The sequence below is a fragment of the Paracoccus cavernae genome (assembly GCF_042430175.1).
Lineage (GTDB): Bacteria > Pseudomonadota > Alphaproteobacteria > Rhodobacterales > Rhodobacteraceae > Paracoccus > Paracoccus cavernae.
Genome location: NZ_JBHMDZ010000006.1, coordinates 52,189 through 165,589 on the forward strand (window position 1 = coordinate 52,189; position 113,401 = coordinate 165,589).

Sequence of the window (113,401 nt, forward strand, 5' to 3'; positions counted from 1 at the left end):
ACTGATTTCCCGATCAACGGAGCAAGGCCGAAGTTCGTCGCGAGACTAGCCAGTGTCGGCGCGGTCACGCTGTTCTGCCCCAGCAGCGCCGTCAGGATGCGGGCAATCGTGCCTTTGCCGGATCGCTTCGGGCCGACGATCAGCGGGATTTTCTGCTGCGATGTATCAGGCGACAGCAGATAACCGAAGATGTCTTGCAGGGCTTCAATGGCCTGCGGATCGTGCGGCCAGATCATTTTGAGAAACTGCAACCATTCCTTCGGCACAGGCGCTTCCGAGTTGAAGGCGACCCCCGAAGCGCTAAACGTGAAGAATGCGGGTGACGGATCAGAAAGCCGCCCGCTGGGCAGGTGGAGCAGACCATTCTGAACCGGCAGCAGTTCGTTGGCGGGCAAACACTGCGCACCATCGAGCCACGCCGGAGCCTCCACGTCGCCCGGAAGGTTGCAAACCGCCCTGAACGCCGAGATGACGTTTTCAACGGTGGTGCGGGTGGGCTGAAATGGCAGTTCCTCCCCTTCCTTCCCAAAACGCTTCGCCCCGTCAAGGTAGTCCCAAACGCGCGCCTGAACACTGTCGCCGTCCGCATCTCGATAGCTGGCCCCGTTCCAGCGCCAGAATGTTCCGCGATAGTGGCGCATAGTCGCCATGCCGCTAGCGGTGAAACTATCGGCCAGCAACATGCGCGCGGTCGGCATGGGATCGCGCGGGTCAAGGATCGGACGTCCAGCGGCATCACGCGCGACAGGCAGGCCATCACGCAAAATGGCATCGACCCGGGCTATTGTCGGTTCATTCCCAGCAGGCCGCATCGCCACCACGTTTGATGGTGTGGTCGGATCGAAGCCGTAGTCGCGATCATCTGGCACGGGGCCGGGATCGCCGTCTTGGCGCATCCACGCGGGCGGGGTCAGGTCAATCATCATCCCTGCCCCCGATCAGCGCGCGGCGGGCGCGGCGCTTCTCCACTGCGACCTCGAGGCGATCCAGAAACTCCCGGCACCTGTGGTAAAAGCCCAGCATGTCGTCCAGATCGGGTGTACGTTTGGAATATGGGTGAATTTGGCTCGACGGCGGGCGGATGCCCGGATCGGGCAACGGCTGGCCCGCGAGGGCGTTTAGATCGGCCCAGTAGCTCGTCGCCAGCGTTTCCAGACTGGACGCAGACCAAACCGCGCGGTTCTGCTCGTCATCCGTCATGAACTCGCGGTGGTCGGAGTAGATGTCGTGCAGGCCGGTCGCGACGCGGCTGACATCGGGATGCGCGAATGCTCGCATGAACGGCGCAGCGAGATTTGTGATTTTCATTGTTTGCCTTACGGCTTGCGGGGCGAGCGCAGTGTGATAGCATAACGCTGCTTTATCATCTGCGCCGCCCGGGGTCTTCGGATCGCCGGGCGTTTGCATCCCGACAGATTGGGCGGATCAGGCTGCGGAAAGCGTCTGTTCCCACGCTTCAAGATCAGCCAGTTTCCAGCGCGTACAGCCCGGCGACAATTTGACCGGACGTGGGAATTTGGGATCGTTCTGAACGCGCCGCCACGTCGTAGCGGGGTTCTCGCCATAGCGTTCGGCGACTTTTTTAACGGAAAGATAGTGCATCGGTTCACCCCTTGATTTGATAATCGCAAGGTGCCGCGTCCAGCCGCACACGGGCAGTGGCGTTAATTTGGTCAGATTTTCGGGAAGGGCACGGTTGAGGTCAAAATCGTTTCGCCGCGCGCCAATGATTCGGTGACCCATATCCTGCCTGCAGCGTCGCGCCGTCTCCTTGCGACGAGACGTTTGCGATGCCGATCATCTAGAGCGATACCACCAGCCACACGCAACGCGACTTCATCCTTGGTAAGCGAATGCCGCCCCCGCCGCTTCGCCTTCCCACCATTCTGCATTGCCACGGCCAACCGCACGATTGCCGGGGAATGTCGCAACGGCCATGCTGGGCGACACGCTGAAACCGCGCGTACGAAAGCAGCAGCGTCTGCGACTTCAATTAGAGTCGAAAACTCTGGCGAGCCGCGCTTGCGGCCCGATGTGTCGGCCAGCGACCCGGCCAGTTGCTCAAGCCGAACGATGGTTTCGCCATAGCCCCCACCCAAGATCGTGCCCGGCATGGCGCGCAGGGCCGGAATGGCGGCGTCGCGAAGCCACCGGGCAGCAACGGCTGCATCCGTCGCCCGCATCAAGACAGGGCGGTGCCCACGCCTCCCCATTACGCCGCGCCACCGAGCAGTGCGACCAGCTTGGGCGCGACATCACCCCGCAAGCAGCGGCACCAGTCACTCATCATGGCCTTGCGCCGATCCAGCATATCTGTCCGAGCATAGGCTTGCTCGACTTTGTTCCCCAGCTTGTGCCAGAGCGCGGCCTCCGACAAATTCCAGTCATATCCGGCCTTTTCTGATGCCCAGACCTTGAACGCGCTGCGGTTCCCGTGCGGCACGGCAGCTTCGCCAGTCTTGGCATCCACGAAACCAGCGCCCCCAGCCTTCACGTCAGCGTCGTGCAGCGTCCGCATCACCTTCCCCAATGTAGCATCCGACAGCGCTCCGCCCCGTGGTGCCCAGAAAACCAGATCGCTGCGCTCCTGCCTCGGCAAGGCTTCCAGTAGCGCGATCATTTCATCTGTCAGGGGAACTCGCCTCGGACCATCGCGGCGGCTGATCTTTGATGACTGACGGCCCGGCTGAACCGTCCAGACACGACCCGGCAAATCAACCTCGGACCATGACATATAGCGGACCGCACCCGCCCGAGTTGCGGTCATCGTCTGAAAGCGCAACGCAGCGGCCCCCATCCCGTCGCGGCGAGAGAGAGCTTCCCACCACCTCGGCAAGTCCTTCAATTGCAATGCCGGATAGTTCTCGGTGGCAGCACTCACTTCTGAAAACTCAGATTTGAGATTGCCCTCCCAGCGGGCGGGGTTGTCCCCACTCCGATGCCCGTTGGCAGCAGCATGTTCCAAAACTTCGTGAATTTTTCGGCGTAGCTTGTCAGCGGTCACGGTCTTTGCATCCCACAGCGGACGCAAGACCCGCAGCAGATCGTCGCGAGAAATGTCACCAACCAACATCTTCCCGAGTTCGGGCACAGCATACTTATCAAGGCTATCACGCCATTGTTCGCGGTATTTTCCGGCAGATAGTTTCTTCGCCTTGATGGGCGCAAACAGGTCGACCGCATCAGCAAACAGCAACCCGCGCTTTTGCGCCGCTACCAGTTCCGCGCGAAGGGCCTTGCGTTGCTCGACTGGATCAACTCCCTGCCGGATCATCTCGCGCGTGTGGGCGGCTTTCTCACGAGCGTTGGCGAGCGTAACCTCGGGATAGGCTCCCAACCCTATCTCACGCCGCTTTGCGCCCACAGTCGCGCGCAAGAGCCAAGATTTCCCCTGCCCTACAACCTGCAAGTACAAACCGGCGACGCCGCCGACAGGGTGAACACCCTCGGCAAGGCGTTTCACCTCGATAGCAGAAAGTTCTTTGGCGCGCTTTGGCATGGCAGTATCAACCCGTCATTCAACCCACCAAAAACGCTACCATCGGTTGCGACACCTTGCAACATATCGCGACCGATCAGAATTAAAAACCCATGCAAATATTTGATAATATTATTTTATATGGAGCGCATTGCGACACCATACGACACACCATCGGCGGCGGTACCCACCTCCAGAGCGCCTCGGCAAACCGAATTCCCCTGAAAATGCGCAACTTGGATCACAATCGTGATCGCGTTCTTGCGTCTATGCGCCATGCTGCGGCGCCGCCCGTTCCCGAATCCGTATCCGGGAAACCCCATACCGACAGGGCCCGCGGAATGCGGTCCTCCGTGGCGTGGACTGCCTCAGTTCGCCTTTTGGCGCGGCAGGAAGGGCAAGGGCGCGACCTGAATGCCTTCGGCGAGAAGCTGGCGCGCCTCTTCCGGCTTGGCCTCGCCGTGGATCGCGCGTTCGGGTTTGAGGCCCTCGTGCATGGCGCGCGCCTCGGCGGCAAAGGACATGCCGACATAGTCCGAGTTCTTCTCGACATGCTCGCGCAACTTTTCGACGAGTTTCTCGCGCTCGTTGCGCGGGCTTTGCAGGTCGGGCGCGGCGGCATGGGCGGTCGCCACCCCCGGCGCCATCAGCGCCTTTTCGACTTTGCTCGAACCACAGATCGTACAGGTCACCTGCCCCGCCGCACGCTGGCTGTCATAGCCTTCGGACGAGCGGAACCAACCATCAAAATCATGGCCTTGCTCACAGCGCAGATTGTAACGGATCATGGGAACACCTCTGTTCCCAATATCGGAACTATCGGGCGCTGGTGCAAGTGCGCTGCAGGGCCAGATCGGCAATGCGCGCCAAAAGCGGATCGGGATTTCCGGCGCGGTGATGCAGAAGCGCATGCGCCGCCTCCCCCATCCGCGCAACCCGCGCGCGATCGCCGGCAAGCGCGTCCAAAGCCGCACCGAGGGTCTCGGCCGAGACCGCCAAAGACGCCTCCGCTTGATCGAGCGCACCGTAATCATCGGCGAAATTCGCGACATGCGGACCGTGGAGCGTCGCGCAAAGATGGGCCGCGGGCTCCCACGGCGTATGGCCGCCGCGATCGGTAAAGGAGCCGCCGGTCACACAGACCGCCGCCGCATCATACCAGCGCGCCATCTCGCCCAGAGTATCGGCCAGAAACACCGGATGATCTCCGGGCCCGGCTCCCTGCGTGCGGCGGGCAAAGCTCAGGCCGCGCGCGGCGATCAGCGCCGCAACCTCGTTGCCGCGTTCGGGATGGCGCGGCGCGAGGATCAGCCTCAGATCGGGATGCGCCACCCGCGCCGAGAGATAGGCGTCAAGTACGACCGCTTCTTCGCCCTCATGTGTCGAGGCCGCGAGAATGGTGACATCGCGCAGCGGGCCCGAAGGTCGCGCGACGATTCTCGCGGGCGCAAGCAACTTGAGGTTGAGTTTGCCGGTCAGCGCCGCCTCGGGAAGGCCCAACCGCAAAAGACGCTCCTCGGTCGCGCCGTCCTGCGCGGACAGAACCGAGATCCCGCCCAGAACCGGCCCGATCAGCGCCGGCATTTTGGCCCAACGCTCCGCGGAGCGAACCGACATCCGCGCCCCCACTATGACGCGCGGAATGCCCTGCCGGTCCAGAATGCGGGCGCGATTGGGCCAGATTTCATTCTCGACCGTGACCGAAACCAGAGGCCGCACCTGCGCCAGAAAGCGCGTGATCGCCGCAGGCACATCCAAAGGCGCAAGGCTTGCGCGCTGCCCCCAGCCCCGCGCGGCGGCCCGTCCGGTCAGGCTGTTCGCGGTCAGATAAAGCGGCCATTCGCGCGCCAAGGCATCGACGAGCAGACGTGCCGAATTCAGCTCTCCGACACTCGCGCCATGAAGCCAGACCGGTTGCGCGGGCACATTTTCCTGATCCGCCCCGTCCGGCGGCGTCAACGCCAGCCTTTCGGCCAGATCGTCCTTGCCGAGCACCGCCACCGGCCGCAACAAAGCGCCCCCCGCCACGCTCAGGCCGCGATAAAGCGCAGCGCCGAGGCGGCCCCGCAAACTGACTGGCGCGTATTGATCCGGCATCCGCTTACTTTCCGCAATTTCGCGCAAGATAGCCGGAGCGCGTCGCCAAGGAAACCGCTCCGCCCGCCAGCGGGCGGTGTTATGTAAAACAGGCCTCGCGAATCAAGGAACCGGTGGGCAGTGCGATTAACCTTCCGGATTAGAGAACTCGAGAGAACTCATCTTCCGGTTACAATTGCGCGCGCACCTTTCGATAAGAAGCGCCCATAACAGCCGCGTGATCGGCCCCAAAACCTATCTGTCCATTTGGATAGGTTCGCTAAAAATTTTTAATAACCCGACGAAGGTTTCAAAGCGCATTGGTCCCTCACATAGCCAAAACGGAACGTTTTCCACAGCCGTTCCGGCCTGGCTTCACGCGTAGCCGGTGCCCAACTCGCGGGTCTCTCGCGAGCCCCCCTTTCGCGGCAGCAAAGGACGCCCTCCCGCCCTGCCAGCCGATCGGCAATCGGACACGACGGCGGCTTCCGGTCCGGACCGGCGCAGTTTGCCCAGCCCGATCGGGCCGCATGCTCGGATGAAATTGATTCGCGTCGCTGAAACAGCAGCTTATCCGTATAATCCGGATCCAAAACACAGCCAAAGTCCGCACAGTCGCAACGGGCCTTTCGGGCAGATCATCCTGCAAGTCCCCCTGCCATGCCCATTCGCACCTCCCGAATCCACGCCCTGCCTTGGGCTCCTGCCGCACCTGTTCGCGACCCGAATTCCGCGCCGCTTCATCTCGGTCGCGCGCCCTCGAGGCGATCAAAAATCGCAATACCCCAAGCGGATTTCCCGCCGCGGCGCACCGGATAAACGGGAACTGCGACCGCAAAGCCGCAAACTCCGTCGCATTTGATGAAAAATTAACCAACTGCACAGATTAATGCAGCAAATGATTGCCCAGACCCAAACAAATCGCGCATAAGCGCAGCGAGGGGTATGTCACTGCTCATTTTAACTCGTTCTGACTTGTGGAGTGTGAACTATGACGATTATTTACGGCGATGACTGGGCGAACCTGCTGGTCGGCGGCGACGAGGACAACCAGATCCACGGCTTTGGCGGGAACGACACGATTGATGCCGGCGCGGGCAACGATCAGGTCTTCGCCGGCGCGGGCAGCGACCTCGTTTATGGCGGTATCGGCAACGACAATATCTGGGGCGAAGCCGGCCGCGACACGCTTTATGGCGGCGACGGCGACGACCGCATCGATGGCGGCGCGGACAATGACTACCTCTACGGCGGCGACGGCAACGACCGCCTGATCGGCGGCGCGGGCGCGGACGTGCTCAACGGCGGCGCGGGTCGCGACTATGCCGATTATTCGACCGCGAGCCGTGGTGTGACCGTCGATCTCGGCTTCACCTTCTTCAACACCGGCGATGCGGCGGGCGATACCTATATCAGCATCGAAAACCTCTATGGTTCGGCGTTCAACGACTGCCTTGAGGGCGACAACTACGACAACCAGATCGACGGCGGTGCAGGCAACGACTACATCTCGGGCGGTCGCGGCAACGACACGCTGCTCGCGGGTGAAGGCAACGACACGCTGGACGGCGGCACAGGAGACGACGTACTGACCGGCTGGAACGGCAACGACATTCTGCGTGGCGGTTCGGGTGGCGATACCATCATCGGCGATCTGGGCAGCGACAAGATGTATGCCGGCTTCTGGGATTGCTCGACGGACCTCTTTGTCTTCAAATCGGTTCAGGATAGCGCCGTCGGTTACAACCGTGACACGATCTACGACTTCGAAGCCGGTATCGACAACATCGACCTCTCGGCTATCGACGCCAACACCGGCCTCGACGGCGACCAGGCCTTCACTTGGGGCGGCAGCCGCGCTGTGGCCAACGGCGCGTGGTCGGTCTGGACCCTCACCGGCACCGTCGTCCGCGTCGACGTCAACGGCGACTGCGTGGCGGATATGGAAATCGGCGTCAGCGGGCTGGCCAATCTCGGCGCACGCGATTTCTTCCTCTAAGCCTCTCCGGCCGGAGCTAACTTCCGGCCGGCCACAAGCCGGAACGCAAAAGGCAGCCCTCGGGCTGCCTTTTTTCGTCACAGCAACAGGCGGGATCAGCCTTAGACCGCAGCCTCGGCCGCCGCACGGATCGCGCGGATGTTCTCGCCGTAAGGCGCGGGATCCGAGACCGAACCGCCACGGAAAACCGCCGAGCCCGCCACCAGCACATCCGCACCCGCCGCAGCCACCAAAGGCGCGGTCACCGGATCGACGCCGCCGTCGATCTCGATATGTATCGGACGGTCGCCGATCATGGCGCGCAGGGTGCGGACCTTTTCGACCTGGCTATGAATGAACTTCTGCCCGCCGAAACCGGGGTTCACGGTCATGACGCAGATCAGATCGACATCATCGAGCAACATCGCCGCCGCTTCCGCAGGCGTGCCAGGGTTAAGCGCAAGCCCCGCCTTGGCCCCTGCCCCGCGGATCGCCTGAAGCGTGCGGTGGATATGGGGGCCTGCCTCGACATGGGCGGTGATGAAGTCGCTGCCTGCCGCGGCGAATGCCTCGATATAGCTGTCGACCGGAGAGATCATGAGATGGACGTCCATCACCCCTTTGATATGGGGCCGGATCGCTTTGCAGGTCGCGGGACCGAAGGTGATATTGGGCACGAAATGCCCGTCCATCACATCCACATGGACCCAATCCGCCCCCTGCGCTTCGATCGCTTGGCATTCCTGACCGAAATTCGCGAAATCCGCTGACAGGATGGAAGGGGCGATCTTTATCGCGCGGTCGAATGTCATGGCTGGTCCTTTCTTCGGCTGCCGTCGATGTCGAGTCCGCCGTCGAAAACGCGGCTCGCACGAATGTCTGGCTCCGATATGGTCGAAAGCGCGGCGGCGTCAACCGGCACCCCGCTCATAAACAGCCGATTGGCCTGACGCAGACGCGCCCGATCCAGCGCATTGCGGATGGAGCGCGCATTGGCAAAATGGGGTTGCCCGCGCCGCAAACGCACATATTCCGCCATTGCGGCCTTGGCCCCTTCATCCAGAACATAGCCCTGATTTTCCAGCATGGTCGCAGCGATGCGCTCCAGCTCCTGATCGCTATAGTCGGGGAATTCAATGTGATGCGCGATCCGCGAGCGGAAACCGGGGTTCGCCGAAAAGAAGCGGTCCATCCGGTCGGCATAGCCCGCCATGATCACGACAAGATCGTCGCGGTTGTTTTCCATGACCTGCAAAAGGATCTCGATCGCCTCCTGCCCGTAGTCGCGCTCGTTGTCGGGACGGTAGAGATAGTAGGCCTCGTCGATGAACAAGACGCCACCCATGGCCTTTTTCAACACCTCTTTGGTCTTGGGCGCGGTATGGCCGATGTATTGCCCGACCAGATCGTCGCGCGTGACCGAAACCAGATGACCTTTGCGCACATAGCCCAAACGGTGCAGCAAACCCGCCATTTTCAGCGCAACCGTGGTCTTGCCGGTGCCGGGGTTGCCGGTGAAACTCATGTGCAGGGTCGGTGTCTCGAAAGCCAGGCCCAGATCGCGGCGCGCCTTGTCGACCAGCAAAAGCGCGGCGGTCTCGCGGATGCGCTCCTTGACCGGCGCCAGCCCGATCAGCTCGCGGTCCAGCTCGTCGAGGACCTCGCGCACGCCCGAGCTTTCATATTCCTGCTTGAGATCGACCACTGTCGGAACCGTCTTCACATCGCCGTCCATGGCCTCGCCCTTTCTTCGTCATGAAAATACCCTCGGGGGTCCGGGGGCGGAAAGCCCCCGGCTTTTGATCTGCGCTCAGCTCACCATTTCATGGGTGTAGCGCATCGAGCGGCCGTCGACCTCTTGCCGCCATGTGCGGAAGCTCGGCTCGTTTTTCGGGCGTTGGACGATGAAGGACATCATCACCGTCTCCCAGCCGCGATGGTTGTCGAAGGCGTTGATGCGGATATAGGCGTCGGCATTCGCCTTGCGGCATTCGTCCAGATCCATCATCACGCCTTTGGCGTCGCTCAGGTCGAACATGGGATGGCCCCACATCTCCCAATAGGTGTTCCGTGCATGGGGCTCGTCGGTATATTCGATGCTGACGGCCCAATCCTTCGACAGGATGTACTCGATCTGCGCGGTGATCTGGGCATCATCCAGATCGGGCAGGAAGGAAAAGCAACCTTGGGTAATACGCATTCTGTATCTTCCTTTCTCTGAATGAGGCGATCAGCTGACGCCCGGCGTCGGCACGAAGTCCGAAGTATCGGTCGAGGTATAGTTGAAGGTGATATTGCCCCAGGTATCCAAGGCAGCCTCCAGCGGCTTGCACCATTTCGCGGCCTTGCGCAGAACCTCGGGACCCTCGTTGCGGATATCGACGCCTTCGTTGCGGGCCAGAACCATCGCCTCCAAAGCGACACGGTTGGCTTGCGCACCGGCCTGAATGCCCATCGGGTGGCCGATGGTGCCGCCGCCGAACTGCAAGACGACATCATCGCCGAACAAATCGATCAGCTGGTGCATCTGGCCCGCATGGATGCCGCCCGAGGCAACCGGCATGACCTTTTTCAGATCGGCCCAGTCCTGCTCGAAGAAGATCCCGCGCTGCAGGTCAACCTCGTTATGGATCTCGCGACAGACGTTGTAATAGCCCTGCACCGTCATCGGATCGCCTTCCAGCTTGCCGACGGCCGTGCCGCAGTGAAGGTGGTCGACCCCCGCCATACGCAGCCATTTCGCGATGACACGGAAGCTGATGCCGTGGTTTTTCTGGCGGGTATAGGTGCCGTGGCCTGCGCGGTGCATGTGCAGGATCATGTCATTGTCGCGGCACCAGTTGCTGATCGACTGGATCGCGGTCCAACCCACGATCAGGTCGACCATGACGATGACCGAGCCAAGCTGCTTGGCGAATTCGGCGCGGGCATACATCTCTTCCATGGTGGCGGCAGTGATGTTGAGATAGTGGCCCTTGACCTCACCGGTTGCCGCAGATGCCTTGTTCACGGCCTCCATGCAGTACAGGAAGCGGTCGCGCCAATGCATGAAGGGCTGCGAGTTGATGTTCTCGTCATCCTTCATGAAATCCAGACCGCCCTTGAGGCCTTCATAGACCACACGGCCATAGTTCTTGCCCGACAGGCCCAGCTTCGGCTTGGTCGTCGCCCCCAGAAGCGGGCGGCCGAATTTGTCCAGACGCTCGCGCTCGACGACGATGCCGGTGGGTGCGCCCTTGAAGGTTTTCAGATAGGCGACGGGGAAACGCATATCTTCGAGGCGCGCCGCGCTCAGCGGCTTGAAGCTGAAGACGTTGCCGATGATCGAGGCTGTGACGTTGGCGATCGAGCCCTCTTCGAACAAGATCAGATCATAGGCGACATAGCAGAAATACTGCCCCGGCTGGTTGGGCACCGGCTCGACCTTATAGGCCTTGGCGCGGTACTGGTCGGCAGCCGTCAGACGGTCGGTCCAGACCACGGTCCAGGTCGCGGTCGAGCTCTCGCCCGCCACAGCCGCGGCTGCCTCGATCGGATCGACGCCGGCTTGGGGCGTGATGCGGAAAAGCGCCAGGACATCGGTGTCCTTGGGTTGGTAATCGCCGTCCCAATAACCCATCTGGGCATATTTCAACACGCCCGCAGCATAGCGCTTCTTGGTATCGCGGATCTCGGTTTTGCTCATCTCGTTCATGGCAGTCCTTCCTTTCAAGCGGCTTTTGCAGCGGCAATGGCTGGATCAAGTTTTCCGGAGGCGTAGCGTTTGGCCATCTCGTCCATCGGGATGGCTTTGATCTTGTGGGCCTGTCCGGCGGTGCCGAAGGCCTCGAAGCGGTTGCGGCAAAGGTCGCGCATGGCGTCCATCGCGGGTTTGAGGAATTTGCGCGGATCGAATTCCGCAGGCGTCGTCGTCGCGATCTTGCGGAACTGGCCGGTCATCGCCATGCGGCAATCGGTGTCGATATTGACCTTGCGCACACCGTGACGGATGCCGCGCACGATTTCCTCGACCGGAACCCCGAAGGTCTGGGGCATCTCGCCGCCATATTCGTTGATGATGTCCTGCAACTCCTGCGGAACCGAGGACGAGCCATGCATCACCAGATGGGTATTGGGCAGCTTCTGGTGGATTTCCTCGATGATGTTCATCGCAAGGATATCGCCGTCGGGTTTGCGGCTGAACTTGTAGGCGCCGTGGCTGGTGCCGCAGGCAATCGCCAAAGCATCGACCTTGGTACGGGCCACGAAATCCACTGCCTGATCGGGATCGGTCAGCAGCTGGCTATGGTCCAGCTTGCCGGTCGCGCCGTGTCCGTCCTCGGCCTCGGCCTCGCCGGTTTCGAGGCTTCCGAGGATGCCCAACTCGCCCTCGACCGAGGCACCGACCCAATGGGCCATGCGGCTGACGCGCTCGGTGATTTCGACGTTATAGTCGTAATCGGCGGGGGTCTTGGCATCGGCTTTCAGGCTGCCGTCCATCATCACGCTGGTAAAGCCGTGACGGATCGCGGTCATGCAGGTCGCTTCGCTATTGCCGTGGTCCTGATGCATGCAAAGCGGGATTTCCGGATAGATCGCGGCCAAAGCCTCGATCATCTTGGCCAGCATGATGTCGTTGGCATAGCTGCGGGCCCCGCGGCTGGCCTGCATGATGACCGGCGCATCGACGGCGCGGGCGGCCTCCATGATGGCCAGCCCCTGCTCCATATTGTTGATATTGAAGGCAGGCACGCCGTAGCTATATTCGGCGGCATGGTCGAGAAGCTGTCTCAACGTAATCAGCGCCATCATTTTCCTCCTTTTACCAATGACTTGGCAAGATCGACCGCAGCTTGGGCCGTGATGCCGAAATGGGCGTAAAGCGCGGGGGCCGGCGCGGATGCGCCATAGCCCGTCATGCCGATGAATCCGTCCTCGGGGCGCAGCATCAGCCCGTCCCAGCCCTGCCGGATCAAAGCCTCGATCCCGATACGGGGGGCATCGCCCAGAACAGCGGCGCGGGCGGCTTTGTCTTGCTGGGCGAACAGCTCGAAACTGGGGGCCGAAACCACGGCGGCGCGCAGACCTTGGGCGGCCAGAAGATCGGCGGCGGCCAAGGCGATCTCGACCTCGGAGCCCGTCGCGATCAGCGTCACATCGCGCGGCCCGTCGGTCGGGCGCAGGACGTAAGCCCCCTGCCGCGTCAGGTTCTCGCGTGTTTTTTCCAGCCGCACGGTCGGCAGGTTCTGGCGCGACAAGCAAAGAAGCGACGGCCCGTCGCTGCGCGTCAAAGCCAGCTCCCAGGATTCGGCGGTTTCGACAGCATCGGCGGGGCGGTACACGTCGAGGTTCGGGATCGCCCGCAGCGAGGCCACCTGTTCGACCGGCTGATGGGTCGGGCCGTCCTCGCCCAGACCGATGCTGTCATGGGTCATGACATGGATGACCGGCACCCCCATCAGCGCGCCCAGACGGATCGCGGGCCGCGAATAATCGGCAAAAGCAAGGAAGGTGCCGCCGTAGGGAATAAAGCCGCCATGCAGCGCGATCCCGTTCATGATCGCGGCCATGCCATGTTCGCGGATGCCGTAGTGGATATAGCTGCCCGAGCGGTCATCGGGCGTGACCGAGTCCATCCCCTTGGTCCGCGTCAGGTTCGAGCCGGTCAGATCGGCCGAGCCGCCGATCGTATTGGCCAGCGTGGCATTGGCGATTTCCAGCACCATTTCCGAGGCTTTGCGCGTCGCGACTTTGGGCTTCGCCTCGACCAGGCTGTCGATATAGCCCGCAAAAGCCTTGCGCAAAGCGGCAGTATCGGGCGCGGACAATCCGGCAAGGAAAGCGGCCCTCGAGGGGGAGCCTTTCAGCCGCTCTTGCCAGTTTGCCCGCGCCTCTGCCCCGCGCGCCGCCACAGCACGCCAGGAGTCCACGACATCTTGGGGCAGCTCGAAGGGCGCATAGGCCCAGCCCAAGGCGTCGCGCGCCGCAGCGATTTCATCAGCGCCCAAAGGTGCGCCATGCACATCATGGCTGCCCTGTTTGTTGGGCGCGCCAAAGCCGATCACGGTCTTGGCCGCGATCATCGAGGGCCGCGGATCGGCCTGCGCGGCCGTGATCGCCGCCGCAATCGCCTCGCGGTCGTGACCGTCCACCGCCTGCACATGCCAGCCCGAGGCCGCGAACCGCGCCTTTTGATCGGTCGAGGTCGACAGGCCGGTGCCGCCGTCGATGGTGATGCTGTTGTCGTCCCAGACGACGATCAGACGGCCGAGCTTCTGGTGGCCGGCAAAGTCGATCGCCTCATGGCTGATGCCCTCCATCAGGCAGCCGTCTCCGGCCAGCACATAGGTGAAGTGGTCGACCAGATCGTCACCGAAGCGCGCATTCGCCATGCGTTCGGCCAAAGCCATGCCGACCGCTGTGGTGATCCCCTGCCCAAGCGGGCCGGTCGTTGTCTCGATCCCTTTGGCATGGCCGTATTCGGGGTGGCCGGCGGTACGCGAGCCGAGCTGGCGGAAGGCGCGCAGCTGGTCGATGCCCATATCGTCGTAGCCCAGCAGATGGTTGACCGCATAGACCAGCATCGAGCCATGTCCCGCCGACATCACGAAGCGGTCGCGGTCGGGCCATGTGTCGTCCGAAGGGTCGATCTTGATGAAGCGGTTGAACAGCACCGCCGCAACATCCGCGAGCCCCATCGGCGCGCCGGGATGGCCGGATTTCGCGGCCTCGACCGCATCCATCGCCAGAACGCGGATGGCGGTCGCCATCTTCTGTTCGGCCTCGGTGTCGATACGGGACATCTGGTTCATCACATCCTCCTCAGGCGCGCTTGGATTCGCTGACCATCCGCGCAACCAGCGGGGTCAGGATCAACTGCATGGCGAGATCCATCTTCGGACCGGGGATGACGATCGAATTGGCGCGGCTCATCCACGAGCCCTCGATCATCTGGGTGAGATAGGGGAAATCGATCCCGCGCGGGCTTTTGAAGCGGATGACGACAAGGCTTTCGTCGGGCGTGGGGATCCAGCGCGCAATGAACGGGTTCGAGGTATCGACCACCGGCACGCGCTGGAAGTTGATGTCGGTTTCCGTGAATTGCGGGCAGATCACATGCACATAGTCGTGCATCCTCCGCAGGATCGTGTCGGTCACGGCTTCGGTCGAATAGCCGCGGCTGGCGCGGTCGCGGTGGATCTTCTGCGTCCATTCGAGGTTGATGACCGGCACCACCCCGATCTTGAGATCGGCCTGACCCGCAATGTCGATATCGTCGGTTTTCACCGCGCCGTGCAGGCCCTCGTAGAACAGCAGGTCCGAGCCCGCGGCCAGATCGGACCAGTCGGTGAAGGTGCCGGGGGCCGCGCCCCAGATTTCGGCCTCTTTGTCGTCATGGACATAGTGGCGCTTTTTTCCGGTGCCGGTCGCGCCATAGCTGCGGAAGACCTCTTCGAGGCGCTTGAGTTCGTTGGCATCAAGGCTGAAATGGCTGAAGGTCTGGTCGCCTGCGGCAATGCGGCGCGCGACCTCGGCCTTCATGCCGGCGCGGTCGAAACGGTGGAAGGCGTCGCCCTCGATCGCGACCGAGGTAATCCCCTCGCGGCGGAAAATCTGGTCGAACGTGTTCTTGATCGTCGTGGTCCCCGCCCCCGAGGAACCCGTGACCGAAATGATGGGATGCTTCTTGCTCATGACGTCCTCTCAGGCCCGAAACAGGCCGCGGTTGCCGAAGAGGGCCGACACTTCGGTCTCCGGCAGGTCGTGGTAGGTGGCAACGCGGGCGACCATATCGGTCGAGCCGAAGACAAAGGGCGTGCGCTGGTGCAACTGGCCCGGGCTCGTGCCCATGATCGGCTCGCAGCCGTCGGTGGCGCGCCCGCCCGCCTGCTCGATCAGGAAGGCGATGGGGGCGCATTCGTAAAGCATGCGCAGACGGCCGTGCTCGTAGCCTTTGCGGCCGTCCGCGGGGTAAAGGAAAATGCCGCCGCGCATCAGGATGCGGTGGGTTTCCGCGACAAGGCTCGCGATCCAGCGCATGTTGAAATTGGCTTCGCGCGGGCCGTCGGTTCCGGCGAGGCAATCGTCGATATAGGCGCGCACGGGCTGCGGCCAGTGGCGGTAATTCGAAGCGTTGATCGCGAATTCACGCGACTCGCGCGGCAGGGTCAGGTTGTCGCGATCGAGCTCGAACCGGCCGCTGTCGGGGTTGAGCGTGTACATCTGGACGCCGTTCCCGAAGGTCACCGCCATGCAGGTGCGCGGACCGTAGATGATATAGCCGCCCGCGATCTGCTCGGTCGCGGGGCGCAGGAACGAGGCCTCCGCCGTCTCGCGCGCCTTGAAGACCGAAAAAATCGTCCCGATCGAAACATTGGTGTCGATATTGCTGGACCCGTCCAGCGGATCGAGCGCCACCGCAAGGCAGCCCGAAGGGTTCAGCGCGACGGCCTCGTCCTGCTCTTCCGAGGCGTACCAGCGCACGCCGGCCCGGCGCAGAGCTTCGAGAAACAACCCGTCGGCCTGCACGTCCAGCGCCTTCTGGCCGTCGCCGTCGGCATTGGTCCCGACCTCGGCGCCCAGCGCCTTGCCGCCCTTTTCGCCCTGACGGATGACGCGGGACAGGGCGACGGCAGCCTCTGCGATCCCCTCCATCACACAGTGAAGTGGGGCGGGAATGCGGGTCGTGAAGATCGCGCTGCCGGTCATCTGCTCCTCCCAAAGCGAATGCTGTGGATGAACGTTGACATGCGGGGGTTTTCAGAGACATTTAAAAAACCGGAAGCATTATTCAGGAAATCCGAATGTCACGCATCGACGCCTTGACGCTGCGGCAACTGCGCGCCCTGCGCGCCGTGGTCGCCAAGGGAACCCTGACCGCCGCCGCCCATGATCTGGGCCTTTCGCCCCCCGCCATTCACGGCCAGATCCGCACGCTGGAGGATCTGATGGGCGGGCCTTTGGTGCAAAAAGGCGAACATGGCGCTTTCGTTACCACCGCCGAGGGGCAGGCCGTTCTCGATGCCGAGGCGCAGATCGCCGTGGCGCTGGAAACCTGCGCGCGCCGCGTCTCGGCGCTGCAGAACGGGCAAAGCGGTTCGGTGGTGCTGGGCGTTGTCTCTACGGGAAAATACTTCGCGCCTGGTCTGGTCGCGCTTCTGGGCGAGGCTTTTCCCGATATCGAGGTGACGCTCCGCGTGGGCAACCGCGACGCGATTATCGCCGCGCTGAACGGGCGCTCGCTTGATCTCGCGATCATGGGCCGGCCGCCGCGCAACCCGCCGGTCCATGCCGAGCCTCTGGGCCCCCATCCCCACATCATCATCGCCTCGCCCCAGCACAGGCTGGCCGAGGCGGATCCCGCCATGCCCGACGAGCTGCTGTCCGAGACGTTTCTTGCGCGCGAGGAGGGCTCGGGCACGCGCATCCTGATGTCGCGGTTTCTCGACCGGATCGGAGACGGCCAGCCGTGGCGGATGATCGAGATGGGCACCAATGAAACCATCAAACAGGCTGTGATCGCGGGGCTGGGGATCGCGCTCATCTCGCAGCATACCGTCACCGAGGAACTGCGCTGGGGCCGCTTGATCGCGCTTCAGGCGATCGGCCTGCCGATCCAGCGCAGCTGGTATCTGCTGCGCCGCGAGGATGCCCAGATCACCCCTGCAACCACCCGCATCCACGACTATATCGTCTCGCTTCAGGGAAGCTTCCTGCCCAATTGAACGCTGCGACTTCCACCCGCGGAAAGGCCGCGTCCACCCCCTCTGCGATAAACGTCTTGCCCCGCCATGCAGAAAGGCCGCGATCCGCCCCCGTTCCCATGTCGCGGACGCATGGCTGTCTGGCGCTAACCTCTTGGGCTTTGCGACAATCGCCCTATATTGCATCCGACACGCATCATCCCGAGGGATGGTGCCCTGGAATTTCCGAAGGACAGATCAATGACAACGATCAACCAGATCACCTGGGACGATACGATCCTGCCGTTTCAACTGGACCGCTCGGGCGTACGTGGCCGTATCGCGCGCCTAGACGGTGCGCTTGAACATATCCTGTCGCGCCACGACTATCCGGCGCAGGTCGGCGACCTTGTTGCCGAGCTGGCGCTTCTGACGGCGCTGATCGGCGAAAGCATCAAGCTGCGTTGGAAGCTGAGCCTGCAGGTGCGCGGCAATGGCGCGATCCGCACCATCGCGACCGATTACTACGCCCCCGAGACCGAGGGCGGCGCGGCCCGCATCCGCGCATGGGCCTCTTTCGATGCCGAACGTCTGGATGCAAGCCTCCCGACCTTCGACCAGATCGGCGAGGGCTATTTCGCCGTGCTCATCGACCAAGGCGAGGGCACGACCCCCTATCAGGGGCTGACCCCGCTTGCCGGCGGCTCGCTCGCGTCCTGCGCCGAGACCTATTTTGCACAATCGGAGCAGCTTCCGACGCGGTTCTCGCTCTCGCACGGCCGTTCGCAAATGGCGGGCGATACCGAGCGTTGGCGCGCGGGCGGCGTGATGCTGCAGACACTTCCGGCGGGCGCCATGCCCGAGATCTCGGCTTCGGGCGAAGACGGGCTTATCCAGTCCTCTGACATCCTGCAGGGCACGGAATCGGAAAACTGGAACCGCGCGAACTTCCTGCTCGATACCGTCGAGGATATCGAGTTGATCGGGCCGAGCGTGACGCCTTCGGATCTGCTGGTGCGCCTTTTCCACGAGGAAGAGCCCCGTATCTACGACACCCAGAAGGTCGCCTTCGGTTGCTCGTGCAATGCGGACAAGGTGCGCAATACGCTGTCGATCTATTCGGCCAAGGACATCACCCATATGACCAATGCCGACGGCATGGTCACGGCCGATTGCCAGTTCTGCGGCGCGCATTACGAGCTGCATCCGCAGAGCCTCGGCTTCGAGGCGACGATCGACGCCGAGGGCAACCCGCTTGCCAAGGACGAGGATGCAGCCTCGGCCGCTCCCGTCGGGCAGCCGTCGGGCGCGCAGCACGCGGGCGGGCAACAGCCGGACGCGCAGGCGGCCGGATAAGATGACCGAAGCGACGGGAGGGCAAATGCCTGCACCAAAAGCCATGATCAACCAACGCGCAGCGGGATTTCCGCTGCGCGATCGGCTTTTGGCGGCACTGGCCGTCCCGAGCGGCGAATCCTCGGATTTCGAGCTGATGCCCGGGGTCTCGCCACCCGAGATGGACTGGCGCGCGGCGGGGGTACTGATGGCCTTTTCCGCGACAAGCGGCGATCTCGTGCTGACGAAACGCTCGAGCAGCCTGCGCCACCACCCCGGCCAGATCGCCCTGCCGGGCGGCAAGGTCGATCCCGGTGATGCCGACGAAACCGCCGCGGCCCTGCGCGAGGCGCATGAGGAAGTGGGCCTCGCCCCCGAACAGGTCGAGGTTCTGGGCGCCCTGCCCCCGCACCGCACGGTTACCGGCTTTGCCATGACGCCGGTTCTGGGGCTGATCCACGGCCCCTTCACCCCCGTCCCCGAGGCGGGCGAGGTTGCCGAAGTCTTTACCGTCCCTTTCACCCATATCGCCGATCCCGCCCGCTACCGGATCGAGCGCAGGCTGTGGCGCGGCGATTGGCGCGCCTATCAGACCGTGCCCTTCGGCCCCTATTACATCTGGGGCGCGACGGCGCGCGTGCTGCAATCCTTGGCGCGCAGGTTGAACGCATGACGAACGAGACGCTGCACAATCCCGACCTGCTGCTGACCGATGCACGGATCACGACCGACGATCCCGATCTCCAGCGCGTCTTGGCGGCACTGGGCGCAGGCGGGCAGCAGGCCTATGTCGTGGGCGGCGCGGTGCGAAACGGACTGTTGGGCGCGCCGGTCGCCGATTGGGACATCTCGACCGATGCGGTGCCCGAGCGTACGACCGAGCTGGGACGCGCGGCGGGCCTCAAGGCGGTTCCGACCGGCATCGAACACGGCACGGTCACGCTGGTCGCGGGCGGCCGCCCCTTCGAGGTCACGACCTTCCGTCATGATGTCGAGACCGACGGACGGCACGCCGTGGTGGCCTTCTCGCGGGATCTGCGCGACGACGCGATGCGCCGCGACTTCACCATGAACGCGCTTTATGCCCGTGCCGACGGTCGGGTGATCGATCCGGTCGGCGGGCTCGCCGATCTCGCGGCGCGGCGCCTGCGCTTTGTCGGCCCGCCCGAGCAGCGCATCCGCGAAGATTACCTGCGCATTCTGCGCTTCTTCCGTTTCCTCGCCTGGTACGGCAAGGCCGAAGAGGCCGACCCCGAGGCGCTGGCCGCCTGCAAGGCCCTTGCCTCCGGTCTGGCGCAAATCTCTCGCGAGCGTGTGGGCGCCGAGCTCAAGAAGCTGCTCTCGGCCGCGGATCCGGTTCCGGCTTTGACCCTGATGGCCCGAACCGGAGTTCTGGCCGCGATCCTGCCCGAAGCCGATACGGCAGCAGACAGCGACGCCCTGCCCCTCATGGCCGCCCTGATCCGCGCCGAGGCGCAGGCGGGGATCGCGCCGGACTGGCCCCGCCGCATGGCGCTGCTGCAGATCCGCGATCCGGCGCAGGAGCTGCGCCTTTCGCAAAAGGAGGCGCGCCATCTCGAACGGCTGGCCCTTGCCGGAACAGGGGCCATGCCGCTTGCGGAACTCGCCTACCGGATGGGCGCGGAGGTTGCGCTGGATCATGCCCTTTTGCGCCAAGCGCAGGGGTTGGACTGCCCCGACAATTGGCGCATGCTCGTCCAAGGGGCGACAGAACAGAAATTTCCGCTCTCCGCAGCCGATCTCATGCCCGATCTTAGCGGGTCGCAGCTTGGCCAGGGGTTGAAAGCTGCCGAACAGGCATGGATAGACAGCGGGTTCGCGATACCCAAAGCCGATCTGATCCGGCTTGCCAGGCAGGCGACGATTTAAATCGGCCGAGGCGCAAGCCCGCTGAACCAAGGGTACGAGATAATGCACAAGTTTTTCGCGCGGATGATCGATGCATTCCGCCCGGCCGAGGGACCGCCTCCGGCCACGCTTTTTGCCTTTTTCCGCTGGTGTCTGTCGGGCGCTTGGGGCGGGCTGGCGATTGCCGCCGTGGCCTCCGCGCTCGGCGGGATCGCCGATATCGTCTCGGCGGTGCTTCTGGGCTATGTCATCGACGCCGTGGTCGGGAGCTCTCCCGAGACGATCATGGGCGAGCATCTGCCGCTGATTCTCGGCTTCGTGATCTTCTTTCTGGTCATCCGCCCCGCGATCTTCGGCCTGTCGACCGCCTCGTCGAGCGTGATCATCGGGCCGAACCTCTTCCCGCTAGTGCTGTCGCGCCTGCACCGCTGGACCATGGGCCATTCGGTGACCTTCTTCGACAACGATTTCGCGGGCCGCATCGCGCAAAAGCAGACCCAGACCGCACGCGCCGTCACCGATGTCGCGACCGAATTCGTGAACGTGGTGGCCTTCGCGCTGGCCTCGATCCTCGGTTCGGCTGCGTTTTTGGTCGGCATCGACGGCTGGGGCGCGGTGGCGATGCTGCTGTGGCTGGTCTCCTATTTCTTCCTGATCCGCTTCTTCCTGCCCAAGATCCGCGCCTATTCCGCCAAACGCGCCTCGGCGCGGGCGACGGTGACGGGTCAGGTCGTCGATACGATCACCAATATCAAAACCGTCAAACTCTTTGCCCATAGCGAATACGAAGACCGCGCCGCGCTTGGCGCGATGATGGGCTTTCGCGAGCGCGCGCTCGATTTCGGCCGCATCAGCACATGGTTCCGTTTCTCGCTGATGTTTGTCGCGGGCGCGCTGCCGGTGGTGCTGATCGGCGGCACCTTCATGCTCTGGCGCGAGGGTCAGGCCACGGCGGGCGATATCGCTGCCGCCGGCGCGATCGCCATGCGTCTGAGCCAGATGACCGGCTGGGTCAGCATGGCGCTGATGGGGGTCTGGGGCTCGATCGGCGAGGTCGAGGACGGGATGGCGACGCTTTCGCCCGCCCATTCGCTGACCGATGCGCCCGATGCCGAAGTGCTGGGCCGCGTTGCCGGTCGGGTCGACTTCGATCAGGTGAGCTTTGCCTACGGCCGCGCCGCGGGCGGGATCGACGCGGTCGATCTCCACATCGCGCCGGGCGAGAAAATCGGGATCGTCGGTGCCTCGGGTGCGGGGAAATCCACGTTGGTCGCGCTGCTCTTGCGCCTTTACGACGTCGAGAAAGGCGCGATCCTGATCGACGGCAAGGACCTGCGCGCGGTCACGCAGGAAAGCCTGCGCCGCAATATCGCCATGGTCACGCAGGAGACCGCGATGTTCAACCGCTCGGCGCGCGAGAACATCCTTTACGGTCGCCCCGACGCCTCCGAAGACGAGATGATCGCCGCCGCCAAAGCCGCCGAGGCACATGATTTCATACTCGGGCTCGAGGATCACATGGGCCGCAAGGGCTATGACGCCCATCTGGGCGAGCGCGGCGTCAAGCTGTCGGGCGGCCAGCGCCAGCGGGTCGCTTTGGCGCGGGCTTTCCTCAAGGATGCGCCGATTCTCGTGCTGGACGAGGCGACATCGGCGCTCGATAGCGAAGTCGAGGCTCAGGTTCAGGACGCGCTCTTGCGTGTGATGCGCGGCAAAACCGTGCTCGCCATCGCGCACCGTCTGTCGACCATCGCCGAACTCGACCGCATCATCGTGCTCGAGGCCGGCCATATCGTCGAACAGGGTTCGCATGCCGAGCTGCTGGCCGCCGAGGGCACCTATGCGCGCTACTGGAACCGCCAGTCGGGCGGCTTCCTCGGCACCGAAGATCCCGAAGCCGAAGAGGCAGCAGAGTGAGCGAGGCCGCAGCAAGCTGGCAGGTCGAACGGCTGGGCCGTCGTGGCGACGGCGTGGCCTTCAACGCGGCGGGGGAGCGGGCTCTGGCCGCGCTGACCCTGCCCGGCGAAATCGTGACCGGCGAGGCCGAGGACGGCAAGGTCATCGCGCCGAAGATCGCGACACCATCGCCCGAGCGGGTCAAACCCGCCTGCGGCCATTACCGCCTCTGCGGCGGCTGCTCCCTGATGCATGCCAGCGATGCATTCGTCGCGGAATGGAAGGCCGATCTGGTGCGCTCCGCCCTGCGCGCGCAGGGTCTCGAGGTCGCGGTCTCCGACCAGCATCTCTCGCCCGAGCGCTCGCGCCGGCGCGCGGTTCTGTCGGGGCGGCGCTCCAAGAAAGGCGCGTTGGTCGGCTTTCACGCCCGCGCCTCGGATGTGATCGTCGATCTCGCCGATTGCCGCGTCCTGCGTCCGGCAATCACCGCCGCCCTTCCCCTGCTGCGCGAGATGGTCACGCTTGGCGCCTCGCGTCAGGGCGAGCTGAGCATCGCGGTCATCGAGACGCCGACCGGCCTCGATCTTGCGGTCAAGGGCGGCAAGCCCCTAGAGCCCGCGCTTTTTGGCGCATTGGCCGCGCTGGCCGAGCGCGGAAAGCTGGCGCGCATCGACTGGGACGGCCAGCCGATTACCCGCCATGCGCCGGTCCTGACGATGGGCCGCGCCAAAGTCACCCCTCCGCCCGGCAGCTTCCTGCAAGCCACGGCCGAGGGCGAGGCAGCGCTGGTCGCCGCCGTGCGCGCCATCATCGGCGGAGCCGAACAGGTTGCCGATCTTTTCGCCGGTTGCGGGACGTTTTCGCTGTCTTTGGCCGAAACCGCGCAGGTCGAAGCCTTCGAAGGCTTGGGCGATCCGCTGAAGGCACTTGATTCGGCGTGGCGCAATACCGCGGGCCTCAAGCGAATCGCGACCCATGTGCGCGACCTTGCAAAACGGCCGTTACAGCCTGACGAGCTTGAAAAATTTCACGCCATTGTGATCGATCCGCCACGCGCCGGAGCCGAAGCACAGGCCCGCGAGATTGCCGCCTCCAAGGTGCCGGTGATCGCCTGGGTCAGCTGCGACCCCGTGACTTTCGCTAGGGATGCGCGGATTTTGGCCGACGCGGGCTATATGCTGTCCCGCCTCTCGGTGGTCGACCAATTCCGCTGGTCGCCGCATGTCGAAACGGTCGCGGAATTCCGCCGAAGCTAGCGAAGTTTTCACCTTTATGCTATTTGCTGGGGCAACCAGAAAAAAACGCTAGTGCGGGCTCGGGGCAGTGATGAACAGAATTCTACGCGCCATTTCGGCGCTCCTTCTTGTTGGCTTGGTCGCGAGCTGCGGCGGCAAGCAAGAACAACCGCAATCTCGTTTCCGCTCCTATGACGGGCCGCCGATCACGCAGATCGTCGTGAAAAAAGGCGAGCGCCAGATGTATCTGGTCAGCGGCCAGCAAGTGCTGCGCAGCTACAAGATCAACCTTGGCAACCAGCCGCTCGGCCACAAGCAGTTCGAAGGCGACGGCAAGACGCCCGAGGGCATGTATTTCATCGACCGCTTCAACCCCAGAAGCCGCTATCACCTTTCGGTCGGGATTTCCTATCCCAACAATCAGGACCGCGAGCGCGCCCAGATGATGGGTCTGCGTCCGGGTGGCGACATCATGATCCACGGCCTCGGGCCGGAGGGGCGCGCCATCAACCGTGCCGACTGGACGGCAGGCTGCATCGCGGTCAACGACGATGAGATCGAGGAAATCTACGCCATGCTCGCCCGCAACGGCCATGGCACCACCGGCGTTCCGGTCTTCATCTACCCCTGAGGCCTGCGCCTATCGCCGAAAATGCCAAAGCCCCGCGCATCGCGTCGGGGCTTTTTGCTGCCCGATGCCCGATGCCACCCGCCCCGCACCCTGCCCGACACCCGCCCGGTGCACCGATTGGCGCGCCTAATCGACCACGATCTCGGTCGGCGGCAACGGGTCGGGCGCTCCGTGATCAAGATAATCCGAAACGATCTTGCCCAAGGACAGCGGGGTGATCACCTCGTCGGCTTCGGCCAGCTCGTCGAGGTGCCACCAGCGGAACTCGGTGACCAGACGCGCTTCGGCCTCGTCGCGCATATGGGGCACGAAGCGCTCGGTCTCGACGAGAAAATAGTCCTCGGATTGCTGCCAGAGCTTTTTGTAATAGGTCGTGGTCTGCCGGCGCCGCCAGACCAGAGGACCGATCCGCGCATCGAGCAGACCGACCTCTTCGCCCAATTCGCGGTGAAGCGCCTCGAGCGCGGTTTCTCCGGCCTCGATCCCCCCGCCCGGCGTGATCCAGAAGATCTTGCCGTCGGCCCTGAGGCGCATCAGCAAAACCTCGTCCTGCGGCGTCAGAAGAATGGCGCGAACCGCCTGTCGGAAAATCGGCTGCTCCGCCACCGGATGCCCCCCGTCACGAAAAGACCCGCCGTTGCGCGACAACGGCGGGCCGGAATGGATAGGCGCGCGGGGCGCGCACACCGGCAATGCGTCCGACGGCGATCAGCGCGCGGTCAGCAGCACCCACCAGATCTTGCCGCTCGGCTCCTGGAACCAGCCGAGGCCGAGCTGGCTTGCCTGCGGATCCATGATCACGTCGCGGGTGTCGCGGGTCTGCATCCATGCGCCCAGCGTTGCGATCTCGTTTTCATAGGTCTCGCTGATGTTCTCGCCGACCAGCTGGCCCATGTAGCCCTGACGCTGGATCCGGTCGAGCGGCGAGGAGCCGTCCGAGCCGAAGTGCCAGGCACGGTTTTGCGCCGACATGTCGCGGGCATGGGCAACCGCCGCGGCGTTCAGCTGCGGGTTGATCGTCAGGGGGATGCCGCCCTGACCGCTGCGCAGCGTGTTGATCTGGGTCAGCACGCGGCCCGGGATCGCATTCGCCTCGCGCGGGGTGATCCTATAGGCGACCGGCAACGGCTGGCCGTCGGGGCCAAGCTGGGGTTGGTTGGCGGGCATACAGGCGCTGAGCGCCAATGCAGCAAAGACCGCCAGAGTTCGAAGATTCAGCATGGAAACTGTCCCTGATTTGTTTGCCCGAGCCATAACGAAGCGCAGGGCGCCATTCAAACCAAAGATTGCGTGAAGGACACACAGCGCAACAAGCATGTTGCAATGACGCCAGTTTGAATTGAAGGACTCGCGCAGGAAGCATAAGTGCGATCCAAGTCCTTTAAGAATCCCATCGCGCAAGAAGGCCCTCCAACAAGGCCCGAAGTTAGCAGGAGCGAACCATGGCAACCTCGAACCGGCCGACGCTGTCGCGTCGGAATTTCATCACTTCCGCCGTCGCCGTCGGCGCGGCAACCAGCCTTGCCGCACCGGCACTGGCGCAGAACTTCGACCCGATTACCGGCCAGCCGCTGCAGGCCGTCGGCCCGACCGGCGCGACGCCGGATGCGGGCATGGTGCAATATGACGCCAATCAGGATTCGCGCCGCAACGTCTCCAGCTTCCACATGCAGGACTGGCAGCCCTATTTCTCGAACCTGACCAATGGCGCGGTTCTCGTCGACCTGAACTCGCGCGCGCTGCATTTCTGGGGCGAGGACGGCCAGACCTACAAGCTTTTCCCGACCTCGGTTCCCGTCAGCCCCGAGCTGACCCGCACCGGCCGCACCGAGATCATCAAGAAGGTCGAAGGCCCGACCTGGGCGCCGACGCCCTCGATGAAGAAATCGAACCCCGAATGGCCCGATTTCGTGCCGGCCGGCGACCCGCTGAACCCGATGGGTACCCATGCCTTGTGGCTGAGCTGGCAGTATTACCGCATCCACGGCACCCACGACACGCGCAAGATCGGCCGCAAATCCTCGAACGGCTGCATCGGCATGTATAACGAGCACATCAAACAGATGTATGCGCTGACCAAAGTCGGCACGCAGGTCATGATCATTTGAGATCGCCCCGCTCCGGAATGCAAAAGGCCCCGCAATGCGGGGCCTTTTCATTGGCGCAGACGATGTCCGAACGGATCAGATCCAGCCCGCAAGGTTTTCCTTGATCAGCCCGGTCAGCATCTCGATATGGGCGGCATCGTCGTTGAGGCAGGGAATATAGGTAAAGACCTTGCCGCCGGCATGGACGAAGGCCTCCTGGATCTCGCCCTGGATTTCCTCCAGCGTCTCGACGCAATCGGCGGCGAAAGCGGGCGACATGATCGCGATATCGGTGATGCCGCGTTTCGCCAGCTCGGCCACATGTTCGACCGTATAGGGCTTGAGCCATTCCTCGCGGCCGAAGACCGACTGGAAGGTCGTGTCGATGATGCCCTCGGCCCAGCCCAGACGTTCCTGCAGCAGACGCGAGGTCTTCTGGCACTGGCAGAAATAGGGGTCGCCTTCGAGCAGGTAGCGCTTGGGCATGCCGTGATAGCTGACGACCAGCTTCGCCGGTGTTTTGCCCCCGAGCTTGCGCTCGACCGATTGTGCGAGGGCCTCGATATAATCGGGTCGGTCGAAATAGGCCGGAACCGTGCGGGCGGCCGGCTGCCATTTCTGCGCCATCAAAGCGCGGAAGAACTGGTCGTTCGCGGTCGCAGTCGTCGCCCCCGCATATTGCGGATAGAGCGGCAGGAAAACGATGCGCTCGCAGCCCGCCTTGACCATGCGCTCGACCACCGCAGGGGTCGAGGGATTGCCGTAGCGCATGCAGAAATCGACCATGACGCGGTCGCCCCAAAGCGCCGCCGCCTGATCCTGCAGCGCGGCAACCTGCGCCTTGGTGATCGTCATCAACGGGCTTTCATTGGCCTCGTTGTTCCAGATCGAGCGGTAATTCGCCCCCGAGGTAAAGGGCCGTTTGGTCAGGATGATCCCCTGCAAAAGCGGCTGCCATTTCCATGCCGGATAATCGATCACCCGCTTGTCCGAGAGGAACTCGTTCAGATAGCGCCGCATCGACCAGTAATCCGTCGCATCCGGCGTTCCGAGATTGGCGATCAGCACGCCGATTTTCGGCTTCGCCATCACGGGGTGGTCGGCGGGGGCATGTGCGGGACGAGTGCTCACGAATCTTTCCTCTTGCTGGCCAGCGCCTCGGCCAGCGACATTTTCGCCGAGCCGGGCCTCAATGGCTGCTGCTGGTTGTCTGCGGGGGCCCATCCGGTCAGGCAGATCAGATCGAAAGTGGCCAGAACCCGCTCCGGATTGGCCGGATCGGGATAGTCTTTAGCGTAGATCTCGGCGGCGCGCAAAAGGACATCACGCCGCGTCGGATGACGAAGCCGTGCGGCCAGCGCATTGGTCTCGCCCATGCCGCGCAGATCGGCTGCAAGATGGAAGAGGCCGCGGTAGCTGACCTTTTGCGAAATCTGGTCGGCAACCGGCAAAGCCAGCCCCGCCCGCCCGATCAGGGCGCCCAGATCGCGGATCTCGCCCATCGGCAGCACGCGCGGCGACAGGCCCGAGCTCACCTCGACCTCGGCGCGCGTCAAGCTGTCGCGCAGCTGGGACAGGGTTTCGCCGCCCAGACAAACCGCGAGGAAAAGCCCGTCGGGCCGAAGCGCGCGCGCCGATTGGATGAGCTGGCCGACCGGATCATCCGACCAATGCAGCGAGAGGACATGGATCACCAGATCATGCTCGGCAGGCTGCAAATCAAGGGTCGGATCATCGGCCACGACCTTGGCATGGGGCATCGCCTCGCGCCAGAAAGCGGCATTTCCCGTGACGATCGCAGGGGATGTAAAGGGCCTGTTAATCTCTTGCAGCCTATCCTCGATCTCGTCGAGGGCGATTCGATGAAGGAAATCAACGCCTCCCTGACGGGCAGCGCGGGCGCGGTGGTGCAGGAGGGCCTGGCGGTCCGTCAGGCCGTGCGGCGGATGTGCGGGGGGGGAGATCGTGGGCGGGGTCATGACGGCATATCCTAAAGGGCTTCGGATGCTGATGAAAGGCGCATTGCGGTTGATCTATCCGCCGCAATGCATGGCCTGCGCCGCAACCGTGGACGAGGATGGCGGGCTGTGCCCCGCCTGCTGGCGCGATGCCGAATTCATCTCGGGGGCAAGCTGTTCCCAGTGCGGTGCCCCCCTGCCCCATGGCGGAGGCGCGGATGACGAGGACGCCCCTTTCGCCTGCGACGACTGCCTTGCCCGCGCGCGGCCATGGATCGGGGCAAGGGCGGCTGTGGTCTATCGCGGCACGGGGCGCAAACTGGCGATGATGCTCAAGCACGGCGACCGGATCGATCTCGCGCCGCATCTGGGCGATTGGGTCGCGCGCGCCGCCGAACCGCTGGTCCGGCCGGAGATGATCGTGACGGCGGTGCCGGTGCCCCTGCGCCGCCTGATGCGGCGCAAATATAACCAGGCCTCGCTTTTGTCGGCCCGGGTGGCGCGGGCCTATGGCCTTGCCCATTATCCCGACCTCTTGCGCCGGACCCGCAACAGCCCGCCGCAGGAGCAGCGCAGCCTCGAGGCGCGCTTTGAAAACCAGGAGGGCGCGATCGCCATGCCCGCGCGTCACGCCGCTCTGGTGCGCGGCAGGCCGGTGTTGCTCGTCGATGACGTCATGGCCTCGGGGGCGACCTTGGCCGCCTGCGCCGATTGTCTTGCCGGACACGGTGCCGGACCGATCTCGGTCGCGGTGCTGGCGCGCGCGGTCAAGGACACATAAATACCCATCCAAACCCCGACCGGACCTCCTGCCGGATCCGGCCGGTTCTGCAATGCAAAAGGAGCCGTCATGGCAAAAGTCGAAATCTATCTCACCCAGACCTGCCCGTTCTGCAAACGCGCCAAGGCGTTGCTGCAATCCAAGGAAATCCCTTTCGAAGAGATCGACGTGACCGGCGATCAGGACCTGCGCGACTATATGACCGAGCGCGCGAACGGCCGCCACACGGTCCCGCAGATCTTCATCGACGGCAAACATATCGGGGGCAACGACAATATCCAGGCGCTGGAAATGCGCGGCGAACTGGACGCGCTTCTGGGTCTCTGAACACCGGAACGGTCCGTCCCTGCCGCGCGCGTCTGCCGGACGGACCTCTCCCACTTGCCCTGATGCCGCCTTCCGTGGGCCAGCTTCCCTGACCCGAGGAAGCCGCTCCGGCCTTGCCTGGAGCCGGGCGTGCTCGTTAATCTGCCCCGTACCGGCTGCGCGAACGGCCAGAGGGCGATCGTGCAGGCTAAAGAGGGAGACGGGGCATGGCGGCAGAGAAGGAATGGAAGGTCGGGCTGGTCCAGCTTTCGGTCGGGGATGATCCCCAAGCGAACCTGCCCGTCACCGCAAGCCTCATCCGCGAGGCAGCGGCGCAGGGCGCGCGCTATGTCCTGACGCCAGAATGCACGAATTTCCTGAGCCCCGACCGCGACTGGAAAGCGCGGATCATGCATCCCGAGGCGCAGGACCCGACGCTTGCCGCCCTGCGCGATCTCGCGCGCGAGCTGGGGATCTGGCTGCATCTCGGCTCGCTTTTGCTGCGACCAGATGATCCGGCAGAGCCGCGCGATCTCAACCGCAGCCTGATGATCGGGCCCGATGGCGCGATCGTGGCGCGTTACGACAAGATCCACATGTTCGACGTCACGATTTCGGAAACCGAATCCTACCGCGAATCCGCCTCCTACCGGCCGGGCGCTCGGGCGGTCGTGGTCACGGATCCCGCGCGGGGCCTTGCGCCCCTCGGCATGACGATTTGCTACGACATCCGCTTTCCCGCGCTTTACCGCCGCCTCGCCAAGGCCGGCGCGCGGGTTCTGGCGGTTCCCGCCGCCTTCAACGACACGACCGGCGCCGCCCATTGGGAGGTCCTTTTGCGCGCCCGCGCGATCGAGAACGGCAGCTTCGTCCTTGCCGCCGCGCAATGCGGTCTGCATGTCGCGTCCCATACCCCAAATGCGCGAGCGCGCCGCAGCTGGGGCCATTCCATGGCTGTCGCGCCTTGGGGCGAAATCCTCGCGGACGCCGGCGAGGAGCCCTACGCAACGGTTCTACCCCTTGACCTCGGGGCGGTTGATAGGGCACGGTCCCGCGTCCCATCCCTGACGCATGACCGCGATTTTACTGGCCCATGACCGACACCACCGAATCTCAGGCCCGCGCTGCGGCATCCTCGACCGCTTCGACCGATGCACTTGCAGCCAGCCTGTTCGCCGAAGTTTTCATCGCAGACCAACTCGCCCGAGAGTTGGTTAGCCGTGCTTTGCCCAACGGCATGCGCATCTCGCATTTCTCGGTGCTGAACCTGCTTGCCCATCTCAATGTCGAGCGCACCCCCGCCGAACTGGCCGAGGCTTTCCACGTCACGCGCGGGGCCATGACCAATACTTTGTCGAAGCTCGAATGGGCCGGCCACATCCATATCCGCCCTGATTGGGACGATGCGCGGCGCAAATTCGTGGCGATCAGCCCCGCCGGACGCGCGGCGCGCGATGCGGCGCTGGCCTCTTTGATGCCGCAGATCGGCGAGGTCGTGCGCGATGTCGGTGCCGAGCAGATCCGCTCGACGCTGCCGGTGTTGCGGATGCTGCGCAAACGGCTCGAAAGCGCGGAGCAATCGAGCCGCTGAGGCCTCAGCTGCGGCGCAAGGCCGTCATCGCGTAATTCACCGACAGATCGCGCGGCGACAGCGACCAGCTCCAGCCGAGCGGGTTGAAGACCATCCCCATCCGGTCGACCGGCAGAAGCCCCGAGGCCTCGACCATTTGCTCGAGCTCGTCGGGCGTGATGAAGCGGCGCCAGTCATGCGTGCCTTTCGGCAGCCAGCGCATCACCCATTCCGCGCCGACAATCGCCACGCCAAAGCTTTTCGCGGTGCGGTTCAGGGTCGAAACCACCACCATCCCGCCGGTGCGCACCAGATCGTGACAGGTGGCGATGAAAGCCGCCGGATCGGCGACATGTTCGACGATTTCAAGCGCGATAACGACGTCGAAGACGCGACCCTCGGCAGCAAGGCTTTCTGCCGTGACGTTGAGATATTCGATCTCGAGCCCCTGCTCCTCGGCATGAAGCGACGCGACCGCGATATTGCCCTCGGCCGCATCCGCGCCGGTGACTTGCGCGCCAAGCCGCGCCAAAGGCTCGGACATCAGGCCGCCGCCCGAACCGATATCGAGAATGCGCAGCCCCTCGAAAGGACGCGGCGCCTTGAGATCCAGCGCGAATTCGGTCGCGATCTGGGTCACGACATAATCGAGACGCGTCGGGTTAAGCATATGCAGCGGTTTGAACTTGCCGTTCGGATCCCACCAGTCCCGCGCCATGGCCTGAAACTTGGCGACCTCGGCAGGGTCGATGCTGCTTTGATACTCGGGCTTCGTCATCTTGCCGTCCTTGCTGTGGCGGGATCGCACAAGGCGTTGTATAGTCAGAGCATGGATAGATTGGCAGGGCAAATCGGCGGCTCTCCGTCGCATGGCAGACTCCATCCGCAGGTCGAACCTTACGACCAGCGCATGATCGACGTGGGCGACGGCCATGAAATTTACGTCGAGCAATGCGGCAATCCCGAGGGGCCGCCGGTGATCGTGCTACATGGCGGCCCGGGGGGCGGCAGCAGCCCCTATATGCGCCGCTTCTTCGACCCCGAGCATTATCGCGTGATCCTGTTCGACCAACGCGGCTGCGGCCGCTCGCGCCCCCATGCGGAGATCCGCGCCAATACAACCCGCCATCTGATCGCCGATATCGAGCTTTTGCGCGCTTCGCTGGACATCGGGCCGGCCGTACTGTTTGGCGGCAGCTGGGGCGCGACTTTGGCTCTCGCCTATGCCGAGGCCCATCCGGAGGCCGTGCGCCATCTGGTTCTGCGCGGCGTCTTTTTGGGAATGCGGCGCGAGCTGGACTGGTTCTACGGCGGTGGCGCCGCGCGGTTTTTCCCCGACCGTTGGGAAAGCTTCGTCGCGCCGATCCCGCAAGACGAGCGGCAGGATATGATCGCGGCCTATCACAAGCGGCTGTTTTGCGGCGACAGATCCCGCGAGACGCGGTTCGCCATCCCTTGGATCACCTGGGAAAACGCCTTGGCCGGCCTCGAGATCATGGGCGTGAGCCACGCGCCCCCCGACTACGCCCGCGCCTTCGCACGGCTCGAGAACCACTATTTCTTCAACAACTGCTTTCTGGACGAGGGCCAGATCCTGCGCGACCTCGACCGGATCAAGCACCTGCCCGCGACCATCATTCAGGGCCGCTACGACATGGTCTGCCCGCCGCAAAGCGCCTACGAGCTGGCACATGCCTGGCCGGGCTGCGAGCTGCGGCTGGTTCCGGCCTCGGGCCATGCCATGTCCGAGCCGCGCATCAGCGCCGAATTGGTGCGAATCATGGACGGGCTGCGTTAGAGCCATGCGTGGCCTGCACCGAAGGCCCGCCGCAAGCGCCCTCTGGGGCAGGCGGAAATGCGCGATTTCGCGGCGGGCAATCGGGTCCCATCGTGCGAAACCCTTGCGGAAGGGGCTTTCTTGCTCTATATGGACTTTTAACAGCGGCGCAGGTGTCCAAAACCTGCCCACCGGTAAGACGCACGGGCCGCAACGGCCCGTTTTTTGTATTTGGAGACCTCATGACCGACCTCGTTGCCAAGACGGCCATCGACCGGCGTTTGGCCGAAATCCTGCGACCGGTAATCGAAGATCTGGGATTCGAGCTGGTCCGCATCCGCCTTCAAGGCGGCAAGACCGCGACGCTCCAGATCATGGCGGACCGCCCCGAGGGCGGCATCAACGTCGACGATTGCGCCGTGATTTCGACCGCCGTCAGCGCCACGCTGGACGTCGAAGATCCGCTCGAGGATGCCTATCACCTCGAAGTTTCGAGCCCGGGCATCGACCGTCCGCTGACGCGCCTCAAGGATTTCGCAACCTTTGAAGGCTACGAGATCCGTGTGGAGACGAATCAGCCCATCGACGGCCGCAAGCGCTTCAAGGGCGTTTCGGTCGGCGTCGAGGGCGACGAGATCCTGATCAATATCGAAGAAGGGACCATCGGTCTCAACTTCGATCTGCTTTCCGATGCCAAGCTGGTTCTGACCGACGAGCTGATCGCCGAAATGCTGCGCCAGAAAAAAGAGGCCGGCATGGACGTCGAGGGCTTTGACGAATCCGCTTTTGACGAAATCGAAACCGATCCCGGCGAAGCCGGCGACTCGAAGGAGTGAGCAATGGCAATCACCTCTGCAAACCAGCTTGAATTGCTGCAGACGGCCGAAGCGGTCGCCCGCGAAAAGATGATCGAGCCCGAGCTCGTCATCGAAGCGATGGAAGACAGCCTCGCCCGCGCCGCCAAGTCGCGTTACGGCTCGGAAATGGACATCCGCGTCAAGATCGACCGCAAGAACGGCCATGCCACCTTCACCCGCGTCCGCACCGTCGTCGAAGACGAGGCGCTGGAAAACTATCAGGCGGAACTGACCGTCGAGCAGGCGAAACCCTATCTCGCCAATCCGCAGGTCGGCGACGAGATCGTCGACGAGGTTCCGCCGGTCGAACTGGGCCGCATCGCCGCGCAATCGGCCAAGCAGGTCATCTTGCAGCGCGTCCGCGAAGCAGAGCGCGACCGCCAGTACGAAGAATTCAAGGACCGCGCCGGCACCATCATCAACGGTGTCGTCAAGCGCGAGGAATACGGCAACATCATCGTTGACGTGGGCCGTGGCGAAGCGATCCTGCGCCGCAACGAGAAAATCGGCCGCGAGAGCTATCGCCCGAACGACCGCATCCGCGCCTATGTCAAAGACGTCCGCCGCGAGGCCCGCGGCCCGCAGATCTTCCTGTCGCGCACCGATCCGCAATTCATGGCGGAACTGTTCAAGATGGAAGTGCCGGAAATCTATGACGGCGTGATCGAGATCAAGGCCTGCGCCCGCGATCCGGGGTCGCGCGCCAAGATCGCCGTGATCTCCTACGACAGCTCGATCGATCCGGTCGGCGCTTGCGTCGGGATGCGCGGCTCGCGCGTGCAGGCCGTCGTCGGCGAGCTGCAGGGCGAGAAGATCGACATCATCCCGTGGTCGGACGATCACGCGACCTTCCTTGTGAACGCGCTCCAGCCGGCAGAAGTCGCGAAAGTCGTCTTCGACGAGGAAGCCAACAAGATCGAAGTCGTGGTTCCCGACGAGCAGCTTTCGCTGGCGATCGGCCGTCGCGGCCAGAACGTGCGTCTGGCGAGCCAGCTGACCGGCCTCGACATCGACATCCTCACCGAGGAAGAAGAATCCAAGCGCCGTCAGGCCGAGTTCAACGCCCGCACCAAACTGTTTGTGGATGCGCTCGATCTCGACGAATTCTTCGCCCAGCTTCTGGTTACCGAAGGCTTCACCAACCTCGAAGAGGTCGCCTATGTCGATCTTGACGAGCTGCTGGCGATCGACGGCGTCGATGCCTCGACCGCGGACGAGCTTCAGACCCGTGCCCGCGAGCATCTGGAAGCGGCGAACAAGGCCGCTCTGGACAATGCCCGCGCGCTTGGTGCCGAAGACAGCCTGATCGACTTCGAGGGCCTGACCCCGCAAATGGTCGAGGCTTTGGCCAAAGACGGCATCAAGACGCTGGAAGATTTCGCGACCTGCGCCGACTGGGAACTGGCCGGCGGCTGGACCACGGTCGACGGTCAGCGCGTCAAGGATGACGGCCTGCTCGAGAGCTTCGGCGTGTCGCTGGAAGATGCGCAGAAGTTCATCATGACCGCACGCGTCATGCTGGGCTGGGTCGATATCGCCGAACTGGAAGGCGACGAACAAAATGTCGAAGACGAAGACGAACAGGAGGCCGGGGTGTAACGCCCCGGGAACAGCATGACACGCGGGGGCCAAACCAAGGACCGCGAGACGCCCGAACGGCGCTGCATCGTCACCGGAGAGGTGCAGCCCAAGCAGGGGCTGATCCGCTTCGTGGCCAGCCCCGACGGCTCGGTCGTTGTACCGGATCTCGCAGAAAAATTGCCCGGCCGGGGCTTCTGGGTTACGGCCGATCGTAGTATATTGACGAAAGCGATGGCGAAGGGCCTGTTCTCGCGTGGCGCGAAAGCCTCTGTCACCGCTCCCGACGACCTTCTTGATATGATCGAGGCCGGTCTGGCACGTCGTGTCGTGGACCTGATCTCTCTCAGCAGAAAGACGGGCAATGCGGTCGCCGGGTTCGAAAAGGTGAAGGGCTGGCTTGCGCTGGGAAAAGCAAAAGTCCTGCTGCAAGCCTCGGATGGGTCGGATCGTGGAAAAGGCAAGCTGTGGACGCCGGAAGGCGGTCGCTGGTTCGGTTGCCTGACCGCGTCAGAATTGGGTTTGTCCTTTGGTCGTGATCATGTCATACACAGCGCGCTTGCGCCTGGGGGCCTGACCCGCAACGTGATCAGGGACGCGAGCAGACTGCAAGGTCTGCGGGGGCATGACGGCGGCACTCCCGCCGGGAAGGAATGAAAATCGGAATGAGCGATACTGACGGAAAAAAACCCCTTGGCGTTGGTGGTGGCGCTGGCCGTTCGGGCCATGTGAAGCAAAGCTTCAGCCACGGTCGGACCCATAATGTGGTTGTCGAAACCAAACGCAAGCGCGTTGTCGTACCGGCGAAACCCGGTGCGGGTGCAAACGCACGCCCCGGCTCGCCGGCCGCTTTGGCCAGCGATCCTTCGAAACGTCCCGCCGGGATTTCCGAAGCCGAGATGGAGCGCCGCCTGAAGGCTTTGGCCGCTGCGAAAGCGCGCGAAGCCTCCGAGGCAGAAGCCCGTGCGGCCGAAGAAAAAGCCCGCGAAGAAGAGCGCGAGCGTCGCCGCGCCGAGATCGAGGCGAAAGAGCGCGAAGAGCGCGAGCGCCTCGAGGCTCTGCGCCTGAAAGAAGAAGAAGACGCCCGTCGCGCCCGCGAGGCCGAAGTCCGTGCGCAAAAGCGCGAGGAAACCCGCGCCAAGCCCGCCGCGACCGAAGCACGCGCCCCGTCGCCGGCCGATCGCGCCGCTGCCGAAGCTGCCGCTTCGCGCGCCGAGACCAAAGGCGTCTCGACCTCCGCGCCGCGCGCCAAGACCGACCGCGAGCGCGACCAGCGCCAGGACGACAACAACCGCAACAAGAATGCGCGTGACGACAACCGTCGCACCACGGGCAAGCTTTCCGTAACCCAGGCTCTCGGCGACGGCGAAGGCGGTCGTCAGCGTTCGCTGGCCGCGATGAAGCGCAAGCAGGAAAAAGCCCGGCAGAAAGCCATGGGCGGCATGGTGAAACCCGAGAAGCAGGTCCGTGACGTCCAGCTTCCCGAGAGCATCGTTGTCTCCGAACTCGCCAACCGCATGGCCGAGCGTACCCCCGATGTCATCAAATCGCTGATGCGCATGGGTATGATGGTCACCGCGAACCAGGCGATCGACGCCGACACGGCCGAAATCGTGATCGAGGAATTCGGCCACAAAGCCGTCCGCGTCTCGGATTCGGACGTCGAACAGGTCATCGACATGGTCGAGGACAAGGCTGAAGACCTTCAGTCGCGCCCGCCGGTCATCACGATCATGGGTCACGTCGACCACGGCAAGACCTCGACGCTGGATGCGATCCGCAATGCGAACGTCGTTTCGGGCGAAGCAGGCGGCATCACGCAGCATATCGGTGCCTATCAGGTCAAAGCCAAAAACGGCGCGATCCTGACCTTCCTCGACACGCCCGGCCACGCGGCCTTCACCTCGATGCGTGCCCGTGGTGCGCAGGTGACGGATATCGTCGTGCTGGTGGTTGCTGCCGACGATGCGGTCATGCCGCAGACCGTCGAAGCGATCAACCACGCCAAAGCGGCGAAAGTGCCGATGATCGTCGCGATCAACAAGATCGACAAGCCGGCAGCCAACTCGCAGAAAGTCCGCACGGATCTTCTGCAGCACGAGGTTGTCGTCGAGGAAATGGGCGGCGACGTCCAGACCGTCGAGATCTCGGCCAAAACCGGCCAGGGTCTGGACCAGCTGCTCGAGGCCATCGCGCTTCAGGCAGAGATCCTCGAACTCAAAGCCAACCCCGATCGTCCGGCGCTTGGTGCCGTGATCGAGGCGCAGCTCGACGTCGGTCGCGGTCCGGTCGCAACGGTTCTGGTGCAGAACGGTACGCTCAAGCGCGGCGACATCTTCGTCGTGGGCGAGCAGTGGGGCAAAGTCCGCGCGCTGATCAACGACAAGGGCGACCGCATCAACGAAGCGGGTCCCTCGGTTCCGGTCGAAGTGCTGGGCCTGAACGGTACGCCGGAAGCCGGTGACGTGCTCAACGTCGTCGAAACCGAAGCACAGGCACGCGAGATCGCTGAATTCCGTATCCAGCAATCCAAAGACAAGCGCGCCGCTGCTGGTGCCGCGATCACCCTGGACCAGCTGATGGCGAAAGCCAAAGCCGACCAGAGCGTCGCCGAACTGCCGGTTCTGATCAAAGCCGACGTGCAAGGCTCTGCTGAAGCGATCGTTCAGGCGCTCGAAAAGATCGGCAACGACGAGGTTCGCGTCCGCGTCCTGCATTACGGCGTCGGTGCGATCACCGAATCCGATGTGGGTCTGGCAGAAGCCTCGGGCGCACCGGTCATCGGCTTCAACGTTCGTGCGAACGGCCCTGCCCGTGCATCCGCGAACCAGAAGGGCGTCGAGATCCGTTACTACTCGATCATCTATGATCTGGTGGACGACATCAAAGCGGCGGCCTCGGGCCTTCTGTCGGCCGAAGTGCGCGAGCATTTCATCGGCTATGCGGAAATCCGCGAAGTCTTCCGCGTCTCGGGCATCGGCAATGTCGCCGGCTGTCTCGTCACCGAGGGCGTTGCCCGTCGTTCGGCCGGCGTCCGCCTGCTGCGCGACAACGTGGTTATCCACGAAGGCACGCTCAAGACGCTCAAGCGCTTCAAGGATGAAGTCAAAGAGGTCCAGTCCGGTCAGGAATGCGGTATGGCCTTCGAGAACTACGACGACATCCGCAAGGGCGATGTCATCGAGATCTTCGAGCGCGAGGAAGTCCAGCGCAAGCTGTGATCCCCGAACCTCGACAGGAATGAAAAAGGGCGCCTTCTGGCGCCCTTTTTGCTGTGTGACCGGCACAGCGTGCAGCTGCGTCCATGCCCTGCTCCGGTGCGGAACCGCCTCGACCCAAGGTAAGCGCCAAAGAAAAAGGCGCAGGGGAAACCCTGCGCCTTTTTATCTTCGGACTTGCCCCGCTCCACTCAGGACAATGCGACCGGTTTACCCTCATAGGTGGCCGTACCGACGCGAACGACAATGTTTCCGTTGGAAACCTGGCGTTCGAAAATGCCTTGGACCGAAATACAGCTTCCGATGGTAATCGTGCGAATCATGTCCGTCTCCTCCCTTTGCGTAATCTTATTTTCTTCACACAAAAGTTAATAAGTTAATTACATTTTTCCGCTCGCGCGGGACGGGATTCAAAAAACCTTCATCGGAAGAAAGCTGTTGCATCAAAGCCACTGCCGCAGGATCGGAATCAGCGGAACATCGGCAGGAGGCATCTCGTAATTGCCCAGATCCCCGGCACGCACCCAAGCCAGTTTCTGGCCCTCTCGGGGCTGGGGGATGCCCTCCCAGCGGCGGCAGGCATAAAGCGGCATCAGCAGGTGGAAATCGTCGTAGGTATGGCTCGCGAAAGTCAGCGGCGCGAGGCAGGAGGACCAGGTGTTGATCCCCAACTCTTCCTGAAGCTCGCGGATCAGCGCGAGCTCCGGCGTCTCGCCGGGATCGACTTTGCCGCCCGGAAACTCCCAAAGACCGGCGAGGGATTTCCCCTCGGGTCTTTGGGCCAAAAGCACGCGGCCGTCTGCATCGATCAGGGCGACGGCCGCCACCAGAAGGATCTTCACGAGCGGTAATCCGCGTTGATGTCGATGTAGCGATGGGTGAGATCGCAGGTCCAAACCGTCTTGGCCGAACGCCCGAGCCCGAGGTCGACGCCGATCACCAGTTCGGGGCGCTTCATATAGGCGCTGGCTTTGGCTTCGTCATAGCTGGGCGAGCGCCAGCCTTTCTCGGCCAGAACCATATCGCCGAAGCGGATGGTCAGCAGATCGCGGTCGGCCTGTGCGCCGGATTTCCCGACAGCCATGACGACGCGGCCCCAGTTCGCATCTTCGCCGGCGACAGCCGTCTTGACCAAGGGCGAATTGGCGATCGCCATGGCGACACGGTGGGCATCGACCTTGTTGGCCGCGCCGGTGACGCGGACCTCGATGAATTTCGTCGCCCCCTCGCCGTCGCGCACGACCTGCTGCGCCAGATCCTGCATCACGACCTTGAGGCCGCGCGTGAAGTCGCGGGCAACCTTGCCGCGCATATCGGTGATGGCTTCAGCCTTGCTCTTGCCGGTCGCCGCCACGATCAACGCATCCGAGGTCGAGGTATCGCTATCGACCGTGATCGCGTTGAAGGTCTGGTCCAGCATGCGCGAGACGATCTTTTGCAGCGCATCGGGCGCGATCTTCGCATCGGTGAAGATATAGACCAGCATCGTCGCCATATCCGGCGCGATCATCCCCGAGCCCTTTGCGATGCCCGCGATCTGGATCACGCCGCCCTCGCCCGGGATCTCGATGGAGGAGCCTTTGGGGAAGGTGTCGGTGGTCATGATCGCTTCGGCCGCATCCTCGATCCCCTCGGTGCTGAGCGCGCCCGAGAGCTGGTCGATGATCGCGGTGATGCGATCGTGCGGCAGGGGCTCGCCGATCACGCCGGTCGAGGAGGAGAAGACGCGGTTCTGAGGCACGCCGAGCTTTTGCGCGACCGCTCCCGTCACCGCATCGACCGAGGCCTGTCCCGCCGCGCCGGTGAAGGCGTTGGCATTGCCCGAGTTCACGACAATCGCCGCGCCGCCGGTGGTGTCTTGCTTGAGCGCGAGCTTGGCCTGACAGTCCAGAATGCTGGCCGCACGGGTCGAGGATTTGGTGAAAGCACCCGCAATCGACGTGCCCGGTGCCAGCTTGACCAGCATGACATCGGTGCGGCCCTTGTACTTCACACCTGCCGCGCCCGCCGCGAATTCGACGCCTTCGATCAGCGGCATGACGGGGAAGGTCACGGGCGCGAGCGGCGAAATGATCTTGGCCTTCGCGGTCGGCGTCACCGGAGCGGCAGTGCTTTCCGCGACCTGTGGCGTAGGCTTTGCCTCGCCCGGATTGCGCAGCTTTTTAAGCTTTTTCTTGAGAAGCTTGACCTTTTCGGCATCGGTCAGTTTCTTGTTTTTCTTGTCGGAATTAGCCATGGATCACTGCTCCAGAAGATCGGTGCGGTTCAGAAGGTCGGCGTTCAGATCGGGGGTTTTCTCGATCTTCGACGCGTCGACGCGGGTCTGGATGGCGGCCTCGACGCGGTCGCGACGGACCTGAACGGCGAGCTGGTCCTTGACCTCGTCGAAGTTCGGCGCGGCAACCTGACGGCTCTCGTTCAGCTTGATGACATGCCAGCCGAACTGGGTCTCGACAGGTTTGGAGACCTCACCCGCCTTCATGCCTTTGACGGCTTCGGCGAAGGGCGCAACCATCTGCTCAGGCTGGAACCAGCCCAGATCGCCCTTGTTCGGGCCCGAGGCGGTATCGGTGGATTTCTCGGCCGCAAGTGTCCCGAAATCGGCGCCGCCGGCCAGTTCGGCCTCGATGGCCTTGGCTTCGTCCTCGGTCTTCACGAGAATATGAGCTGCGTTGAATTCGGTCTTCGGCGCGGTCTCGCCGCCAAAGGCGCGCTCGTAAACGCCGCGCAACTCTTCGTCACTGGGTTCGGTGGCCGCGATGCCTTCGAGCACCGCACCGGCCAGATAGGCGCGGCGGTCAAGCTCGAGCACCGCTTTGTCGCGGGCGTTCAACTTGTCGGTTTTTTCCTGACCCACGGCGGTTTGGCGGATCATCTGGTCGAGCATCAGGTCCCAAAGCGCGGGCGCAGGCAGGTTTCCGGTCGCCTCGTCACCCATCCCGTCCTTCATCGCGATCATCTGACCAAGCGTGATCTCTTCGCCGTTCACGGTTGCGACCACCGTATCCGCGGTTTGCGCCAAAGCGGGCGTTGCGAGCATCAAAACAAGGGCCAAACTGGGCTTCAGCATCTATTTCCCCTTTGCGGGACAGGCCGATTCCCGAGGGTAAAACGGCGCAAGCGTTGACAGAAGGGCGGTCGAGGCATACATCCGGCACAACCGATAATGCGCGCCCGCCGCCGTAATTCCGGTCCCTTAAATAGGGCAAGGAGGATGGTTCGGGCAAGTGGCCGTTAGGGCTGTGCGCTTCCCCGATACACGAATTTTGAAGGCTCATATGCTCGGCTTCGGATCTCTGGCGAAAATGGTCTTTGGTACGCCCAACGACCGCAAGGTAAAGGCAACCCGTCCCATCGTCGCGCAGATCAACGCATTGGAACCACAGTTCCAGGCGATGTCTGACGCAGACCTGATCGGGAAGACCCGCGAATTGCAGGGGCGCGCGCAATCGGGCGAGTCGCTGGACAAGCTTTTGCCGGAGGCATTCGCTAACTGCCGCGAAGGGGCAAAACGCGCGCTCGGCCTGCGTGCTTTCGATGTGCAGCTGATGGCGGGCATCTTCCTCCATCAGGGCAATATCGCCGAGATGAAGACCGGCGAAGGCAAGACGCTGATGGCGACCTTCCCCGCCTATCTGAACGCGCTTGCGGGCAAAGGCGTCCATGTCGTCACCGTCAACGACTATCTCGCCAAACGCGACGCAGGCTGGATGAGCAAGGTTTTCGGCCAGCTCGGCATGACCACGGGCGTCGTCTACCCCTTCCAGGCCGATGACGAAAAGCGCGAGGCCTACCGCGCCGATGTCACCTATGCGACCAATAACGAATTGGGCTTCGACTACCTTCGCGACAACATGAAGGGCTCGATCGACCAGATGGCGCAGCGCGGCCATTTCTACGCCATCGTGGACGAGGTCGACAGTATCCTCATCGACGAGGCGCGCACGCCGCTGATCATCTCGGGCCCCTCGCAGGACCGCTCGGAGCTCTACCGTGTTCTGGACAAATACATCCCCGAGCTGACGCCCGAGCATTACAAGCTCGACGAGAAAAGCCGCAATGCCACCTTCACCGAAGAGGGCAACGAATATATCGAGCGTCGCCTGAGCGAGACCGGCATCCTACCCGAAGGCCAGACGCTCTACGATCCGGAATCGACCACGATCGTCCACCACATCAACCAGGCCTTGCGCGCGCATACGCTGTTCCAGCGCGACCAGCATTACATCGTGCGCGACGACGAGGTCGTTCTGATCGACGAATTCACCGGCCGCATGATGGCGGGCCGCCGCCTTTCGGACGGCCTGCATCAGGCGATCGAGGCCAAGGAAGGCGTCCAGATCCAGCCCGAGAACGTCACGCTCGCCTCGGTCACCTTCCAGAACTACTTCCGCCTCTACGACAAGATCGGCGGCATGACCGGTACCGCAGCCACCGAGGCCGAGGAATTCGCCGAGATCTACAAGCTCGGCGTGGTCGAGGTTCCGACCAACCGTCCCGTCCAGCGCGTCGACGAACATGACCGCGTCTACCGCACCGCGACCGAAAAATACGCGGCCGTGCTCGAGACGATCAAGGAAGCCCATGCCAAGGGCCAGCCGATCCTTGTCGGCACCACCTCGATCGAGAAGTCCGAGATGCTCTCGCAGATGCTCGACAAGGCCGGCATCCCGCATAACGTTCTGAACGCGCGCGAACACGAGCGCGAAGCCTTCATCGTGGCCGAGGCCGGCAAGATGGGTGCAGTCACGATCGCAACCAACATGGCCGGTCGCGGCACCGATATCCAGCTCGGCGGCAACGTCGACATGAAGGTGATGGAAGAGCTCGCGAAATACCCCGATGCCGAGCCGGACGAGATCCGCGCCGCGGTCGAGGCCGAAGTCGCCGCCGCCAAGAAACAGGTTCAGGAAGCGGGCGGTCTGTTCGTCCTCGCGACCGAACGCCACGAAAGCCGCCGCATCGACAACCAGCTGCGCGGCCGCTCGGGCCGTCAGGGCGATCCGGGCCGCTCGCTGTTCTTCCTCTCGCTCGAGGACGACCTCATGCGCATCTTCGGCTCGGAGCGCCTCGAAAAGGTGCTCTCGACGCTCGGGATGAAGGAAGGCGAGGCGATCGTTCACCCTTGGGTCAACAAATCGCTCGAACGCGCGCAGGCGAAGGTCGAGGGACGAAACTTCGACATCCGCAAGCAATTGCTGAAATTCGACGATGTGATGAACGACCAGCGCAAGGCGATCTTCGCGCAGCGTCTCGAGATCATGGAGGCCCAGGAGGTCGCCGACATCACCGCCGACATGCGCGAGCAGGTCATTGCCGATCTGGTCGACGAATATCTGCCGCCCAAGGCCTATGCCGAGCAGTGGAACGTCGCGGGCCTCAAGGCTGCGGTCGTAGAGAAGCTCAACATGGACCTGCCGGTCGAGGAATGGGTTGCCGAAGACGGCGTTGACCAAGAGGTCATCCGCGAACGCATCGAAGAGGCGACCGCCGGCTACATGGCCCAAAAGGTCGAGCAGTTCGGCGCCGAGAACATGAACCAGATCGAAAAGCAGATCCTGCTGCAGCAGATCGACGCGAAATGGCGCGAACATCTCATCAAGCTCGAGCACCTGCGTTCGGTCGTGGGCTTCCGCGGCTATGCGCAGCGCGATCCGCTGTCCGAGTATAAAACCGAAAGCTTCCAGCTTTTCGAATCGCTTCTGGACGGGATGCGGACCGATGTCACGCAGCAGCTCTCTCGCATCCGCCCGCTGAGCGAGGCCGAGCGCGAGCAGATGATGCGCGACTATGCCGAGCAGCAGGCCGAGGCGCAGCGCGCCATGCAGCCCGAGCACGAGGAAGCCGAAGTCGTGGCCCCCGCCGGTCGCGTTCCGGGCTTCGACCCCGAGGATACGACGACCTGGGGCAGCCCCTCGCGCAACGACCCCTGCCCCTGCGGCTCGGGCGAGAAGTTCAAACATTGCCACGGCCGTCTGGCGTAAGACGGCACAACGGCGCGGCAAGGCATCGCTTTGCCCGTGCAAATTAACGAAAGGGCGGGTCCGGCGACCCGCCCTTTCCTTTTCCGGCACTTCAGCCCGTTTGCTGCCGCAGCCCCGCGCCCGCACGGCGCGTCGGGATCAAAATCGCAGCTTGCTTTGCTCCTGCCCCGCGGCGTCGAAATTGGCGGGGTCGAGCCAGCGCAGATATTCGCCGCGCAGATCCGGCCAATCGGCATCGGTCATCGCGAACCATGCGGTATCGCGGTTGCGGCCCTTGACGACCATATGCTGGCGGAACACGCCCTCGGGCGAGAAACCAAAGCGCAGTGCCGCCTTCTTCGACGGCAGGTTCCCGTCGTCGCATTTCCACTCAAACCGGCGATAGCCCTGCGCGAAAACCTGATCGGCAGCGAGAAAGAGCGCCTCGGTCGCGATGCGGCTGCGCGTCATCGCCGGCCCCCACATGATGCTGCCGATCTCGATCACGCCATGTTCCGGCGTGATCCGCATCAGCGCCTGCCGCCCCTCGGCCCGCCCGCTGCGGCGGTCGATCACCGCGACATGCAGCGGATCATCCGAAGCCGCAGCGCGCGCAAGCCAGTCACGCATCGCAGCCTCGTCTTGGGGAGGTGCGTCAAACAGATAGCGAAACCGCGCCTCGGTCCCTTCGGCCCGCGCCGCCTGGTATAGCGTGGCGGCATGGCAGGCGGGATCGACGGGTTCGAGGCGGGCGTAGCGCCCCTCGATCACGCGGCGCTCCGGACGCTCCGGCGCGCGCCAATCGGCCAGCCCCGCCATCCTAATCCGCCACCAGCATATAGCCCACGCCCCGCGCGGTTTGCAGGAAGCGCGGCTCTTTGGGATCGGCCTCGATCTTGCGGCGCAGGCGGGTGATCTGGACGTCGATCGCGCGTTCGAAATTCTCGCCGGCATCATCCGAGGGGGTGCGGCCCAGCTCTTCGATCAGATCGGTGCGGCTGACCGCCTCGCCCGGCGTATCGGCCAGACGGCGCATCAGAACCTGCTCGGTGCCGGTCAGGCGGATGATATTGTCGCCCTGCCACAGCTCGCCCTTTTCGACATCGTAACGCAAAGCCCCGAGCGACAGGTATTTCGGCCCCTGCACCTGTGCTGTAGGCATCCGGCGCAGGATCGCGGCGATGCGCAACAGCAATTCGCGCGGCTCGAAGGGTTTCGCGAGATAGTCGTCCGCCCCGCTTTCAAGGCCGGTGATGCGGTCGTCGGTCTCGCCCTTGGCGGTCAGCAGCATGATCGGCGTGCTCATACGGCGGCGCAGATCGCGCGTCAGCGTCACCCCGTCTTCGCCCGGCATCATCACATCGAGCACGATGAGATCGAAATCGAGCCCTGCCAACAGCCTGCGCGCCTGCGCCGCATCGGCGGCGGTGGTTACCAGATAGCCGTTACGCATCAGAAAGCGCCGCAAAAGCGAGCGGATGCGCTCGTCATCATCGACGACAAGAATATGGGCTTCGATCACGGTCTCACGCTTCGTTGTTCGGCTTGAGCGTACGATACTGGCGAAGCGTGTCGCGGTCCATCATCGCCTCCATCACCTGACGAAAGCCCGCGACCGCCTGCGGCCCCGCCGTGCGGTAGGCATTGCGCAGGCGCACGCGCTGGGGCTCGGAAAGGCGGCGCTCCAGCGCGAGGCCCTTTTCGGTCAGATGGAGCTGGCGTTCGCGCCGGTCGCGGCGGCCGACACGGCTTTCGACCAGCCCGTCCTCGATCAGCCCGCGCAGCACGCGGTTCAGCGATTGCTTGGTCACCTGCAGCACATCGAGCAACGCCGTGACCGTCAGTCCCGGCTCGCGGTTGATGAAATAGAGCGCGCGGTGATGGGCGCGGCCATAGTCGATCTCGCTAAGGATCTGGTCGGGGTCCGAGGTGAACGCGCGGTAGGAGAAATACATCGCCTCGATCCCGCGCCGGATCTGTTCATCGGTCAGAAACAGCAGGCTCTCGCTGCTGATACCCGTCACGCCCGGCTTGTCCTGCATGCCCGCCCCATCCCTCTCGCTGTCGTCCTCTGACCCGATCATTACGTCAGAGTTATTGACTTTCCAATCATGAATAGCTAGCGGTTAGCGATATCGCGCAATTTTCAGTGCAATAATTTGGAAATTTCGCAAGAATCGCAATAAACAATGCCGGAGTGAAGCATGGCAGGCGCATACGACGATCGGGACGGCAAGATTTGGATGGACGGAAAACTGGTGAAATGGCGCGATGCCAATGTCCACATCCTGACCCACGGCCTGCATTATGCCAGCTCGGTCTTTGAAGGGGAACGCTGCTATAACGGCAAGATCTTCAAAGGCCACGAACACTCGCTGCGCCTGATCGAATCCGCCCGCCTGCTCGACATGCCCTCGCCGCTCAGCGCCGATGAAATCGACGCCGCCAAAGAGGCCGTGCTGAAAGCCAACGGCTTCGAGAATGCCTATGTCCGCGCACTGATGTGGCGCGGTTCGGGCACCGAGATGGGTGTCTCGGCCAAGGGCAATCCGGTGCGCTTCGCGGTCGCGGCCTGGGAATGGGGCGCCTATTACGGTGATGCGAAATGGGAGGGCGCCAAGCTCGACGTCGCCAAATGGCGCCGCCCCGATCCGCTGACCATCCCGACCTCGGCCAAGGCCGCCGGTCTTTACATGATCTGTACCATGTCCAAACATGCCGCCGAAGCCAAAGGCTTCTCGGATGCGCTGTTCATGGACTTCGAGGGTTACGTCGCCGAAGCCACCGGCGCGAACATCTTTTTCACCAAGGACGGCGAAGTCCATACGCCGCTTGCCGACCGTTTCCTGAACGGCATCACGCGCCAGACGGTGATCGGCCTGCTGAAAGAAGCGGGCGTCACTGTTCACGAGCGCCGCATCCGCCCCGAAGAACTGGACGGCTTCGAGGAATGCTGGCTGACCGGCACCGCCGCCGAAGTCACCCCTGTCGCCCAGATCGGCGATTGGCGCTTTGAAATCGGGCCGCTGTCGCGCCAGATCTCGGACCGCTACGAGGCTTTGGTGCGCGCATAAGCGCCCCTTGATCCCGAAAACAGGAAAGCCGACCGGAGGATTGCTCCGGTCGGCTTTTCACTTTGTCTTTGGCTCAGGCCGCTTGGCAGGCCTGCTCAGACGCTGCGGCCCCTTGCGATGCGGGCATATTCGACGGCGCGGCGGTTGCTCTCTTCGCTGCGGCTGTTCGGGCGCTCGTGCAGGGCTTTGATGGCGGGATGGAGCCCGCTCTCGCGCTCGTGTTGCAGGAAGTTGCGCAGCCGGCTGGTGCCGGCCTCGAACTCGCGCTTTTCGGAGTGATCGGCCATATCGGTTTCCTCGTTACGATCCGGTGACCACCATTATAGCCGCCCGCGCGAAAAAATGCAGGCTTTTATGCCGCTTTGATGCCGGGGGCTGCCGCCAGCAAGGCATGAAGCGCGACCGGATCGTCATTGGCGCGCAATTTGTTGCGCAGGTCCTGATCGCGCAGGGTCCGCGACACCAGAGCCAGCGCCTTCAGGTGATCGACACCCGTGCTTTTGGGCGCGAGCAAGGCGAAGATGAGATCGACCGGCTGACGATCGACCGCATCGAAATCCAGCGGTTTCTCGAGGCGCAAAAACAGACCGACAACCCGGTCGAGACCATGCAGACGCGCATGGGGCAGTGCCACACCATGCCCCACTCCGGTCGGCCCGAGGCTTTCGCGCTCTTGCAGGGCATCAAGCGTCTGGGCCGCATCTACGCCGTAGATCGACCGTGCCAGCTCGGACACTTCCTGAAAAAGCCGCTTTTTGCTCGTGGTCTGCGCCAGCGTCTTGACCGCCGCAGGCGAAAGTATATCGGCAATTTGCATATCTAATTATCCTAGCCCCGGCTGCGAAAAGCAACCGGGACGATTGATCGGCACGCGGCGTGATGCCGTGTCAGCCCAAACTGCGGGGGTCGATCCAGCCTACATTGCCATCGTCACGGCTATAGACCACGTTCACGCCCCCATGCTTTTCGTTCCGGAAGACCAGAAGCGGTTTCCCGGCCAGCTCCATCTGCATGACCGCCTCGCCCACCGAGAGCGTCGGCACGCGTGCTTCCATTTCGGCGATGATCATCGGTTGCGGCTGGCCGTCGCCCTGCGCTTCCCACTGATCATCATCAGAGGCGAGCACATATAGATCGGCCGTGCCGAAGGCAACGGGTTCCGTGCGGTCCTTGTAGTGATCTTTCAACCGGCGCTTGTAACGGCGGAGCTGCTTGTCCATCCGCTCGCGGCATTGTTCAAACGCCGCATAAATCTCTGTCGCGCGACCCTGCGCCTGGGCCGTCAGTCCGGTCGACAAATGCACGACCGTGTCACAGAGATATTCATGCGCGCTGCGGGAAAATGTAACCGTGGCATCGGTGGGACGTTGAGCGTATTTCTCGATCGTCGTGCCAAGTTCGGTTTTGACATGTGAAGCCAGAGCTTCACCCACATCAATCTGCTTTCCGCTGATTTGATAGCGCATGCTGGTCCGTCCTTTCGGTTGCCCCAACCCGTCACGCCATTCCGGTCGGTGCCGGTCCGGGGGAGTGACGCGTGACGCCAATTCGTCCGCGTCATACCACCATTTCATGACAGCAAATCGCATCTGTCAACGGGCCTGTTCAGAGGCGGGCCCGCAGGGTCGCCAAATCGCGCCGGTGGCGCTCAGGCCATTTTGAAACCTTCGCCAAGATAGACGCGGCGGACCTGCGGATCCTCGACGATTTCCTCGGCCGTGCCCGAGCGCAGCACATGGCCGTCATGTAGGATATAGGCGCGATCGACGATGCCCAAAGTCTCGCGGACATTGTGATCGGTGATCAGAACACCGATGCCGCGGCTCTTAAGCTTCTGGACAAGCTCGCGAATCTCTCCGACGGCAATCGGATCGACACCGGCGAAAGGCTCGTCGAGCAGCAGATAGCGCGGGTTGGAGGCCAGACAGCGCGCAATCTCGACGCGGCGACGCTCGCCCCCCGACAGCGCCATGGCCGGTGCCTTGCGGATATGGCCGATCGAGAAGTCGCCCAACAGCTCTTCGAGACGGTCGCGGCGGTCATGGGCATCGCGTGTCACAACCTCGAGAACCGAGGCGATGTTCTGCTCGACCGAGAGCCCGCGGAAGATCGACATCTCTTGCGGCAGATAGCCGATCCCCATGCGGGCGCGGCGAAACATCGGCAGGGTCGTCGCATCCTGCCCGTCGATGCGCACCTGTCCCGAATCCGGCGAGATCAGCCCCGCGATACAGTAGAAGCACGTCGTCTTGCCCGAGCCGTTCGGGCCGAGCAAAGCCACGACCTCGCCCTGTGCCAGATCCATGCCGACATCGCGGATCACCGGCCGGTTGCTGTAGGATTTGCGCAGACCGCGCACCTGAAGTCCCGTGTCCGACAGCGGCGCAAGCGGGTTTTGGCGGGCGGGGTTTGCCCCTGCCTGCTCGCTCGTCGCGGCTGCGGCCATCAGTTGCCCTCCGGTTGCAAAACCGTGCGGACCCGACCCGACACATTTGCGGCACCCGTCTCGAGATTGACCTCGACCTTGTCGCCGCCCAGCACGCTTTGCCCCTGCGTGAGAATCACGTCGCCGGTCAGGATGATGACGCCGCTGCCGACGCTGTAATCGGCCGCGCCTGCCTCGGCGGCGTCGGGGCCGTTGACCAAAGTGACATTGCCGCGCGCCTCGAGCCTGTCGATGCGGCGCTGGTCGCCCTGCGCATAGATGACCGTGACGCGATCAGCCGACAGACGCATCTCGTCCTGTCCGACAACGACATGGCCGCTGAAGGTCGCATGGCCGGTCTTTTGGTCGACCGTCAGATTGTCGGCATTGACCTCGACCGAGGATTTGATGTTGCCCGCCTGCCCGAAGGAGACGCTTTGCGCCAGCGCAAGCCCCCCGCCCAGGGGAGAGAGCAAAAGCAACGCGGCGCAAGCAGCAGGAAGCAATCGTGGCATCGGGCGTCCTTTGTCATCACCGCGGCCATCCAAAGGAGGGCGATTCATGGTCGATATATCATCCGAACTCCGCCTTTCAAATCAAGAACGCGCTGGCCCGAACCATCGGGCAGGCTGCGCAATTTCATCTCTTGGGCGGTCAGGGTTCCGAAAGGCGCAAGCACGTCGACCTGCTCCTTGGTGCTCAGGGTGCCGGTCGCCAGCTCGGCCTCCAAAGCGCTCGAGGTCATGGCCCAACCGGCAGAGGTCGTGACCTTGACCCCTTCGCGCAGATGGACGCGGCCGTCGGCCAGCTCGCCCGAGCCTGCGACGAGATCCGTAACCACGCCGGCCGTATCGCGCAACATCATGGAGACATTGTCGATCGTGCTGGCGCCATCCGCGCTGGTCAGGCTGCCGCCGCGCGTGCCGGTCGCCGGATTGGCGCTGTCGGCACTCATCGAAATCTCGGTCCCGTCGCGGGCGACGCCTGCATAGGTCGGGTTGATGACGCTGGGACGTTCGGCGAGTGTCTCCGGCGTGACCTCGGCATAGGGCAGCAGGCTTTCGCCGTCCTCGCGGTTGCCGCTGAACAAAAACAGCGTCGACAACAGCACGAGCGCCGCCAGCGGCAGCAAAACGCGCAGCATTTGAACGATGCGCGTGCGGGACATGATCAGACCATCCCGCTGCGCAGGAAGTCGTGGATATGGAGGAAGCCGACCGGCTTGCCCGCTTCGACCACGAAAAGGCTTGTGATCTTGCGGCCCTGCATCTCGGCCAAGGCCGCCTCGGAGAGGGCGTCGGGGGCGATGGTGCGCGGGTTCTTGGTCATGACCTCGGCCGCCTTGCGCGCCAAAAGCCCGTCCATGTTGCGCCGCAAATCGCCGTCGGTGATGATGCCCACCAGCGCGCCGTCGGCACCGATGACGCCGGTCACGCCGAAGCCCTTCTGGCTGATCGTCAAAAGCGCCTCGGACATGGGGGCATCCTCGGCCACCAGCGGAATGTCGGCATGCATGAGATCGCCCACTTTCGCGAGCCGCGCGCCCAGTTTGCCGCCGGGATGGAAGGTGCGGAAATGCTCGGGCGTAAAGTGGCGGTGCTCCATCAGGGCAACGGCCAGAGCATCGCCCAAAGCCAGCGTCATCGTGGTCGAGGTCGTGGGCACGATCCCCTCGCCGCAGGCCTCGGGCGCGGTCGGCAGGACCAGAGCGACATCCGACTGGCGCAGCAGCGTCGAATCGGGGCGGCTCGCCACGCCGATGAGCGGGATCGAAAAGCGCCGCGTATGGGCGACGATATCGGCAATCTCGGGGGTCTCGCCGGAATTCGACAGCACCAGCGCCACATCGTCGCGCGTGACCATGCCGAGATCGCCGTGGCTGGCCTCGGCGGGATGGACGAATTGCGCGGGCGTTCCGGTCGAGGCAAAGGTCGCCGCGATCTTGCGGCCGATATGGCCGGATTTCCCCATCCCCGAGACGATGACCCGACCGCGCGCGGCCAAAATCACCTCGACCGCGGCCGAGAAACTGTCGTCGAGGCTATCAAGCAGCAAAGCCAGACCTTCGGCTTCGGTGCGGATCACGCGGCGGGCGGTATCGAGATAAGCGTTCATATCGGCAATCTAGTGCTGGAAGATGTCTTTTTCACCCGACCATCCCAATAAATCGAGATGGGCACGGGCAGGAAGGAAGTCGAAACAGGCCTGTGCAAGGCCCATACGGCCCTCGCGTTCCAGCCGGAGCTCGAGCGCGGCCTTTAGCGCATGCAGGTGCAAAACGTCGGATGCGGCATATTCGAGCTGGGCGTCGCTGAGGTTTTCGGCACCCCAATCGCTGGTTTGCTGCTGCTTGGAAATATCAACCCCGACCATTTCCGAAAGCAGGTACTTCAGCCCGTGGCGGTCGGTATAGGTGCGCACCATCCGCGAGGCGATCTTGGTGCACCAGACCGGCGCGGTCACCACTCCGAAAGCGGATTCGAGCGCGGCAATGTCGAAACGCCCGTAATGGAACAGCTTCACCACCTCGGGATCGGTCAGAAGGCGCATCAGATTGGGGGCATCGGTTTGGCCCTTGGCGATCTGGACGAGATGGGCCGAGCCGTCGCCCGAGGACAGCTGCACGAGACAAAGCCGGTCGCGGCGCGGGTCGAGGCCCATGGTCTCGGTGTCGATCGCGACGACCGGACCCAGATCCAGATCATCGGGCAGATCGTTTTGATAGAGATGAATGCTCATGATGCCCCGTAGCAGGTGATGGGTCGTGCTCATGCTCTAATCCTTTTCACTCCGCTTTCGCTACCCCCGTTCGGCCCGCAGCCCCTGCGTGCCGCCCGATGGGCGGATATGCGGCACAGTCGTGCCCGAAGGGGGCCGCCTGCCCTGCCCTAACCCCGACACAGGGCCACAACGCAACAGGCCGCGCAAAGGATGCGCGGCCTGCCGGAGATTGTCCCGTGGTTCTCCGGCCCCTGTCCTGCGACGAGGCCGAAGCGGGCGATCAGGCGGCATCCTCGTCGAAGAGGCTGCGCTTGTGGCCGTCATTGGGCACGAAGATCAGGCCGATGACGACGGTCGCCGCCGCGATGATCACCGCATACCAAAGACCGGCGTAGATATTGCCCTCCTGCGCCGAGATCGCGAAGGCCGTCGCGGGCAGAAGCCCCCCGAACCAGCCGTTGCCGATGTGATAGGGCAAGGACATCCCCGAATAGCGGATGCGGGTTGGGTAAAGCTCGACCAAAGCCGCCGCCATCGGGCCATAGACCATGCCGACCATGATCAGCAGGAAGAAGAGCAAACCGATGATCTTCAGCTTCTGGCCCGTGAAGATATCGAAGAAGTGCTCCGCCTTGGCGACGGTGGTATTGTCCGCCGCCACGACCGGATAGCCGCCCGCGGTCAGGGCCGCGTTGACCTCGCCCTCGAAAGCGGTGCGGGCCGCGGCCAGTTCCGGCCCCGTCAGGGTGCCGTCATAGGCATCGATCAGCACATCGCCGATCCGCACGGTCGCGGCCGTCCCAGCAGGCGCATCCTCCGAGACATAGTTCACCGAGGTTTTCGCCAGAAGCGCCTTGGTGATGTCGCAAGAAGAGGTGAATTTCGACGCGCCCGTCGGGTTGAACTGGAACGAGCAGGTGGCGGGATCGGCCGTCACGACGACCGCGAGGTTGTCCTGCGCATTGGCCAGAGCCGGATTGGCGGTTTTGGTGATCTCGTGGAAGACCGGAAAGAAGGTCAGCGCGGCCAGCAGACAGCCGCCCAGAATGATCGGCTTGCGCCCGATCCGGTCCGAAAGCCCGCCAAAGAACACGAAACCGAAGGTCCCGAGGATCAGCGCCCAGGCAATCAGCACGTTCGAGGTGAAGCTGTCGACCTTCACGACGTTGTTGATGAAGAAGAGCGCGTAGAACTGGCCCGAATACCAGACCACAGCCTGACCGGCCGTCAGACCGAACAAGGCGATCAGGCCGATCTTGATGTTCTTCCACTGGCCGAAAGCCTCGCGGAGCGGCGCTTTCGAGGTCGCACCCTCTTCCTTCATCTTCTTGAAGGCCGGGCTCTCTTCCATCTGCAGACGGATATAGAGCGAGACCAGCAAAAGCACGATCGAGACGAGGAAAGGCACACGCCAGCCCCATGCACGGAAGGGGTCCAGCATGACCTGCTGGCCGTCGGGCCCGAGCAGTGGCGCGCCATTGGCGAATTGCGGCACCGGATCGTAAGCGCCGTTCACATAGGACTGCACCATCAAGATGATCGCGAGCGAGAGCAGCAGGCCCAAGGTCGCGGTGGTCTGGATCCAGCTGGTGTAATAGCCGCGGCGGTTCTTGGGCGCATGCTCGGCGACATAGGTCGCAGCCCCGCCATATTCTCCGCCAAGAGCCAGACCCTGCAACATGCGCAGAAGGGTCAGGATGACCGGAGCGGCAACGCCCCAGGATTCGTAGCCCGGCAGAAGACCCACGATGAAGGTCGACAGACCCATGATCATGATGGTCATCAGGAAGGTGTATTTGCGTCCGACCAGATCACCCAGCGAGCCGAAGACCAGCGCGCCGAGCGGCCGCACGATAAAGCCCGCGGCAAAGGCCAGAAGCGCAAAGACGTTGCGGGTGGCCTCGGGGAAGGCCGTAAAGAACTGCGCGCCGATGATCGCCGCCAGTGATCCGTAAAGAAAAAAATCGTACCACTCGAATATTGTCCCGAGAGACGAGGCGAGGATGACTTTCTTTTCCTCGCCGGTCATTGGCCGGGCGCGCTCGTTTTCTGGCGCTGCTGTTACCATGGTGTCCCTTGCTCCCTTTCCATGTTTTTGTGGTTTTCCGGCCTTGCGGGGAAAACCGCCCCGCGCCGGAGGATCGCGAAACCGGAGCCGGAGCCCCTTCTTCCGACCCGCTTGGCCAATTCATGGTCGATGCACCGCAAGCGGCGCGTCTCGATGGGTCTAGATTGGCGAAGTCCGATCGCCGCGAAACCGCCAGCCGCCAAAGCCCGCAAGTGGTCGGGCAAAGGCCTGACGGCCGAAAGCGGATCGGGAGAAAAGTGACGGTCCGCATGGCCGTCCCCCGCCCCGAACGACCCGTCCGCCCAACCGCGACAGCGGCCGAACACAGGCTTTTCGGGATGATCGGACGGTTGCGGTCCCAGATTTGTCCCCCCGCTTCTCTTTCGCCGACACGGATCCTCCTCGATCCTTGTGCCGGCGCGCAGCGTTCACAATCAAGTTAAGCGCATTTGATCAATCGCGTAAATTACCAATTCGTCGACCCTCGGATTGACCAAAGGTAACAAAGATCAACTGCGGGATAGGCGGGATTGCCCACAGCGGGGCTTGGTCGGGGAAATGTCTGACAAGCAGGGAAAGGCGGACTGTCCATGCGCAACGCACCAAACGCGACCGGCAGGAGCCGGAATAGAAAAAACCCTGTAATCCCAAGGGATCACAGGGTTTTTTTGGTGCCCAGAAGAGGACTCGAACCTCCACGCCTTGCGGCACACGGACCTGAACCGTGCGCGTCTACCAATTCCGCCACCTGGGCTCAGGTGCTGTGAGCGGTGATTTACGGATGCCGCGGGGGAGTGTCAACACGCCTTGGAAAGAAAAATTAAGAAACTTTGACAAAGCCGTGACGCGCCTCTCGGGAATGCCAGCAATTGCAGGCGATCGCCCCATTTTGCGCGGTGAAATTATTTTTGCGGGCCGCCGGCATCCTCTGGGGCCGATCACGGAGCGCACCTGCAATGGCTACGATAAAACAGAATTTTCCGCAGGCAAAAGGCATGAATATGCGAGTCACCCCCGTATTTTTATTTTCCGCCGCGCCGCGAAAGAAAGAGCGAATAAAGCAAATAGAGCCCCGAAGCGCCAAACAGCGCCGCCCAGCCCGGCGAGTCGTTGGAAAGCTCCACCCCTGCCCAGACCAGCGGGAAGACCACGCAAAGAATGCGCACCCAGAGGCGTTTGAAAAAGGGGTGATCGGGATCGACAAGCATGATGCGCCTCGCTTCGGGATATGGGCCGCGCCGGGCGTAGCCTCGGAATTGGGATCGCCGTCGGACCTCCCCTCCGGCCCAGCGAGCATAAAAGCGGCGGGCGCTTATCGGCAATGCGACATCGGATCCGGCAGCTCGACAGCCCCCAAACCGTTGGTTCAGGCTGAAGAAGCCTATCAAAGAGACAACTTAACCTAACCAAGTCCAGGCCTCTATCATGACACAACTTTAACGATAGTCGTGTAGCTTGCCGATTCTGGCGGGCTTACACAGTAGGTTTACGAGGAAAGAAATGCCGGAGGATATCCGCACGGCCGATTGGGACGTGATTGTCATTGGCACGGGAATCGGGGGCGGCATGGCCGCGCGGCGCCTGAGCGAGCTGGGACTTTCGGTTCTGATGCTCGAAAAGGGCGCGGATCTGGGCGACACCCCGTCCGGCCTGCCGATGAATTCGGCCAACAGCCCCGAAGAACGGCTGAGCGCGGGCGCATGGCCCCAGCCGATCACGGCCGAGCTGGACGGCACTTCCTTTCCCCTCGACGGCATGATCGGCGCGGCGGTCGGCGGCACCTCGCTTTATTATGCCGCTACACTGGAACGGCCCGAGCGCCACGACATCGACCACTCGAACGAGCGCCCCCATCCGACCGGCGGCTGGCCGGTGAGCCACAAGGAACTCGCGCCTTACTTCGCAATGGCCGAGAAATACTTCCACATCAGCGGCGAAACCGACCCGCTCGACCCGGAAGCCGCGCCGCTTCCCTATCCGCCGCGCGCCCTATCGCAGACCGACCAGAACATCATCGACGGCCTGCGCCGCGAGGGGCTGCACCCCTATCAGACCCATATGGCCGCCCGCTTCATTCCGGGCTGCGAGGGCTGCTTCGGCCGCCGCTGCCCGAAGCGCTGCAAGATGGACGGCCGCAGCGCGGGCGTTCTGCCCGCCATCGAAAGCGGCCGCGCGACCGTGCTCGACCGCTGCACCGTCACCGCGATCGAGGCCGGCGACAGCGTCACCGCCATCCGCTGCGAGCGTGACGGCGAGGAATTCACCCTGACCGCGCGGGCCTATGTGCTGGCGGGCGGCGGTCTGGGCACCCCTGCCCTGCTTTTGCGCTCGCGCAGCGAGCACTGGCCCGAGGGCCTGGGCAACCGCTCAGATCTCGTCGGGCGCAACCTGATGTTCCACCTGAGCGAGATCATCGCCCTCTGGCCGGGCAAGGGCAACAAGGGCGACACGGCCGAGAGCCGCTCGATCAGCCTGCGCGACGTCTATTACGCGCAGGGCACGCGATTCGGCCTGATCCAGTCGATGGGGTTGAACGCGGGCTATGGCGAGGTGCTTTACGCCATGCAGGGCCGCTTCGACCGCTCGGCTTTGCGCCGCCTGCGCCCGCTACGGCACGGGTTGCGCATTCCCGCGCGCATGGCCGCCAAGCTTTTGGGACCGGCCAAGCTGTTCGTCGGCGTGCTCGAGGATCTGCCCTATGCCGAGAACCGCCTGCTTCCGGAATCGAGCCTGACCGACAAGCTGCATTTCCGCTACGCGATCTCCGAAGAACTGACGCAGCGCCGCCTCGCTTTCCGCAAGGCCATGCGCGAAAGCTTCCGCGGCAGCCGCACCATGTTCATGGGCAACACCCCGCAGCTGAACTTCGCCCATCCCTGCGGCACCGCGCGTTTCGGCGACGACCCGAGAACCAGCGTGCTCGACCGCGACTGCAAACTCCATGGCGTGGACAATCTTTACGTCGCGGATTCCTCGTTCATGCCGACTTCGAACGGGGTCAATCCCAGCCTGACGATTGCGGCAAATGCGCTGCGCGTCGCCGAACGGCTGGCCGAGGATCTGCGACCACGGCTTGCCGCAGCCGTCGGGCTTGGCTATTGAACAAACAAGCACCTACCGAAGGAGCGGCGCATGTCTGCAGCTAAGCTTGTCACCATTTATGGCGGATCGGGGTTCCTGGGCCGGCAGATCGCGCGCATCCTTGCCGCGCAAGGCTGGCGCGTCCGTGTCGCCGTCCGCCGCCCGAACGAGGCTCTGGCCGTCCGGACCTACGGCGTCCCCGGTCAAATCGATCCGGTCCTGTGCAACGTCCGCGACGATCTTTCCGTCCGCGCCAGCATGACCGATGCCGATGCCGTCGTGAATTGCGTGGGCATTCTGGTGCGCGAAGGCAAAAACACCTTCGACGCGATCCATGTCGAGGCCGCGGGCCGCGTCGCACGCATCGCGGCAGAGCTCGGCACCAGGCAGTTCGTCCATATCTCGGCGCTCGGCGCCGATCCCGAGGCGAAAAGCGATTACCTCTCGTCAAAAGGCCAAGGCGAGCAAGCCGTGCTCGAACATCGCCCCGATGCGGTCATCCTGCGCCCCTCGATCCTCTTCGGCTCGGACGACAGCTTCTACAACCGCATCGGCGCAATGACCCGTTTCGGGCCGATCCTCTTCGTGCCGGGTGCCAAGACCGAGGTGCAGCCGGTCTATGTCATGGATGTCGCCCAAGCCGCCGCAATGGCTGCCGACGGCAAGGCCGAGCCGGGCATCTACGAGCTCGCCGGCCCCGATGTCCTGACCATGCGCGAAGTCGCGCATCAGGTTCTCGCGGTCACCGGCCGCCGCCGCGCCGTCGTCGGCCTGCCCCACTTCCTGTCCTCGCTGGCGGGAGGCGCGCTCGATTTCGGCCAGACCCTGACCGGCGGGCTGATCACCAACCGCATCCTGACCAAGGACCAAGCCCGCAGCCTTCGCCTGCACAACCGTGCCGGCGAAGGGTCGAACGGGCTCGAGTATTTCGGCATCCAGCCGACCAATGCTCTGGCGGTCATCCCCGAATATCTTTGGCGCTTCCGCACCGAAGGCCAATACAACGCGATCACCGATACCGCCAAAAACCTGCGCCGGAGCTGATGGATCACAACACGATTGTCGCAGCCGTTTTGGGGCTGCTCGAGGGGCTGACAGAGTTCATCCCCGTTTCGTCGACCGGCCATATCCTGTTGGCCGGTCATTTCCTCGGCTTCGTTTCGCCCGGACGCGCCTTCGAGGTTATGATCCAGCTCGGCGCGATCCTCGCGATCCTCGGCGTCTATGCCGGAAAGCTGTGGCAGCTGTTCTCTTCTGCCCCGCACGACCCCAAATCGCGCCATTTCATCGCCGCCGTCGTCATCGCCTTTTTTCCGGCCGCCTTTGTCGGCGTTCTGGCCCATAGCACGATCAAGGACGTCCTGTTCGAGACCCCCAAGCTGATCGCCTCGATGCTGATCATCGGCGGCTTCGTCCTTCTGGCTGCAGACCGGCTGGCCAAGAACCCAAAATATGAACGCGCCGAGGATTTCCCCATCCCCATGGCGCTGGCCATCGGCCTTGTCCAATGCCTTGCCCTCATCCCCGGTGTCTCGCGTTCGGGCGCGACGATCGTCGGGGCGCTGGCGCTTGGCGCGAACAAACGCTCCGCGGCCGAATTCAGCTTCTTTCTGTCGATGCCGACCATGGTCGGGGCCTTCACCTATGACCTCATGAAGAACCGCGACATTCTGGACAGCGCGGCGATGTCGAACATCGTCGTCGGCTTCATTTGCGCCTTCATTGCGGCGCTGATCGTGGTGAAATGGGTGCTCGGCTATATCTCGGCGCATGGCTACGCCTTCTTCGCATGGTGGAGAATCATCGTCGGAAGCCTTGCCCTACTGGCTCTATCGATAGGTTGGTAAGTAAAGCTGACCTAATTCTTGACCTCAAACAGCCATTTTCAACCTTCGCGTGCAAGAAAACGCAAAATAGGTAAGCTTAGCTGACTTTTTATCACGCGCGGCGCGTTTTATTCCTTTCGACAGTTCCCACTGCCGGAAGGATTGCGCAGCTATGGCCACGCAGAAGATGCTTAAATTCGTCACCATCGGCCGCCAGATGCCGGAAAAGCGTGACGCCGCCGACCGGTCACAGGATTTCCACGAGATCTATCGCGAATTCGCCTCGGCCAAAGCGCTCGAACAGGCGAGCCGGTGCAGCCAATGTGGCGTTCCCTATTGCCAGTCGCATTGCCCGCTGCACAACAACATCCCCGACTGGCTGCGTCTGACTGCCGAAGGCCGCACCGAAGAGGCGTATCTGCGCTCGCAGGAGACCAACACCTTCCCCGAGATCTGCGGCCGCATCTGCCCGCAGGACCGCCTGTGCGAAGGCAATTGCGTCATCGAGCAATCGGGCCACGGCACCGTCACCATCGGCGCGATCGAGAAATACATCACCGATACCGCTTGGGAGGAAGGCTGGGTCCGCCCCATCGCCCCGAGCGAAGAACGCGCCGAATCGATCGGCATCATCGGTGCGGGTCCGGGCGGCCTTGCCGCTGCGGACCGGCTGCGCCGCATGGGCTTTCAGGTCACCGTCTACGACCGCCACGACCGCTCGGGCGGGCTGATGATCTACGGCATCCCCGGCTTCAAGTTGGAAAAGGACGTGGTCGAGCGCCGAAACAAGCTGCTGGCCGACGGCGGCGTCGAATTCGTGCTCAACACCAATATCGGCGAGGACATCAGCTTCGACGCGATCCGCGGCCGTCATGACGCGGTGCTGATCGCGACCGGCGTCTACAAGACGCGCGACCTAGACCTTGATAATGCCGATGCGCATGGCGTGGTGCGGGCGCTGGATTACCTGACCGCCTCGAACCGTGTCGAGCTGGGCGATGATGTCCCCGATTTCGAGGATGGCGAGCTGAACGCCAACGGCAAGCGCGTCATCGTGATCGGCGGCGGCGATACCGCGATGGATTGCGTGCGCACCGCGATCCGGCAGGGCGCACAATCGGTGAAATGTCTCTATCGCCGCGACCGCGCCAATATGCCGGGCTCGCAGCGCGAGGTGCAGAATGCCGAGGAAGAGGGCGTCGAATTCGTCTGGCTGTCCGCGCCCGGCGCTTTCAGCGGCCATGTCACCGGCGATGCCGCGACCGAACAGGAACGCGATGTCGACAGCATCACCGAGATCGCCTCGGTCCGCGTGCAGAAAATGCGTCTCGGCGCGGCGGATGTTACAGGCCGCCAGTCGCCCGAGCTGATCCATGGCGCCGATTACGACGAGCCGGCCGAGCTGGTGATCAAGGCGCTCGGCTTCGAGCCCGAAGACCTGCCCCGCCTTTGGGGGGTCGAGGGGCTCGAGGTCACGCGCTGGGGCACGATCAAGGCCGATTTCCAGACCCACCGCACCAGCCTCACCGGCGTTTATGCCGTCGGCGACATCGTGCGCGGCGCAAGCCTTGTGGTCTGGGCGATCCGCGACGGCCGCGAGGCTGCCGACAGCATCGCCGAATATCTGAGCAATGCCGCCCGGGTCGCGGCGGAGTAGGGAGAAAGCATGATGAAAAAGCACCTGCTCTGGGTCGCCGCCACCCTGCTTTCGCCCGCGATGCCCGCCTTTGCCGCGAATTTCACCCCGCCCGAGGGCTGTACGCTCGAGGTCACGATCCAGAACCGCTCCTGCACGGTCTCGCAGCATTACCGCTGCAGCGCCGATCCGCAGGGCGACCAGCGTGTGACCTATTTCGACCGCGAGGGCCCGACCTTCGAATCGCGCATCGACAAGGAAACCCGCTGGCTCGAAAGCCGCGATCTGCGCTCGGGGATCGTCGACCGGCTTGGTTCGCAAGAAAGCGACCCCGCCTCTTTCTCGACCTTGATCGGGACGGGCCGCGACGATTTCGACTTCTGGACGGAGTCGAGCACCGGCGAGAAACTGCGCCATATCGGCTATGACCGGCTGACCGGCGTGACGAAGAACATCGGCGGCGTCGCGCTAGAAGAGACCCAGTTCGACCTCAAGACCTTCAACGAGAGCGGCGACGAGCTGATCCACCGTCAGGGCAACCAGTATATCAGCCGCGCACAGGGCCGTTTCTACGGAGGGGTCGAAGCCTCGTCGGACTGGACCGGCAATGCGACCAAGACCAACGACAGTCCGGTCCGTTTCTCCTTCCCCGGCCAGCCCGGTTTCTCGGAAACCACGCCCGCCTATGACTGCGATCTGCAGATGGTGCGCGGCTATTCCATCCCGGTCGTGCGCATCAACGCGCCGTCCTGATCTTTCCCACCTCAGCATCGAGGGAATAAAAATGAACGATTTCGAACAGAACTGGGAAGCCCGCGAAGAAGCCCGCCGCGCATGGATGGCAGAGAATTCCCTCTACCGCGCCGATGACGAGCATTCATCCTGCGGCGTGGGCCTTGTGGTCTCGATCAAGGGCGAGGCGAGCCGCAAGGTCGTGGAAAACGGCATCGCCGCGCTGAAGGCGATCTGGCACCGCGGTGCGGTCGATGCCGACGGCAAGACCGGCGACGGCGCGGGTATCCATGTCCAGATCCCCGTCCCCTTCTTCTACGATCAGGTCCGCCGCACCGGCCACCAGCCCGATCCCGACAAGCTGATCGCCGTCGGCCAGATCTTCCTGCCGCGCACCGATTTTTCGGCGCAGGAACGCTGCCGCACGATCGTCGAGACCGAGGTCCTGCGCATGGGCCATTACATCTACGGCTGGCGCCATGTGCCGGTGAACACCTCCGTTCTGGGCGAAAAGGCCAATGCCACCCGCCCCGAGATCGAGCAGATCCTGATCCGCAACGAAAAGGGTATGGATCAGGAGGCCTTCGAGCGCGACCTCTACATCATCCGCCGCCGCATCGAGCGCGCGGCCGTCGCGGCCCAGATCGCGGGGCTTTACCTGTGCTCGCTGTCGTGCCGCTCGGTGATCTACAAGGGCATGATGCTGGCCGAGCAGGTCGCGGAATTCTATCCCGACCTCAAGGACGAGCGTTTCGAATCGGCCTTTGCGATCTATCACCAGCGCTATTCGACCAACACCTTCCCGCAATGGTGGCTGGCCCAGCCCTTCCGCATGCTGGCCCATAACGGCGAGATCAATACGCTGAAAGGCAACCTCAACTGGCTGAAATCGCACGAAATCCGCATGGCCTCGAATGCGTTCGGCACCATGGCCGACGAGATCAAGCCGATCGTTCCGGCGGGTTCGTCGGATTCGGCGGCGCTGGATGCGGTCTTCGAGGTTCTGGTGCGTTCGGGCCGTTCGGCGCCGATGACCAAGACGATGCTGGTGCCCGAAGCATGGTCGAAAGCCACGACCGACATGCCCAAGGCCTGGGCCGATATGTATGCCTATTGCAACTCGGTGATGGAGCCGTGGGACGGTCCGGCCGCTCTTGCCATGACCGACGGCCGCTGGGTCTGCGGCGGGCTCGACCGTAACGGGCTGCGTCCGATGCGCTATGTCGTCACGCGCGACGGCCTGCTGATCGCGGGTTCGGAAATCGGCATGGTGCCGGTCGACGAGGCCGTTCTGACCGAGAAAGGCGCGCTCGGGCCGGGCCAGATGATCGCCGTCGATATGGTGAACGGCAAGCTCTACCACGACCGCGAGATCAAGGACCGTCTTGCCGGCAGCCAGCCCTTTGGCGATTGGGTCGAGAAAGTCGTCCAGCCCTCCGAGCTGATGGCCAAACTGCCCGAAACCGCCGAATTCGAAGGCGACGCCCTGCGCCGCCGCCAGCTGGCCGCGGGCTATAATATCGAGACGATCGAACAGGTGCTCGCGCCGATGGCCGAGGACGGCAAAGAGCCCTTGGCCTCGATGGGCGACGACACGCCGCCTGCAGTTCTGTCGCGCCAGTATCGTCCGCTGTCGCATTACTTCCGCCAGAACTTCAGCCAAGTGACCAACCCGCCGATCGACAGCCTGCGCGAAAGCCGCGTCATGAGCCTGCGCACGCGGTTCGGCAACCTCAAGAACGTGCTCGACGAAAGCTCGGCCCAGACCGAAATCACCATGCTCGAAAGCCCGTTCCTCGCGAATGGCGAATTTGCCGAGCTGACGCGGATGTTCAGCGATCAGGCGACGCAGATCGACTGCACCTTCAGCGCGACGGGCGGGCCGGATGCGCTTGGCGAGGCGCTGACGCGCATCCGCAACGAATCCGAGGATGCGGTGCGTTCGGGTGCGGGCCACATCATCCTCACCGATCAGGGCATCTCGGAGAACCGTGTCGGTGTGCCGATGATCCTCGCGACTTCGGCAGTCCATAGCTGGCTGACGCGCAAGGGCCTGCGCACCTTCTGCTCGCTCAATGTGCGCGCCTCGGATTGCGTCGACCCCCATGATGTCGCGGTTCTGGTGGGCTGCGGCGCGACCACGGTGAACCCCTATCTCGCGCAGGACACTTTGGCCGACCGCATCGAGCGCGGCCTTCTGGCCGGAAACCTCATCGAGATCATGGAGGGCTACCGCGAGGCCATCGACCAAGGTCTGCTCAAGATCATGGCGAAAATGGGAATCTCGGTCCTGTCCTCCTATCGCGGCGGGCTGAACTTCGAGGCGGTCGGCCTTTCGCGGGCAATGGTTGCCGAATATTTCCCCGGCATGCATTCGCGCATCTCGGGAATCGGGCTGCACGGGCTGCAGGCCAAGCTGATCGAGGCCCATAACCGCGCCTTCAAAGGCGAGGCGGTCGAGCTTCTGCCGGTCGGCGGCTTCTACAAATCGCGCCGCTCGGGCGAGAAACACGCTTGGGAAGCCAATACGATGAAGCTGCTGCAGGTCGCCTGCGAAAAGGCGTCCTATGACGTCTGGAAGCAGTTCTCGGCAACTCTTCGGGCCAACCCGCCGATCCATATCCGCGACCTGCTGGACATCAAACCCTTGGGCAAACCTGTCCCGATCGACGAGGTCGAATCGATCACCTCGATCCGCAAACGCTTCGTGACGCCGGGCATGTCCTTGGGGGCTTTGTCGCCCGAGGCGCATATGACGCTGAATATCGCGATGAACCGCATCGGCGCGAAATCCGACAGCGGCGAGGGCGGCGAAGATCCGGCGCATTCGGTGCCTTTGCCGAATGGCGACAACCCCTGCGCCAAGATCAAACAGGTGGCCTCGGGTCGTTTCGGCGTGACGGCGGAATATCTGAACGCCTGCGAAGAGCTGGAAATCAAGGTCGCCCAAGGTGCCAAACCGGGCGAAGGCGGCCAGCTTCCTGGCATGAAAGTGACCGATCTGATCGCGCGTCTGCGCCATTCGACCAAGGGCGTGACGCTGATCTCTCCGCCGCCGCACCACGATATCTACTCGATCGAGGATCTGGCACAGCTGATCTATGACCTCAAACAGATCAACCCGCGCGCCAAGATTACCGTGAAACTGGTGGCGTCCTCGGGCGTCGGCACGATTGCGGCAGGCGTGGCCAAGGCCAAGGCCGACATCATCCTGATCTCGGGCCACAACGGCGGCACGGGGGCGAGCCCCGCGACCTCGATCAAATTCGCGGGGCTGCCGTGGGAGATGGGCCTGACCGAGGCGCATCAGGTTCTGGCGATGAACAAGCTGCGCGAGCGCGTGACTTTGCGCACCGATGGCGGTTTGCGCACGGGCCGCGACATCGTCATGGCCGCGATGATGGGGGCCGAGGAATACGGCATCGGCACCGCCGCCCTGATCGCGATGGGCTGCATCATGGTGCGCCAGTGCCAGTCGAACACCTGCCCCGTCGGCGTGTGTACGCAGGACGAAAAGCTGCGCGCGATGTTCACCGGCTCGGCCGATAAAGTCGTCAACCTGATCACCTTCTATGCGACAGAAGTCCGCGAGATTCTGGCCAGCATCGGGGCGCGCAGCCTTGATGAGGTCATCGGTCGTGCCGATCTGTTGACGCAGGTCAGCCGTGGCGACAAGGGTTTGGACGATCTCGACCTGAACCCGCTGCTGATCACGGTCGATGGCGCCGACAAGATCGTTTATGACCGCTCGAAGCCGCGCAATGCCGTGCCCGATACGCTGGACGCGGAGATCGTGCGCGACGCCGAACGCTTCTTCAGCGAAGGCGAAAAGATGCAGCTGAGCTATGCCGTGCGCAACACCCAGCGCACGGTCGGCACGCGGACATCCTCGATGATCGTGCAGAAATTCGGGATGCGCAACGCTCTGCAACCCGACCATCTGACGATCCGCCTGACGGGTTCGGCCGGCCAGTCGCTGGGGGCTTTCGCGGCGCCCGGCCTCAAGATCGAAGTCTCGGGCGATGCCAACGATTACGTCGGCAAGGGCCTTTCGGGCGGCACGATCGTGGTGCGTCCGCAGATGTCGAGCCCGCTGGTTGCGGCCGAAAACACCATCATCGGCAATACCGTGCTTTACGGTGCGACCAAGGGCCATCTCTTCGCGGCAGGCCGCGCGGGCGAGCGCTTCGCGGTCCGCAACTCGGGCGCCAATGTCGTGATCGAGGGCTGCGGCACCAATGGTTGCGAATATATGACCGGCGGTGTGGCTGTGATCCTTGGCCGGATCGGCGCGAACTTCGGCGCGGGCATGACCGGCGGCATGGCCTATCTCTACGATCCCGAAGGGGTGGCACCGCAGTATATCAATGCGGAATCGCTGGTGCTGTGCCCCGTGACCCAGCCCCATTGGGAGGCGGAGGTGAAGGGCCTGATCGAGCGTCATCTCGCGGAAACCGGTTCGCGCCGCGCGGCCGACATCCTGCAGAACTGGGAGGAGGAGCTGGGCAATTTCCTCCAGATCTGCCCGCGCGAGATGCTGCCGCATCTGAAGTTCCCGATCGCCGATATCGAGGATCTTCAGGCAGTCCCCGCCGAATAAACGGGCGGAACATCAAGGCGGAGGGCGGCTTTTGGCCGCCCTTTGTCGTTCATGGGCAACATTTTGCCAAATAGATCCAGATCAAGGACAGGTGCCGCGTTTTGCTGTCAAATTGCCGCAGCCTTTACGCGGCTGTCACGGGAACAGGCCTGATTGACGAAGCGTTAATGCCGCGAAACCTGATCCAAAGGAAAAGCCATGTCAGATCTGATCGTCGTCGCCTTCGACAATGAAGCCACCGGATTCGAGCTGCGCGCCGAACTCGTGAAGATGCAGAAGGAATATCTGCTCGAGCTGGAAGATGTCGTCGTGGCGACGCGCAGCTCGGAAAACGACATCAAGCTGCATCAGGCCATGAACATGACCGCAGCCGGTGCTGTCGGCGGCGGCTTCTGGGGCACCCTGGTCGGTGTCCTCTTCCTCAACCCGCTTCTTGGCGCAGCCGTCGGCGCGGCCTCGGGCGCGATTGCGGGCCGATTCACCGATGTCGGCATCAATGACGACTTCATGAAAGATGTCGGCAAAGCCATCGTTCCGGGCGGCTCGGCAGTCTTCATCCTCGTGCGCAAAATGACCGCGGACAAGGTGCTTGCCCGCCTCGAAGCCTTCCACAAAAGCGGCCGCGTGCTGCAAAGCTCGCTCTCGGATGCCGACGAGGCGCGCCTGCGCGAAGCCTTTGACGGCGGCAAGCTGGCCGATCTCGTCCAGCCGTCCGAAGGCGAGGCCCCCGCGAGCCCCGCAGCACAAAGCTGATCGCGACGGAGCTGCCGGCCCCAAGCGCCGGCAGCTGCACTCAAGGCTTGACGGGCGCGGCATGGACATGACACGAGCCATCTATGCCGCGTCAAAGCCGATCACCCGTTGAGCCCGCCAGCCGCCACCAGCGCAAACCGCTGGGACGGCTGTTTTCATGGGCAATGTCCTGGGCCCGCTGGCTGGGACTTCGGCTGCTTGCCGCGATGGTCCTGCTCGTTCTGCTCTTCAGCCTCTTCAATCCGCCGACGACCTGGACGATCCTCACCGAAAGCCGCACCTATCCCGGCACGGATCACGAGTGGACCCGCCTGTCCGAGATCTCGCCCGCGATGGTGCGCTCGGTCGTCGCGGCCGAGGACGCGAATTTCTGCTCCCATTGGGGCTTCGACATGCAGGAGATCCGCAAAGTCGTGGCCTCCGGCTCCTCTCGCGGGGCCTCGACCATCAGCCAGCAGACCGCCAAGAACGTCTTTCTCTGGCAGGGCCGCAGCTGGCCGCGCAAAGTGCTCGAGACCCTTTACACTCCGATGATCGAAGCGCTTTGGAGCAAGCGCCGCATTGTCGAGGTCTATCTCAATGTCGCCGAGTTCGGGCCGGGCATCTTCGGCGTCCATGCGGCGGCGCAGCACTATTACAAAACCACGCCCGACAAGCTCACCGCGCGCCAGTCGGCCGCCTTGGCCGCGATCCTGCCCGCGCCGAAATCGCGCACCCCCCAGACCAATTCGCGCCGTGCCCGCGCCATTCAGGACGGCGCCGCAACCATTGCCCGCGACGGTCGCGACAGCTGCCTTTCGCTCGGCTGATCTCTTTCATGCCCAAATATCCCCGCCGGAGGCTCCGGCCGGTTGAAACATGCGCCCCCGCGGCGTATCACGCAGTGATCTCCCTCCAGACCCGAGCCTTTCGCGTATGAACACGCCCTCCCCCTCCTCGACCGTCCGCCTTTACCACATCGCGCTTTCGCCCTTCTGCCGGAAGGTGCGGCTGGTGCTTGCCGAAAAGCGCATCGAGGTCGAGCTGGTCGAGGACCGCTATTGGGAACCCGGCACCGAGCTCTTGCGCCGCAACCCTGCCGGAAAGCTGCCGGTTCTGCGCATGGACGGGCGGCTGATGGCCGAAAGCCAGGCGATTTGCGAATATCTCGACGAAACCATCCCGAATCCGTCGCTGATGCCCGCCTCGGCGATCGAGCGCTACGAGGTCCGCAGGCTTTGCGCCTGGTTCGACGACAAATTCAACACCGAAGCCACCCAGCCCGTGATGAACGAGCGGGTCTGGAAGAAGGTGATGAAGACCGGCTATCCGGATTCGCGCACCGTCAAAAGCGGCCTCAAGGCGATCAAGGACCATATGGATTACCTGACCAGCCTGCTCGAGACGCGGCGCTGGCTGGCGGGCAATACGATGTCGCTGGCCGATTTCACCGCAGCGGCACATTTTTCCTGCCTCGATTACATCTCGGATGTGGATTGGGACCGCTCGGGCCTGTTGCAGGAATGGTATGCGACGATCAAATCGCGTCCGGCCTTCCGCAGCCTGCTTGCCGACCACCTGCCGGGCGTGCCGCCGGCACCGCATTATGCCGAACTCGACTTCTGATCCCGACACCCCCAAGGCCGACGCGCTCAAGGCCCTTCTGCGCCAGACCGCGCTGGCCGAGGGCTTTTCCGACATGGGGATCTGCCGCCCCGACGGCCGTCCCGAACTACCCGAACGTCTCGCCCATTTCCTGAGCGAGAACCGCCACGGCCAGATGGAATGGATGGCCGAGCGCAGCCACTGGCGCGCCGATCCTGCCGCTTTGTGGCCCGAGGCCCGTTCCGTCATCATGTTGGCCGAACTTTACACCCCCGATCATGATCCGCTGGCCGTGACGCAATTGCCCGACAAAGGCGCGATCAGCGTTTATGCGCAGGGCAAGGATTACCACGACCTCGTCAAGAAACGGTTAAAGCGCGTCGGGCGCTGGCTGATCGATCAGGTCGAGGGCGCGCAAATCAAGGTCTTCGTCGATACCGCGCCGGTGATGGAGAAACCCCTCGCCGAAGCGGCGGGTCTGGGCTGGCAGGGCAAGCATACCAATCTGCTCTCGCGCCGTCTGGGAAGCTGGTTCTTTCTCGGCGCGATCTTCACCACGATCGACCTGCCCAAAGACGCGCCCGAATCCAGCCATTGCGGCAATTGCCGCGCCTGTCTCGATGCCTGCCCGACCAAGGCCTTTCCCGCGCCCTACCAGCTCGATGCGCGGCGCTGCATTTCCTATCTCACGATCGAGCACAAAGGTCCGGTCGATCCAGAGCTGCGCCCGATGCTCGGCAACCGCATCTATGGCTGCGACGACTGCCTGGCCGCCTGCCCGTGGAACAAATTCGCCCAAGAGGCCAGCGAGCTGCGTTATCACGGTCCCCATCGCGCGCCCGATCTTGCCGATCTCGTCCAGCTGGACGACCCGACCTTCCGCGAGCGCTTTTCCGGTAGTCCGATCAAACGGATAGGTCGTGACAGGCTGGTGCGGAACGTGCTCTATGCTATCGGGAACTCGGGGCGCGAGGACATGCGCAACTTGGCGCAGCCCCTGACCTCGGACCCTGATCCTTCGGTTTCTGATGCGGCCCGTTGGGCCCTGAGCAGGTTGAGATGAACCCAAGCACCGGCATCGTGTTGAAGCTCCTCAGCGTCGTCGTCTTCACCGTGATGGCGGCCTTGATCAAGCTGACCTCGGATGCGGCACCACCCGGCGAGCAGGTCTTTTTCCGCTCGTTTTTCGCGATCCCCGTAATCCTGATCTGGCTTGTCTGGCGCAGGGAGCTGGGGACCGGCCTGCGCACCAAGCGTCCGATCAACCATTTCTACCGCGGCTTCATCGGCACGACCGCAATGGGGCTGAACTTCGCCGCGCTGGGGCTTTTGCCCTTCCCCGAGGTCACCGCCCTCGGCTATGCCGCGCCGCTTCTGACCGTGATCTTCGCGGCCATGTTTCTGGGCGAGGATGTCCGTGCCTTCCGCCTGATCGCGGTGCTGACCGGACTTGTCGGCGTCGTCATCGTGCTTTTGCCGCGCTTCGACACCACCTCCGAGGGGCTGAGCACGGCGCAGACGCTTGGTGCGGTACTCGCGCTCAGCGGGGCGGCCTGCTCGGCCCTGGCGCAAATCTTCATCCGCAAGCTGGTGATGGAGGAGCGCACCTCGGTCATCGTCTTCTGGTTCTCTGTCACCTCGTCGCTGCTGGCGCTGACCACCCTGCCCTTCGGCTGGACCATGCCGCAGGGCTGGACGCTGGTTTTGATGATCTCCACCGGCATTCTGGGCGGGATCGGACAGATCCTTCTGACCTCCTCCTACCGCTTTGCGCCGGCATCGGTGGTCGCACCCTTCGAATATGCCTCGGTCATTCTGGCGCTCGGGATCGGCTATGTCAGCTTTGGCGAGCATCCGACCGTGACCATGCTGATCGGGTCGGCCATCGTGATCGGCGCGGGCATCGCGATCATCCTGCGCGAACGCCAGTTGGGGATCGAACGCACGCGCCAACGCAAAGCGATGACCCCGCAGGGCTAGAACCTGCCGAAAACCGGCCGCTACTTGTCGAAGCCGAAGGCCATATAATCGCGCAGATAGGCCGCGCGCGCCGCCTTGTGCAAAGCCTTGTCGTCAAGGAAATCGGGCAGATCGCGCGCGCGATAGCCACCGGCCGCATCCGCAATCCCGACCGAAGCGCCGAGCCAGTCGAGCTCGCGCGAGAGATCTTCCTCGCGCAGGATGAAATCAGGGCTCGAGACCCGCGCGAAACCCGCGATCACCTCGGACTGGCAGGCCCAGCCGGCATGAACCGGCAAAGCGGTCTGGCCGTTCAGGTTGCGGCGCAGGAAATCGAGGAAATCCGCGAAAACACCAACCAGTTCGGAATGGGGCAGATGCGCGATATCGGCCTCGGCGGGGATCCCGACACGATAGGTATCGCGCAGCGTCTGGCGCAGATCGGCGTTATTGCCTGCCAAAAGCGCGTCGAAGGCGATCCAGGCGCGTTTGAGCGGATGGCGCAGAACCGTGAAGCTGCGGTGTCCGGGATGGGCGCGTTTCCACTGGCGCAGGCTGTTCTGGTTGAAGTCGCGTGTCAGCGCACCCAGACCGCGCAGCCAATCCCCGACCACGCCGGTCGGCCCGCCGCGCACCGGCATGAAGACCAGCCCCGCCCCCGCCTCGCAGCCGACGAAGCCCGGCACGTTCGGGCCGCGTTTGGGTTCGAAATTCGGAACTTTGCGCAGCATGAACGGGTCGAGCCGCGAAAGCTCGGCCTCCATCTCGTCGAAGTTCACGACCTTTTCCGACAGCTCGCGCGGGTTCTGCGGCACCTGATCCGAGGCGGGCTCGACCCGCTCCAGATCAGTCCGGCCCATCCAGTGCAGCAGGCCGGTCATGATGTCGCCGTCGCGCAGATCGTCGTAGCCCAGCCAGAAACCCGACTGGCCGCTGCACTGCAGGCGGTTCTGGATCTTGAGCTGGAACTCCTCGATCGCGTCGATGGTCCGGCGGAACTCGCCGCCATCGAAGCGCACCGAGGCCGGAATCGGCGTCTCGGTCGCGTTCAGCTTCCATTGGTTGGTCTCGCGCGCCAGCAGCGTCGAGACGTAGCTGTCGACCGGATTGCGCGTCAGGATGATCTTGGCACAACTGCGGTCATCCATGATCGCATCGAAAACCCGCGGGTCGTGGTCGTGGAAATAGCGAAAGCCCGACAGATGGTTGGGCTTGTCGAACAGCACCGACAACAGCCGCAAGGGATCCGCGTCGCGTTCGGCGCGGGTTACGCCCTTCAGCTCGTCCTTGTCGGGCCAACCCATCATATAGGGGTTGAACGCCTCGCCGAAGCAGGTGACGCGCTTGATCTGGTTCAGCGTCGCCTCGAGCAGGTTCGAGCCGGTCCGCATCTCGGCGAAGACCACGAAACTCTTGAATGCGTTTGGTTTTGTCACTTGAACAGGGCCTTTCCTGCAGGCTCGTCGACCGAGAAATCACCCATCATCTGCGGCCGCAGACCGGCATTGCGCAGACGCTGGAAAAACCGGCCCAGACCGGCCAGCTCGCGGGTCGCAGGCAGATCGCCCATCTGCGACGGATCACCGCCAAGCGCCGCGATCACCGACTGCATCGCTCCGGCGGGGCGGGCGGTGAAATCGGCCAGATCCCAGATCTGGACCCGCGCCTTGAGCCAGACCGAGTTGAGCGTCGCGACCACTTCCAGCTCGGCGCGCTGCAAGATTGCGGCGATGCGGCGGATGTCGTCGAAGGGCATTCCGGAGTTGAGCAAAGGCACGGCCCATGCGCCGGTGATGACGAAAATCCGCGCATTGGGATCGGTCGCCATGAACCAGCTCAGGTCCTGACAATCGCGCGGGCTGTGCTGGAAGACCTGCATCTGGTGCGAGGCGCGCACGAGATTGGCCAGAAAGCCGCGCGGATCGAGATCGCGCAAAGCCGCGCTATCGGACAAAGCGCCCGGCCCGACCGTACCGCGATCGGAAAATTCGACCCGCTCGCGCGCCATGAGATGGCCGTGCACATCGGCGGGCAGCCTTTCGGCCAGCCAGGGCTCGAAATCCGCGAAGAGATCATTGAAACCTTGCAAAACCCCGTAGGTGGTGCTGGTCTTTCCGTTCTCGCGGTCCTTTCTCGGGAAGCGGCTCTGCATATAAAGCCCCGCCCGACCCAGATCGCGCCGCGAGACGGCACGGTTGATCAGCCGCGACAGACGCGCCGGTTGCGGCTCTGCCGCCGAGGGCCAGACGATGATCGGTCGCGGGAAATAGGAATAAAGCCCGCGCGCGCGCGGCCAGATCTTGCGGGCGACGAAACAGCCCGATTCCTCGAGCATCTGCCGGTGATCGTCATAGAAGATGTAGGGCTTGCCCTGCCCGTCGAATTTCGCAAGCGTCAGCGAGCGGCTTTCGATCTGCACCGAATGGCGCCGCGCCAAGGTCTGGAAATAGCTCTCGTCCGGCACCCAGACCTTCGAGAAATAGCGGTCGAATTCCGGCCTGCGCGGATCGGTCAGGATCGCCTCGATCGTTTGCCGCGTCAGGCACCACCATTGCGAGCCCAGATGCGGCACCAGACCGGCGGGAATCCGGCGCTGGAATTTGACCTTGCGCTGGAGGGCCACATAGCTGTCGAAAAGCGTGCGGTGGCGACGAAAGGAGAACGGAAAGCGGAAGTTGAAACGCTCTTCGTTCAGCCCGCCGACGGTCCAGCCGACATCCTCGGCTGTGACGCTTTCGATGAAGTCACGCCGCGGATGGCGCGACAAAAAGGCGACCAGATCCGCCACCGGCCGCAACGGCAGGCAAGAGCCCGAGACCAGCATGACATGGGTGACATTGTCGAAACGCTCGAGCAGCATGGTCGCGGCGTCCTGCGTCGCCTCGACCAGACCATACATTCCCCATTCGCAGGGCCTGCGTCGGCAAAAGACCACCTCGCCCAGATCCGAGAGATCGGACTGCATCTTGTCGACCTCGATCTGCGAGGCCCGCGAGTCGATATGGATGGAGACCGCCGCCCCGCCCTCGGCCCAGACACGCACCATCCGCGCCGCCAAATGCAGCTCGTCATGGCACAGCATGACCACGCCCAGTTTGACGCGTGTGCTCAAGCCCAGTTCCCCTTGGAAATCAGCCCCAGATCCTCGAGCTGGCGCCAATCCTGCAGCTCGCGCGAATAGTCGCACCACAGGTCGACCTCGTCCTGCAGGCCCGAATGATAGGCGCGGTATTCCTGACTGTTGGCGTAATGTTGGCCGCGGTCCAGCTCTTCGGCGGATTTCTCGACAAAGGTCGAGAGAAACTTGGCATGAAGCAGGCAGCCAGAGGCCTTCTCGCCGCCCTCCTCGTCGTAAACGAGGTTCAGCGAGCGCGGCAAAAGCATATGGGTCGAGCTGGCATAGACATAGGATTTCTCCCAGCGCACCAGCGGCACCTTGTTCAGCGCGGGGCCCTTGGCCGGCTCGTCGGGGAAAAAGACCCGCGCGCGCGGACCGCCCTGAATCCACAGATTGCCGTATTCGTTGTTCTTGCGGATCGCGTAATTGGCCGGATCGAACCAGCGCGCGATCTCGAACGGGTTCTGCCCCTCGCTATAGGGCTGGGCCGAAATCGCGCCGCGCGGATACATGTCCAGCAGCATGGCCGAAAAGGACCGGAGCGCCGAAGCGTCGAGCCAGTCGGTCAGCGCCCGCAAGGGCCGCGTGTCGCAATGGGGGTAGACCAGAAACTCGTCGGGATCGACGGTCAGGCACCAATGCCCGCTGCCGTAGCGCCGCAGCAGCCAGTTGAGCCAGTCCATCCCGAAACGCGAGGCCTTGTAGCTGGCCCGCGTGCTCCAGAGCGAGACATCGGGCTGGGCCATCATGAATTCGCGACTGCCGTCGTCGGAGTTATTGTCGACGACAAAGAAATGCTGCACGCCCATCTGCCGGTAATATTCCAGAAAATAGGGCAAGCGGACGCGCTCGTTGCGCATCGTCACGAAAAGCAGAATGTTGCCCGGCCGGACTTTCGCCGTCTGGTCCAGCAGCGAGCGCAGCTTTTTCCGACGCCGTATCGCTCGGGCAAGCAGCCATTGCCTGCGCGCCCGAAGCCGGATTCTGCGTTTCAACTGGCGGATAATGCGGGGCAATGTCTCAACCTTTCCGTTAGTTTGATAAACTACTCGGAGAGGTGCGGCAATGCGCCGGTGACCGAACGGAAATGCATCGGCCAGTCGGGAACCGACAAAGCAGGAACACGCTGTAAAGGTTTGGCGGAAATGGCAAAAATCTCGTCGGCCCAAAGCTGCGGCCGATCGGACTCGAGATAGCGCGCCCAGTCTCCGAGGAGCTCCTTGCTCGAGGGTAAAGGCGTCGCGAGAACGGGTATGCCGCGCAGCGCGGCCTCGGCCAGAGGCATCCCGAAACCCTCGGCAAGGCTCGGCATCAAAAGGCCGTGGCAGCGCATCATCAAGGCCGCGACCGCACCGTCGTCGAGCCCGTTCAGCTCGACGATCGGGCCGCCTGCAGGCAGCCGGTCGAGCCGTGCGAAAGTCTCGTGGTTCTCCCAGCCGCGCCGGCCGATGATGAACAATTGCGGCAAGGGCTGATCCGGATGATCGGCCGCCATGCGCGCCCAGGCGTCAAGCAAAAGCGCATGGTTCTTGCGCGGCTCGATCGTGCCGAGACAGATGAAAAACGGCCGCGAGAGGTCGAGGCTTGCCGGCAGATCGCGGGCATCGGGCGCGGCCAGCCGCGTGCCGATCGGCGTCACAACGATGGGCGCGCTGCGATGGACGACAAGCCGCTTGCGCCAAAGCGCGATCCGTTCGGCGCTGGCCTGCGAGATCGTCAGGATCAGATCCGCCCCCTGTGCCGCGATCATAAACCGGTCGCGGAATTTCACGTCCTGCCCCGCGCGGGTATATTCGGGATGATCGAGCGGGATCATGTCGTGGATCAGAACCACCCGCTGCAAGTCCGCGAGCCCGTTGAACACTTCGCGCCGCCAATTCGCATGCCCGAGGTTGAGGTAGACCGCCCCGCCCCCGAGCCGCGTCTTGGCCATGCGGCCCAAACGGCGGGTTGTGCCCCGCTCCGATGCCAGCGCCATGCCGCGCAGGGCGGACAATGCGCGATCCTTGACGCTGGTCCTGCCGCGCAGCCGCGCCAGAAAGCCCGGTGCGGGCAGATCGCCCTGCGCGCCGTCGATCCAGCGCAGGATTGCCGCTCCCGCTTCGGGCGGCAGCAAAAGCTGCGCGCCGAAAGCACGGCAGAGCAAAAGATGCGGTTGGTCCTGAAGATGGAGCAGCCATTCCCGTTCGACCCGGTCGATACCGGTCAGAGGCAGGCCGTCCAGCCGCGCGATCAGACGCGAGATATCAAGCAGGATGCCCTGCTCAGCGTGCATATCCGCCGTTCTGGTGCCAGCGCCAGGCATCCGTCACCATCTGTGCCATCGTCGAGCGATGCGGCTCCCAGCCCAGCACCGCAACCGCCTTTTCGCTGCCCGAGACCAGTTTGACCGCATCGCCTTCGCGGCGCGCGCCTTCGGTGATCGGCACGGGGCGGTTGGTGACATGGCGCGATTCATTGATCACTTCGCGCACCGAAAAGCCGTTGCCGGTGCCGAGGCAGAAGACCTCGATCCCCGCGCCGACCTTGCCCTCCTTGAGCCGCTTGAGGCCGAGAACATGGGCATCGACCAGATCCATGACATGGACATAGTCGCGGATGCAGGTGCCGTCCGGCGTCGGGTAATCGGTGCCGAAAATCGTCAGCGCACCGCGTTTGCCGTCAACCGCATCGAGAATAAGCGGAATGAGATGGGTTTCGGGCTGGTGGAACTCGCCCACCTCGCCCTCGGGATCGGCACCCGCGACGTTGAAATAGCGGAAGACCACCGAGCGCAGACCGTCGGAGGCGCCGAAATCCTTCAGCATGTCCTCGATCGCGCGTTTGCTGGCGCCGTAGGCATTCAGCGGGTTCTGGGGCGTGTTCTCGTCCAGCACCACCCCGTCGTGATCGCCATAGGTGGCGCAGGTCGAGGAGAAGACGAAATCCTTGATCCCCACAGCCAGCGTCGCCTCGATCAGCGTCAGCGAGGCCGCGACATTGCCGCGCCAGTATTTGCCCGGCTCGCGCATCGCCTCGCCAACCTGGCTCAGCGCGGCGAAATGCATGACGGCGACCGGCCGGTGCCTGGCCAGAACCTCGTCGAGGCGGGCGCGATCCATCAGATCGCCCTGCTCGAAGGGGCCGAACTTCACGGCCTCCTGCCAGCCCGTAACAAGGCTGTCATAGGTCACGGGCGTGAAACCCGCCGCTTTCAAGGCCTTGCAGGCATGCGAGCCGATATAGCCCGCACCGCCCGTGACCAGAACCCGGTCGCTCATCGTGCTGTCCTTACTCTGCCGCTTTGCGGATCGCGGCGAGATCGTTGAGGTAATCGCCGAACTCGTCCTTGAGCTCCTCGCGCGCGAGGCCGAAAGCGACCGTCGCCTGCAGGAAGCCCGCTTTCGAGCCGCAATCGAAGCGCTGGCCACGGAAGCGCAGGCCATAGACGCCGCGACCTTCCTCGATCTCGTCGGCAATCGCGTCCGTCAGCTGGATTTCCCCGCCCGAACCCTGACGCAGCTTGTTGAGGTTCTGCATCACGGTCGGCGCAAGGATGTAGCGCCCGATCACCGCGAGGTTCGACGGAGGATTGGATTGCGGCTTTTCGACCATGCCTTTGGCACGGACGATCGCGCCCATATCCTCGGCAATATCCAGAACGCCGTAGGATTTGGTCTTCTCGGTCGGGACTTCCATGGTCGCAACCATGCTGCCGCCGGTCTCGTTATAGGCCTCGATCATCTGCTGGAGGCAGGGCGGCTCGCCCATGATGACGTCATCGGTGAGAATCACGGCAAAAGGCTCGTCGGCGACGAGGCGGCGGGCGCACCAGACCGCATGGCCCAGACCCAAGGCCTTGTGCTGGCGGATGTAGGCGATCGCCCCCGATTCCATATTGGTCGAGCGCAGGGTTTCAAGAAGCTCGGTCTTGCCGGCTTTCTTGAGGTTCGATTCCAGCTCGTGCGCGTGGTCGAAATAATCCTCGAGTGCGCCTTTGCCGCGCGAGGTCACAAAGATGAATTCGGTAATTCCGGCAGCACGGGCCTCGTCGATCGCATATTGAATCAGCGGTCGATCGACCAAAGTCATGATTTCTTTCGGAATACTTTTTGTTGCCGGAAGAAATCGCGTGCCAAGCCCCGCGACGGGGAAAATGGCTTTTGTGACTTTACGCGTCATGAACTTCACTCCTCAGCCCTTCCGCAAAGGCGCGGAGGGGAAATTTTCAAGGTCTTTATCACCGAGTACACAACATGTCAGTGAATAGTTGGTTTCCAAATGCACTTAATACAATGAATGCGACAATTCATTTCAATCTCGCAACCCACTGGACAATCGGCAGGAAATTGCGAGATGCGCCGATCGGGCAAGCGGTAGATCGCCCTGCCCGCGAAAGGCGCGCCCGGCAAGGGCCCATCGCCCGCATTGAAGCTCCCACCAGCCGCCCGAGGCAAGGCGCAATCGCGGACGCAGGCCGGTCGGGCTCCAGAGAATCAGGCAGCTGACCCGCCCTCCGGCCAGATGGCGCGCCGCCTCTTGCCGCAAGGCGCCCGCGCGCCACTGCCAGCCAGAGAGCACCACGGGATCGGCTGGGGGAAAATCACCCGCAAAGCGCAGGAATGGCGTCCCGTTTTCGGGCAAGGCACCGGCAGGGGGCGGGGGCAAATCCTCGGCCTGACCATCCGCCAGACCCTGCTCCAACCCTGCCAGGAGCGGGCCAAGCGCGAAAGGATCAAGCCGCCCCGCCACCATCAAACGCAGCAGCCTTTTGCGCTGGATCGCCACGAGGTCGGGCATGGTGCCGCCGGATCTTCGGATGAAAAGCGCCGTCGAACGCCCGATCTGGCGCAGATCCGACGGCACGCCGGAACTTGCCCGCGAGGGGCCCGCCGCCGCGCCGTGGACGACCTCGGCGGCCGGAAGGATCGCGGTCAAAGCCTCCGGGAAACGCGCGGCCATCCGGCGGTTCACGTCGCTTTCGTCGAGATGGTAGCGAAAGGCCGGATCAAAGCCGCCGATCGCGCGCAGGGCCGTCGCGCGAAAGGCGCAATTCGTGCCGATCGTGCTGACCGGATCCCCCGCTTTCGGGGCAAGCGATACCGGCCCCGCGACATCGAGCGGATAGGCCAGACCGTCGCGCCCGATCCTTTCGGCCCGAACCTGCCACCGAAAGCCGTCGGGGCCGCGCGTGGTGCCCGTGGCCGCGACCACCTCCGGATCGGCAAAGGCCGCAGCCAGCCTGCCCGCCCAAGAGGGCACCGCCAAAGCGTCGTCGTCGATAAAGGCGATCACCTCGCCCGCGGCAGCCGCAATCCCCGCATTGCGCGCCGCCGAGATATTGGCCTCGTCAAAGGGGATGCGCTTGAGCGCAAGATCGGGGCGCACCGCCAGAGAGGCCGGATCGGCAACCAGAATGATCTCGAATTCGGGATGGTTTTGCTGGGACAGCGCCGTCAGGCAGCTTGCCAGACGCGCGGGCCGGTGGCGCGAGACGATGATGATCGACAGGCGCGCGAGCGGCCGGCGCGGCAAATCGGGACGCGCGCCAGCCGTCATTTTGATCAATCCGCGCCCATCCGGCGCATCATCTCCTCGATTTTCGCGACATCCGAGGGGTTGTTCAGCTCCCAGAATTCGCGGCCGCGGGCTTCGACCTCGACGCAAAGAACCTTGCGGCCGCGTTCAAGGAAACGCAGCTGCTCGAGTCCTTCTAGAACCTCGGTGCGGCCCTCGCCCCATGCCGGATAGTCGGCCAGAGCGGCGGGACGGTAAGCATAGACGCCGACATGGTGGAAGACCGGCGTCGGCGCGTCGGGGGCGAAATCGCCACCGGCATAGGGGATGACCTCTTTCGAGAAATACATCGCCCGCATGTCGTGGCCGAAAACCGCCGTCGTGCCGCCGACGCGACCCGCAACGCGGTCCGCGATCAGATCGGCGCGCATCTGCCCCGAACATTGCAGTACCGGCGTCGCGATATCGGCATCGGCATCGCCGCGAAGTCCCGTCACCAGATCCTCGATGAACCAGGCGGGGGTCAGCGGAGCGTCGCCCTGCAGGTTCACCACGATCTCGGGCGAGATCCCCATCGCGGCCACGGCCTCGGCGCAGCGCTCGGTGCCGTTGCGGGCCTCGGGCGAGGTCATGACGACCTCGGCCCCGAAGGCCTCGGCATGGTCCTTGATGCGCGCATCATCGGTCGCGACGACGACACGGTCGACGCCTTTGACCGAAATCCCCGCCTCCCAGCTGCGCCGGATCAGGCTTTTGGCTTCGCCCGAGGCGCCCGTCAGCTCGACCAAGGGCTTGCCCGGATAGCGCGAGGATTGGTAGCGCGCGGGAATGACGATGACGACCGACATGGTTTAACCCTTCACCAGCAGAACGCCCGGAGCGAAGGCGATGAAGAAGGGGTTCTCGAATCCCGCTTTGCCATAGGTCAGCGGGCTGTGGTCGTCGAAGCGTACGACCTTGCCGCCCGCCGCGCGCAAAACCGCGTCGCCCGCCGCCGTATCCCATTCCATCGTGCGGCCCAGACGCGGATAAAGATCGGCCTCGCCGGTCGCGACAAGGCAGAATTTCAACGAGGAGCCCGCAGAGGTCATGTCGCGCACATTATATTGCGCGATATAGTCGTCGGTCGCCTGATCGCGGTGCGATTTCGAGGCGACGACCATCAAGGCACGGTTGTCGGGGGTCGAGGTCACGCCGATCGGAGCGGTCTCGCCCGCCGTTTCGCCGAAGGGGCCCTTCTCTTCGACCGCGCCACCTTCGGGCAGCGTGTAGAACAGACGACCCTTGGCGGGGGCATAGACCACGCCCAGAACCGGCACGCCGTCAACGACATAGGCGATATTGACCGTGAAATCGCCGCGGCGCTGCACGAACTCCTTGGTGCCGTCGAGCGGGTCGACGATGAGGAAAGTGCCGACACTTTGGCCATGGGTCGCGGATTGTTCTTCGGTGACCAGCGGAATCTCGGGGAAAGCGGCGCGCAGGCCGGCCGAGATCAGCGCATCGGCTGCCTCGTCGGCCTCGGTCACCGGCGAAGAATCGGATTTGGAGCGGACATCGAAGTCTTCGGCGCCGTAGATCTCCATGATCTTCTCGCCCGCCTGCAGCGCCAGTCGGCGCATCTCGGCCATCATCGGTTCAAATTGCATCAATTATTCCTTTCCTGCCGCAGCGCGAGGCGTCTGCACCAGATTGAACCCGCGTTTGTCCTCACTTATGGTGCGAGCCATGGCTTTCGGCAAGCGTCGGCCATCCGCAGGAAGGACCGGACAACCGTCATGTTCACGCAACGCCGAAACCGCAACATGTTCGAGGCCGCGCTGACGACCTTGGCGCTGATCTATCACGTTACGGTTTACGACCTGCGCAAAGACCACCGCAACGCCGTGGTCGGCTTGCTGATGACCATCCTGCAATCCTCGCTGTTCGTCGTCGGCTTTCTCGGGATGTATATGCTGATCGGCGTGAAACATTCGCCGATCCGCGGCGATTTCATCGTCTTCATCATGACCGGGATCTTCCTTTTCATGACGCATAGCCAGACGGCGGGTGCGGTCTCGCGGGCGGGGAACGCGCTCGACAGCATGGTCAAACACGGGCCGATGAACACTGCGGTACTGATTTGCGGCGCGTCGCTGGCGGTGCTTTACCGCCAGACGATCTCGATCTTCGTCATGCTCTGGGCCTATCACACCCTGATCGCGCCCATCCATATCGATGACCCGTTGTCGTGCTACGGCATGCTTTTGCTGGCGTGGTTTTACGGGATCTGCGTCGGGCTGATCTTTCTTGCGGTGCGCATGTGGTGGCCGCCGGGCGGCAAGGTCATCACGACGCTTTACCAGCGCGTGAACATGATCGCTTCGGGCAAGATGTTCGTGGCCAATACCCTGCCCACCTTCATGCTGCACATGTTCGGCTGGAACCCCCTGTTCCACCTCATCGACCAGACGCGCGGCTTTGCCTTCATCAACTATGCGCCGCGCAACACCAGCCTGACCTATCCGGTCTATGTCATCATCGCGGTGATGATGATCGGGCTGATGGCCGAATTCGTGACCCGCAACGCCGCATCCTTGAGCTGGAGCGCGGGGCGCTAACCCCGCCCGGATCCGGCCGCGGCGGGGCCCTTGTCGGGTGCGGATCCGGACAGTTCGGACAAAGCCCCTTTCGGCCCGAAACCGCTTTTTCACGTGAATCAGCGCCGGATCGGCGGCATTTAACCGTCAATTAACCACAGATTCCGATGCCTGCCGAGAATAGGCAAAACACTGGTCGACACCGGCTTGCAGCGCGCTTTCCCCTCCCTATATAGAGACTCGAAGCCGGCAGGGGCCAAATCACCAGGCCGGCAAGATTAGGGATAGGCGCCCAGAGGCCGCTACGGCTCTGGAAGCCGAAACATCGCCGCAAGAGAGGATTTTGAATGTCTAAAGTCATCGGCATCGACCTTGGTACCACCAACAGCTGCGTCGCCATCATGGACGGCAGCCAGCCCAAGGTTATCGAGAACTCGGAAGGCGCGCGCACCACGCCGTCCATCGTCGGCTTTACCGACAGCGAACGTCTGGTCGGCCAGGCTGCAAAGCGCCAAGCCGTCACCAACCCGTCGAACACCGTTTTCGCCGTGAAACGCCTGATCGGCCGTCGCGTTACCGACGCCGAAGTCGAGAAGGACAAGAACCTCGTGCCCTATTCCATCGTTGACGGTGGCAATGGCGACGCATGGGTCGAAGTCCATGGCGAGAAGTATTCGCCCTCGCAGGTCAGCGCGATGATCCTTCAGAAGATGAAGGAAACCGCCGAAAGCTATCTGGGCGAGAAAGTCGAGCAGGCCGTCATCACGGTTCCGGCTTACTTCAACGACGCCCAACGTCAGGCAACCAAAGACGCGGGCAAAATCGCCGGCCTCGAAGTCCTGCGCATCATCAACGAGCCGACCGCCGCCGCTCTGGCCTATGGTCTGGACAAGAAAGATTCGAAAACCATCGCGGTCTATGACCTTGGCGGCGGTACCTTCGACATCACCATCCTCGAAATCGACGATGGCCTGTTCGAAGTGAAATCGACCAACGGCGACACCTTCCTGGGTGGCGAAGACTTCGACATGCGCATCGTCCAGTATCTGGCCGACGAGTTCAAAAAAGAACACGGCGTCGATCTGACCAAAGACAAGATGGCGCTGCAGCGCCTGAAAGAAGCTGCCGAGAAAGCCAAGATCGAGCTGTCCTCCTCGTCGCAGACCGAGATCAACCAGCCGTTCATCTCGATGGACAAAAACACCGGCACGCCGCTGCACATGGTCATGAAACTGACCCGTGCGAAGCTGGAAAGCCTGGTTGCCGACCTGATCAAGCGCACCACCAAGCCGCTTCAGGAAGCACTCAAGGACGCCGGCATGTCGAAAGCCGACATCGACGAGGTCGTTCTCGTCGGCGGTATGACCCGTATGCCGAAAGTCATCGAGGAAGTGACCGCTTTCTTCGGGAAAGAGCCCCATAAAGGCGTGAACCCCGACGAAGTCGTGGCGCTTGGCGCGGCCATTCAGGCCGGCGTTCTGCAAGGCGACGTCAAAGACGTGGTCCTGCTCGACGTGACCCCGCTGTCCTTGGGCATCGAAACGCTGGGTGGTGTCTTCACCCGCCTGATCGACCGCAACACGACGATCCCGACCAAGAAAAGCCAGGTCTTCTCGACCGCCGAAGACAACCAGAACGCCGTCACCATCCGGGTCTTCCAGGGTGAACGCGAGATGGCTGCCGACAACAAGATGCTCGGCCAGTTCAACCTCGAGGACATCCCGCCGGCACCCCGCGGCCTGCCGCAGATCGAAGTCACTTTCGACATCGACGCAAACGGCATCGTCTCGGTTTCGGCCAAGGACAAAGGCACCGGCAAGTCGCAAAACATCACGATCCAAGCCTCGGGCGGCCTCTCCGATGCCGATATCGAGCAGATGGTGAAAGACGCCGAAGCCAATGCCGAAGCCGACAAGGCCCGCAAAGAGCTGGTCGAAGCCAAAAACCAGGCCGAAAGCCTGATCCACTCGACCAAGAAATCGCTGGAAGAGCATGGCGACAAGGTTGACGGCTCGACGGTCGAAGTGATCGAGCTGGCGATCGGTGCGCTGGAAGACACGCTGAAGTCGGAAGACGCCGGCAAGATCAAAGGCGGCATCCAGAACCTGATGGATGCGTCGATGAAACTTGGCGAGGCGATCTACAAGGCGAGCGAAGCCGAAGCCGGCGGCAATGCCGATGCCGACCGCGACTCCGAGCCGCGTGACGTCAACGACGATATCGTCGACGCCGATTTCGAAGACCTCGGCGAAGACAAAAAGCGTAACTGATCGCGCGCAACCAGTCAGGCCGGCCCGTCGCGCGAAACCGCGCGGGCCGGTTCATTCATGAAAGGCCCGGGACGAAGACGACATGGCTAAACGTGATTATTACGACGTGCTCGGCATTGCGAAAGGCGCGTCTTCAGACGAAATCAAAAAGGCCTATCGCGCCAAAGCGAAGGCTCTGCATCCTGATCTCAACCGCGACAGCAAGACTTCGGAGGCCGATTTCAAAGAGGTCAACGAAGCCTATGAATGCCTGAAGGACGACCAGCGCAAGGCGGCCTATGACCGCTTCGGCCATGCGGCTTTCGATGGCGGCATGGGTGGTTTCGGCGGCGGACGTGGTCCTCAGGGCGGCGATTTCGGCTCGGCCTTTGCCGATGTCTTCGAAGACCTCTTCGGCGATTTCATGGGTGGTCGTGGTGGTCAGGGCGGCCGTCCCCGCCAGAGCCGCGGTCAGGATCTGCGCTACAACCTGCGGGTTTCGCTGGAAGAAGCCTTTACCGGCATCCAGAAGGCGATCACGGTTCCGACTTCGGTTGCCTGTAATGCCTGCAACGGCACCGGTGCCGAAGGTGCCGTCGATCCCGCGACCTGTCCGACCTGTTCGGGCATGGGCAAGGTCCGCGCCAGCCAGGGCTTTTTCACGGTCGAGCGCACCTGCCCGACCTGTAACGGCCAGGGCCAGATCATCAAGAACCCCTGCAAGGAATGCCACGGCGCAGGCCGCACCGAGAAAGAGCGCAGCCTTTCGGTGAACATTCCCGCCGGCGTCGAAACCGGCACCCGCATCCGTCTTGCCGGCGAAGGCGAGGCCGGTATGCGTGGCGGCCCCTCGGGCGACCTCTATATTTTCATCGATGTCAAAGAGCATCCGATCTTCGTCCGCGACGGCCGCATCCTCGCCTGTCAGGTGCCGGTCAGCATCGGCACCGCCGCTTTGGGCGGCGAGATCGAGGTTCCGACCATCGACGGCGGTCGCTCGCGCGTGAAGGTTCCGGCCGGCACGCAATCGGGCAAACAGCTGCGTCTGCGCGGCAAGGGCATGCCGCCTTTGCGTCACGGCGCGGGCATGCAGGGCGAACATGGCGACATGCTGATCGAACTGACGGTGGAAACGCCGGTCAACCTGACGGCGCGCCAAAAGGAACTCCTGCGCGAATTCGACGAGATCCAGGCGGACAACAACCCGCAGACCTCAGGATTCTTTCAAAAGATCAAAGGCTTCTGGGACGAGATGAAGGGCTGAGCCCCACTCTCCCCATACCCGTTGAAAGGCCCGGTGCGTCCGGGCCTTTTTCTTTAGACGCCGCAATCTCCGGAACCTCAGTGCGTTAACGCGATCTTCACGCTTTGGCGCGACTTTGGGGGCATGAGCCAGAATCGCGCCCTCTCCGAACCTCCTTTGCCGCTTTTCGCGGCGCCGCGCGATGATTGCGACGAGGTGGCGCCTGCCGTGCCGGTCGGCAATGGCGCCAATGGTGGCAAGCAGCCCAGCTATCTCTCGGATCACCGCGCGCGGCTACGCGAGCGCTTCATGCAGGGCGGCGCGGATGCCTTGCCCGATTACGAAATGCTCGAACTGGTGCTGTTTCGCGCCATTCCGCGTCAGGATGTCAAACCGCTGGCGCGCAAACTGCTCGAGGTCTTCGGGGATTTCAACCGCGTGCTTTCGGCCAATCCCGCCCGGTTGACCGAGATTTCCGGTGTCGGACCCGCGGTCATCCAAGAACTGAAAATCGTCGAAGCGGCGGCACAAAGGCTGGCGCGGTCGCGGGTCATCAACCGTCCGGCGCTGAGCGGTTGGGATGCGCTGCTCGACTATTGCCACACCACGATGGCCCATGCCGAGATCGAGCAATTCCGCGTGCTTTATCTCGACCGTAAGAACATCCTGATCGCGGACGAGCAGCAATCACGCGGTACGATCGACCATGTGCCGGTCTATCCGCGCGAGATAATACGCCGCGCCCTCGACATCAATGCAAGCGCACTGATCCTCGTGCACAACCACCCCTCGGGCGATCCCTCGCCCTCAGAGGCCGATATCACCATGACGCGCCGCATCGTGACGGCTGCCGAAACCATGGGCCTCGTGGTCCATGACCATATCATCATCGGAAAATCGCGCGAAATCAGCTTCCGGAGCGAGGGGTTGCTCTGACCGCCGTCCCGTCGTCGCGACCTGCGCGCGCCATCGAGTCGTTTTGCCCGATCCCCTCGCGCGGCACCGCCCCGGCACGGGATCGTGAAAGCCGCGTCATGGTAGCTCTTTACCCGCCGCTCACAGCCATAGCGCGAAATCGGAAACTGATAGCGCTAGCCTCATCCAAAAGGCGCAGCGAAAATCCCACACCTGCGCCCAATAGACCGCCCCCAAGGGCCGAGCGCGGCTGGACTGACACTGTTTTGATCGCTACAACCGCCCCGCGAGGGCTGCGTCTTGTGCGGCCCACAGTCGTATAGCCGCATAGCCCCAGGGGGGCAGAATTGGAGATCTGATCGTGTCCCACGCAGACGAACACGCAGGCGATCACGGCGCCACCCGGAGAGATTTTCTTTACTACGCGACGGCCGGTGCCGGCGCTGTCGCTACCGGTGCGGCCGCTTGGACCCTGATCAACCAGATGAACCCTTCGGCCGATGTGCAGGCGCTCAGCTCGATCCAAGTCGATATCAGCGGGGTCGAAACCGGCACCCAGCTGACCGTCAAATGGCTGGGCAAGCCCGTGTTCATCCGCCGCCGGACCGAAGACGAGATCAAGGCCGGCCGCGAGGTCGAACTCAACCAGCTGATCGACTCGGATGCCGAGAACGCCAACAAGCCCGGCGAACCTGCAACCGACCAGAACCGCTCGCTCGACGAGGCCGGTGAATGGCTGGTCATGATCGGCGTTTGCACCCATCTCGGCTGCGTGCCGATCGGCAACGGCGCCGGCGATTTCGGTGGCTGGTTCTGCCCGTGCCACGGCTCGCATTACGACACGGCGGGCCGCATCCGGAAAGGTCCTGCGCCGCAGAACCTGCATATTCCGGTCGCCGCTTTCGTCAACGATACCACCATCAAGCTGGGCTGAGGAGGCGCACATGGCTGGAATTCCCCACGACCATTACGAGCCCAAGACGGGTTTCGAACGCTGGCTTAACCGCCGCCTTCCCGTCGTCGGCCTGTTGTATGACACCCTGATGATCCCCACCCCGAAAAACCTGAACTGGTGGTGGATCTGGGGCATTGTTCTTGCATTCTGCCTCGTGTTGCAGATCGCGACCGGCATCGTTTTGGTGATGCACTACACCCCGCATGTCGACCTGGCCTTCTCGTCGGTCGAGCACATCATGCGCGACGTGAACGGCGGCTATATGCTGCGTTACATGCATGCAAACGGCGCGTCGCTGTTCTTCTTCGCGGTCTATATCCACATCTTCCGCGGCCTCTATTACGGCAGCTACAAAGCCCCGCGCGAGATCACCTGGATCGTCGGCATGATCATCTATCTGCTGATGATGGCGACCGCATTCATGGGCTATGTTCTGCCCTGGGGCCAAATGTCCTTCTGGGGCGCGACCGTGATCACCGGCCTCTTCGGCGCGATCCCGGGCATCGGCGAGCCGATCCAGACCTGGCTTCTGGGTGGTCCGGCCGTGGACAACGCCACGCTGAACCGCTTCTTCTCGCTGCACTATCTGCTGCCCTTCGTGATTGCCGCGCTTGTGATCGTCCACATGTGGGCCTTCCACACCACCGGCAACAACAACCCGACCGGCGTCGAAGTCCGCCGCACCTCGAAAGAGGAAGCCCAGAAAGACACCCTGCCCTTCTGGCCCTATTTCGTGATCAAGGACCTCGTTGGTCTGGCAGTCGTTCTGGTCGTCTTCTTCGCGATCGTCGGCTTCATGCCGAACTACCTCGGCCACCCCGACAACTACATCGAGGCGAACCCGCTCTCGACGCCCGCGCATATCGTTCCGGAATGGTACTTCCTGCCCTTCTACGCCATCCTGCGCGCCTTCACGGCCGACGTCTGGCTGGTGCAGCTGGTCAACTGGGCATCCTTCCGCATCATCGACGCGAAATTCTTCGGCGTTCTGGCGATGTTTGGTGCGATCATCGTCATGGCGCTGGTGCCGTGGCTGGATACGTCGCGCGTCCGTTCGGGCCGCTTCCGTCCGCAGTTCAAATGGTGGTTCTGGCTGCTCGCGATCGACTTCGTGGTGCTGACCTGGGTGGGCGCAATGCCGACCGAAGGCATCTACCCCTATATCTCGCTCGCCGGTGCAGCTTACTGGTTCGCCTATTTCCTCGTGATCCTGCCGATCCTCGGCGTGATCGAAAAGCCGCTGCCGATGCCGCAGACGATCGAGGAAGATTTCGACGCGCATTACGGCGCCAAAACCCATCCTGCCGAGTAAGGAGAGGCGACAATGACCATGAGAAACGTTTCGCTCACGGCGGTTGCAGCCCTGTCCGTTGCTTTGGCCGGTGGCGCGATGGCGCAGGACAACAGCACGGCAGCGGGCACTTCCGCTCCGGCCGGCTCCAGCTACCATAATGCCCAGACGGCTGCTCCGGCAGCCGAGGCCCCTGCCGCGGCAACCACCGAAGCCCCGGCAGAGGCGGCTCCGGCCGAAGCTGCACCCGCTGCGCAAGCAACTGAAGCACCGGCAGAGGCTCCGGCCGAAGCCGCGGCGCCTGAGGCTGCCGCTCCGGAAGCTCCGGCAGAGGCACCGGCTGCAGAGGCACCTGCTGCAGAGGCTCCCGCTGTCGAGGCTCCGGCCACGACCGCACCGGCAGAAGCAGCAGAGCCTGCGGCAGAAGCTCCGGCAGAGGCAGCCCCTGCCGAAGCGGAAGCCCCCGCAGCCGAGGCACCCGCCGAGGCGACTCCGGCCGAAGCAGCACCCGCCGAGCCGGCTCCGGCTGAGGCAGCACCCGCTGAAGCAGCACCGGCTGAGGCAGCACCCGCTGAAGCAGCACCGGCAGAGCCCGCAGCAGAGGCTCCGGCCGAAGCTGCAGCCGAGGCACCTGCAGCGGCAGCGGCAGAAGAGGCACCCGCCGCTTCGCACGAAGCCGCCCATATCGAAGACATCGCTTTCAGCTTCGAAGGTCCGTTCGGCACCTTCGACCAGCACCAGCTGCAGCGCGGTCTTCAGGTCTACACCGAGGTCTGCTCGGCCTGCCACGGTCTGACCTATGTGCCGCTGCGCACGCTGCATGACGCCAACGGTCTCGGCCTGCCCGAAGACCAGGTGCGCGCCTATGCCGCCAACCTGACCATCATCGATGCGGAAACCGGCGAGGAGCGTCCGCGCATCCCGACCGACCACTTCCCGACCGTGCCCCACGCCGACGGCATGGGTCCGGACCTGTCGCTGATGGCCAAGGCACGCGCGGGCTTCCACGGCCCCTACGGCACCGGCCTGTCGCAGCTGTTCAACGGCATCGGCGGACCGGAATACATCCATGCGGTTCTCACCGGCTATAACGGCGAGACCAAGGATGAGGCCGGCAGCACCTTCTATCACAACTCGGCTTTCGCGGGGAATTGGATCGCGATGCCCTCGCCGCTGAGCGAAGGTTCCGTGACCTATGAAGACGGCACCGAAGCGACTGTCGACCAGATGGCACAGGACGTTGCCGCCTTCCTGATGTGGACCGCAGAGCCCAAGCTCATGGACCGCAAACAGGTCGGTTTCGTCTCGGTCCTGATGCTGCTCGTGCTGACGGTCCTGCTTTACCTGACCAACAAGCGCCTGTGGTGGTCGGTCAAGCACCGCGACGAAAAGCAACAGTAACGCAATACGCGACGACTGATTGGAACGCGCCCTCCGGGGCGCGTTCCGCATTTCGGCAACTGGACAAATCAGACCAGTGCAAGCCAGATAGCGACGCCGGACAAAAGGCAGGGACCTGACATGACGATTTACAATCTCGGCTCGATCAATATCGACCACATCTATCGCCTCGATCACCTGCCCCGCGCCGGAGAGACGCTGGCCTCGCGCAACTACGGGCTCGGGCTCGGCGGCAAGGGCGCGAACCAATCGGTCGCGGCAGCCCGTGCCGGCAGCAGGACGGTCCATCTCGGCGCGATGTCGCAAGGCGACGACTGGGTGATCGAGCGGCTGCGCGGCGCGGGCGTCGATACCTCCGGGATCGCGCGGATGGCGGAGGTGCCGACCGGCCATGCCATCATCCTCGTCGACGAGGATGGCGAGAATTCGATCATCCTGCATGGCGGCGCGAACCACGCGATCGAGCGAAGCCAGCTCGACCGCACGCTTTCGACCATCACTTCCGACGACATCTTGCTGATGCAGAACGAAACCGCCCTGCAATACGAGGCCGCGCGCCGCGCGCACGAGGCGGGCGCGAAGGTCATCTATTCCGCCGCCCCCTTTTCGATCGAGGCGCTCGAGGCGGTGATCGCACAGGTCTCGATCATCGCGCTCAATACGATCGAGGCGCGCGATCTCTTCGAGAAACTGGGCGAGGATCTTCCGGTCGAGGGCCTGCTGATCACCCATGGCGCCGAGGGTGCCGAGTACCGCGATCTGCGCGCGGGCAAGACCTACCGCCAAAGCGCCTTCAAGGTCGTGGCGGTGGATACCACCGGCGCGGGCGATTGCTTCGCCGGCTGGTTCGCCGCAGGGCTTGACCGCGGCGAAGATTACCCGACCGCACTGCGCCATGCAGCTGCGGCCGCCGCGGTTCAGGTCACGCGCAAAGGCGCGGGCGATGCCATGCCCGAGCGCGGCGAGGTCATGGCCTTCCTGCAGGCGCAATCATGATTGCGGGGCGACTGAGCGGCCCTGCGACTTGTTCCCCGCCTCCGGCAATCCTATGTCTTGAACCATGAAGATTCCGTTTCTTTCCAAGAAAAAACCCGCCATCGCCATCGTCCGCCTTCAGGGCACGATCGGCATGGGCTCGCGCGGCGGCCCCTCGCTCTCGGATGCGGGTATCGGCCCCGTCCTCGAACGCGCCTTCCGCCGCCGCAAACCGCTTGCCGTGGCGCTTGCGATCAATTCGCCCGGCGGCTCTCCGGTGCAGTCGAGCCTGATCGGCGCGCGCATCCGCCGCCTCTCCGAGGAAACCAAGGTTCCGGTCTATGCTTTCGTCGAGGATATGGCGGCCTCGGGCGGCTATTGGCTTGCCAGCGCCGCCGACGAGATCTGGGCCGATGAAAGCTCGGTTCTGGGTTCGATCGGGGTGATCTCGGCCGGCTTCGGTTTTTCCGAACTGATCGGGCGCTACGGGATCGAGCGCCGCGTCCATACCGCCGGCCGCTCCAAGTCGATGATGGATCCCTTCCGTCCCGAAACCCCCGAGGATGTCGCGCGCGTCAACCAGTTGCTCGAGCCGATCCACGAGGCCTTCAAGGCCCAGATCCGCAAGCGTCGCGGCAGCAAGCTGCCCGAAGGGCGCGATCTCTTCACCGGAGAGATCTGGGTCGGCCAGCAGGCGGTCGATCTGGGGCTGGCCGACGGGATCGGCCATCTGATCCCCAGAATGCAGGCGCTTTACGGCAAGGACGTCCGTTTCCTGAACTACGGCCAAAAAGTGTCGATGCTGCGCCGTTTCGGCCTTTCGGCCGATGATTTCATCGAGGCGGCCGAGCGGCGCACCCTGACCACGCAATTCGGGATCGGCGGCTGATGCTCAAGATTGTTTTGACCTTCCTGCTGATCATGGTTGCGATGGCACTGATCGCGGGACCGGGCGTGCGGCGCGCGATCGCCAAAATTCTGGGCCTGCGCTGGCCCCGCTGACAGCAAGAGGACGATATGACGGCATTGGTGACGGGCGCCGGAAAACGGCTTGGCAAGGCGATCGCGCTTTATCTTGCAGGGCGCGGCCATGATGTCGCGATCCATTTCAACGGCGCGCGCGACGAGGCCGAGGCAACCGCCGCCGAGGCCCGTGCCCTTGGCGTGCGGGCCAAGATCTTTCAGGCCGATCTGATCGATCTCGACCAATGCGAGGCGCTGATGCCTGCGGTGAATGCCGCGCTGGGGCAGGTCTCGGTTCTGGTCAACAATGCCTCGGTCTTCGAATACGACAACATCCACAGCGCGACGCGCCGCAATTGGGACCGCCATATGGGCTCCAACCTGCGCGCGCCCTTCATCCTGACGCAGGCTTTCGCCGCCCAGGCCCCCGAAGCCGCGTTCGAGGAGGGCGAGCCGTTGGCGCAGGGGTTGATCATCAATATGGTCGATCAGCGCGTGCTCAAGCCGACGCCGGAGTTCATGACCTATTCGCTTGCCAAAGCCGGTCTGTGGGCCCTGACCAAGACCGCGGCGCAGGCTTTGGCCCCGGCGATCCGCGTCAATGCGATCGGCCCCGGCCCGACGGTTCAGGGCACGCGCCAATCGGCCGAGCATTTCGCCCGCCAGCGCGCCGCCACCATCCTCGAGCGCGGCGCGGATGCCTCCGACATCGTCGCGGCGGTGGGCTATCTTCTGGATGCGCGCGCGGTCACGGGGCAGCTGATTTGCGTCGATGGCGGCCAGCATCTGGGCTGGAAAACCCCCGATATCCTTGGCGTGGAATAGGTGCGCCTTGCCGCGGACGCTTTACCCCTGCGGCAAGTTGTACACTGGCGCTGAGGCCTTAACACAACATTCACTGTTTTTTATTTGGATTCAGCAGACTGGGAGAGGCAGATAAAATATCTATCGTTTTCAATAGCTTATTTTAATGCCTAAATTTTAAGCAAATCGCGAGAAGTCCCATGAATCCTATGAATCGAGCCGAAGCCAACAGATTCTCCACCAACTTATCCACAGAAACCGTGGATAGGATTCAGGTTGATCTTATGGTCCGGAACAGGCAGCCCCGATGAGAATCACCTTTAACGCGAAATGACCAATTTGCCCCCCTCGCCAGCGCCGGCCAAAACCGGCCATGAGTTGATCTATGACTATTTGAAAACGCTGGACTCTTCGCCCGGCGTCTACCGGATGCTCGATCATCAGGGTGCGATTCTTTATGTCGGAAAAGCCCGCAATCTCAAAATGCGGGTCTCGAATTATGCCCGTCTGACCGGCCATTCGGCGCGGATCGCGCGGATGATCAGCGAGACCGCCTCGATGATGTTCCTGACGACGCGCACCGAAACCGAGGCGCTGCTTCTCGAACAAAACCTCATCAAGCAGCTCAAGCCGCGCTACAACGTTCTGCTGCGCGACGACAAAAGCTTTCCCAATATCCTTGTCGCGAAATCCCACCCCTTCGCGCAGATCAAGAAGCATCGCGGCGCGAAATCGGAAAAGGGCGACTATTACGGCCCCTTCGCCAGCGCGGGCGCGGTGAACCGCACGCTCAACCAGCTGCAGCGGGTGTTCCAGCTGCGCTCGTGCACCGATGCGACCTTCCAGTCGCGCACGCGGCCGTGCCTGCTGTTCCAGATCAAGCGCTGCTCGGGCCCCTGCGTCGGGCGGATCGGGCTCGAGGATTACCAAGGGCTGGTCTCGGATGCCGAGCGCTTCCTTCAGGGAAAATCGACCCGCATCCAGGCCGATCTCGCGACCGAGATGAACCTCGCGTCGGAGGCGATGGAGTACGAGCGCGCGGCGGCCCTGCGCGACCGCATCAAGGCGCTGACCACGGTGCAATCGGTGCAGGCGATCAACCCGCGCGGGGTCTCCGAGGCGGATGTGATCGCGCTATACATGGATGGCGGTCAGGCCTGCGTTCAGGTCTTCTTCATCCGCGGCAACCAATCCTGGGGCAACCGCGATTTCTATCCCAAGCTGAACGGCGTCGAATCCGCCGACGAGGTGATGCAGGCTTTTCTCGCACAGTTCTACGACGGCAAAGTGCCTCCGCGCATGATCCTGCTTAGCCACGGGATCGAGGACCCCGACCTCATGTCCCAGATCCTGACCGAAAAGGCCGGTCGCCGCGTCGTCATCGGCGTACCCCTGCGTGGCGAAAAGGCCGAGCTGGTCGAGAATGCCCTGCGCAACGCGCGCGAATCCCTTGCGCGGCGGATGTCGGAAAGCGCGACGCAACTGCGCCTGCTCGAAGGTCTGGCCGAGAAGTTCGATCTGCCCGGCCCGCCGCGCCGGATCGAGATCTACGACAACAGCCATATTCAGGGCACCAATGCGGTCGGCGGCATGGTCGTGGCGGGGCCGGACGGCTGGATGAAGAGCCAGTACCGCAAGTTCAACATCAAAGGCACCGAGATCACGCCAGGCGACGATTTCGGCATGATGAAAGAGGTTCTGACGCGGCGCTTTGCCCGTCTGCTCAAGGAAGATCCCGACCGTCAGAGCGAGGCATGGCCCGACCTTCTGCTGATCGACGGCGGTGCGGGTCAGGTCTCTGCGGTGCACGAGATCCTCGCCGAATTGGGGGTCGAGGATGTGCCGATGGTCGGCGTCGCCAAAGGCGTCGACCGCGATCACGGCAAAGAGGAATTCCACCGTTTCGGCGAGCGGCCCTTTGCGCTCGCGATGAACGATCCGGTGCTCTACTTCGTCCAGCGCATGCGCGACGAGGCCCATCGTTGGGCCATCGGTACCCATCGTGCCAAACGCGCCAAATCGACAATGGCCAATCCTCTGGACGAAATCGCGGGCGTCGGCGCCTCGCGCAAACGCGCGCTACTGGCGCATTTCGGCAGCGCCAAAGCGGTGAGCCGCGCGGGTCTGCCCGATCTCATGGCCGTCGACGGCATCAGCGAATCGCTGGCGCAGAAGATCCATGACCATTTCAACGGAGACTGAGATGGCGCAATTCCCCGACCTGTTCGCAGGCCCATCCTCAGGCCGCTCCGCGAGCCTGCCCCTGACCGCCGCCCTGCCCGAGGAGACCTTCCGTTTCATCGCGCTCGACGTCGAGACCTCGTGCAGCGATTCGGCCAGCATCTGCCAGATCGGACTGGCCTGCGTGCGCTTCGACGCCTCGATCGTGACGCTTTCGAGCTATCTCGACCCCGAAATGCCCTTCAGCAGCTTCAATACCCGCATCCACGGGATCAAAGCCGCGACCGTGCGCGGCGCACCGCTTTTCGGGCAGCTTTTCCCCGCGATCCTGCCGCTTCTGGCGCGCCATCCGCTGGTCCAGCACAGCAGCTTCGACCGCCGCGCCATTCTGGCGGCCTGCGCCCATCACGGCCTTGCCGCGCCCGCGCTCGACTGGACCGACAGCGTCACCATCGCGCGCCGCGCCTGGCCCGAGCTGAAAGGCAATGGCGGTCACGGTCTGGGCAATCTCAAACAGGTGCTCGATCTGTCCTTCGATCACCATGACGCGGGCGAGGATGCCCGTGCCGCCGCGATGGTCGTCCTGCGCGCCGAGGCCCATCTGGGCAAGGCGATGATCCCTGCGCCTTCCAAAACCGGCTCAGGAGCCGGCACAGCAACAGGCGCATCCGGCGGCAGGACGCGCCAATTCCGCCCGTCCCTTCACAGCCGCGCCATGAGCGGTGCGGGCCCCCTTTCCCCCGCCCGCCAATCGGACTAGCTTTACGCCATGCGCTGGACCTTGCCCAATACCCTGACCCTGCTGCGTCTGATCGCAGCGCCGCTCGTGCCGCTGATGTTTTTCTGCTTCAGCCGGCCCTTTGCGGATTTCGCAGCGCTCGCGCTGTTTCTGATCGCCGCCGTGACCGATTGGTTCGACGGCTATCTCGCACGCGCCTGGAAGCAGGAAAGCCGCTTCGGCGCCGCGATGGACCCGATTGCCGACAAGGCGATGGTGGTGATCGCGCTGGTGGTCATCACCGGCTATTCCGGCATGAACCCCTGGCTCATCCTGCCCGCAACCGTGATTCTCTTCCGCGAGGTTTTTGTCTCGGGGCTGCGCGAATTTCTGGGCGCCAATGCCAGCAAGCTCAAGGTCACCAAGATCGCCAAATGGAAGACGACCTTCCAGATGGTTGCGATCTCGGTCCTCTTTCTGGGTACCGGCCTCAACTATTACGAAACCGGCCATCCGCCGCTGGTTGGCGAAGCCTCGCTGCCCTGGTCGGACAATTGGTCGGATCTCGCCACGCAGGCCGGACTTGTGCTGATCTGGATCGCAGCCGTTCTGACGGCGATCACCGGCGCGGATTACTTCATCAAGGCCATGCCCTATCTGCGTGACCGCGATGCAGCTTGATCTCCTCTACTTCGCCTGGATCCGCGAACGGATCGGCGTACCGCGCGAACGGATCGAGACGCAGGCCGCCACCATCCGCGACCTGATCGAGCAGTTGCGCGCGATGGACGACTGGCATGCCGCCGCTCTGGCCGATCTCTCGGCGGTACGCGTGGCGCTGGATCAGGAGCTTTCCGATCTCGACAGCCCGATCGCGGGCGTGCGCGAGGTTGCCTTCTTTCCCCCGATGACGGGCGGCTGAGATGTCGGCGCGCGTTCAGACCGAAAGCTTCGATCTTGCCGCAGAACTGGCGGGCTTCGGCGCGGATGCCGGTGCGGTCGTGACTTTTCAGGGCCTCGTGCGCAGCGAGGACGGCCGGCTGACCGCGCTCGAACTCGAACACTACCCCGGCATGACCGAAAAGGCGTTGACCCGCTTCGGCGAGGAAGCCGCCGCCCGTTTCGGGCTGAGCGACTGGCGCATCATCCACCGCTACGGCACCCTCGCCGTCGGCGAGACGATCATGATGGTGGCCTGCGCCGCGCGCCACCGCGCCGATGCTTTCGACGGCGCCATGTATCTGATGGACTGGCTGAAATCGCGCGCCCCGTTCTGGAAGCGCGAAATCACCGCCGACGGCCCCGGCGAATGGGTCGATGCCAAGGACACCGACGAGGCCGCCCTGAGCCGCTGGTAGCACAGGAAAGTTGCAATCAGCGGCCCCGAGCCTCATATAGACCCCTGACTGACCGAGAGCGCGGAGCGCATATGACCTATCTGGATTTCGAAAAACCCCTCGCCGATATCGAAGGCAAGGCCGAGGAGCTTCGCAGCCTGGCCCGCAAAGGCGAAGGCGTTGATCTGGAAAAAGAAGCAGCCGCCTTGGACAAGAAGGCCGGCGATATGTTGCGGGACCTTTACAAGAATCTCGATCCCTGGCGCAAAACGCTGGTGGCGCGTCACCCGGACCGCCCCCATTGCTCGGATTACATCGCGCAGCTCTTCAACGAATATACGCCCCTCGCAGGCGACCGCGCCTTTGGCGAGGATCACGCGGTTCTGGGCGGTCTGGCGCGTTTCAACGATGCGCCCTGCGTCGTGATCGGCCACGAAAAGGGCAATGACACCAAGTCGCGGATCTTCCGCAATTTCGGCATGGCCCGCCCCGAAGGCTACCGCAAAGCCGTGCGCCTCATGGATCTGGCCGACCGGTTCCGCCTGCCCGTCATCACGCTGGTCGATACCGCCGGCGCCTATCCGGGCAAGGGCGCGGAAGAGCGCGGCCAGTCCGAGGCGATTGCGCGTTCGACGGAAAAATGCCTCCAGATCGGCGTACCTTTGGTGACCGTCGTCATCGGTGAAGGCGGCTCGGGCGGGGCTGTGGCCTTTGCCGCGGCAAACCGCGTCGCGATGCTGGAGCATTCGATCTATTCGGTGATCTCGCCCGAGGGCTGCGCCTCGATCCTGTGGAAGGATTCCAACAAGATGAAAGAGGCCGCCGAGGCCCTTCGTCTGACTGCACAGGACCTCAAAAAGCTGGGCGTGATCGACCGCATCATTTCCGAGCCGGTGGGTGGCGCACAGCGCGCCCCCGCAGATGCGATTGCTGCCGTCGGCCGCGAAATCACCGCGATGCTGGCGGAAATGGCCGAGATGAAACCTGCCGAGCTGATCAAGGATCGCCGTCAGAAATTCCTCAACATGGGCTCCAAGGCCCTCGCGGGCTAGGCCGGAGCGCTCGCGGCCTTACCGGCCCGAACCTTGCCTTTTCGACGTCACCCGAGGCCTTTCGGGTGACGTTTTCTTTTGCGCGCTGCGGGGATCAAAAGGCCGCGGCACCGGCCTCGGCCACGCTTTGATCCTGCTCGCCCGAGCCGCCGCTGACCCCGACCGCCCCCACCACGCGGCCCTTCTGGCGCAAGGGAATACCGCCAGCAAAGATCATGATGCGGCCGTCGTTCGAGTTGTGGATGCCGTAGAACTGCTGGCCGGGCTGGCTGTTGTCGCCCAGATCCTTGGTCGTGATGTCGAAGGCCCGCGCCGTGAAGGCCTTGTTGATCGAGATGTCGATACTGCCCAGCCAAGCGCCGTCCATGCGGATGTGGCTGACAAGATTTCCGCCCTCGTCGACCACCGCGATATTGCAGGGTTGGCCGATCTCTGCGGCCTTGGCTTCGGCTGCGGCAATCACGCGGCGGGCATCACTCAAAGTAACCATGATAAAAACTCCTCGACAAAATGGGGCGCGGGAACAGGGCAGCTCCGCAGGACAGGAGCGTCCGCCAACAAGCGGATGCAGCACTTGCCTCCCCACGTTTTCCCGCGCCACTGCCCAAACGCGAGGCCCCGCTTGCGGGGTTCCCGCCCATACCCCTTATGTCTGATAGACGACTTGCGCCGTCCCGCCGCCTCGGGCAGGTTGACCGCATTCCGAGAGAGGCCCCCATGTTCCCCATCCGCGACCACAACCCCTCCCTCACGACGCCCTATGTCACCCGAACGCTGGTGTTTGCCAATATCGTGATCTTCCTGCTGACCGAGCCTTGGGCGGGCGGGATGGTGGGGCTTTGGGTCGAATGGGCGCTTTACCCGATCGCGATCATGCAGGGCTCGTATCTGTGGGGCCTCATTACGCATATGTTCCTGCATGCGGGCATCATGCATATCGCGGGCAATATGCTGTTTTTGTGGATTTTCGGGGATAATCTCGAGGACCAGATGGGGCACCTGCCCTTCCTGCTCTTCTATCTCGCCTGCGGGCTGGTTGCGGCCGCAGCGCAGATCGCGGTCGATCCGTGGTCGGATGTGCCGATGGTCGGGGCCTCGGGGGCGATCGCGGGGGTGATGGGGGGCTATCTGCTGCTGTTCCCCAAAGCGCGCGTCGATGTTCTCGCGCTGATCATCGTCTTCATCCGCATCTTCACCATTCCGGCATGGGTCATGCTGACGGTCTGGCTCGGGCTTCAGCTGGTGATGGGTGTGCTCGCCACGGGCGGGGACGGCGTCGCCTATTGGGCGCATAACGGCGGCTTTGTCGCCGGTCTGGTGCTGGCCTTCCCGCTGTTCCTGCGCCTCGGCGGCACGGCCTTTTGGCGCGAGAACCGCGGCCGCCCGCCCCATGCCCCGATCGACTACCAGCAAAGCCGCGTGCCGACGGTGCGCCGTTAAGCCCGCCCCCGGCTGCCTGCTCCGCCAGCGCTCAAGCGGCCTTGATGCCGCGCGACATATGGCGCTTGCCGGCAAAGCCTGCTGCGCGCTCGACCGCGAATCCCGCCGACTGCAGCGCACGCCGCACATGGCCAGCCGCGGTATAAGTCGCGAATGTGCCATTCGGGGCGGTATGGTGCCCGACCTCGAACATCAGCTCCTCGCCCCACATCTCGGGATTTTTGGCCGGAGAGAAGCCGTCAAGAAACCAGGCATCGGCCTTCTCGTCCCAAGCCGGAAGGGTCTCGCGGACATCGCCGATGATCACGCGGGCGTGGACATGGCCGAGTTGGAACTCCACCGCAGGCCATGCGGCGCAGAGTTCTTGCGACAATGCCCCGATCCCCGTGAAGGCCTGATGGGCGCGCGCCAATTCCTCGCGCGTCATCGGGAAGCCCTCGAACGAGGTGAAGCGCACCGGCACGGTCGCGATCTCGGCCAAGGCAATCAGGTTGAGGCCGGTGCCGAAACCCAGCTCGGCGAGATGGAAGCCTTCGACCAGCCGCGCCGGCAGATCGTTTCCGGCGAGAAAGACATGGCGCGTCTCGTCGAGACCGCCGTTCAAGCTGAAATAGGGGTCGTCGAACTGGTTTGAAACGGGGATGATCCCGTCCTTCCATGACAGACCTCTCTGGTCGCCGTCGCTCATTGGGTTTACTCCGCTTTACTCGGCAGATGCGGCGGAGACGGGGAAATGACAAGAGCCAAGATCGTGACGTTGGCCGGAGCGGGCATTTTCGGCCTCTCCTGCGCATGGGAGATCTTGCGGCGCGGCGGCGCGGTCAGGGTCGTCGAGGCCGAACGGATCGGCGCGGGCTCCAGCGGGGGCACGGTCGGCGCGCTTGCGCCCCATGCCCCCGAGAACTGGAACGAAAAGAAACAGGTCCAGCTGGAGGCGCTGGTCGGCGCCGAAAGCTGGTGGCACGAGATCGAGGATGCCGGCGGACGGGCATCGGGCTATGGCCGCACGGGACGGCTCCAGCCGGTCGCCGCCGCCAGCCTGCCCCGCATCGCCGAGCGCATCGCGGGCGCGGGCAAGCATTGGCCCGCTTGGGCGCGGATGGAGATCTTGCGCGAATCCGGCGCGGCTCTGGTCCCCGAAAGCCCAGACGGGCTGTGGCTTTACGACAATCTGACCGCGCGGCTGCACCCAAGGCTCGCGCTGGCCGCGCTGGCCGCGGCGGTCACCGCCAAAGGCGGCGAGATCGTGACGGGCACCGCGCTTGACGGTGCCGCATCCGAACAGCCCGTGGTGTGGGCCACCGGCGCGGCAGGGCTCGCGGCTTTCGGCGGCAATGGCGTCAAGGGCCAGTCGGCGCTTTTGGCTTTTGCCGCCCCCGATGCGCCGCAGGTCTTTGCCGATGCGCTCCATATCGTGCCGCATGTCGACGGGTCCGTCGGGATCGGCTCGACCTCGGAACGCGAGGTCGCGTCTTTGGAAACCGATGCCCAGCTTGATGCCTTGTGCGACAAGGCCGTGGCGATCTGCCCCGCCCTTGCCTCTGCGCCGGTCGTCGATCGTTGGGCAGGCATCCGCCCCCGCGCCAAATCCCGCGCACCGCTGATCGGACCCTGGCCCGGACGCGAGGGGCATTTCGTGGCCAACGGCGGCTTCAAGATCGGCTTCGGCATGGCGCCGGCCGTGGCGCGGATGGTCGCCGATCTCGTCCTCGAGGGCCGCGACACCATCCCCGAGGGCTTTCACAGCTGAGCCCTTCAGGGCAGTGGCGAGACCCCGATCAACGGTGCATGCAGCGCATAGAGCCCGCCCCAAAGCACCAGCCAGATCACGAGGCGGCGCGGCGTTGGCGCCAGTTTGCGCGGCAGACCCGCCCGCACCAGACCACCGAGCGCATAGGCCAGAAGCAGGCCGAAAAGCAGCAAATGCGCGAGATCTCCGTTCGCGACGAGGTGGGCGGTGGCCCAAAGTGCAAAGCCGCATAGCACGCCCGAAAGGCCGCCGGTCGCCCCGAGAAAAAGCGCCAAAGGCATCGCCAGATTGACGAGCCAGCGCATCGACCCCGTTTGCGCCCAAAGCGGCACGAAGGGCGCGCGGCCCGCAGCCGTGACCAGCCAGTACAGCAGGCCAAGCGACAGCAGGCTGTAAAGCACGAGATAGGCCCCGCGCCCCAAGCGCGCGACCAGTGCACCGCGAAAGCGCATCGGCAGGATATGGGCACCCAGAAAGGCCGCGCCTGCCAGCAGGAATTCCGACCAAGCCATCATGGCGCGACGCTAGCCTGCGCCTCGCGGCAGGGCAATGCGATTGACGCGGGGACCGTCTGGGGCAAGATGGCGCAAAAGAGGAGCCCTTGCATGTCCCGCCTTCAGACAGCTTTCGATGCAATCGATCAGGCCAATGCCGCCGACCCCACGACCTCCGAAGGCGCGCCCGACGCCCTGCTTTACGGCCAGCGCATGAGCGCCGAGCAGGAGCTTTTGTATCCCGCGGCCTCCGAGCCCTTGCGCATCGCCTGTCGCGGCCAGCATATCGAGCGCTGGACCCTGCCGCGCGCCGATTTCCCGATGGATCGCGCGGGCTATCTTGCCTGGCGCACCGAACAGGGCCGTCGTCACGCCGACCGCGTGGCCGCGATCATGCAGGCGGCGGGTTACAGCGCCGAAGAGGTCGCCCATGCCGAGAAAATGCTGACCAAACAGGGGATCAAGCGCGACGACGACGTGCAGGCGCTCGAGGACGTCGCCTGTTTCACCTTCATCCGCTGGTATATGGGCCCCTTCGCGGGCACCCGCTCGCCCGAGGAAATGGAGCGGATCGTCGCCAAAACCGCGCGCAAAATGTCCGCGACGGCTCGGGAACGGGCGCTGCGCGACTTCGACATCCCCGAGCCCTTCGCCGCAGCCTTTCGCGAATGAGCCGCGCTCTTTGCCTCCGGCGGGGATATTTGGGCATGAAAGATCGGGGCTGAGCGGATGGCGCGGCCGGTTCTGATTGTGGCCCATGGCCAACCGGGCGATCCCGCCCCCCAGCAGGCCGCGATCGAGGCGATGGCCGCCCGTGTCAGCGCGCTTTTGCCCGCGCATGAGGTCTGCGGCGCGACGCTTGCCGCCGAGGGGGCCTTGGCGCGGGGCATCCGCGACGAGGCCTTGGTCTATCCGCTGTTCATGGCGGGCGGTTGGTTCACGCGGGTCGAACTGCCGCGCAGGCTCGGGCTCCTTGGGGCGCGCGGTCTCGTGGTTTTGCCGCCCTTTGGGGCCGATCCCGGCCTGCCGGCACTGGCGCGCGAGCAGCTAGCGGCCTGTGCCGGTTCCGAGGGTTGGCCCCTCTCCGAGGTTGCGGTCCTGATCGCGGCGCATGGATCGGGGCGTTCGCGCGCGCCCTCGCAAGCGGCTTGTGATCTGGCGCAAAAGCTTGCGGCCCATCTCGGCAGCATCCGCTGCGGCTTTATCGAGGAGGCGCCGTTACTGGCCGATCAAGCGCGGGGGCTTGGGACGCGCGCGATCTGCCTGCCCTTTTTCGCGACCGAGGCCGGACATGTCACCGAGGATTTGCCCCAAGCCATGGAAGCGGCGGGTTTCGCGGGGCGCGTCCTGCCGCCCTTGGGGCTTGCGCCCGAAGTGCCGCGGATGATTGCCGCCGCCGTCAGGCGTGGCGGGTGAGCGGGACGGGCAAGCCTTCGGTCCATCCGGCCGCGCAACAGATCGCGCGGCTTTATCACGAACATGCCGCTGTCTGGCACGAGCTGCGCGACACCAGCCTGTTCGAACGGCCTTGGCTCGACGCTTTCCGCGCGGCGCTGCCGGTGGAAGGCGCGGCGCGGATCCTTGATCTCGGTTGCGGCTCCGGCCTGCCGGTTGCTGCCGAAATGATCGTGCGGGGGCACAGGATTACCGGCCTCGATGCCGCGCCTGCCATAGTCGCATCGGCGCGGGCGCGGTTTCCTGCGCAGGAATGGCGGGTCGGCGACATGCGTGTGCCCGCCTTGCATGGGCCCTTCGACGGCATCATCGCCTGGCACAGTTTTTTCCACCTGCCCCCCGATGACCAACGCGGGATGTTCGGGACCTTCGCCCGCCTTGCCGCCCCGCGCGCGGCCCTGATCTTTACCAGCGGGCCGGCCGGGGGCGAGGCGATCGGCCGCTTTCAGGGCGAGGCACTTTATCACGCGAGCCTTGATCCCGAAGAATACCGCGCGCTTTTGTCCGCGCACGGCTTCGTCGTTCTGGACCACCGCGCCGAGGATCCGGCTTGCGGCGGCGCGACCGTTTGGCTGGCCAAGCGCGCATGAAAAAGGCGGCCGATGCCGCCAGTTTCGATCCGTCATCAGTCCCGATCAGACGCCAAGGCACCAGCGCATCACGGCTTTCTGGGCATGGAGGCGGTTCTCGGCCTCGTCGAAGACAACCGAATTCGGGCCGTCCATGACCGCGCTCGTGACCTCTTCGTCGCGATGGGCGGGCAGGCAATGCATGAACAGGGCATCGGGTTTGGCATGGACCATCAGGGCCTCGTTGACCTGATAGGCGCGCAGCTGGTTGTGGCGACGCTCTTTGGCCGATTGCGGATCATGCATCGAAACCCAGGTATCGGTCACGACCAGATCGGCGCCTTCGACCGCCTTGACGGGGTCACGCTCGATCTCGACCTTGACGCCTTGGCCGCGGGCGAAGTCGACCCAGACCTGCTCGGGGTCAAGCGTCGGCGGGCCGGTGAAGGTGAAATCGAAGCCGAACTGGCCCGCCGCCTGCATGAGGCTGGCGCAGACATTGTTGCCGTCGCCCGACCAGACCACTTTCTTGCCCGCGATCGAACCGCGATGCTCCTCGTAGGTGAGGATGTCGGCCATGATCTGGCAGGGATGGGTGCGGTTGGTCAGCCCGTTGATCACCGGCACGCTGGCATGTTCGGCCATTTCCTGAAGCGTCGCTTCCTCGAAGGTGCGGATCATGATCATGTCGACGAAACGCGAGAGCACGCGGGCGGTATCGGCGATCGTCTCGCCATGGCCCAGCTGCAGATCGGCCCCCGAGAGGATCATGGTCTGGCCGCCAAGCTGGCGCACGCCGACATCGAAGCTCACACGCGTCCGGGTCGAGGGCTTTTCGAAGATCAGCGCCACCATGCGGTTCTTCAGCGGCAGATCGTCGTCGGGCGCACCTTTTGGGCGGCCGTTGCGGGCATCCTTCATCCGGCGCGCGCTATCGATCATGGCCCGCAGATCGGCCTTACCGGTGGTGTGGATGTCGAGGAAACTGTTCATGCTTTTGAAACTTTCGGCTTAACCCCGCGAGCCAATCAGGGATGCGGGGGGCAGGTCAAGAGGGGGGAACGCAAAAAGCGCGATCTGCTGCGCGCGCTTCATCGGAGGCGCGTCAGAATCGCGGCGGCGGCGGCATCTTGCGCCACACAGAACCCCATGGCGGCGACGCAGGCATTGCGGCGCGGGCGGATGACGGAAAGTCGGGATTTGGGCGGGAGGCGCGTCACGCCGTCCCGCAGTTGCAGGCCGCGCGGCAAGGCGCGGCGCATGGCTTCAGCCGCCCGCGAGCCGCCCGCCCCAAGGGGCAGAGCGGCAAGCGGTGCGGGGCTGAGGCCGCATTCAGGCATGGCAGCTCGCCGCGGCACGATCGAGACGGGCGACCGCCTCGGCAATATCCTCGTCCGAGATATTGAGGGGCGGCAGCAGCCGCAGGGTGTTGTCGGCGGCCGGCACCGTCAGGATTTGCTGGTCGTAACCCGCTTTGACCAGATCGACCGGCGCGATCTTGGTCCGAAGACCCAGCATCAGACCCTGCCCGCGCACCCCTTCGAGCACGTCGGGATGGGCAGCGACCAGAGCCTCGAGCTTTTGACGGAAGAGACCCGCCTTGCGGTTCACTTCGGCGAGGAAGTCGGGGGTCGCGACGATTTCCATGACGCGCAGGCCGACGGCCGCGCCAAGCGGGTTGCCGCCATAGGTCGAGCCATGCGTGCCCGCAACCATGCCTTTCGCGGCGCGCTCGCTTGCCAGAACCGCACCCAGCGGGAAGCCGCCGCCGATGCCTTTCGCGACCATCATGATATCGGGCGCGATCCCCGCATATTCATGCGCGAAGAGCTTGCCGGTCCGGCCCATACCCGATTGCACCTCGTCGAGAACCAGCAGCGCGCCGGTCTCGTCGCAAAGCTCGCGGATGAATTTGAGATCGGCATCGGGCAGCGGGCGGATGCCGCCTTCGCCCTGAATGGGCTCCAGCATGATGGCGGCGGTCTTGTCCGAGACGGCCGCTTTCAGCGCCGCCATATCGCCCCAGGGCAGCGTGCGGAAGCCGGGCATCAGCGGACCGAAGCCCTTGGTCATCTTTTCCGAACCCGAAGCCGCGATCGCGCCGGTCGAGCGGCCGTGGAAGGCGCCCTCGAAGGTCAGGATCTCGATCCGCTCGGGCTGGCCTTCGCTGTCCCAGAACTTGCGCACCATCTTGATGGCCAGCTCGGCGGCCTCGGTGCCGGAATTGGTGAAGAACACCGTATCGGCAAAGGTCTTTTCGACCAGAAGATCGGCCAGCTTTTCCTGCTCGGGGATGTGGTAGAGGTTCGAGACATGCCAGATCTTCTGCGCTTGCGTGGTCAAAGCGGCGACCAGATCGGGGTTGGCATGGCCGAGCACATTGACCGCGATCCCCGCGCCCAGATCCAGATATCGCGTCCCGTCCGTCGCGATGGCCCAAGAGCCCTCGCCCTTTTCAAAGGCAAGATCGGCGCGGTTATACGTCGGAAGAACATGCGGAATCATAGCGATATCCTTTGCAGGCAAGAGCCGCGGTCACGGCAAAACAGTAATTTGTGGAAGACAAGCGTGATCGATCGTTGAAAATCAACGTCGGGGACGGAGAGTGTTCATGGTCCATGCGCTCATGGCGCGGAAATTGCGCGAGAACGGCGCGCCGTGCAAGCGGAGTTTTCACCTTTTCCGGATTCGGCCGCATCTGCGTGTCCTCAGGGCTTCATGCGGTAGCCGGTCTTGAGCCAGCGCCATGCCACGAACAAAACCACCGCGACCGAAATCAGGCAGATCGCGAAGCCGCGCCAGACCGGCGCGTCGCTGACGCCGACAAAGCCGTAACGCGCGCCGTCGATCAGGTAGAAAATCGGGTTCCAATGGGCAAGCGCGCGGAAGGGCTGCGGCAGGGCCTGCACCGAGTAGAACGTCCCCGACAGGAAGGACAAAGGCGTCACGATGAAGTTCGAGATCACCGCCATCTGGTCGAATTTCTGCGCGACGATTCCGCCCAAAAGCCCCAGACCGCCCATCAAAAGCGCGGCAAGAACCACGAAGGTCAGCGCCCAGAGCGGATGCGCGACCCCCTGCCCGATCACCAAGGCCATGCCGGTGCCGATCGCCAGCGACACGATGATCGAGCGCACCAGCGAGCCGACGAGATAGCCGGTCAGGATCTCTCCGGCGGAAAGCGGCGGCATCAGCGTATCGACGATATTGCCCTGCATTTTCGCGGAAATGATCGAGGACGAGCTATTGGCGAAAGCGTTCTGGATCACCGACATCATCAGGATCCCCGGCCCGAGAAAGACCAGATAGGGCAGCCCCATCACATCGCCGCGCCCCTTCCCGAGCGCCAGAGCGAAGACGATGACGAACAAGGCTGCCGTCATCAGCGGCGCGAAAATCGTCTGCTGCCAGACCGACATGAAGCGCATGGTCTCGCGCCGGCACAGCGTGTAAAGGCCGATCCAGTTGACCCGACCGAAGCGCCGGATACCGCGATCGGAATATTCCTCGGAATATTCGCGGTTATTGAAGCTCTCTTGCATCTGCGCTCCTTGAATTTTCGGGGGCGGGCGGGTATTTCAATACATCCCGTTTAGAACCGGGCTTTGAAGAATTGAAGCCGCAACCTTGATCGACCTCGGGTCGGCACGCCCCGAATGGAAAGGCAAATCATGTCCTGGACCGACGAACGCGTCGAAACGCTGAAACGGATGTGGGCTGAAGGCCAGTCGGCCAGCCAGATCGCAAAAGAGCTGGGCGGCGTCACTCGCAACGCCGTGATCGGCAAGGTCCACCGTCTCGGCCTGTCGAACCGGACCGAAGATGCAGCCGAGGCCGCTCCGGCGGCAGCAGCCGCTCCGGCCGCCGCGCCCGCATCGCCGCAGCCCGCCGCCAAAGCGGCAGCGCCCAAAGCAGCACCTGCCCCGCAACCGGCAGCCCAGCCCGAACCGGCCCCCGCCGCTCAGGCCCGCAGCCCCGAGCCGGAGCCCAAAGAAGCCGACAGCGCCGAGCAAACGCCCGAGCCCGCTCCCGTCGCCTTCAACCCGCGCCGCAACATCATTCCGGCCGGCCAGCCGCTGCCGCCGCAGCCCTCGGCCAATGAAATCAGCCCCGAGGCTCTGGCTTCGGTGCGCGAAGTCGAAAAGAAATCGCGCAAACTCTCGCTGATGGAGCTGACCGAGCGGACCTGCAAATGGCCGATCGGCGATCCCGCAACCGACAAATTCTGGTTCTGCGGCATGCCGAGCCAGGCGGGAAAACCCTATTGCGAGGCCCATGTCGGCGTGGCTTTCCAGCCGATGAGCTCGCGCCGCGACCGTCGCCGCTAAGCCGCGAGTACAGTCCGGAGCAATCAAAAAGGGCCGCCCGAGGGTGGCCCTTTTTCTATGCCGGTAAAGGAAGGTGCGGGATCGGCGCGCCGGCCTCAGACCTGCTCGCGGCCCCGACGGCCATCCGCAAATGCCGCGGCTTTCGCGCAGGCCTGCGCTTGCGCGATCATCTCCGCGGGCCTGCGGTAATAGGCCACCGCCTGAATGATCGCCATGCACATGACCAGTTCGAGCAGTTCCTCGCTGCGGCCAAGCGCCTGCACCAGCTCGGGCTCGAAGCTCAGGCCGAAACCGGCCAGTTTGCGGTCGAAGCCGTCCATCGACTTGGCGACGACCAGAAATCCGCCCGCCAAAAGCACCAGCCAGCTCGTGGGCCGGCCCTGCCGCAACCCGAGCAACCAAGGCTTGACGTTATGGCGCATCAACCGGACCGCACAGGTCACAATCAGCGCAATCACCGCCACCCCGATCAGCTTGTGGCCTAGCGGCGCGTCGCCCGTATACAGGCGCAGCTGCAAAATCCCCTCGGCGGTCAGGCTTTTGTCGAAATCGAGCTCGCGCAGCGCCATCAGGATCAGGATGACCGGAATGTGCCAATTGCTGCGCTCGGCCCCGTCCGGCCTCAGCCCGAACCACAAAAACGCCCCCATGAACAGCAGCAGGGCCGAGGACAGCTCGATGCTGCGCCCCTCGCGGTAAAACGCCTCGATCGGGATCAGCGCCATGACGTCGCGAAACACCAGGACGAGGACCAAAGAGGTCGACAAGGCGAGATAAAAGGAGGGGGACTGTCGTTTCAAGGAATCGATCTTATATAATTGGCAATGAAAAGCGGACTTTGCGAAACCGTCACAAAACCATTACCTAGCTAATCACCTTTCCGGCGGGATCAACGCGCCGCGCCGCGTTTCAGGCGGCTCTGGCGCACATGTGTCAGTGCAGAAATGCACAACGCGAGAAGGATCCGCCCCGCGATCAACCCTGATCCTTCCAGACACTTTCAATTTTACCGCCGCAGCGATAAACCCGTTGCGTTATCCAAAGGACGCGTAAATGGCCCGGCATCTCATCACCTCGGCGATCCCCTATATCAACGGCATCAAGCATCTGGGCAATCTGGTCGGAAGCCAGCTGCCGGCGGATCTTTATGCCCGCTACAATCGGGGACGCGGCCACGAGGTCATGTTCATCTGCGCGACCGACGAGCACGGCACCCCTGCCGAGCTTGCCGCCAAGAAAGCGGGCCAGCCGGTCGCGGTTTTCTGCGCCGAGATGCACGAGGTCCAGGCCGACATCGCGCGCCGTTTCGGGCTGTCCTTCGACCATTTCGGCCGCTCCTCCAGCGAGCGCAACCACGTCCTGACCCAGCATTTCGCGGGTAAACTGGACGAGAACGGCCATATCCGCGAAGTCGAGGAAAAGCAGGTCTATTCGATCGACGACGGCCGCTTCCTGCCCGACCGCTATATCGAGGGCACCTGCCCCAACTGCGGCTATGACAAGGCGCGCGGCGATCAATGCGAAAACTGCACCAAGCAGCTTGACCCGACCGATCTGATCAATCCGCGCTCGGCGATCTCGGGCTCGACAAATCTGGAAGTGCGCGCGACCAAGCACCTTTATCTCAAGCAGCGCGCCATGCGCGACCAGATCGAGACCTGGATCGACAGCAAGGATGACTGGCCGATCCTGACGACCTCGATCGCGAAAAAGTGGCTCAACGACGGCGACGGGCTGCAGGATCGCGGCATCACCCGCGATCTCGACTGGGGCATTCCGGTCAAAAAGGGCGACCAGCCTTGGCCGGGGATGGAAGGCAAGGTCTTCTATGTCTGGTTCGACGCGCCGATCGAATATATCGCGGCCACCGCCGAGGGCACCGATGCCAAAGGCCAGCCCGACAGCGAATGGCGCCGCTGGTGGCGTCTGGACGAGGGCGCGGAAGACGTGACCTATACCCAGTTCATGGGCAAGGATAACGTCCCCTTCCACACCCTGTCCTTCCCCGCGACGATCATCGGCTCGAACGAGCCGTGGAAGCTGGTCGACTACATCAAATCCTTCAACTACCTGACCTATGACGGCGGCCAGTTCTCGACCAGCCAAGGCCGCGGCGTCTTTATGGATCAGGCCTTGTCGATCCTGCCCGCCGATTACTGGCGCTGGTGGCTTTTGTCCCACGCGCCCGAATCGGGCGACAGCGAGTTCACCTGGGACAATTTCCAGCAATCGGTGAACAAGGATCTCGCCGACGTTCTGGGCAATTTCGTCAGCCGCATCACGAAATTCTGCCGCTCGAAATTCGGCGAAGTCGTGCCCGAAGGCGGCGCATACGGCCCCGAGGAAGAGAAGCTCATCGCCGATCTGACCGCACGCGTGCGCGCCTATGAAGGCTTCATGGACCATACCGAGATCCGCAAGGCCTCGGCCGAGTTGCGTGCGATCTGGGTCTTGGGCAACGAATACCTGCAATCGGCAGCGCCGTGGTCGACCTTCAAGACCGACCCCGAAAAGGCCGCCGCGCAGGTGCGTCTGGGTCTGAACCTGATCCGCTTCTATGCGGTGCTTTCCGCGCCTTTCATCCCCTTCGCCTCGGATGCGATGCTGGAGGCGATGCAGTCCGACAACCGCGACTGGCCCGAGGATGTGCCCGCCGCACTGGCCGCGCTGGATGCAGGCCATGCCTTCACCACCCCCGAGGTGCTTTTCGCCAAGATCAGCGACGAGCAGCGCGAGGAATGGCAAGAGCGCTTCAAAGGGATTCGCGACTGACCCCTGCCCCTTTAGCGCGGCCGTAGAACCGCGCGAATTAGCGCTTGGCGCCCGAAGACCAAACCCGCCGCGATTGTCGCCGGCGGGTTTTTTCGTCGCTTCCACCGCAATCCTGTCCGACTTTCGTGCTGCATTTGCGGGATTTTCTGGCCAAATTCCCACATGCGACAATTTTACTCGGGTAATTTGACGTCACCATCTTGTCATTTCCGTCGAATCCCCCCTAAAGCCTTATCGATTCACTCAGGCAATCCGTTTTCTCTCTCGTGGCGGTGACACCCAGGCAGATCAAAGCCCCACCAACCTCCGGAGATGACCCGTGCCACACCAATTCCTGCCGTTGCAACGCCAGCCATTCGCCCGCCGCACCACCCGCGCCTTGCTGCTTGGACTGTCCGCGCTGAGCCTACCTGCTGTCGCCATCGCGCAGGATGCCGGCACTGCGCCGGTCCAGCTGGACACCGTCGTGATCACCGCAGGCGGCTTTGAGCAGACCGTCGAGGCGGCTCCCGCCAGCGTCACCGTGATTTCGGGCGAAGAGCTGGCCAAAGGCAATGTCACCAGCCTGTCGGATGCGCTGAAATCGGTGCAGGGCGTCGCCACCACCGGCATCGCCAACGAAGAAGACATCACCATTCGCGGCCTGCCCGGCCAGTACACGCTGATCCTCGTCGACGGCAAACGCCAAGGTACCCGCGAATCGCGCACCAACGGCGCTTCGGGCTTCGAGCAAAGCTACATGCCGCCGGTTTCCGCCATCGAGCGCATCGAAGTCGTGCGCGGCCCGATGTCCTCGCTTTACGGCTCGGATGCGATGGGCGGCGTCATCAACATCATCACCAAGCCGGTTTCCGACCAATGGTCCGGCTCGCTGACGCTGGAAGCCAAGACCCCGCAGGACGGCAAGTACAGCTCGGACCGCCAGGCCTCCTTCTATCTGAGCGGCCCGCTACTGGCCGACCAGCTCGGCCTGCAGGTCTGGGGTCGTCAGGAAAACCGCTCGGAAGCGCGGATCGAGGACGGTCTGCGCGACCGCGACCTCTCCAGCCTCGGCGGCCGCCTGACCTGGGCTCCGACCACCGACCATACCTTCTCGCTCGAAGGCAGCCGCACCACGATCGACGACACCGGCCGCGTCGGCCGCACGATCGCGCCGCTGGCCTCGAACGGCACGCCCAACAACGATTCCTTCCAGGACAACGAGCGCGGCTTTGCGGCGCTGTCCTATAACGGCACCTGGGGCACGACGACCGCCGATATCTCGTTCTCGCGCGAGACCGGCGAGCGCCAGCTGACGACCAGCGCGGCCAGCGCGATCACCAATGTGCGCAAGCCCAAGATCACCAACGACGTGCTCGACGTGAAGCTGAACACCCCGCTCGAATGGAACGGCGAGCACCGCCTGACCTATGGCGGGCAGTATTTCAAAGCCAAGCTGCGCGACATCAACCCCGGCGTCAGCGATTCGGTCATCGAGACCTTCTCGGCCTATCAATGGGCACTCTTTGCCGAAGACGAATGGCAGATCCGCGACGATTTCGCTTTGACGCTCGGCGCGCGCTACAACGATCACGAGGAATTCGGCAGCCATATCACGCCGCGCATCTACGGCGTCTGGAATGCGACCGATGCGCTGACGATCAAGGGCGGCGTCTCGACCGGCTATCGCGCGCCGGATCTGCGCTCGGTCGTGCCGGGCTATTACTACACCACCCAGCGCGGCGCGGGCGTCATCGTCTCGAACCCCGACCTCAAGCCCGAAGAGAGCACCAGCTACGAGCTGGCCGCTTTGTACAGCGGCAGCAACTACCAGCTGGGCGCGACGGTCTTCCGCACCGATTTCAAGAACAAGATCGAGAACTTCAACACCGGCACGCCGATCGACGTCAACGGCACCAGCTACAACCGTTGGGAATATTACAACGTCGGCGAGGCCCGCATTCAGGGTCTGGAGCTGACCGCAGAATGGGATGTCCGCGACGACCTGCTGCTGCGCGCCAATTACACGCTGACCGATTCCGAGCAGCGCACCGGCGATTACGAAGGCCTGCCGCTGTCGCGCACGCCCAAGCATATGGCCAATGTCCGCGCCGAATGGATGACGCCGGTCGAAGGTCTCGATAGCTGGGGCTCGGTCAACTACCACGGCAAAGAGATCAACTCGGGCGCCCGTATCGGCACCAACGGCAAACCCTACCGCTATGACGCGGACGGCAATGCGATCGCCTATGAATACTCGGGCTATGTCACGGTCGATCTGGGCGCGAATTACCGCGTGAACGACAATGCCACCGTCAGCGCCGCGATCTACAACGTTTTCGACAAGGAGCTCGCTCCGAGCGACGCCAATACCGTCGTCGAAGGCCGCGCCTTCTGGCTGGGTCTGACGACCTCGTTCTAAGTCGCGCGCATTGCGGACATCACATGACAACGGACGGGCTGCCCTTGGGTGGCCCGTTTGCATTGACGCGGAATTCATCCGCGCGACGGTGGACTTTTCCCCGCGGGAGCGCATCATCAAGGGGTTATCCCAACCGGAGAAACCCATGACACATTGCATCCTGATCGGCGCGCCCGTCGACGAAGGCCAACGCCGCGCCGG

At 63.5% G+C, this 113,401-nt stretch carries 109 protein-coding genes, 1 tRNA gene and 1 pseudogene (2 of these 111 running past the window's edge); 56 read left to right on the forward strand and 55 right to left on the reverse strand.

Features of this window, described 5'->3' with window-relative positions; translation table 11 throughout:
- The 7 genes from ACFFUC_RS07135 to ACFFUC_RS07165 all read right to left on the reverse strand — a co-directional run.
- Window positions 1–926, reverse strand: partial view of a DNA primase family protein gene (locus tag ACFFUC_RS07135; RefSeq protein ID WP_377684860.1) — the 5' portion only. 664 nt of this gene lie to the left of the window's left edge; 926 of the gene's 1,590 nt are visible here — the first part of the coding sequence; its start codon is at window positions 924–926; its stop codon lies off the left edge, out of view.
- Window positions 916–1,308 (reverse strand): hypothetical protein, encoded by a 393-nt coding sequence (locus ACFFUC_RS07140; RefSeq protein WP_377684862.1) that lies wholly within the window; start codon window positions 1,306–1,308, stop codon window positions 916–918. The genes ACFFUC_RS07135 and ACFFUC_RS07140 overlap by 11 nt, the downstream gene beginning before the upstream one ends.
- 117 nt (window positions 1,309–1,425) lie before the next feature.
- Window positions 1,426–1,602 carry a helix-turn-helix transcriptional regulator gene (locus ACFFUC_RS07145; RefSeq protein WP_377684864.1) on the reverse strand — a complete coding sequence of 59 codons (177 nt, stop codon included), beginning with the start codon at window positions 1,600–1,602 and terminating at the stop codon, window positions 1,426–1,428.
- A gap of 71 nt (window positions 1,603–1,673) precedes the next feature.
- On the reverse strand, window positions 1,674–2,183 hold the full coding sequence (locus ACFFUC_RS07150) for a hypothetical protein (protein ID WP_377684866.1): 510 nt from the start codon (window positions 2,181–2,183) through the stop codon (window positions 1,674–1,676).
- A gap of 29 nt (window positions 2,184–2,212) precedes the next feature.
- Window positions 2,213–3,499, reverse strand: a complete 1,287-nt coding sequence (locus ACFFUC_RS07155) for a tyrosine-type recombinase/integrase (RefSeq protein WP_377684867.1) — start codon at window positions 3,497–3,499, stop codon at window positions 2,213–2,215.
- A gap of 347 nt (window positions 3,500–3,846) precedes the next feature.
- Window positions 3,847–4,266 carry a DUF1178 family protein gene (locus tag ACFFUC_RS07160; protein WP_377684869.1) on the reverse strand — a complete coding sequence of 140 codons (420 nt, stop codon included), beginning with the start codon at window positions 4,264–4,266 and terminating at the stop codon, window positions 3,847–3,849.
- A gap of 28 nt (window positions 4,267–4,294) precedes the next feature.
- Entirely contained in the window at window positions 4,295–5,575 is a 1,281-nt protein-coding gene (locus tag ACFFUC_RS07165; RefSeq protein WP_377684870.1) for a 3-deoxy-D-manno-octulosonic acid transferase, read from the reverse strand.
- Between the two features lie 970 nt (window positions 5,576–6,545).
- Here ACFFUC_RS07165 and ACFFUC_RS07170 point away from each other — a divergent pair.
- Complete coding sequence (locus ACFFUC_RS07170; protein ID WP_377684872.1) at window positions 6,546–7,553, forward strand: calcium-binding protein; 1,008 nt, start codon at window positions 6,546–6,548, stop codon at window positions 7,551–7,553.
- A 101-nt stretch (window positions 7,554–7,654) separates the two neighbouring features.
- Here the strand turns inward: ACFFUC_RS07170 and rpe are convergent, their stop codons facing one another.
- The 8 genes from rpe to ACFFUC_RS07210 form a co-directional block, all read right to left on the reverse strand.
- A complete protein-coding gene (gene rpe, locus ACFFUC_RS07175) occupies window positions 7,655–8,344 on the reverse strand; it encodes a ribulose-phosphate 3-epimerase (RefSeq protein WP_377684874.1) in 690 nt (229 codons plus the stop codon).
- A complete protein-coding gene (gene cbbX, locus ACFFUC_RS07180; protein ID WP_377684876.1) occupies window positions 8,341–9,267 on the reverse strand; it encodes a CbbX protein in 927 nt (308 codons plus the stop codon). The genes rpe and cbbX overlap by 4 nt, the downstream gene beginning before the upstream one ends.
- Window positions 9,268–9,342: 75 nt before the next feature.
- Window positions 9,343–9,732 (reverse strand): ribulose bisphosphate carboxylase small subunit, encoded by a 390-nt coding sequence (locus ACFFUC_RS07185; protein WP_377684878.1) that lies wholly within the window; start codon window positions 9,730–9,732, stop codon window positions 9,343–9,345.
- 30 nt (window positions 9,733–9,762) lie between these two features.
- Window positions 9,763–11,226, reverse strand: coding sequence for a form I ribulose bisphosphate carboxylase large subunit (locus ACFFUC_RS07190; RefSeq protein ID WP_377684880.1), 1,464 nt, complete (start codon window positions 11,224–11,226; stop codon window positions 9,763–9,765).
- Between the two features lie 14 nt (window positions 11,227–11,240).
- Window positions 11,241–12,320 carry a class II fructose-bisphosphate aldolase gene (gene fba, locus ACFFUC_RS07195; RefSeq protein ID WP_377684882.1) on the reverse strand — a complete coding sequence of 360 codons (1,080 nt, stop codon included), beginning with the start codon at window positions 12,318–12,320 and terminating at the stop codon, window positions 11,241–11,243.
- The gene (gene tkt / locus ACFFUC_RS07200) at window positions 12,320–14,323 is read right to left on the reverse strand and encodes a transketolase (protein ID WP_377684884.1); all 2,004 of its coding nucleotides are present in this window, start codon (window positions 14,321–14,323) and stop codon (window positions 12,320–12,322) included. Before tkt ends, fba begins: the two co-directional genes overlap by 1 nt.
- A gap of 10 nt (window positions 14,324–14,333) precedes the next feature.
- On the reverse strand, window positions 14,334–15,206 hold the full coding sequence (locus tag ACFFUC_RS07205; protein ID WP_377684885.1) for a phosphoribulokinase: 873 nt from the start codon (window positions 15,204–15,206) through the stop codon (window positions 14,334–14,336).
- 9 nt (window positions 15,207–15,215) lie between these two features.
- The gene (locus tag ACFFUC_RS07210) at window positions 15,216–16,220 is read right to left on the reverse strand and encodes a class 1 fructose-bisphosphatase (protein ID WP_377684886.1); all 1,005 of its coding nucleotides are present in this window, start codon (window positions 16,218–16,220) and stop codon (window positions 15,216–15,218) included.
- Between the two features lie 95 nt (window positions 16,221–16,315).
- Here ACFFUC_RS07210 and cbbR point away from each other — a divergent pair, with 95 nt between their 5' ends.
- The 7 genes from cbbR to ACFFUC_RS07245 all read left to right on the forward strand — a co-directional run bounded on the left by cbbR (window position 16,316) and on the right by ACFFUC_RS07245 (window position 24,160).
- Entirely contained in the window at window positions 16,316–17,236 is a 921-nt protein-coding gene (gene cbbR / locus ACFFUC_RS07215) for a LysR family regulator CbbR (protein WP_377684888.1), read from the forward strand.
- A gap of 219 nt (window positions 17,237–17,455) precedes the next feature.
- Window positions 17,456–18,550: an Hsp33 family molecular chaperone HslO gene (gene hslO, locus ACFFUC_RS07220; protein WP_377684890.1), complete on the forward strand. Its 1,095-nt coding sequence runs from the start codon at window positions 17,456–17,458 to the stop codon at window positions 18,548–18,550.
- 25 nt (window positions 18,551–18,575) lie between these two features.
- Window positions 18,576–19,202, forward strand: a complete 627-nt coding sequence (locus ACFFUC_RS07225; RefSeq protein ID WP_377684892.1) for an NUDIX hydrolase — start codon at window positions 18,576–18,578, stop codon at window positions 19,200–19,202.
- Window positions 19,199–20,419 (forward strand): CCA tRNA nucleotidyltransferase, encoded by a 1,221-nt coding sequence (locus ACFFUC_RS07230; RefSeq protein ID WP_377684894.1) that lies wholly within the window; start codon window positions 19,199–19,201, stop codon window positions 20,417–20,419. The genes ACFFUC_RS07225 and ACFFUC_RS07230 overlap by 4 nt, the downstream gene beginning before the upstream one ends.
- A gap of 42 nt (window positions 20,420–20,461) precedes the next feature.
- Entirely contained in the window at window positions 20,462–22,315 is a 1,854-nt protein-coding gene (locus ACFFUC_RS07235; protein ID WP_377684897.1) for an ABC transporter ATP-binding protein, read from the forward strand.
- A complete protein-coding gene (locus ACFFUC_RS07240; RefSeq protein ID WP_377684898.1) occupies window positions 22,312–23,550 on the forward strand; it encodes a class I SAM-dependent RNA methyltransferase in 1,239 nt (412 codons plus the stop codon). Before ACFFUC_RS07235 ends, ACFFUC_RS07240 begins: the two co-directional genes overlap by 4 nt.
- A gap of 70 nt (window positions 23,551–23,620) precedes the next feature.
- Window positions 23,621–24,160, forward strand: a complete 540-nt coding sequence (locus ACFFUC_RS07245; RefSeq protein ID WP_377684900.1) for a L,D-transpeptidase family protein — start codon at window positions 23,621–23,623, stop codon at window positions 24,158–24,160.
- Between the two features lie 126 nt (window positions 24,161–24,286).
- On the opposite strand, the gene ACFFUC_RS07250 is transcribed toward ACFFUC_RS07245, so the two are convergent.
- Complete coding sequence (locus ACFFUC_RS07250; protein ID WP_377684901.1) at window positions 24,287–24,766, reverse strand: NUDIX hydrolase; 480 nt, start codon at window positions 24,764–24,766, stop codon at window positions 24,287–24,289.
- Between the two features lie 102 nt (window positions 24,767–24,868).
- Complete coding sequence (gene dalA, locus ACFFUC_RS07255) at window positions 24,869–25,381, reverse strand: divisome-associated lipoprotein DalA (protein WP_377684903.1); 513 nt, start codon at window positions 25,379–25,381, stop codon at window positions 24,869–24,871.
- A 221-nt stretch (window positions 25,382–25,602) separates the two neighbouring features.
- Between dalA and ACFFUC_RS07260 the strand changes: the two genes are divergently transcribed.
- Window positions 25,603–26,268 (forward strand): L,D-transpeptidase family protein, encoded by a 666-nt coding sequence (locus ACFFUC_RS07260; RefSeq protein ID WP_377684905.1) that lies wholly within the window; start codon window positions 25,603–25,605, stop codon window positions 26,266–26,268.
- A 75-nt stretch (window positions 26,269–26,343) separates the two neighbouring features.
- Here ACFFUC_RS07260 and hemH read toward each other — a convergent pair whose 3' ends face one another.
- Together hemH and ACFFUC_RS07270 are read right to left on the reverse strand one after the other, a co-directional pair.
- A complete protein-coding gene (hemH, locus tag ACFFUC_RS07265; RefSeq protein WP_377685288.1) occupies window positions 26,344–27,336 on the reverse strand; it encodes a ferrochelatase in 993 nt (330 codons plus the stop codon).
- A 38-nt stretch (window positions 27,337–27,374) separates the two neighbouring features.
- On the reverse strand, window positions 27,375–28,226 hold the full coding sequence (locus tag ACFFUC_RS07270) for a class I SAM-dependent methyltransferase (protein ID WP_377684907.1): 852 nt from the start codon (window positions 28,224–28,226) through the stop codon (window positions 27,375–27,377).
- Window positions 28,227–28,251: 25 nt separating this feature from the next.
- Here ACFFUC_RS07270 and ACFFUC_RS07275 point away from each other — a divergent pair, with 25 nt between their 5' ends.
- The 4 genes from ACFFUC_RS07275 (at window position 28,252) to ACFFUC_RS07290 (ending at window position 30,883) form a co-directional block, all read left to right on the forward strand.
- On the forward strand, window positions 28,252–28,986 hold the full coding sequence (locus ACFFUC_RS07275) for a double zinc ribbon domain-containing protein (RefSeq protein WP_377684909.1): 735 nt from the start codon (window positions 28,252–28,254) through the stop codon (window positions 28,984–28,986).
- Between the two features lie 69 nt (window positions 28,987–29,055).
- Entirely contained in the window at window positions 29,056–29,313 is a 258-nt protein-coding gene (gene grxC, locus ACFFUC_RS07280) for a glutaredoxin 3 (protein WP_377684911.1), read from the forward strand.
- Between the two features lie 206 nt (window positions 29,314–29,519).
- Window positions 29,520–30,389 carry a carbon-nitrogen hydrolase family protein gene (locus ACFFUC_RS07285; RefSeq protein ID WP_377684913.1) on the forward strand — a complete coding sequence of 290 codons (870 nt, stop codon included), beginning with the start codon at window positions 29,520–29,522 and terminating at the stop codon, window positions 30,387–30,389.
- On the forward strand, window positions 30,386–30,883 hold the full coding sequence (locus tag ACFFUC_RS07290) for a MarR family winged helix-turn-helix transcriptional regulator (protein WP_377684915.1): 498 nt from the start codon (window positions 30,386–30,388) through the stop codon (window positions 30,881–30,883). Before ACFFUC_RS07285 ends, ACFFUC_RS07290 begins: the two co-directional genes overlap by 4 nt.
- Window positions 30,884–30,887: 4 nt before the next feature.
- On the opposite strand, the gene ubiG is transcribed toward ACFFUC_RS07290, so the two are convergent.
- Window positions 30,888–31,640 carry a bifunctional 2-polyprenyl-6-hydroxyphenol methylase/3-demethylubiquinol 3-O-methyltransferase UbiG gene (ubiG, locus tag ACFFUC_RS07295; protein ID WP_377684917.1) on the reverse strand — a complete coding sequence of 251 codons (753 nt, stop codon included), beginning with the start codon at window positions 31,638–31,640 and terminating at the stop codon, window positions 30,888–30,890.
- A gap of 51 nt (window positions 31,641–31,691) precedes the next feature.
- Here ubiG and pip point away from each other — a divergent pair, with 51 nt between their 5' ends.
- From pip to infB, 5 genes are all read left to right on the forward strand, one after another.
- Window positions 31,692–32,660, forward strand: a complete 969-nt coding sequence (gene pip / locus ACFFUC_RS07300) for a prolyl aminopeptidase (protein WP_377684919.1) — start codon at window positions 31,692–31,694, stop codon at window positions 32,658–32,660.
- 221 nt (window positions 32,661–32,881) lie between these two features.
- Window positions 32,882–33,475, forward strand: coding sequence for a ribosome maturation factor RimP (gene rimP / locus ACFFUC_RS07305; protein ID WP_377684921.1), 594 nt, complete (start codon window positions 32,882–32,884; stop codon window positions 33,473–33,475).
- A 3-nt stretch (window positions 33,476–33,478) separates the two neighbouring features.
- A complete protein-coding gene (gene nusA, locus ACFFUC_RS07310) occupies window positions 33,479–35,095 on the forward strand; it encodes a transcription termination factor NusA (RefSeq protein ID WP_377684923.1) in 1,617 nt (538 codons plus the stop codon).
- Between the two features lie 15 nt (window positions 35,096–35,110).
- Entirely contained in the window at window positions 35,111–35,731 is a 621-nt protein-coding gene (locus tag ACFFUC_RS07315; protein ID WP_377684925.1) for an RNA-binding protein, read from the forward strand.
- A gap of 8 nt (window positions 35,732–35,739) precedes the next feature.
- Window positions 35,740–38,295, forward strand: coding sequence for a translation initiation factor IF-2 (gene infB / locus ACFFUC_RS07320; RefSeq protein WP_377684927.1), 2,556 nt, complete (start codon window positions 35,740–35,742; stop codon window positions 38,293–38,295).
- Between the two features lie 188 nt (window positions 38,296–38,483).
- On the opposite strand, the gene ACFFUC_RS07325 is transcribed toward infB, so the two are convergent.
- From ACFFUC_RS07325 to ACFFUC_RS07340, 4 genes are all read right to left on the reverse strand, one after another.
- Complete coding sequence (locus tag ACFFUC_RS07325; RefSeq protein WP_377684929.1) at window positions 38,484–38,615, reverse strand: hypothetical protein; 132 nt, start codon at window positions 38,613–38,615, stop codon at window positions 38,484–38,486.
- Between the two features lie 120 nt (window positions 38,616–38,735).
- Window positions 38,736–39,134, reverse strand: coding sequence for an 8-oxo-dGTP diphosphatase MutT (mutT, locus tag ACFFUC_RS07330; protein ID WP_377684930.1), 399 nt, complete (start codon window positions 39,132–39,134; stop codon window positions 38,736–38,738).
- Window positions 39,131–40,528, reverse strand: coding sequence for a bifunctional glutamate N-acetyltransferase/amino-acid acetyltransferase ArgJ (gene argJ, locus ACFFUC_RS07335; RefSeq protein WP_377684932.1), 1,398 nt, complete (start codon window positions 40,526–40,528; stop codon window positions 39,131–39,133). Before argJ ends, mutT begins: the two co-directional genes overlap by 4 nt.
- 3 nt (window positions 40,529–40,531) lie before the next feature.
- Window positions 40,532–41,362, reverse strand: a complete 831-nt coding sequence (locus tag ACFFUC_RS07340; RefSeq protein ID WP_377684933.1) for a peptidylprolyl isomerase — start codon at window positions 41,360–41,362, stop codon at window positions 40,532–40,534.
- Window positions 41,363–41,570: 208 nt separating this feature from the next.
- Here ACFFUC_RS07340 and secA point away from each other — a divergent pair, with 208 nt between their 5' ends.
- Window positions 41,571–44,276 carry a preprotein translocase subunit SecA gene (gene secA, locus ACFFUC_RS07345; protein ID WP_377684934.1) on the forward strand — a complete coding sequence of 902 codons (2,706 nt, stop codon included), beginning with the start codon at window positions 41,571–41,573 and terminating at the stop codon, window positions 44,274–44,276.
- A gap of 138 nt (window positions 44,277–44,414) precedes the next feature.
- Here secA and ACFFUC_RS07350 read toward each other — a convergent pair whose 3' ends face one another.
- From ACFFUC_RS07350 to ACFFUC_RS07360, 3 genes are read right to left on the reverse strand one after another with little or no spacing between them, the layout of a single operon-like run.
- On the reverse strand, window positions 44,415–45,074 hold the full coding sequence (locus tag ACFFUC_RS07350; protein ID WP_377684936.1) for a GNAT family N-acetyltransferase: 660 nt from the start codon (window positions 45,072–45,074) through the stop codon (window positions 44,415–44,417).
- Window position 45,075: 1 nt separating this feature from the next.
- Window positions 45,076–45,774 (reverse strand): response regulator, encoded by a 699-nt coding sequence (locus ACFFUC_RS07355; RefSeq protein WP_377685290.1) that lies wholly within the window; start codon window positions 45,772–45,774, stop codon window positions 45,076–45,078.
- Window positions 45,775–45,781: 7 nt separating this feature from the next.
- The gene (locus tag ACFFUC_RS07360; protein ID WP_377684937.1) at window positions 45,782–46,297 is read right to left on the reverse strand and encodes a MarR family winged helix-turn-helix transcriptional regulator; all 516 of its coding nucleotides are present in this window, start codon (window positions 46,295–46,297) and stop codon (window positions 45,782–45,784) included.
- 162 nt (window positions 46,298–46,459) lie between these two features.
- Here ACFFUC_RS07360 and ACFFUC_RS07365 point away from each other — a divergent pair, with 162 nt between their 5' ends.
- Entirely contained in the window at window positions 46,460–47,329 is an 870-nt protein-coding gene (locus ACFFUC_RS07365) for a branched-chain amino acid aminotransferase (RefSeq protein ID WP_377684939.1), read from the forward strand.
- A 95-nt stretch (window positions 47,330–47,424) separates the two neighbouring features.
- Here ACFFUC_RS07365 and ACFFUC_RS07370 read toward each other — a convergent pair whose 3' ends face one another.
- The 11 genes from ACFFUC_RS07370 to ACFFUC_RS07420 form a co-directional block, all read right to left on the reverse strand.
- Window positions 47,425–47,616, reverse strand: coding sequence for a hypothetical protein (locus ACFFUC_RS07370; RefSeq protein ID WP_377684941.1), 192 nt, complete (start codon window positions 47,614–47,616; stop codon window positions 47,425–47,427).
- 65 nt (window positions 47,617–47,681) lie between these two features.
- On the reverse strand, window positions 47,682–48,146 hold the full coding sequence (locus ACFFUC_RS07375) for a PTS sugar transporter subunit IIA (protein ID WP_377684943.1): 465 nt from the start codon (window positions 48,144–48,146) through the stop codon (window positions 47,682–47,684).
- 70 nt (window positions 48,147–48,216) lie between these two features.
- Window positions 48,217–48,795, reverse strand: a complete 579-nt coding sequence (gene hpf / locus ACFFUC_RS07380; RefSeq protein WP_377684945.1) for a ribosome hibernation-promoting factor, HPF/YfiA family — start codon at window positions 48,793–48,795, stop codon at window positions 48,217–48,219.
- Window positions 48,796–48,977: 182 nt separating this feature from the next.
- Window positions 48,978–49,775 (reverse strand): LPS export ABC transporter ATP-binding protein, encoded by a 798-nt coding sequence (gene lptB / locus ACFFUC_RS07385; protein WP_377684947.1) that lies wholly within the window; start codon window positions 49,773–49,775, stop codon window positions 48,978–48,980.
- Window positions 49,775–50,269 carry a lipopolysaccharide transport periplasmic protein LptA gene (gene lptA, locus ACFFUC_RS07390; protein WP_377684949.1) on the reverse strand — a complete coding sequence of 165 codons (495 nt, stop codon included), beginning with the start codon at window positions 50,267–50,269 and terminating at the stop codon, window positions 49,775–49,777. The genes lptB and lptA overlap by 1 nt, the downstream gene beginning before the upstream one ends.
- 44 nt (window positions 50,270–50,313) lie before the next feature.
- Window positions 50,314–50,922 carry an LPS export ABC transporter periplasmic protein LptC gene (locus ACFFUC_RS07395; RefSeq protein WP_377684951.1) on the reverse strand — a complete coding sequence of 203 codons (609 nt, stop codon included), beginning with the start codon at window positions 50,920–50,922 and terminating at the stop codon, window positions 50,314–50,316.
- A 2-nt stretch (window positions 50,923–50,924) separates the two neighbouring features.
- Window positions 50,925–51,869: a KpsF/GutQ family sugar-phosphate isomerase gene (locus tag ACFFUC_RS07400; protein WP_377684953.1), complete on the reverse strand. Its 945-nt coding sequence runs from the start codon at window positions 51,867–51,869 to the stop codon at window positions 50,925–50,927.
- Between the two features lie 9 nt (window positions 51,870–51,878).
- Window positions 51,879–52,493 (reverse strand): ribonuclease D, encoded by a 615-nt coding sequence (locus tag ACFFUC_RS07405; RefSeq protein ID WP_377685291.1) that lies wholly within the window; start codon window positions 52,491–52,493, stop codon window positions 51,879–51,881.
- Window positions 52,494–52,755: 262 nt separating this feature from the next.
- Window positions 52,756–54,504 (reverse strand): MFS transporter, encoded by a 1,749-nt coding sequence (locus tag ACFFUC_RS07410; RefSeq protein ID WP_377684954.1) that lies wholly within the window; start codon window positions 54,502–54,504, stop codon window positions 52,756–52,758.
- Window positions 54,505–55,212: 708 nt separating this feature from the next.
- Window positions 55,213–55,297: transfer RNA gene (locus tag ACFFUC_RS07415), tRNA-Leu, on the reverse strand.
- A 268-nt stretch (window positions 55,298–55,565) separates the two neighbouring features.
- Window positions 55,566–55,751 carry a hypothetical protein gene (locus tag ACFFUC_RS07420; protein WP_377684956.1) on the reverse strand — a complete coding sequence of 62 codons (186 nt, stop codon included), beginning with the start codon at window positions 55,749–55,751 and terminating at the stop codon, window positions 55,566–55,568.
- A 292-nt stretch (window positions 55,752–56,043) separates the two neighbouring features.
- Here ACFFUC_RS07420 and ACFFUC_RS07425 point away from each other — a divergent pair, with 292 nt between their 5' ends.
- From ACFFUC_RS07425 to ACFFUC_RS07475, 11 genes are all read left to right on the forward strand, one after another.
- Entirely contained in the window at window positions 56,044–57,645 is a 1,602-nt protein-coding gene (locus tag ACFFUC_RS07425) for a GMC oxidoreductase (protein WP_377684958.1), read from the forward strand.
- A 30-nt stretch (window positions 57,646–57,675) separates the two neighbouring features.
- Window positions 57,676–58,668 (forward strand): complex I NDUFA9 subunit family protein, encoded by a 993-nt coding sequence (locus ACFFUC_RS07430; protein ID WP_377684960.1) that lies wholly within the window; start codon window positions 57,676–57,678, stop codon window positions 58,666–58,668.
- Window positions 58,668–59,471, forward strand: a complete 804-nt coding sequence (locus ACFFUC_RS07435) for an undecaprenyl-diphosphate phosphatase (RefSeq protein ID WP_377684962.1) — start codon at window positions 58,668–58,670, stop codon at window positions 59,469–59,471. Before ACFFUC_RS07430 ends, ACFFUC_RS07435 begins: the two co-directional genes overlap by 1 nt.
- 151 nt (window positions 59,472–59,622) lie before the next feature.
- Complete coding sequence (locus ACFFUC_RS07440; RefSeq protein WP_377684963.1) at window positions 59,623–61,107, forward strand: NAD(P)-dependent oxidoreductase; 1,485 nt, start codon at window positions 59,623–59,625, stop codon at window positions 61,105–61,107.
- A 9-nt stretch (window positions 61,108–61,116) separates the two neighbouring features.
- On the forward strand, window positions 61,117–61,839 hold the full coding sequence (locus ACFFUC_RS07445) for a hypothetical protein (RefSeq protein ID WP_377684964.1): 723 nt from the start codon (window positions 61,117–61,119) through the stop codon (window positions 61,837–61,839).
- Between the two features lie 31 nt (window positions 61,840–61,870).
- Window positions 61,871–66,418, forward strand: coding sequence for a glutamate synthase large subunit (gene gltB / locus ACFFUC_RS07450; RefSeq protein WP_377684965.1), 4,548 nt, complete (start codon window positions 61,871–61,873; stop codon window positions 66,416–66,418).
- 198 nt (window positions 66,419–66,616) lie between these two features.
- Entirely contained in the window at window positions 66,617–67,171 is a 555-nt protein-coding gene (locus ACFFUC_RS07455; protein ID WP_377684966.1) for a DUF1269 domain-containing protein, read from the forward strand.
- 83 nt (window positions 67,172–67,254) lie between these two features.
- A complete protein-coding gene (gene mtgA / locus ACFFUC_RS07460; RefSeq protein ID WP_377684968.1) occupies window positions 67,255–67,980 on the forward strand; it encodes a monofunctional biosynthetic peptidoglycan transglycosylase in 726 nt (241 codons plus the stop codon).
- 106 nt (window positions 67,981–68,086) lie between these two features.
- A complete protein-coding gene (gene fzlA, locus ACFFUC_RS07465; protein ID WP_377684970.1) occupies window positions 68,087–68,776 on the forward strand; it encodes an FtsZ-binding protein FzlA in 690 nt (229 codons plus the stop codon).
- On the forward strand, window positions 68,757–69,818 hold the full coding sequence (gene queG / locus ACFFUC_RS07470; protein ID WP_377684972.1) for a tRNA epoxyqueuosine(34) reductase QueG: 1,062 nt from the start codon (window positions 68,757–68,759) through the stop codon (window positions 69,816–69,818). The genes fzlA and queG overlap by 20 nt, the downstream gene beginning before the upstream one ends.
- Entirely contained in the window at window positions 69,815–70,735 is a 921-nt protein-coding gene (locus ACFFUC_RS07475) for a DMT family transporter (protein ID WP_377684974.1), read from the forward strand. The genes queG and ACFFUC_RS07475 overlap by 4 nt, the downstream gene beginning before the upstream one ends.
- Before the next feature lie 20 nt (window positions 70,736–70,755).
- Here ACFFUC_RS07475 and ACFFUC_RS07480 read toward each other — a convergent pair whose 3' ends face one another.
- From ACFFUC_RS07480 to cysQ, 9 genes are all read right to left on the reverse strand, one after another.
- Window positions 70,756–72,150, reverse strand: coding sequence for a hypothetical protein (locus ACFFUC_RS07480; RefSeq protein WP_377684976.1), 1,395 nt, complete (start codon window positions 72,148–72,150; stop codon window positions 70,756–70,758).
- The gene (locus tag ACFFUC_RS07485; RefSeq protein WP_377685293.1) at window positions 72,147–73,796 is read right to left on the reverse strand and encodes a DUF5927 domain-containing protein; all 1,650 of its coding nucleotides are present in this window, start codon (window positions 73,794–73,796) and stop codon (window positions 72,147–72,149) included. Before ACFFUC_RS07485 ends, ACFFUC_RS07480 begins: the two co-directional genes overlap by 4 nt.
- A gap of 26 nt (window positions 73,797–73,822) precedes the next feature.
- Window positions 73,823–74,848, reverse strand: a complete 1,026-nt coding sequence (locus tag ACFFUC_RS07490; RefSeq protein WP_377684978.1) for a glycosyltransferase family 2 protein — start codon at window positions 74,846–74,848, stop codon at window positions 73,823–73,825.
- 29 nt (window positions 74,849–74,877) lie between these two features.
- Window positions 74,878–76,107 (reverse strand): glycosyltransferase family 4 protein, encoded by a 1,230-nt coding sequence (locus ACFFUC_RS07495; protein WP_377684979.1) that lies wholly within the window; start codon window positions 76,105–76,107, stop codon window positions 74,878–74,880.
- The gene (gene galE / locus ACFFUC_RS07500) at window positions 76,097–77,092 is read right to left on the reverse strand and encodes a UDP-glucose 4-epimerase GalE (RefSeq protein WP_377684980.1); all 996 of its coding nucleotides are present in this window, start codon (window positions 77,090–77,092) and stop codon (window positions 76,097–76,099) included. The genes ACFFUC_RS07495 and galE overlap by 11 nt, the downstream gene beginning before the upstream one ends.
- 10 nt (window positions 77,093–77,102) lie before the next feature.
- Window positions 77,103–77,993 carry a UTP--glucose-1-phosphate uridylyltransferase gene (locus ACFFUC_RS07505; protein WP_377684982.1) on the reverse strand — a complete coding sequence of 297 codons (891 nt, stop codon included), beginning with the start codon at window positions 77,991–77,993 and terminating at the stop codon, window positions 77,103–77,105.
- Window positions 77,994–78,125: 132 nt separating this feature from the next.
- Window positions 78,126–79,370: a glycosyltransferase family 2 protein gene (locus ACFFUC_RS07510; RefSeq protein WP_377684983.1), complete on the reverse strand. Its 1,245-nt coding sequence runs from the start codon at window positions 79,368–79,370 to the stop codon at window positions 78,126–78,128.
- Window positions 79,371–79,375: 5 nt separating this feature from the next.
- Window positions 79,376–80,176, reverse strand: coding sequence for a 3-deoxy-manno-octulosonate cytidylyltransferase (locus tag ACFFUC_RS07515; protein WP_377684984.1), 801 nt, complete (start codon window positions 80,174–80,176; stop codon window positions 79,376–79,378).
- A 3-nt stretch (window positions 80,177–80,179) separates the two neighbouring features.
- The gene (gene cysQ / locus ACFFUC_RS07520) at window positions 80,180–80,977 is read right to left on the reverse strand and encodes a 3'(2'),5'-bisphosphate nucleotidase CysQ (RefSeq protein WP_377684986.1); all 798 of its coding nucleotides are present in this window, start codon (window positions 80,975–80,977) and stop codon (window positions 80,180–80,182) included.
- Window positions 80,978–81,106: 129 nt separating this feature from the next.
- On the opposite strand from cysQ, the gene ACFFUC_RS07525 reads away from it, so the two are divergent.
- The 16 genes and pseudogenes from ACFFUC_RS07525 to ACFFUC_RS07600 all read left to right on the forward strand — a co-directional run bounded on the left by ACFFUC_RS07525 (window position 81,107) and on the right by ACFFUC_RS07600 (window position 97,991).
- Window positions 81,107–81,928: an ABC transporter permease gene (locus ACFFUC_RS07525; RefSeq protein WP_377684988.1), complete on the forward strand. Its 822-nt coding sequence runs from the start codon at window positions 81,107–81,109 to the stop codon at window positions 81,926–81,928.
- Between the two features lie 326 nt (window positions 81,929–82,254).
- Window positions 82,255–84,177 carry a molecular chaperone DnaK gene (dnaK, locus tag ACFFUC_RS07530; RefSeq protein ID WP_377684990.1) on the forward strand — a complete coding sequence of 641 codons (1,923 nt, stop codon included), beginning with the start codon at window positions 82,255–82,257 and terminating at the stop codon, window positions 84,175–84,177.
- An 82-nt stretch (window positions 84,178–84,259) separates the two neighbouring features.
- Window positions 84,260–85,420 carry a molecular chaperone DnaJ gene (dnaJ, locus tag ACFFUC_RS07535; RefSeq protein WP_377684992.1) on the forward strand — a complete coding sequence of 387 codons (1,161 nt, stop codon included), beginning with the start codon at window positions 84,260–84,262 and terminating at the stop codon, window positions 85,418–85,420.
- Between the two features lie 123 nt (window positions 85,421–85,543).
- Window positions 85,544–86,335: a RadC family protein gene (radC, locus tag ACFFUC_RS07540; RefSeq protein ID WP_377684994.1), complete on the forward strand. Its 792-nt coding sequence runs from the start codon at window positions 85,544–85,546 to the stop codon at window positions 86,333–86,335.
- A gap of 340 nt (window positions 86,336–86,675) precedes the next feature.
- Complete coding sequence (petA, locus tag ACFFUC_RS07545; RefSeq protein ID WP_377684995.1) at window positions 86,676–87,248, forward strand: ubiquinol-cytochrome c reductase iron-sulfur subunit; 573 nt, start codon at window positions 86,676–86,678, stop codon at window positions 87,246–87,248.
- A 10-nt stretch (window positions 87,249–87,258) separates the two neighbouring features.
- Complete coding sequence (gene petB / locus ACFFUC_RS07550) at window positions 87,259–88,581, forward strand: cytochrome b (RefSeq protein ID WP_377684997.1); 1,323 nt, start codon at window positions 87,259–87,261, stop codon at window positions 88,579–88,581.
- 612 nt (window positions 88,582–89,193) lie between these two features.
- Window positions 89,194–89,961 (forward strand): annotated as a pseudogene (locus tag ACFFUC_RS07555) (cytochrome c1); the annotation flags it as partial.
- Window positions 89,962–90,081: 120 nt separating this feature from the next.
- Complete coding sequence (locus tag ACFFUC_RS07560) at window positions 90,082–90,957, forward strand: ribokinase (RefSeq protein ID WP_377684999.1); 876 nt, start codon at window positions 90,082–90,084, stop codon at window positions 90,955–90,957.
- A 64-nt stretch (window positions 90,958–91,021) separates the two neighbouring features.
- Window positions 91,022–91,825: a S49 family peptidase gene (locus ACFFUC_RS07565; RefSeq protein WP_377685000.1), complete on the forward strand. Its 804-nt coding sequence runs from the start codon at window positions 91,022–91,024 to the stop codon at window positions 91,823–91,825.
- Window positions 91,826–91,953: 128 nt separating this feature from the next.
- Complete coding sequence (locus ACFFUC_RS07570) at window positions 91,954–92,724, forward strand: SDR family oxidoreductase (protein ID WP_377685001.1); 771 nt, start codon at window positions 91,954–91,956, stop codon at window positions 92,722–92,724.
- Between the two features lie 309 nt (window positions 92,725–93,033).
- Window positions 93,034–94,905, forward strand: coding sequence for an excinuclease ABC subunit UvrC (gene uvrC / locus ACFFUC_RS07575; RefSeq protein WP_377685003.1), 1,872 nt, complete (start codon window positions 93,034–93,036; stop codon window positions 94,903–94,905).
- Between the two features lies 1 nt (window position 94,906).
- Entirely contained in the window at window positions 94,907–95,644 is a 738-nt protein-coding gene (locus ACFFUC_RS07580) for a 3'-5' exonuclease (RefSeq protein ID WP_377685005.1), read from the forward strand.
- 9 nt (window positions 95,645–95,653) lie between these two features.
- On the forward strand, window positions 95,654–96,283 hold the full coding sequence (pgsA, locus tag ACFFUC_RS07585; protein ID WP_377685007.1) for a CDP-diacylglycerol--glycerol-3-phosphate 3-phosphatidyltransferase: 630 nt from the start codon (window positions 95,654–95,656) through the stop codon (window positions 96,281–96,283).
- Entirely contained in the window at window positions 96,273–96,524 is a 252-nt protein-coding gene (gene moaD, locus ACFFUC_RS07590; protein WP_377685009.1) for a molybdopterin converting factor subunit 1, read from the forward strand. The genes pgsA and moaD overlap by 11 nt, the downstream gene beginning before the upstream one ends.
- 1 nt (window position 96,525) lies before the next feature.
- Window positions 96,526–96,960, forward strand: coding sequence for a molybdenum cofactor biosynthesis protein MoaE (locus ACFFUC_RS07595; RefSeq protein WP_377685011.1), 435 nt, complete (start codon window positions 96,526–96,528; stop codon window positions 96,958–96,960).
- 71 nt (window positions 96,961–97,031) lie between these two features.
- The gene (locus tag ACFFUC_RS07600; protein ID WP_377685012.1) at window positions 97,032–97,991 is read left to right on the forward strand and encodes an acetyl-CoA carboxylase carboxyltransferase subunit alpha; all 960 of its coding nucleotides are present in this window, start codon (window positions 97,032–97,034) and stop codon (window positions 97,989–97,991) included.
- Between the two features lie 94 nt (window positions 97,992–98,085).
- On the opposite strand, the gene ACFFUC_RS07605 is transcribed toward ACFFUC_RS07600, so the two are convergent.
- Entirely contained in the window at window positions 98,086–98,481 is a 396-nt protein-coding gene (locus tag ACFFUC_RS07605) for a GlcG/HbpS family heme-binding protein (RefSeq protein ID WP_377685014.1), read from the reverse strand.
- A 227-nt stretch (window positions 98,482–98,708) separates the two neighbouring features.
- Here ACFFUC_RS07605 and ACFFUC_RS07610 point away from each other — a divergent pair, with 227 nt between their 5' ends.
- Window positions 98,709–99,431 (forward strand): rhomboid family intramembrane serine protease, encoded by a 723-nt coding sequence (locus ACFFUC_RS07610; protein WP_377685016.1) that lies wholly within the window; start codon window positions 98,709–98,711, stop codon window positions 99,429–99,431.
- A 31-nt stretch (window positions 99,432–99,462) separates the two neighbouring features.
- Here the strand turns inward: ACFFUC_RS07610 and mnmC2 are convergent, their stop codons facing one another.
- Window positions 99,463–100,119: a tRNA (5-methylaminomethyl-2-thiouridine)(34)-methyltransferase MnmC2 gene (gene mnmC2, locus ACFFUC_RS07615; RefSeq protein ID WP_377685018.1), complete on the reverse strand. Its 657-nt coding sequence runs from the start codon at window positions 100,117–100,119 to the stop codon at window positions 99,463–99,465.
- Window positions 100,120–100,164: 45 nt separating this feature from the next.
- Between mnmC2 and ACFFUC_RS07620 the strand changes: the two genes are divergently transcribed.
- Window positions 100,165–101,181, forward strand: coding sequence for an NAD(P)/FAD-dependent oxidoreductase (locus ACFFUC_RS07620; protein WP_377685020.1), 1,017 nt, complete (start codon window positions 100,165–100,167; stop codon window positions 101,179–101,181).
- A gap of 5 nt (window positions 101,182–101,186) precedes the next feature.
- Here ACFFUC_RS07620 and ACFFUC_RS07625 read toward each other — a convergent pair whose 3' ends face one another.
- Entirely contained in the window at window positions 101,187–101,696 is a 510-nt protein-coding gene (locus tag ACFFUC_RS07625; protein ID WP_377685022.1) for an NnrU family protein, read from the reverse strand.
- 90 nt (window positions 101,697–101,786) lie between these two features.
- On the opposite strand from ACFFUC_RS07625, the gene ACFFUC_RS07630 reads away from it, so the two are divergent.
- Genes ACFFUC_RS07630 through ACFFUC_RS07640 form a run of 3 tightly spaced genes read left to right on the forward strand, consistent with a single transcriptional unit; the run spans window position 101,787 to window position 103,720 of the window.
- Complete coding sequence (locus tag ACFFUC_RS07630; RefSeq protein ID WP_377685024.1) at window positions 101,787–102,347, forward strand: DUF4202 domain-containing protein; 561 nt, start codon at window positions 101,787–101,789, stop codon at window positions 102,345–102,347.
- Between the two features lie 57 nt (window positions 102,348–102,404).
- Entirely contained in the window at window positions 102,405–103,091 is a 687-nt protein-coding gene (locus ACFFUC_RS07635; RefSeq protein WP_377685026.1) for a sirohydrochlorin chelatase, read from the forward strand.
- Complete coding sequence (locus tag ACFFUC_RS07640) at window positions 103,088–103,720, forward strand: class I SAM-dependent DNA methyltransferase (RefSeq protein ID WP_377685027.1); 633 nt, start codon at window positions 103,088–103,090, stop codon at window positions 103,718–103,720. The genes ACFFUC_RS07635 and ACFFUC_RS07640 overlap by 4 nt, the downstream gene beginning before the upstream one ends.
- A gap of 45 nt (window positions 103,721–103,765) precedes the next feature.
- On the opposite strand, the gene argF is transcribed toward ACFFUC_RS07640, so the two are convergent.
- The 4 genes from argF to ACFFUC_RS07660 form a co-directional block, all read right to left on the reverse strand.
- Window positions 103,766–104,692, reverse strand: coding sequence for an ornithine carbamoyltransferase (argF, locus tag ACFFUC_RS07645; protein ID WP_377685029.1), 927 nt, complete (start codon window positions 104,690–104,692; stop codon window positions 103,766–103,768).
- Window positions 104,693–104,790: 98 nt separating this feature from the next.
- On the reverse strand, window positions 104,791–105,039 hold the full coding sequence (locus ACFFUC_RS07650; RefSeq protein WP_377685031.1) for a hypothetical protein: 249 nt from the start codon (window positions 105,037–105,039) through the stop codon (window positions 104,791–104,793).
- Window positions 105,032–106,204, reverse strand: coding sequence for an aspartate aminotransferase family protein (locus ACFFUC_RS07655; protein WP_377685033.1), 1,173 nt, complete (start codon window positions 106,202–106,204; stop codon window positions 105,032–105,034). Before ACFFUC_RS07655 ends, ACFFUC_RS07650 begins: the two co-directional genes overlap by 8 nt.
- Before the next feature lie 203 nt (window positions 106,205–106,407).
- A complete protein-coding gene (locus ACFFUC_RS07660) occupies window positions 106,408–107,241 on the reverse strand; it encodes an ABC transporter permease (RefSeq protein ID WP_377685034.1) in 834 nt (277 codons plus the stop codon).
- 129 nt (window positions 107,242–107,370) lie between these two features.
- On the opposite strand from ACFFUC_RS07660, the gene ACFFUC_RS07665 reads away from it, so the two are divergent.
- On the forward strand, window positions 107,371–108,027 hold the full coding sequence (locus ACFFUC_RS07665) for a GcrA family cell cycle regulator (protein ID WP_377685036.1): 657 nt from the start codon (window positions 107,371–107,373) through the stop codon (window positions 108,025–108,027).
- A 95-nt stretch (window positions 108,028–108,122) separates the two neighbouring features.
- Here the strand turns inward: ACFFUC_RS07665 and ACFFUC_RS07670 are convergent, their stop codons facing one another.
- Window positions 108,123–108,827, reverse strand: a complete 705-nt coding sequence (locus ACFFUC_RS07670; RefSeq protein ID WP_377685038.1) for a hypothetical protein — start codon at window positions 108,825–108,827, stop codon at window positions 108,123–108,125.
- Between the two features lie 253 nt (window positions 108,828–109,080).
- Between ACFFUC_RS07670 and metG the strand changes: the two genes are divergently transcribed.
- From metG to rocF, 3 genes are all read left to right on the forward strand, one after another.
- Window positions 109,081–110,799, forward strand: coding sequence for a methionine--tRNA ligase (metG, locus tag ACFFUC_RS07675; RefSeq protein ID WP_377685040.1), 1,719 nt, complete (start codon window positions 109,081–109,083; stop codon window positions 110,797–110,799).
- 319 nt (window positions 110,800–111,118) lie between these two features.
- A complete protein-coding gene (locus ACFFUC_RS07680; protein ID WP_377685042.1) occupies window positions 111,119–113,200 on the forward strand; it encodes a TonB-dependent receptor domain-containing protein in 2,082 nt (693 codons plus the stop codon).
- Window positions 113,201–113,345: 145 nt separating this feature from the next.
- On the forward strand, window positions 113,346–113,401 hold the beginning of the coding sequence (gene rocF / locus ACFFUC_RS07685; RefSeq protein WP_377685043.1) for an arginase. Its footprint extends 865 nt past the window's final position; the window shows 56 of its 921 coding nt (coding positions 1–56); the start codon lies at window positions 113,346–113,348; its stop codon lies beyond the right edge, outside the window.

Coding starts and splice junctions, on each gene's coding strand:
- hpf (WP_377684945.1), bottom strand. CDS start 48,795: ATGCGCTATCAAATCAGCGGAAAGCAGATTGATGTGGGTGAAGCTCTG.
- moaD (WP_377685009.1), top strand. CDS start 96,273: ATGCAGCTTGATCTCCTCTACTTCGCCTGGATCCGCGAACGGATCGGC.
- ACFFUC_RS07275 (WP_377684909.1), top strand. CDS start 28,252: ATGCTGATGAAAGGCGCATTGCGGTTGATCTATCCGCCGCAATGCATG.
- secA (WP_377684934.1), top strand. CDS start 41,571: ATGCTCGGCTTCGGATCTCTGGCGAAAATGGTCTTTGGTACGCCCAAC.
- ACFFUC_RS07325 (WP_377684929.1), bottom strand. CDS start 38,615: ATGATTCGCACGATTACCATCGGAAGCTGTATTTCGGTCCAAGGCATT.
- ACFFUC_RS07140 (WP_377684862.1), bottom strand. CDS start 1,308: ATGAAAATCACAAATCTCGCTGCGCCGTTCATGCGAGCATTCGCGCAT.
- ACFFUC_RS07225 (WP_377684892.1), top strand. CDS start 18,576: ATGCCTGCACCAAAAGCCATGATCAACCAACGCGCAGCGGGATTTCCG.
- lptA (WP_377684949.1), bottom strand. CDS start 50,269: ATGCCACGATTGCTTCCTGCTGCTTGCGCCGCGTTGCTTTTGCTCTCT.
- ACFFUC_RS07170 (WP_377684872.1), top strand. CDS start 6,546: ATGACGATTATTTACGGCGATGACTGGGCGAACCTGCTGGTCGGCGGC.
- uvrC (WP_377685003.1), top strand. CDS start 93,034: ATGACCAATTTGCCCCCCTCGCCAGCGCCGGCCAAAACCGGCCATGAG.
- ACFFUC_RS07165 (WP_377684870.1), bottom strand. CDS start 5,575: ATGCCGGATCAATACGCGCCAGTCAGTTTGCGGGGCCGCCTCGGCGCT.
- fzlA (WP_377684970.1), top strand. CDS start 68,087: ATGAACACGCCCTCCCCCTCCTCGACCGTCCGCCTTTACCACATCGCG.
- pip (WP_377684919.1), top strand. CDS start 31,692: ATGGATAGATTGGCAGGGCAAATCGGCGGCTCTCCGTCGCATGGCAGA.
- ACFFUC_RS07270 (WP_377684907.1), bottom strand. CDS start 28,226: ATGACCCCGCCCACGATCTCCCCCCCCGCACATCCGCCGCACGGCCTG.
- ACFFUC_RS07455 (WP_377684966.1), top strand. CDS start 66,617: ATGTCAGATCTGATCGTCGTCGCCTTCGACAATGAAGCCACCGGATTC.
- ACFFUC_RS07515 (WP_377684984.1), bottom strand. CDS start 80,176: ATGTCGGTCGTCATCGTCATTCCCGCGCGCTACCAATCCTCGCGCTAT.
- ACFFUC_RS07565 (WP_377685000.1), top strand. CDS start 91,022: ATGAAGATTCCGTTTCTTTCCAAGAAAAAACCCGCCATCGCCATCGTC.
- ACFFUC_RS07350 (WP_377684936.1), bottom strand. CDS start 45,074: ATGGCGGGGCTGGCCGATTGGCGCGCGCCGGAGCGTCCGGAGCGCCGC.
- ACFFUC_RS07605 (WP_377685014.1), bottom strand. CDS start 98,481: ATGGTTACTTTGAGTGATGCCCGCCGCGTGATTGCCGCAGCCGAAGCC.
- metG (WP_377685040.1), top strand. CDS start 109,081: ATGGCCCGGCATCTCATCACCTCGGCGATCCCCTATATCAACGGCATC.
- ACFFUC_RS07620 (WP_377685020.1), top strand. CDS start 100,165: ATGACAAGAGCCAAGATCGTGACGTTGGCCGGAGCGGGCATTTTCGGC.
- ACFFUC_RS07315 (WP_377684925.1), top strand. CDS start 35,111: ATGACACGCGGGGGCCAAACCAAGGACCGCGAGACGCCCGAACGGCGC.
- ACFFUC_RS07155 (WP_377684867.1), bottom strand. CDS start 3,499: ATGCCAAAGCGCGCCAAAGAACTTTCTGCTATCGAGGTGAAACGCCTT.
- ACFFUC_RS07665 (WP_377685036.1), top strand. CDS start 107,371: ATGTCCTGGACCGACGAACGCGTCGAAACGCTGAAACGGATGTGGGCT.
- ACFFUC_RS07445 (WP_377684964.1), top strand. CDS start 61,117: ATGATGAAAAAGCACCTGCTCTGGGTCGCCGCCACCCTGCTTTCGCCC.
- ACFFUC_RS07600 (WP_377685012.1), top strand. CDS start 97,032: ATGACCTATCTGGATTTCGAAAAACCCCTCGCCGATATCGAAGGCAAG.
- ACFFUC_RS07560 (WP_377684999.1), top strand. CDS start 90,082: ATGACGATTTACAATCTCGGCTCGATCAATATCGACCACATCTATCGC.
- rpe (WP_377684874.1), bottom strand. CDS start 8,344: ATGACATTCGACCGCGCGATAAAGATCGCCCCTTCCATCCTGTCAGCG.
- ACFFUC_RS07160 (WP_377684869.1), bottom strand. CDS start 4,266: ATGATCCGTTACAATCTGCGCTGTGAGCAAGGCCATGATTTTGATGGT.
- rimP (WP_377684921.1), top strand. CDS start 32,882: ATGACCGACCTCGTTGCCAAGACGGCCATCGACCGGCGTTTGGCCGAA.
- ACFFUC_RS07505 (WP_377684982.1), bottom strand. CDS start 77,993: ATGACGCGTAAAGTCACAAAAGCCATTTTCCCCGTCGCGGGGCTTGGC.
- petB (WP_377684997.1), top strand. CDS start 87,259: ATGGCTGGAATTCCCCACGACCATTACGAGCCCAAGACGGGTTTCGAA.
- infB (WP_377684927.1), top strand. CDS start 35,740: ATGAGCGATACTGACGGAAAAAAACCCCTTGGCGTTGGTGGTGGCGCT.
- ACFFUC_RS07235 (WP_377684897.1), top strand. CDS start 20,462: ATGCACAAGTTTTTCGCGCGGATGATCGATGCATTCCGCCCGGCCGAG.
- ACFFUC_RS07360 (WP_377684937.1), bottom strand. CDS start 46,297: ATGCAGGACAAGCCGGGCGTGACGGGTATCAGCAGCGAGAGCCTGCTG.
- ACFFUC_RS07580 (WP_377685005.1), top strand. CDS start 94,907: ATGGCGCAATTCCCCGACCTGTTCGCAGGCCCATCCTCAGGCCGCTCC.
- ACFFUC_RS07405 (WP_377685291.1), bottom strand. CDS start 52,493: ATGAGCATTCATCTCTATCAAAACGATCTGCCCGATGATCTGGATCTG.
- ACFFUC_RS07290 (WP_377684915.1), top strand. CDS start 30,386: ATGACCGACACCACCGAATCTCAGGCCCGCGCTGCGGCATCCTCGACC.
- ACFFUC_RS07440 (WP_377684963.1), top strand. CDS start 59,623: ATGGCCACGCAGAAGATGCTTAAATTCGTCACCATCGGCCGCCAGATG.
- ACFFUC_RS07230 (WP_377684894.1), top strand. CDS start 19,199: ATGACGAACGAGACGCTGCACAATCCCGACCTGCTGCTGACCGATGCA.
- ACFFUC_RS07485 (WP_377685293.1), bottom strand. CDS start 73,796: ATGCTGTGCCATGACGAGCTGCATTTGGCGGCGCGGATGGTGCGTGTC.
- dnaJ (WP_377684992.1), top strand. CDS start 84,260: ATGGCTAAACGTGATTATTACGACGTGCTCGGCATTGCGAAAGGCGCG.
- grxC (WP_377684911.1), top strand. CDS start 29,056: ATGGCAAAAGTCGAAATCTATCTCACCCAGACCTGCCCGTTCTGCAAA.
- ACFFUC_RS07475 (WP_377684974.1), top strand. CDS start 69,815: ATGAACCCAAGCACCGGCATCGTGTTGAAGCTCCTCAGCGTCGTCGTC.
- nusA (WP_377684923.1), top strand. CDS start 33,479: ATGGCAATCACCTCTGCAAACCAGCTTGAATTGCTGCAGACGGCCGAA.
- mnmC2 (WP_377685018.1), bottom strand. CDS start 100,119: ATGAGCGACGGCGACCAGAGAGGTCTGTCATGGAAGGACGGGATCATC.
- pgsA (WP_377685007.1), top strand. CDS start 95,654: ATGCGCTGGACCTTGCCCAATACCCTGACCCTGCTGCGTCTGATCGCA.
- ACFFUC_RS07655 (WP_377685033.1), bottom strand. CDS start 106,204: ATGATTCCGCATGTTCTTCCGACGTATAACCGCGCCGATCTTGCCTTT.
- ACFFUC_RS07185 (WP_377684878.1), bottom strand. CDS start 9,732: ATGCGTATTACCCAAGGTTGCTTTTCCTTCCTGCCCGATCTGGATGAT.
- dnaK (WP_377684990.1), top strand. CDS start 82,255: ATGTCTAAAGTCATCGGCATCGACCTTGGTACCACCAACAGCTGCGTC.
- ACFFUC_RS07595 (WP_377685011.1), top strand. CDS start 96,526: ATGTCGGCGCGCGTTCAGACCGAAAGCTTCGATCTTGCCGCAGAACTG.
- ACFFUC_RS07400 (WP_377684953.1), bottom strand. CDS start 51,869: ATGAACGCTTATCTCGATACCGCCCGCCGCGTGATCCGCACCGAAGCC.
- ACFFUC_RS07495 (WP_377684979.1), bottom strand. CDS start 76,107: ATGCACGCTGAGCAGGGCATCCTGCTTGATATCTCGCGTCTGATCGCG.
- ACFFUC_RS07430 (WP_377684960.1), top strand. CDS start 57,676: ATGTCTGCAGCTAAGCTTGTCACCATTTATGGCGGATCGGGGTTCCTG.
- ACFFUC_RS07635 (WP_377685026.1), top strand. CDS start 102,405: ATGGCGCGGCCGGTTCTGATTGTGGCCCATGGCCAACCGGGCGATCCC.
- ACFFUC_RS07340 (WP_377684933.1), bottom strand. CDS start 41,362: ATGCTGAAGCCCAGTTTGGCCCTTGTTTTGATGCTCGCAACGCCCGCT.
- gltB (WP_377684965.1), top strand. CDS start 61,871: ATGAACGATTTCGAACAGAACTGGGAAGCCCGCGAAGAAGCCCGCCGC.
- ACFFUC_RS07525 (WP_377684988.1), top strand. CDS start 81,107: ATGTTCACGCAACGCCGAAACCGCAACATGTTCGAGGCCGCGCTGACG.
- queG (WP_377684972.1), top strand. CDS start 68,757: ATGCCGAACTCGACTTCTGATCCCGACACCCCCAAGGCCGACGCGCTC.
- cbbX (WP_377684876.1), bottom strand. CDS start 9,267: ATGGACGGCGATGTGAAGACGGTTCCGACAGTGGTCGATCTCAAGCAG.
- ACFFUC_RS07660 (WP_377685034.1), bottom strand. CDS start 107,241: ATGCAAGAGAGCTTCAATAACCGCGAATATTCCGAGGAATATTCCGAT.
- ACFFUC_RS07285 (WP_377684913.1), top strand. CDS start 29,520: ATGGCGGCAGAGAAGGAATGGAAGGTCGGGCTGGTCCAGCTTTCGGTC.
- mtgA (WP_377684968.1), top strand. CDS start 67,255: ATGCCGCGTCAAAGCCGATCACCCGTTGAGCCCGCCAGCCGCCACCAG.
- ACFFUC_RS07610 (WP_377685016.1), top strand. CDS start 98,709: ATGTTCCCCATCCGCGACCACAACCCCTCCCTCACGACGCCCTATGTC.
- radC (WP_377684994.1), top strand. CDS start 85,544: ATGAGCCAGAATCGCGCCCTCTCCGAACCTCCTTTGCCGCTTTTCGCG.
- ACFFUC_RS07145 (WP_377684864.1), bottom strand. CDS start 1,602: ATGCACTATCTTTCCGTTAAAAAAGTCGCCGAACGCTATGGCGAGAAC.
- cbbR (WP_377684888.1), top strand. CDS start 16,316: ATGTCACGCATCGACGCCTTGACGCTGCGGCAACTGCGCGCCCTGCGC.
- ACFFUC_RS07570 (WP_377685001.1), top strand. CDS start 91,954: ATGACGGCATTGGTGACGGGCGCCGGAAAACGGCTTGGCAAGGCGATC.
- ACFFUC_RS07260 (WP_377684905.1), top strand. CDS start 25,603: ATGGCAACCTCGAACCGGCCGACGCTGTCGCGTCGGAATTTCATCACT.
- hslO (WP_377684890.1), top strand. CDS start 17,456: ATGACAACGATCAACCAGATCACCTGGGACGATACGATCCTGCCGTTT.
- ACFFUC_RS07210 (WP_377684886.1), bottom strand. CDS start 16,220: ATGACCGGCAGCGCGATCTTCACGACCCGCATTCCCGCCCCACTTCAC.
- ACFFUC_RS07370 (WP_377684941.1), bottom strand. CDS start 47,616: ATGGCCGATCACTCCGAAAAGCGCGAGTTCGAGGCCGGCACCAGCCGG.
- ACFFUC_RS07435 (WP_377684962.1), top strand. CDS start 58,668: ATGGATCACAACACGATTGTCGCAGCCGTTTTGGGGCTGCTCGAGGGG.
- cysQ (WP_377684986.1), bottom strand. CDS start 80,977: ATGCAATTTGAACCGATGATGGCCGAGATGCGCCGACTGGCGCTGCAG.
- ACFFUC_RS07630 (WP_377685024.1), top strand. CDS start 101,787: ATGTCCCGCCTTCAGACAGCTTTCGATGCAATCGATCAGGCCAATGCC.
- dalA (WP_377684903.1), bottom strand. CDS start 25,381: ATGCTGAATCTTCGAACTCTGGCGGTCTTTGCTGCATTGGCGCTCAGC.
- galE (WP_377684980.1), bottom strand. CDS start 77,092: ATGAGCGACCGGGTTCTGGTCACGGGCGGTGCGGGCTATATCGGCTCG.
- ACFFUC_RS07650 (WP_377685031.1), bottom strand. CDS start 105,039: ATGCCTGAATGCGGCCTCAGCCCCGCACCGCTTGCCGCTCTGCCCCTT.
- fba (WP_377684882.1), bottom strand. CDS start 12,320: ATGGCGCTGATTACGTTGAGACAGCTTCTCGACCATGCCGCCGAATAT.
- ACFFUC_RS07245 (WP_377684900.1), top strand. CDS start 23,621: ATGAACAGAATTCTACGCGCCATTTCGGCGCTCCTTCTTGTTGGCTTG.
- ACFFUC_RS07395 (WP_377684951.1), bottom strand. CDS start 50,922: ATGTCCCGCACGCGCATCGTTCAAATGCTGCGCGTTTTGCTGCCGCTG.
- hemH (WP_377685288.1), bottom strand. CDS start 27,336: ATGGCGAAGCCGAAAATCGGCGTGCTGATCGCCAATCTCGGAACGCCG.
- ACFFUC_RS07205 (WP_377684885.1), bottom strand. CDS start 15,206: ATGAGCAAGAAGCATCCCATCATTTCGGTCACGGGTTCCTCGGGGGCG.
- ACFFUC_RS07190 (WP_377684880.1), bottom strand. CDS start 11,226: ATGAACGAGATGAGCAAAACCGAGATCCGCGATACCAAGAAGCGCTAT.
- ACFFUC_RS07365 (WP_377684939.1), top strand. CDS start 46,460: ATGGCAGGCGCATACGACGATCGGGACGGCAAGATTTGGATGGACGGA.
- lptB (WP_377684947.1), bottom strand. CDS start 49,775: ATGGCCGCAGCCGCGACGAGCGAGCAGGCAGGGGCAAACCCCGCCCGC.
- ACFFUC_RS07375 (WP_377684943.1), bottom strand. CDS start 48,146: ATGCAAATTGCCGATATACTTTCGCCTGCGGCGGTCAAGACGCTGGCG.
- ACFFUC_RS07410 (WP_377684954.1), bottom strand. CDS start 54,504: ATGACCGGCGAGGAAAAGAAAGTCATCCTCGCCTCGTCTCTCGGGACA.
- ACFFUC_RS07510 (WP_377684983.1), bottom strand. CDS start 79,370: ATGACGGCTGGCGCGCGTCCCGATTTGCCGCGCCGGCCGCTCGCGCGC.
- ACFFUC_RS07625 (WP_377685022.1), bottom strand. CDS start 101,696: ATGATGGCTTGGTCGGAATTCCTGCTGGCAGGCGCGGCCTTTCTGGGT.
- argF (WP_377685029.1), bottom strand. CDS start 104,692: ATGAACAGTTTCCTCGACATCCACACCACCGGTAAGGCCGATCTGCGG.
- ACFFUC_RS07425 (WP_377684958.1), top strand. CDS start 56,044: ATGCCGGAGGATATCCGCACGGCCGATTGGGACGTGATTGTCATTGGC.
- ACFFUC_RS07420 (WP_377684956.1), bottom strand. CDS start 55,751: ATGCTTGTCGATCCCGATCACCCCTTTTTCAAACGCCTCTGGGTGCGC.
- ubiG (WP_377684917.1), bottom strand. CDS start 31,640: ATGACGAAGCCCGAGTATCAAAGCAGCATCGACCCTGCCGAGGTCGCC.
- tkt (WP_377684884.1), bottom strand. CDS start 14,323: ATGAACCAGATGTCCCGTATCGACACCGAGGCCGAACAGAAGATGGCG.
- ACFFUC_RS07150 (WP_377684866.1), bottom strand. CDS start 2,183: ATGCGGGCGACGGATGCAGCCGTTGCTGCCCGGTGGCTTCGCGACGCC.
- argJ (WP_377684932.1), bottom strand. CDS start 40,528: ATGGCTAATTCCGACAAGAAAAACAAGAAACTGACCGATGCCGAAAAG.